The 108,007-nt window shown below is 63.5% G+C and carries 105 protein-coding genes, 1 tRNA gene and 1 other annotated feature (1 of these 107 only partly in view); of the genes, 59 read left to right on the plus strand and 47 right to left on the minus strand.

The genetic code is table 11. The annotated features are described in order from the left end of the window. The 3 genes from lptB to ptsN form a co-directional block, all read left to right on the plus strand. Window positions 1-207: the final stretch of an LPS export ABC transporter ATP-binding protein gene (lptB, locus tag WA237_RS04850; RefSeq protein ID WP_216015435.1), read on the plus strand. The gene continues 552 nt to the left of window position 1, outside the view; only the last 207 of its 759 coding nucleotides appear in the window; its start codon lies off the left edge, out of view; the stop codon is at window positions 205-207. 249 nt (window positions 208-456) lie between these two features. Next, the gene (hpf, locus tag WA237_RS04855; RefSeq protein ID WP_009813422.1) at window positions 457-1,020 is read left to right on the plus strand and encodes a ribosome hibernation-promoting factor, HPF/YfiA family; all 564 of its coding nucleotides are present in this window, start codon (window positions 457-459) and stop codon (window positions 1,018-1,020) included. 47 nt (window positions 1,021-1,067) lie between these two features. Continuing rightward, a complete protein-coding gene (gene ptsN / locus WA237_RS04860) occupies window positions 1,068-1,532 on the plus strand; it encodes a PTS IIA-like nitrogen regulatory protein PtsN (protein WP_009813423.1) in 465 nt (154 codons plus the stop codon). A gap of 40 nt (window positions 1,533-1,572) precedes the next feature. Here the strand turns inward: ptsN and WA237_RS04865 are convergent, their stop codons facing one another. From WA237_RS04865 to cysQ, 8 genes are all read right to left on the minus strand, one after another. Then, window positions 1,573-2,997 (minus strand): nodulation protein NodH, encoded by a 1,425-nt coding sequence (locus tag WA237_RS04865; RefSeq protein WP_336096867.1) that lies wholly within the window; start codon window positions 2,995-2,997, stop codon window positions 1,573-1,575. Between the two features lie 6 nt (window positions 2,998-3,003). After that, on the minus strand, window positions 3,004-4,704 hold the full coding sequence (locus WA237_RS04870; protein ID WP_009813425.1) for a DUF5927 domain-containing protein: 1,701 nt from the start codon (window positions 4,702-4,704) through the stop codon (window positions 3,004-3,006). A gap of 19 nt (window positions 4,705-4,723) precedes the next feature. Continuing rightward, window positions 4,724-5,710 (minus strand): glycosyltransferase family 2 protein, encoded by a 987-nt coding sequence (locus WA237_RS04875; RefSeq protein ID WP_216015521.1) that lies wholly within the window; start codon window positions 5,708-5,710, stop codon window positions 4,724-4,726. Between the two features lie 169 nt (window positions 5,711-5,879). Continuing rightward, window positions 5,880-6,923, minus strand: a complete 1,044-nt coding sequence (locus WA237_RS04880; RefSeq protein WP_336096868.1) for a glycosyltransferase family 2 protein — start codon at window positions 6,921-6,923, stop codon at window positions 5,880-5,882. A 76-nt stretch (window positions 6,924-6,999) separates the two neighbouring features. Beyond that, the gene (gene galE, locus WA237_RS04885; RefSeq protein ID WP_286909105.1) at window positions 7,000-7,983 is read right to left on the minus strand and encodes a UDP-glucose 4-epimerase GalE; all 984 of its coding nucleotides are present in this window, start codon (window positions 7,981-7,983) and stop codon (window positions 7,000-7,002) included. Window positions 7,984-8,001: 18 nt separating this feature from the next. Further along, a complete protein-coding gene (gene galU / locus WA237_RS04890; protein WP_040617923.1) occupies window positions 8,002-8,895 on the minus strand; it encodes a UTP--glucose-1-phosphate uridylyltransferase GalU in 894 nt (297 codons plus the stop codon). Between the two features lie 167 nt (window positions 8,896-9,062). Continuing rightward, entirely contained in the window at window positions 9,063-9,863 is an 801-nt protein-coding gene (locus WA237_RS04895; protein ID WP_009813430.1) for a 3-deoxy-manno-octulosonate cytidylyltransferase, read from the minus strand. Continuing rightward, the gene (gene cysQ / locus WA237_RS04900; protein WP_040617924.1) at window positions 9,863-10,660 is read right to left on the minus strand and encodes a 3'(2'),5'-bisphosphate nucleotidase CysQ; all 798 of its coding nucleotides are present in this window, start codon (window positions 10,658-10,660) and stop codon (window positions 9,863-9,865) included. The genes WA237_RS04895 and cysQ overlap by 1 nt, the downstream gene beginning before the upstream one ends. Before the next feature lie 128 nt (window positions 10,661-10,788). On the opposite strand from cysQ, the gene WA237_RS04905 reads away from it, so the two are divergent. Further along, complete coding sequence (locus tag WA237_RS04905) at window positions 10,789-11,610, plus strand: ABC transporter permease (RefSeq protein WP_009813432.1); 822 nt, start codon at window positions 10,789-10,791, stop codon at window positions 11,608-11,610. Between the two features lie 40 nt (window positions 11,611-11,650). On the opposite strand, the gene glmM is transcribed toward WA237_RS04905, so the two are convergent. Further along, on the minus strand, window positions 11,651-13,006 hold the full coding sequence (gene glmM, locus WA237_RS04910; RefSeq protein WP_216015441.1) for a phosphoglucosamine mutase: 1,356 nt from the start codon (window positions 13,004-13,006) through the stop codon (window positions 11,651-11,653). Window positions 13,007-13,237: 231 nt separating this feature from the next. On the opposite strand from glmM, the gene WA237_RS04915 reads away from it, so the two are divergent. After that, window positions 13,238-13,633, plus strand: a complete 396-nt coding sequence (locus tag WA237_RS04915; protein WP_050754121.1) for a VanZ family protein — start codon at window positions 13,238-13,240, stop codon at window positions 13,631-13,633. Here WA237_RS04915 and pncA read toward each other — a convergent pair. Then, window positions 13,620-14,216, minus strand: coding sequence for a bifunctional nicotinamidase/pyrazinamidase (gene pncA / locus WA237_RS04920; RefSeq protein WP_009813435.1), 597 nt, complete (start codon window positions 14,214-14,216; stop codon window positions 13,620-13,622). The genes WA237_RS04915 and pncA overlap by 14 nt on opposite strands. Before the next feature lie 112 nt (window positions 14,217-14,328). On the opposite strand from pncA, the gene trhO reads away from it, so the two are divergent. Next, window positions 14,329-15,237 (plus strand): oxygen-dependent tRNA uridine(34) hydroxylase TrhO, encoded by a 909-nt coding sequence (gene trhO / locus WA237_RS04925; protein ID WP_009813436.1) that lies wholly within the window; start codon window positions 14,329-14,331, stop codon window positions 15,235-15,237. Window positions 15,238-15,641: 404 nt separating this feature from the next. Here the strand turns inward: trhO and WA237_RS04930 are convergent, their stop codons facing one another. Beyond that, entirely contained in the window at window positions 15,642-15,803 is a 162-nt protein-coding gene (locus WA237_RS04930) for a hypothetical protein (protein ID WP_336096869.1), read from the minus strand. A gap of 619 nt (window positions 15,804-16,422) precedes the next feature. Between WA237_RS04930 and WA237_RS04935 the strand changes: the two genes are divergently transcribed. Beyond that, window positions 16,423-17,094: a hypothetical protein gene (locus WA237_RS04935; RefSeq protein WP_336096870.1), complete on the plus strand. Its 672-nt coding sequence runs from the start codon at window positions 16,423-16,425 to the stop codon at window positions 17,092-17,094. Next, on the plus strand, window positions 17,094-17,288 hold the full coding sequence (locus tag WA237_RS04940; RefSeq protein ID WP_336096871.1) for a hypothetical protein: 195 nt from the start codon (window positions 17,094-17,096) through the stop codon (window positions 17,286-17,288). The genes WA237_RS04935 and WA237_RS04940 overlap by 1 nt, the downstream gene beginning before the upstream one ends. Window positions 17,289-17,294: 6 nt before the next feature. Here the strand turns inward: WA237_RS04940 and WA237_RS04945 are convergent, their stop codons facing one another. Further along, entirely contained in the window at window positions 17,295-18,620 is a 1,326-nt protein-coding gene (locus WA237_RS04945; RefSeq protein ID WP_336096872.1) for a UDP-glucose dehydrogenase family protein, read from the minus strand. Between the two features lie 185 nt (window positions 18,621-18,805). Between WA237_RS04945 and WA237_RS04950 the strand changes: the two genes are divergently transcribed. Beyond that, the gene (locus WA237_RS04950) at window positions 18,806-19,786 is read left to right on the plus strand and encodes a KpsF/GutQ family sugar-phosphate isomerase (RefSeq protein WP_286909114.1); all 981 of its coding nucleotides are present in this window, start codon (window positions 18,806-18,808) and stop codon (window positions 19,784-19,786) included. Window positions 19,787-20,030: 244 nt separating this feature from the next. Here the strand turns inward: WA237_RS04950 and WA237_RS04955 are convergent, their stop codons facing one another. Next, on the minus strand, window positions 20,031-20,255 hold the full coding sequence (locus WA237_RS04955; RefSeq protein WP_216015445.1) for a DUF1127 domain-containing protein: 225 nt from the start codon (window positions 20,253-20,255) through the stop codon (window positions 20,031-20,033). 237 nt (window positions 20,256-20,492) lie between these two features. On the opposite strand from WA237_RS04955, the gene WA237_RS04960 reads away from it, so the two are divergent. Then, window positions 20,493-21,566 (plus strand): Mrp/NBP35 family ATP-binding protein, encoded by a 1,074-nt coding sequence (locus WA237_RS04960; RefSeq protein ID WP_216015446.1) that lies wholly within the window; start codon window positions 20,493-20,495, stop codon window positions 21,564-21,566. Window positions 21,567-21,570: 4 nt separating this feature from the next. On the opposite strand, the gene WA237_RS04965 is transcribed toward WA237_RS04960, so the two are convergent. Next, complete coding sequence (locus WA237_RS04965) at window positions 21,571-22,092, minus strand: peptidoglycan-binding domain-containing protein (protein WP_040617926.1); 522 nt, start codon at window positions 22,090-22,092, stop codon at window positions 21,571-21,573. A gap of 253 nt (window positions 22,093-22,345) precedes the next feature. Here WA237_RS04965 and WA237_RS04970 point away from each other — a divergent pair, with 253 nt between their 5' ends. From WA237_RS04970 to WA237_RS04980, 3 genes are all read left to right on the plus strand, one after another. Continuing rightward, window positions 22,346-22,669: a 2Fe-2S iron-sulfur cluster-binding protein gene (locus tag WA237_RS04970; RefSeq protein ID WP_009813445.1), complete on the plus strand. Its 324-nt coding sequence runs from the start codon at window positions 22,346-22,348 to the stop codon at window positions 22,667-22,669. 2 nt (window positions 22,670-22,671) lie between these two features. Beyond that, window positions 22,672-23,418, plus strand: a complete 747-nt coding sequence (locus WA237_RS04975; protein ID WP_336096873.1) for an FG-GAP repeat domain-containing protein — start codon at window positions 22,672-22,674, stop codon at window positions 23,416-23,418. 89 nt (window positions 23,419-23,507) lie between these two features. Next, window positions 23,508-23,966 (plus strand): DUF6789 family protein, encoded by a 459-nt coding sequence (locus tag WA237_RS04980; protein ID WP_336096874.1) that lies wholly within the window; start codon window positions 23,508-23,510, stop codon window positions 23,964-23,966. Here the strand turns inward: WA237_RS04980 and WA237_RS04985 are convergent. Both WA237_RS04985 and purD read right to left on the minus strand, forming a co-directional pair. Further along, the gene (locus WA237_RS04985; RefSeq protein ID WP_336096875.1) at window positions 23,963-24,850 is read right to left on the minus strand and encodes a bestrophin family protein; all 888 of its coding nucleotides are present in this window, start codon (window positions 24,848-24,850) and stop codon (window positions 23,963-23,965) included. The two genes, WA237_RS04980 and WA237_RS04985, sit on opposite strands and share 4 nt — an antisense overlap. 141 nt (window positions 24,851-24,991) lie before the next feature. Continuing rightward, complete coding sequence (purD, locus tag WA237_RS04990; protein ID WP_336096876.1) at window positions 24,992-26,257, minus strand: phosphoribosylamine--glycine ligase; 1,266 nt, start codon at window positions 26,255-26,257, stop codon at window positions 24,992-24,994. 148 nt (window positions 26,258-26,405) lie between these two features. On the opposite strand from purD, the gene WA237_RS04995 reads away from it, so the two are divergent. The 4 genes from WA237_RS04995 (at window position 26,406) to WA237_RS05010 (ending at window position 30,388) form a co-directional block, all read left to right on the plus strand. Beyond that, window positions 26,406-26,966 carry a type 1 glutamine amidotransferase domain-containing protein gene (locus WA237_RS04995; protein ID WP_216015451.1) on the plus strand — a complete coding sequence of 187 codons (561 nt, stop codon included), beginning with the start codon at window positions 26,406-26,408 and terminating at the stop codon, window positions 26,964-26,966. Window positions 26,967-27,003: 37 nt separating this feature from the next. After that, a complete protein-coding gene (gene xseA / locus WA237_RS05000; protein ID WP_336096877.1) occupies window positions 27,004-28,563 on the plus strand; it encodes an exodeoxyribonuclease VII large subunit in 1,560 nt (519 codons plus the stop codon). A 170-nt stretch (window positions 28,564-28,733) separates the two neighbouring features. Further along, window positions 28,734-29,639, plus strand: coding sequence for a LysR family transcriptional regulator (locus WA237_RS05005; RefSeq protein ID WP_216015453.1), 906 nt, complete (start codon window positions 28,734-28,736; stop codon window positions 29,637-29,639). Window positions 29,640-29,845: 206 nt separating this feature from the next. Then, window positions 29,846-30,388, plus strand: a complete 543-nt coding sequence (locus WA237_RS05010) for an NADPH-dependent FMN reductase (protein WP_336096878.1) — start codon at window positions 29,846-29,848, stop codon at window positions 30,386-30,388. 10 nt (window positions 30,389-30,398) lie between these two features. Here the strand turns inward: WA237_RS05010 and WA237_RS05015 are convergent, their stop codons facing one another. The 3 genes from WA237_RS05015 to WA237_RS05025 all read right to left on the minus strand — a co-directional run bounded on the left by WA237_RS05015 (window position 30,399) and on the right by WA237_RS05025 (window position 32,046). After that, window positions 30,399-31,640, minus strand: coding sequence for an NAD(P)/FAD-dependent oxidoreductase (locus tag WA237_RS05015; protein ID WP_336096879.1), 1,242 nt, complete (start codon window positions 31,638-31,640; stop codon window positions 30,399-30,401). Between the two features lie 123 nt (window positions 31,641-31,763). Further along, complete coding sequence (gene ykgO, locus WA237_RS05020; RefSeq protein WP_005850168.1) at window positions 31,764-31,889, minus strand: type B 50S ribosomal protein L36; 126 nt, start codon at window positions 31,887-31,889, stop codon at window positions 31,764-31,766. Between the two features lie 82 nt (window positions 31,890-31,971). Further along, window positions 31,972-32,046: transfer RNA gene (locus WA237_RS05025), tRNA-Val, on the minus strand. Window positions 32,047-32,201: 155 nt separating this feature from the next. Between WA237_RS05025 and WA237_RS05030 the strand changes: the two genes are divergently transcribed. Continuing rightward, window positions 32,202-33,065, plus strand: coding sequence for an N-formylglutamate amidohydrolase (locus WA237_RS05030; RefSeq protein WP_009813455.1), 864 nt, complete (start codon window positions 32,202-32,204; stop codon window positions 33,063-33,065). Between the two features lie 3 nt (window positions 33,066-33,068). Here the strand turns inward: WA237_RS05030 and WA237_RS05035 are convergent, their stop codons facing one another. From WA237_RS05035 to WA237_RS05050, 4 genes are all read right to left on the minus strand, one after another. After that, window positions 33,069-34,328, minus strand: coding sequence for a DNA polymerase IV (locus tag WA237_RS05035; RefSeq protein ID WP_009813456.1), 1,260 nt, complete (start codon window positions 34,326-34,328; stop codon window positions 33,069-33,071). Window positions 34,329-34,542: 214 nt separating this feature from the next. Next, entirely contained in the window at window positions 34,543-35,253 is a 711-nt protein-coding gene (gene pyrF / locus WA237_RS05040; RefSeq protein ID WP_336096880.1) for an orotidine-5'-phosphate decarboxylase, read from the minus strand. A gap of 143 nt (window positions 35,254-35,396) precedes the next feature. Further along, window positions 35,397-35,666, minus strand: coding sequence for a hypothetical protein (locus WA237_RS05045; protein ID WP_156783332.1), 270 nt, complete (start codon window positions 35,664-35,666; stop codon window positions 35,397-35,399). 195 nt (window positions 35,667-35,861) lie between these two features. After that, a complete protein-coding gene (locus tag WA237_RS05050) occupies window positions 35,862-36,176 on the minus strand; it encodes a hypothetical protein (RefSeq protein ID WP_009813459.1) in 315 nt (104 codons plus the stop codon). 230 nt (window positions 36,177-36,406) lie between these two features. Between WA237_RS05050 and clpB the strand changes: the two genes are divergently transcribed. Both clpB and WA237_RS05060 read left to right on the plus strand, forming a co-directional pair. Continuing rightward, window positions 36,407-39,025, plus strand: a complete 2,619-nt coding sequence (gene clpB / locus WA237_RS05055) for an ATP-dependent chaperone ClpB (protein ID WP_336096881.1) — start codon at window positions 36,407-36,409, stop codon at window positions 39,023-39,025. A 209-nt stretch (window positions 39,026-39,234) separates the two neighbouring features. Then, on the plus strand, window positions 39,235-39,447 hold the full coding sequence (locus WA237_RS05060) for a hypothetical protein (protein WP_040617929.1): 213 nt from the start codon (window positions 39,235-39,237) through the stop codon (window positions 39,445-39,447). Window positions 39,448-39,608: 161 nt separating this feature from the next. Here the strand turns inward: WA237_RS05060 and WA237_RS05065 are convergent, their stop codons facing one another. Next, window positions 39,609-40,313 carry a winged helix-turn-helix domain-containing protein gene (locus WA237_RS05065; RefSeq protein ID WP_009813463.1) on the minus strand — a complete coding sequence of 235 codons (705 nt, stop codon included), beginning with the start codon at window positions 40,311-40,313 and terminating at the stop codon, window positions 39,609-39,611. 18 nt (window positions 40,314-40,331) lie between these two features. Continuing rightward, the gene (locus WA237_RS05070) at window positions 40,332-40,565 is read right to left on the minus strand and encodes a hypothetical protein (protein ID WP_009813464.1); all 234 of its coding nucleotides are present in this window, start codon (window positions 40,563-40,565) and stop codon (window positions 40,332-40,334) included. 218 nt (window positions 40,566-40,783) lie between these two features. Between WA237_RS05070 and WA237_RS05075 the strand changes: the two genes are divergently transcribed. The 4 genes from WA237_RS05075 to WA237_RS05090 all read left to right on the plus strand — a co-directional run bounded on the left by WA237_RS05075 (window position 40,784) and on the right by WA237_RS05090 (window position 45,521). Next, window positions 40,784-41,263 (plus strand): hypothetical protein, encoded by a 480-nt coding sequence (locus tag WA237_RS05075; protein ID WP_336096882.1) that lies wholly within the window; start codon window positions 40,784-40,786, stop codon window positions 41,261-41,263. 690 nt (window positions 41,264-41,953) lie between these two features. Further along, complete coding sequence (locus tag WA237_RS05080; protein WP_336096883.1) at window positions 41,954-43,573, plus strand: hypothetical protein; 1,620 nt, start codon at window positions 41,954-41,956, stop codon at window positions 43,571-43,573. Window positions 43,574-43,685: 112 nt separating this feature from the next. After that, the gene (locus WA237_RS05085; RefSeq protein ID WP_336096884.1) at window positions 43,686-44,315 is read left to right on the plus strand and encodes a ribonuclease HII; all 630 of its coding nucleotides are present in this window, start codon (window positions 43,686-43,688) and stop codon (window positions 44,313-44,315) included. 90 nt (window positions 44,316-44,405) lie between these two features. Next, entirely contained in the window at window positions 44,406-45,521 is a 1,116-nt protein-coding gene (locus WA237_RS05090; protein ID WP_009813477.1) for a site-specific DNA-methyltransferase, read from the plus strand. Between the two features lie 339 nt (window positions 45,522-45,860). Here the strand turns inward: WA237_RS05090 and WA237_RS05095 are convergent, their stop codons facing one another. Then, complete coding sequence (locus WA237_RS05095; RefSeq protein ID WP_336096885.1) at window positions 45,861-46,283, minus strand: PACE efflux transporter; 423 nt, start codon at window positions 46,281-46,283, stop codon at window positions 45,861-45,863. Between the two features lie 153 nt (window positions 46,284-46,436). Between WA237_RS05095 and WA237_RS05100 the strand changes: the two genes are divergently transcribed. Further along, window positions 46,437-47,375 carry a LysR family transcriptional regulator gene (locus tag WA237_RS05100; protein ID WP_336096886.1) on the plus strand — a complete coding sequence of 313 codons (939 nt, stop codon included), beginning with the start codon at window positions 46,437-46,439 and terminating at the stop codon, window positions 47,373-47,375. Here WA237_RS05100 and WA237_RS05105 read toward each other — a convergent pair. Together WA237_RS05105 and mutY are read right to left on the minus strand one after the other, a co-directional pair. Beyond that, on the minus strand, window positions 47,372-48,505 hold the full coding sequence (locus tag WA237_RS05105) for an alkane 1-monooxygenase (RefSeq protein ID WP_009813480.1): 1,134 nt from the start codon (window positions 48,503-48,505) through the stop codon (window positions 47,372-47,374). The two genes, WA237_RS05100 and WA237_RS05105, sit on opposite strands and share 4 nt — an antisense overlap. A gap of 39 nt (window positions 48,506-48,544) precedes the next feature. Further along, window positions 48,545-49,606 carry an A/G-specific adenine glycosylase gene (gene mutY, locus WA237_RS05110; RefSeq protein WP_336096887.1) on the minus strand — a complete coding sequence of 354 codons (1,062 nt, stop codon included), beginning with the start codon at window positions 49,604-49,606 and terminating at the stop codon, window positions 48,545-48,547. Between the two features lie 81 nt (window positions 49,607-49,687). On the opposite strand from mutY, the gene WA237_RS05115 reads away from it, so the two are divergent. Genes WA237_RS05115 through WA237_RS05125 form a run of 3 tightly spaced genes read left to right on the plus strand, consistent with a single transcriptional unit; the run spans window position 49,688 to window position 52,309 of the window. After that, entirely contained in the window at window positions 49,688-50,194 is a 507-nt protein-coding gene (locus tag WA237_RS05115) for a DUF721 domain-containing protein (RefSeq protein ID WP_009813482.1), read from the plus strand. Window positions 50,195-50,210: 16 nt separating this feature from the next. Then, window positions 50,211-51,206, plus strand: coding sequence for a DsbA family protein (locus WA237_RS05120; protein ID WP_336096888.1), 996 nt, complete (start codon window positions 50,211-50,213; stop codon window positions 51,204-51,206). After that, window positions 51,203-52,309, plus strand: coding sequence for a CaiB/BaiF CoA transferase family protein (locus tag WA237_RS05125; RefSeq protein ID WP_336096889.1), 1,107 nt, complete (start codon window positions 51,203-51,205; stop codon window positions 52,307-52,309). Before WA237_RS05120 ends, WA237_RS05125 begins: the two co-directional genes overlap by 4 nt. 96 nt (window positions 52,310-52,405) lie before the next feature. Here the strand turns inward: WA237_RS05125 and WA237_RS05130 are convergent, their stop codons facing one another. The 4 genes from WA237_RS05130 to WA237_RS05145 form a co-directional block, all read right to left on the minus strand. Continuing rightward, on the minus strand, window positions 52,406-53,659 hold the full coding sequence (locus WA237_RS05130; protein ID WP_336096890.1) for an aminotransferase class V-fold PLP-dependent enzyme: 1,254 nt from the start codon (window positions 53,657-53,659) through the stop codon (window positions 52,406-52,408). An 81-nt stretch (window positions 53,660-53,740) separates the two neighbouring features. After that, complete coding sequence (gene lpxK, locus WA237_RS05135) at window positions 53,741-54,733, minus strand: tetraacyldisaccharide 4'-kinase (RefSeq protein WP_336096891.1); 993 nt, start codon at window positions 54,731-54,733, stop codon at window positions 53,741-53,743. Continuing rightward, the gene (locus WA237_RS05140; protein ID WP_336096892.1) at window positions 54,733-55,956 is read right to left on the minus strand and encodes a 3-deoxy-D-manno-octulosonic acid transferase; all 1,224 of its coding nucleotides are present in this window, start codon (window positions 55,954-55,956) and stop codon (window positions 54,733-54,735) included. Before WA237_RS05140 ends, lpxK begins: the two co-directional genes overlap by 1 nt. Window positions 55,957-55,966: 10 nt before the next feature. After that, window positions 55,967-56,209 (minus strand): DUF4170 domain-containing protein, encoded by a 243-nt coding sequence (locus tag WA237_RS05145; protein ID WP_009813488.1) that lies wholly within the window; start codon window positions 56,207-56,209, stop codon window positions 55,967-55,969. Window positions 56,210-56,373: 164 nt separating this feature from the next. On the opposite strand from WA237_RS05145, the gene WA237_RS05150 reads away from it, so the two are divergent. Beyond that, complete coding sequence (locus WA237_RS05150; protein ID WP_336096893.1) at window positions 56,374-57,114, plus strand: glutamine amidotransferase; 741 nt, start codon at window positions 56,374-56,376, stop codon at window positions 57,112-57,114. An 18-nt stretch (window positions 57,115-57,132) separates the two neighbouring features. On the opposite strand, the gene WA237_RS05155 is transcribed toward WA237_RS05150, so the two are convergent. Next, complete coding sequence (locus WA237_RS05155) at window positions 57,133-57,948, minus strand: LysR family transcriptional regulator (protein WP_336096894.1); 816 nt, start codon at window positions 57,946-57,948, stop codon at window positions 57,133-57,135. 131 nt (window positions 57,949-58,079) lie between these two features. On the opposite strand from WA237_RS05155, the gene WA237_RS05160 reads away from it, so the two are divergent. Genes WA237_RS05160 through WA237_RS05175 form a run of 4 tightly spaced genes read left to right on the plus strand, consistent with a single transcriptional unit; the run spans window position 58,080 to window position 60,604 of the window. Continuing rightward, the gene (locus WA237_RS05160) at window positions 58,080-59,120 is read left to right on the plus strand and encodes an LLM class flavin-dependent oxidoreductase (RefSeq protein ID WP_336096895.1); all 1,041 of its coding nucleotides are present in this window, start codon (window positions 58,080-58,082) and stop codon (window positions 59,118-59,120) included. Continuing rightward, window positions 59,117-59,608 carry a flavin reductase family protein gene (locus WA237_RS05165; RefSeq protein WP_009813492.1) on the plus strand — a complete coding sequence of 164 codons (492 nt, stop codon included), beginning with the start codon at window positions 59,117-59,119 and terminating at the stop codon, window positions 59,606-59,608. The genes WA237_RS05160 and WA237_RS05165 overlap by 4 nt, the downstream gene beginning before the upstream one ends. Before the next feature lie 4 nt (window positions 59,609-59,612). Then, entirely contained in the window at window positions 59,613-59,819 is a 207-nt protein-coding gene (locus WA237_RS05170) for a tautomerase family protein (protein ID WP_336096896.1), read from the plus strand. A gap of 8 nt (window positions 59,820-59,827) precedes the next feature. Further along, complete coding sequence (locus WA237_RS05175) at window positions 59,828-60,604, plus strand: alpha/beta fold hydrolase (protein WP_336096897.1); 777 nt, start codon at window positions 59,828-59,830, stop codon at window positions 60,602-60,604. Here WA237_RS05175 and WA237_RS05180 read toward each other — a convergent pair. The 6 genes from WA237_RS05180 to WA237_RS05205 all read right to left on the minus strand — a co-directional run bounded on the left by WA237_RS05180 (window position 60,601) and on the right by WA237_RS05205 (window position 67,525). Further along, window positions 60,601-61,395 (minus strand): metallophosphoesterase family protein, encoded by a 795-nt coding sequence (locus WA237_RS05180; protein ID WP_336096898.1) that lies wholly within the window; start codon window positions 61,393-61,395, stop codon window positions 60,601-60,603. The genes WA237_RS05175 and WA237_RS05180 overlap by 4 nt on opposite strands. A 116-nt stretch (window positions 61,396-61,511) precedes the next feature. Next, window positions 61,512-62,903 carry a nidogen-like domain-containing protein gene (locus WA237_RS05185; protein WP_336096899.1) on the minus strand — a complete coding sequence of 464 codons (1,392 nt, stop codon included), beginning with the start codon at window positions 62,901-62,903 and terminating at the stop codon, window positions 61,512-61,514. Between the two features lie 124 nt (window positions 62,904-63,027). Further along, window positions 63,028-64,509: a calcium-binding protein gene (locus tag WA237_RS05190; protein WP_336096900.1), complete on the minus strand. Its 1,482-nt coding sequence runs from the start codon at window positions 64,507-64,509 to the stop codon at window positions 63,028-63,030. A 141-nt stretch (window positions 64,510-64,650) separates the two neighbouring features. Further along, window positions 64,651-65,550 (minus strand): glycosyltransferase, encoded by a 900-nt coding sequence (locus tag WA237_RS05195; protein WP_336096901.1) that lies wholly within the window; start codon window positions 65,548-65,550, stop codon window positions 64,651-64,653. A 9-nt stretch (window positions 65,551-65,559) separates the two neighbouring features. Next, window positions 65,560-66,237 carry an ABC transporter ATP-binding protein gene (locus WA237_RS05200; RefSeq protein WP_009813499.1) on the minus strand — a complete coding sequence of 226 codons (678 nt, stop codon included), beginning with the start codon at window positions 66,235-66,237 and terminating at the stop codon, window positions 65,560-65,562. Window positions 66,238-66,271: 34 nt separating this feature from the next. Beyond that, the gene (locus WA237_RS05205; RefSeq protein ID WP_336096902.1) at window positions 66,272-67,525 is read right to left on the minus strand and encodes a sugar transporter; all 1,254 of its coding nucleotides are present in this window, start codon (window positions 67,523-67,525) and stop codon (window positions 66,272-66,274) included. An 84-nt stretch (window positions 67,526-67,609) separates the two neighbouring features. Here WA237_RS05205 and WA237_RS05210 point away from each other — a divergent pair, with 84 nt between their 5' ends. The 3 genes from WA237_RS05210 (at window position 67,610) to WA237_RS05220 (ending at window position 71,756) form a co-directional block, all read left to right on the plus strand. Next, on the plus strand, window positions 67,610-68,380 hold the full coding sequence (locus WA237_RS05210) for an ABC transporter permease (RefSeq protein WP_336096903.1): 771 nt from the start codon (window positions 67,610-67,612) through the stop codon (window positions 68,378-68,380). A 78-nt stretch (window positions 68,381-68,458) separates the two neighbouring features. Continuing rightward, window positions 68,459-70,732: a glycoside hydrolase family 99-like domain-containing protein gene (locus tag WA237_RS05215; RefSeq protein WP_442970246.1), complete on the plus strand. Its 2,274-nt coding sequence runs from the start codon at window positions 68,459-68,461 to the stop codon at window positions 70,730-70,732. Continuing rightward, window positions 70,725-71,756, plus strand: coding sequence for a hypothetical protein (locus WA237_RS05220; protein ID WP_336096904.1), 1,032 nt, complete (start codon window positions 70,725-70,727; stop codon window positions 71,754-71,756). The genes WA237_RS05215 and WA237_RS05220 overlap by 8 nt, the downstream gene beginning before the upstream one ends. Here the strand turns inward: WA237_RS05220 and WA237_RS05225 are convergent. From WA237_RS05225 to ribA, 3 genes are all read right to left on the minus strand, one after another. Then, window positions 71,737-73,488, minus strand: coding sequence for a DUF2793 domain-containing protein (locus tag WA237_RS05225; protein WP_336096905.1), 1,752 nt, complete (start codon window positions 73,486-73,488; stop codon window positions 71,737-71,739). The genes WA237_RS05220 and WA237_RS05225 overlap by 20 nt on opposite strands. Before the next feature lie 128 nt (window positions 73,489-73,616). Beyond that, the gene (locus WA237_RS05230) at window positions 73,617-75,722 is read right to left on the minus strand and encodes a polysaccharide biosynthesis tyrosine autokinase (RefSeq protein WP_336096906.1); all 2,106 of its coding nucleotides are present in this window, start codon (window positions 75,720-75,722) and stop codon (window positions 73,617-73,619) included. Window positions 75,723-75,873: 151 nt separating this feature from the next. Further along, window positions 75,874-76,965: a GTP cyclohydrolase II gene (gene ribA / locus WA237_RS05235; protein WP_336096907.1), complete on the minus strand. Its 1,092-nt coding sequence runs from the start codon at window positions 76,963-76,965 to the stop codon at window positions 75,874-75,876. Between the two features lie 204 nt (window positions 76,966-77,169). Between ribA and WA237_RS05240 the strand changes: the two genes are divergently transcribed. From WA237_RS05240 to WA237_RS05295, 12 genes are all read left to right on the plus strand, one after another. Then, window positions 77,170-77,856, plus strand: a complete 687-nt coding sequence (locus tag WA237_RS05240) for a response regulator transcription factor (RefSeq protein WP_009813507.1) — start codon at window positions 77,170-77,172, stop codon at window positions 77,854-77,856. Window positions 77,857-78,060: 204 nt separating this feature from the next. Continuing rightward, the gene (locus WA237_RS05245) at window positions 78,061-79,173 is read left to right on the plus strand and encodes a sensor histidine kinase (RefSeq protein WP_336096908.1); all 1,113 of its coding nucleotides are present in this window, start codon (window positions 78,061-78,063) and stop codon (window positions 79,171-79,173) included. Window positions 79,174-79,194: 21 nt separating this feature from the next. Beyond that, a complete protein-coding gene (locus WA237_RS05250) occupies window positions 79,195-79,983 on the plus strand; it encodes an exodeoxyribonuclease III (protein WP_336096909.1) in 789 nt (262 codons plus the stop codon). Between the two features lie 95 nt (window positions 79,984-80,078). After that, a complete protein-coding gene (locus WA237_RS05255) occupies window positions 80,079-80,987 on the plus strand; it encodes a co-chaperone YbbN (protein ID WP_336096910.1) in 909 nt (302 codons plus the stop codon). A gap of 27 nt (window positions 80,988-81,014) precedes the next feature. Further along, entirely contained in the window at window positions 81,015-81,686 is a 672-nt protein-coding gene (locus tag WA237_RS05260) for an LON peptidase substrate-binding domain-containing protein (RefSeq protein ID WP_009813511.1), read from the plus strand. Then, window positions 81,683-81,877 carry a Trm112 family protein gene (locus WA237_RS05265; RefSeq protein ID WP_009813512.1) on the plus strand — a complete coding sequence of 65 codons (195 nt, stop codon included), beginning with the start codon at window positions 81,683-81,685 and terminating at the stop codon, window positions 81,875-81,877. The genes WA237_RS05260 and WA237_RS05265 overlap by 4 nt, the downstream gene beginning before the upstream one ends. A 57-nt stretch (window positions 81,878-81,934) precedes the next feature. Beyond that, window positions 81,935-82,876, plus strand: a complete 942-nt coding sequence (locus WA237_RS05270) for a DMT family transporter (protein WP_336096911.1) — start codon at window positions 81,935-81,937, stop codon at window positions 82,874-82,876. Between the two features lie 106 nt (window positions 82,877-82,982). Further along, entirely contained in the window at window positions 82,983-85,085 is a 2,103-nt protein-coding gene (locus WA237_RS05275) for a glycosyltransferase family 2 protein (protein WP_336096912.1), read from the plus strand. Beyond that, entirely contained in the window at window positions 85,085-86,029 is a 945-nt protein-coding gene (locus WA237_RS05280) for a hypothetical protein (protein ID WP_009813515.1), read from the plus strand. Before WA237_RS05275 ends, WA237_RS05280 begins: the two co-directional genes overlap by 1 nt. Window positions 86,030-86,135: 106 nt before the next feature. Further along, window positions 86,136-86,993, plus strand: a complete 858-nt coding sequence (locus WA237_RS05285) for a hypothetical protein (RefSeq protein ID WP_336096913.1) — start codon at window positions 86,136-86,138, stop codon at window positions 86,991-86,993. Between the two features lie 17 nt (window positions 86,994-87,010). Next, the gene (locus WA237_RS05290; RefSeq protein ID WP_009813517.1) at window positions 87,011-87,700 is read left to right on the plus strand and encodes a hypothetical protein; all 690 of its coding nucleotides are present in this window, start codon (window positions 87,011-87,013) and stop codon (window positions 87,698-87,700) included. Window positions 87,701-87,787: 87 nt separating this feature from the next. Further along, a complete protein-coding gene (locus WA237_RS05295) occupies window positions 87,788-89,302 on the plus strand; it encodes an FMN-binding glutamate synthase family protein (protein ID WP_336096914.1) in 1,515 nt (504 codons plus the stop codon). 12 nt (window positions 89,303-89,314) lie between these two features. Here the strand turns inward: WA237_RS05295 and WA237_RS05300 are convergent, their stop codons facing one another. Further along, a complete protein-coding gene (locus tag WA237_RS05300) occupies window positions 89,315-90,172 on the minus strand; it encodes a LysR substrate-binding domain-containing protein (protein ID WP_336096915.1) in 858 nt (285 codons plus the stop codon). Window positions 90,173-90,256: 84 nt separating this feature from the next. Here WA237_RS05300 and WA237_RS05305 point away from each other — a divergent pair, with 84 nt between their 5' ends. The 7 genes from WA237_RS05305 to WA237_RS05335 all read left to right on the plus strand — a co-directional run bounded on the left by WA237_RS05305 (window position 90,257) and on the right by WA237_RS05335 (window position 98,557). Next, the gene (locus WA237_RS05305; RefSeq protein ID WP_336096916.1) at window positions 90,257-91,282 is read left to right on the plus strand and encodes a permease; all 1,026 of its coding nucleotides are present in this window, start codon (window positions 90,257-90,259) and stop codon (window positions 91,280-91,282) included. Between the two features lie 375 nt (window positions 91,283-91,657). Further along, window positions 91,658-92,383: a ribonuclease activity regulator RraA gene (locus WA237_RS05310; protein WP_040618381.1), complete on the plus strand. Its 726-nt coding sequence runs from the start codon at window positions 91,658-91,660 to the stop codon at window positions 92,381-92,383. Window position 92,384: 1 nt separating this feature from the next. Then, complete coding sequence (locus WA237_RS05315; RefSeq protein WP_336096917.1) at window positions 92,385-93,905, plus strand: aldehyde dehydrogenase (NADP(+)); 1,521 nt, start codon at window positions 92,385-92,387, stop codon at window positions 93,903-93,905. Between the two features lie 558 nt (window positions 93,906-94,463). Next, the gene (locus WA237_RS05320) at window positions 94,464-95,429 is read left to right on the plus strand and encodes a Bug family tripartite tricarboxylate transporter substrate binding protein (RefSeq protein WP_009813523.1); all 966 of its coding nucleotides are present in this window, start codon (window positions 94,464-94,466) and stop codon (window positions 95,427-95,429) included. Window positions 95,430-95,662: 233 nt separating this feature from the next. After that, complete coding sequence (locus tag WA237_RS05325; protein WP_336096918.1) at window positions 95,663-96,148, plus strand: tripartite tricarboxylate transporter TctB family protein; 486 nt, start codon at window positions 95,663-95,665, stop codon at window positions 96,146-96,148. 3 nt (window positions 96,149-96,151) lie between these two features. Next, the gene (locus WA237_RS05330) at window positions 96,152-97,678 is read left to right on the plus strand and encodes a tripartite tricarboxylate transporter permease (RefSeq protein ID WP_009813525.1); all 1,527 of its coding nucleotides are present in this window, start codon (window positions 96,152-96,154) and stop codon (window positions 97,676-97,678) included. A gap of 177 nt (window positions 97,679-97,855) precedes the next feature. Further along, a complete protein-coding gene (locus WA237_RS05335; RefSeq protein ID WP_009813526.1) occupies window positions 97,856-98,557 on the plus strand; it encodes a FadR/GntR family transcriptional regulator in 702 nt (233 codons plus the stop codon). Between the two features lie 59 nt (window positions 98,558-98,616). Here WA237_RS05335 and WA237_RS05340 read toward each other — a convergent pair whose 3' ends face one another. Beyond that, entirely contained in the window at window positions 98,617-99,834 is a 1,218-nt protein-coding gene (locus tag WA237_RS05340) for an NAD(P)/FAD-dependent oxidoreductase (protein ID WP_336096919.1), read from the minus strand. A 212-nt stretch (window positions 99,835-100,046) separates the two neighbouring features. On the opposite strand from WA237_RS05340, the gene WA237_RS05345 reads away from it, so the two are divergent. Next, entirely contained in the window at window positions 100,047-100,814 is a 768-nt protein-coding gene (locus WA237_RS05345) for an IclR family transcriptional regulator (protein WP_336096920.1), read from the plus strand. Window positions 100,815-100,829: 15 nt separating this feature from the next. On the opposite strand, the gene WA237_RS05350 is transcribed toward WA237_RS05345, so the two are convergent. Beyond that, the gene (locus WA237_RS05350; RefSeq protein ID WP_336096942.1) at window positions 100,830-101,858 is read right to left on the minus strand and encodes a GlxA family transcriptional regulator; all 1,029 of its coding nucleotides are present in this window, start codon (window positions 101,856-101,858) and stop codon (window positions 100,830-100,832) included. A gap of 253 nt (window positions 101,859-102,111) precedes the next feature. Here WA237_RS05350 and WA237_RS05355 point away from each other — a divergent pair, with 253 nt between their 5' ends. Next, window positions 102,112-102,720, plus strand: a complete 609-nt coding sequence (locus WA237_RS05355) for a LysE family translocator (RefSeq protein WP_336096921.1) — start codon at window positions 102,112-102,114, stop codon at window positions 102,718-102,720. A 32-nt stretch (window positions 102,721-102,752) separates the two neighbouring features. On the opposite strand, the gene WA237_RS05360 is transcribed toward WA237_RS05355, so the two are convergent. Together WA237_RS05360 and WA237_RS05365 are read right to left on the minus strand one after the other, a co-directional pair. Continuing rightward, a complete protein-coding gene (locus WA237_RS05360) occupies window positions 102,753-103,382 on the minus strand; it encodes a LysE family translocator (protein ID WP_336096922.1) in 630 nt (209 codons plus the stop codon). 395 nt (window positions 103,383-103,777) lie between these two features. Next, on the minus strand, window positions 103,778-104,764 hold the full coding sequence (locus WA237_RS05365) for a Hint domain-containing protein (protein WP_336096923.1): 987 nt from the start codon (window positions 104,762-104,764) through the stop codon (window positions 103,778-103,780). 236 nt (window positions 104,765-105,000) lie between these two features. Here WA237_RS05365 and msrP point away from each other — a divergent pair, with 236 nt between their 5' ends. Together msrP and msrQ are read left to right on the plus strand one after the other, a co-directional pair. Continuing rightward, window positions 105,001-105,909, plus strand: a complete 909-nt coding sequence (gene msrP / locus WA237_RS05370) for a protein-methionine-sulfoxide reductase catalytic subunit MsrP (RefSeq protein WP_336096924.1) — start codon at window positions 105,001-105,003, stop codon at window positions 105,907-105,909. Between the two features lie 24 nt (window positions 105,910-105,933). Continuing rightward, window positions 105,934-106,557, plus strand: coding sequence for a protein-methionine-sulfoxide reductase heme-binding subunit MsrQ (gene msrQ, locus WA237_RS05375; RefSeq protein ID WP_336096925.1), 624 nt, complete (start codon window positions 105,934-105,936; stop codon window positions 106,555-106,557). A 673-nt stretch (window positions 106,558-107,230) separates the two neighbouring features. Then, window positions 107,231-107,968: a sequence feature (16S ribosomal RNA rRNA prediction is too short), on the plus strand. Window positions 107,969-108,007 lie beyond the last annotated feature (39 nt).

Consider the following 108,007-nt stretch of genomic DNA (forward strand, 5'->3'; position numbering starts at 1 on the left):
GACATTCGCCATCTGGTGGCCGATCTCAAGAAACGCGGCATTGGCGTTCTGATCACCGATCACAATGTGCGCGAGACGCTCGAAATTGTGGATCGCGCCTATATCTTGCATGATGGGCAGGTGTTGATGTCGGGCACTGCGGATGACGTGGTGGCGAATGAAAACGTGCGCCGTGTCTACCTCGGCGAGAATTTCAAAATCTACTGAAACAGATGGCCTCTCGGCGCGTTTTTGCACTGCAATGATGCGATGGAGATTGACAAAAGCCGCGCAACGGGCGTCAATTGAACTATGACAATCGCCGGTTTAGCGCTCTCTGAAAACGGCACCCCTTGCACAGGGGTCGGATCAGCACTTTCCCGGCCAATGTCATTTCCCAACGGTCGAACCTGACGCATCACAACCGGGTCCATAGCCCGGGTGCGACCTGTCGACCTGTCAAATGAAGGAGATGAGATGCGGTACCAAATCAGTGGCAAACAAATCGATGTCGGCGCTGCCTTGCAGACACATGTCAAAGACTGCCTGGGCGCCGCCGTCGAGAAATATGCAGAACGCCCGACGGATGCGAATATCATCTTTTCTAAGAATGCGAGCGCTTATGCTTGCGAGGCGACGGTCCATCTGTCGACCGGGCTCACCGCACAGGCACGCGCGCAAGCCCATGAAATCTATGCCGCTTTTGATTCGTGCTGCGAGAAGATGGAAAAACAGCTGCGCCGCTACAAGCGCCGCCTGAAAGACCATCACCGCGATCGGGTCCAGCCGGTTGAACTTTTTGGGGCTTCCTCGTATATCCTCGCCACGGAAGCTGAAGATGGGGAATCGGAACCGGAGACGCTGCAGCCCATCATCGTGGCCGAAACCGAGACGAGAATCCCGTCTCTGAGTGTTGGTGAAGCGGTGATGCAAATGGAACTTGCAGGGGCGCCAGTGCTGATTTTCCGCAATGAGTCAAAGGATGGGTTGAACGTCGTGTATCGCCGCGAAGACGGCAACATCGGTTGGATCGACCCCTAAAAAATACGAGGTCTCAGGCGCGCTGCGCCGTGCCTGACGGAGCTGACATGAATCTTGCCAATATCCTCGAGCCCGAGGCGGTGCGCGTTGTTGCGGCCGTCTCGAGCAAAAAACGCCTCATGCATGAATTGGGCGATCTGGCCGAGGCCACCTATGGAATAGAAGCCCATGCGGTGGTCGAAGCCCTGCTCGAGCGTGAGAGCCTCGGACCGACGGGCGTGGGACATGGCGTGGCCCTGCCGCATGCCCGTCTCGACGGGGTCGACAAGGTCTGTGGCGCGTTCATTCTGCTGGAAAAGCCGGTGGATTTCGACGCGGTGGACCGGCAGCCGGTGGATCTTGTCTTTGCGCTGTTTGCTCCGCGCGAGGCCGGGGTCGAGCATCTCAAGGCGCTGGCGCTGGTGTCGCGGACGATGCGCGACAAGAGCATCTGCACCAAGCTGCGGTCGAACAATGACGCGGCCACGATCCACACGATCCTGACCGAAGCGCAATCGGTGCAGGCGGCCTGATCCGCCTGTTCACCGCCGCGCGGCCAAACCGTTGCGCGGCTCAGGCCCAGGGGCCGAACCCGAACTCCACATAATCTTTTTGATAGATGTCGGCGACGCTGCTCTCGATCTCGGAATCATAGATTTCCGCGAGGGCGAAGGGCGTGTCGTCTTCTGCGCTGGCGGCGGTGCCCGCCTCATAGCCGAGCCGCGCGGCGAGCGCGGGCAGGGCAGAGCCAAGCTCGTCCTCGCGTAGGATCTGATCGGGCAGGCGAAAGCCGCCGAACCCCTGCAGCACGGTGGTTTGCGTGGCCCAGTTGGGATCGACGCGAAAGCTCGTCTGGCCGCGCAGATTGGCCTTGATGATGTCGAGATAGGCGAGGAAGGCCGCGTGATGGGCGCGCCGATCATAGCCATCGTCGGGGCCATTGCCGGGGATCGGCAGCTTGTGAAAATTGCGCATGACCCGGCGGATGGCGTCAAAGGACTGTGGCCCTGTGTGCAGGATACGCTGGCAAAAGGCGGCATGGGCGCGGGCGACGGGATGGCGCAGCACGGTAAAGCTGCGATGCCCGGCGGTGCTGCGCATCCAGTGGCGCAGATCCTTTTGCTTGAGCTGGGTCGGCAGGGTGTCGGGGGCGACGCCGTCCAGCGCCGCGAGCCAGGCGGTGACCTCGTCCGTGGGACCAGAGGGCATCGGCATGAACAGGAGCGGGGCACGCGCCCCGGTGATGAACTTGGGCACGGCCGGGCCGCGGCGGGGTTCAAAATCCGGGGTGCGGGTCAGGTTGAACCGGTCCTCGCCCGCCAGCGCGCGGGCCATGTCGTCGAAATTGGAAACCTTGTCCGAGAGCGGTTCGGGGTTCTGAATCTTGAGCTGGGTCTCGAGCGTCTCGAGCTGTGTTTCGCAGCCGAGGAACCGGGCCAGCCCGTTGAGAATGTCGAGATCGTTGAGGTCGTCATAGCCGATGTAGAAACCGGTCTGCCCGGTGAGCTGCAGCTGGCGCATCAGCTTGCGCTGAAACTCCTGCAGGGCGCTGACATGGGCGTCGAATTCGGCGGCGTCGAACCGCGCCTTGGCATCGCGGCGGCGTTTGACATTGGTGAGCTTCCACTGGCCGGTTTCCTGCGCGATCTTGAGCGAAACATAGCTCTCGGCCGGGTTGCGGTTGAGAATGATCTTGGCGCAGCGCGGATCGTTGAGACAATGATCGATGGCGCGGCTGTCGTGATCGTGGAAAAGACGAAAGCCGCCAAGCCCCTCGGAATGTTCGCGGATGGTCGCGATGAGCCGCAGCGGATCGGCGTCGCGCATCGACTGGGTGATGCCGAGGATTTCCGTCTTGTTCGGATAGCCGATGAAGATCGGGTTGAACGCCTCGCCATGGCATTGCAGCCCGTCATAGGCGTTGAGATTGCTCTCCAGCAGGTTGGACCCTGTGCGCATCTCCGCAAAGATCACGAAATAATCGAAACGAGGGGACATAAAGGCTTACCGGACCAGATAGGGTTTGCGGGGGTTGGACTGTGTGTGCTGGGGGTCCTGAACCACGGGGAAATTGCCCATGAGATAGGGGTGCATGCCCTGATTCTTGAGGTTCTGCAGGAATTGTCCAAAGCCGGTGAGATCGGCCATCTGTGGCACTTCGGCGAGGCCGCGCGTGGTCTGCGCCGGGCCGATTTCGTCGATGATGGTTTGCAGCGGCTCCATCGGGGATTCGATGAATTCCGCCATGGTCCAGATCCGCACCCGCGCCTTGGTCCAGGAGGAGCGCAGGATTTCGAGATGCTTGCTCTCGATCTGTTGCAGGCGGGCCGCCTCGCGCCGGATGTCGGCGAAATTCATGTTCGATTTAAACAGCGGCACGGCCCAGCTGCCAGAGATGACGGAAATCTGGGCGTTGGGGTCTTTGGAGATGTGCCAGTTGATTTTCTGGTTGTCGCGCGGCCCGAATTGGAAGCATTGGCGTTCGCCACGGGTGTTCCAGATCAGGTTGGCGAGAAAGGCGCGCGGGTTGTAGTCGCGCAAATGCGGGCTATCGCTGAGCGCGCCATTCATGACCATCTGGCCGTCGGAAAATTCGATCCGTTCCGGCGCAAAAAGATGGCCATGGACGCGGGTGCCGGTCATCCGGGCGAGCCAAGGTTCGAAATTCTCAAAGAGCTCGGCGAAGCCGTGGAAGACGGAATAGGGCGCCGAGGTCAGCCCGTTTTCGCGGGTCTCCACCGGAAAGCGGCTCTGCATATAGAGGCCGGGGCGGCCTCGGGTCCGGCGTTCCACCGCCTTGGCGAAGATGCGGTCGATCTTGCCGGGGTTCGGTTCGGACCGTTTCATCGCACCGGCGGCATCGGTCAGGAAGGCCTCGTAGAGCTTGTTCGCATGGGGCCAGATCTTGCGCGCGACAAAGCAGTCGGAGCGGCGCAAAAGCTGTAGGTGGTCGTCGTAGAAAATATGCGGTTTGCCCTGATAGTCGAATTTCGACAGGGTCAGAGACCGGCTTTCGATCTGGCGCGAATATTGCCGGGCGAGCGTTTGAAAATAGCTCTCATCCGGGATCCAGACCCGCTTGAAATAGCGGTCATAGCGTTCGCGTTCCGGGTCTTCGAGAATGGCCGATAGCGTCTGCCGGGTCAGGCACCACCATTGCGAGCCCATATGCGGCACGAGCCCGTTCGGGATGCGCCGGCGAAAGCCGATCTTGCGCTGAAACTGCACATATTTATCAAAGAGATAGCGGTGCTTGCGCCAAGAGAAGGGAAACCGCAGGGTGAACCGTTCTTCGTCCAGCCCGCCGATGGTCCAGGGCACATCCGAGGTGGTGGCGCTTTCGATGAAATCGGTCTGTGGCCGGGCGGCGAGGTAGTCGAGCAGCTCTTGCACCGGGCGCAGCGGCAGGCAGGAGCCGGAGGCGAGATAGACATGACGCACCTCGCTGAACTCTTGCAGCATCACGCGGGAGGCGGATTGCGAGGCGGCGACGAGGCCCCAGGTGCCCCATTCGCAGCGGTGGCGTTTGCAGAACCGCAGTTTCGGCACATCCGAGAGCGCCTCGACAAAGGCGGAATAGGTCTTGGAGGGCACCGAGCGGTCGACATGGATCACGATGGGACAGTCGGACGCCGCCCAGTGGCGTGCGACCTGTTCGGCCCGCCCCAGCGCCGTGTGGACCAGCATGATGATGCCCACGCTCATGCGTAACCTGCCCTTTTCCTCATGCCCAATTGCCCTTGGACATCAGCCCGAGAATTTCGAGTTGTCGCCAGTTTATATATTTCTCCGACCATTTGCACCACAGCTCTGGTGTGTCGCGCAGCGTGTCGGCGTAGGCCTTGTATTCGGCGGAGTTGCGGTAGTGCTGTCGGCGGCTGAGCTCTTCCTCGGCTTTGGCGGTGAACGTGTCGAGAAATTTGGCATGGAGCAGGATGCCCGAGGCCATTTCGCCGCCCCATTGGTCATAGACATGGTTGAGCCCGCGCGGCAGCAGCATATGGGTCGAGCTCACATAGGCGTAGCGGCGGTGCCATTTCACCAGCGGGATCTTGTTGAGCGCCGGCGATTGGCGCGGCGTTTCGGGGAAGAACACCCGCGCCCGTGGCCCGCCTTGTATCCAGAGATTGCCGTATTTCTTGTTCTTCTCGATCATGTAATTGCCGGGATCGAACCAGCCGGCAATCTCCATCGGGTTCTGCCCGATGCGGTAAGGCACCGCGTCGATCCGCCCCTTGGGGTACATGTCGAGCAGCATGGTGCCGAAGCTCTTGATCGCGGAACTGTCGAGCCAATCGGTCAGCGCCTTGATCGGGCGGGTGTCACAGAACGGGTAGACAAAGAATTCGTCCGGATCGACGACAAGCGTCCAATGGCCATGGCCGTATTTCGACTGCAGCCAGTTGAGCCAGTCGACACCAAACCGCGAGCCCTTGTAGCTTCCAGAGGTGCTCCAGACCGAAACATCGGGCTGTTCGGCGAGATAGGCGGCAGAGCCATCGGTGCTGTTGTTGTCGACGATGAGAAAATGCCCGATGCCGAGATCGCGGTAATATTTGAGGAAATAGGGCAGCCGGATATGTTCGTTGCGCATGGTCGAGAAGAGCAGCACATCGCCAGAGCGGATCTTGCCCGTCTGGTCGACCAGCGCCGTCATCGAGAAATGCTTGCGAAAGGCGCGGGCCTTGGCGTGTTTGCGCCGGATGCGCATCTTGTATGACTGCCAGATACTCACGCTGGGCAGCCCTCGGGTCGGGTGCAGGAATGTCGGACACGGGAGGGCATATAGGTGTGGTTCCGTCCTTGTGCACGCGGGGCTGATTTCGCCAAAGCGAAGCCTAACAAGTCTTTTGTTTCCATAAGGTAAACAATCCTTCTCGTCAAAGCCACAGACCGCGGGACATGAGCCCCAGCGCCTCCAGATGTCGCCAGCCGCGATAGCGCCGCGAACCAGAGCACCAAAGATCGGGGTTCTCGATCAAACCGTCGTAATAGGTTTCATAGAGCTCAGAATTTGCGAAATGTTCGCCCCGCTGTTTTTCCTCGGCCGATTTGGCGGTGATGATGGGCAGAAATTTCGTGTGCAGCAACACGCCACAGAGCTTTTCTCCGCCCGTCTCATCATAGACATGGTTGAGCCGCCGCGGCAGGATCGAATGGGTCGAGCTCACATAGGCAAAGCGGCGGTTCCATTTGACCAAAGGCACCTTGCCCATGGTGGGGGCGCGGCGCGGTTCCTTGGCGAAAAAGGCGCGGGCGCGGGGGCCGCCCTGTATCCAGAGGTTTTCCAGCCGGGGCTGCCGCTGGATCATGTAATTCCCGCTGTCGAACCATTGCAGAACCTCTGTCGGGTCCTGCCCGGGACGATACTCGGCCTCGGCCAGCGCGCCCTTGGGGTACATGTCGAGCATCAGCGCCCCCATCGAGCCGATCTGCCGATCGTCGAGCCAATCGGTCAGCGCCGCGAGGGGGCGGGTTTCGTGGAACGGGTAGATAAAGAGCTCGTCCGCGTCGAGCGTCAGGCACCAATGGCCATGGCCGTGGCGCATCTGCAGCCAGGTGAGCCAGTCGACCCCGAAACGCGACAGCCGATAGCTCGCCCCGCTCTGCCAGAGCGACACATCGGGCTGATCGCGGAGGTACTCGACCGTGCCGTCATCGCTGCCATTGTCGACGATGAGAAAATGGCCGACGCCGAGACGCCGGTGATGATCGAGGAAATAGGGCAGGCGCAGTCTTTCGTTGCGCATGGTGGAAAAGCACAGGATGGCATCGGGCGCGATCCGGTCGCTGCGGTCGCAGAGCGCGGTGATCTGACGCCGTTTGCGCCACGCGCGCAATAGCAGCCTGCGCCGTTTCCAGCGCAGCCGATAGGCCATGAACAGCCGGCTCAGCCGATGTGTGTCGTCCTGCGGGTTCACCATTCGACCCTTTGCGTGGCATGGTGGTCTGGTCGGCAGTGTGACCGCCCGAGATGGCAGTCGAGGGGCAGAATCGTGCCTATTTCTCGTAATGTCCAGTTTGATGCCAACGCCAGGCGTCGCGCACCATCTGCTTCATGGTCGAGCGGTCGGGCCGCCAGCCCAGTTCCTGACTGGCACGGAGCGAGCCCGAGACGAGGCGGGTGCAATCGCCGGGGCGGCGGTCGCCTTCGATCATCGGAACCGGGGCGTTGGTCACATGACCGGCCTGATCGACCACCTCGCGCACCGAAAACCCGGTGCCGGTGCCAAGGTTGAACACTCGGCTCTGCTTGTCCTCGGAGAGCCATTTGAGGCCGAGCACATGGGCCTCGACCAGATCCATCACATGGACATAGTCGCGGATGCAGGTGCCATCGGGCGTGTCGTAATCCGTGCCAAAGATCGTCAGCGCGTCGCGCTTGCCCGCCACCGCATCGAGCACCAGAGGGATCAGATGGGTTTCGGGTTGGTGAAACTCGCCCACCTCGGCCTCGGGGTCGGCGCCGGCCACGTTGAAATATCGAAAGATCACATGGCGCAGCCCATGGGCCGCCTCGAAATCGCGCAGGATGTCTTCGATCGCGCGTTTGGAGGCGCCATAGGCGTTGATCGGATGCTGGGCGCAATCCTCGTCGAGCACGACATTGTCCTGATCGCCATAGGTGGCGCAGGTCGAGGAGAACACGAAATTCTGGCAATTCGCCGCGACGGCGGCCTCGATCAGGTTGAGCGAGCCGGTGACGTTGTTGTGCCAGTAGAGACCGGGTTTGACCATGCTTTCGCCGACCTGGCTCAGCGCGGCGAAATGCATCACGGCAGAGGGCTGATAGGCGGCGAAGACGTCGTCGAGCCGTGCACGGTCGAGCAGATCGCCCTGTTCGAAGGGGCCGAATTTCACCGCCTCCTGCCAGCCGGTCGACAGGTTGTCATAGGTGATCGGCGTATAGCCCGCCGCGCGCAAAGCCTTGCACGCGTGCGAGCCAATATAACCAGCACCGCCAGTTACAAGTATATTCGACATAAGCCCCCCGGCGTCGTGTTATTGTGCAGCCTGCCGCGAATGAACGATGTCACAGAGGTAGGATTCGAGCTCGTCCCGCAGATCGTCCCGCGCGAGCGCAAAGGCCACGGTGGCCTGCAGGAACCCGGCCTTGGAGCCGCAGTCAAAGCGCTGGCCCCGGAAGCGGAAGCCATAGACCTCTTCGCCGTCGGCGCGCGCGGCGTCAATGGCATCGGTGAGCTGGATCTCTCCGCCGGCGCCCGGGGTCTTTTTGTTGAGCTTCTGAAGCACCGTGGGCGTCAGGATATAGCGGCCGATGACCGCGAGGTTCGATGGGGCCTGCCCGGGGGCCGGTTTTTCCACCATCCCCTTGGTCGAGACGATCGAGCCCATGTCTTCCTTGATATCGAGAATACCGTAGGACGAGGCCTTGTCCTCGGGCACTTCCATCGCGGCGACGATATTGCCCTGGGTTTCCTCGAAGGCCTCGACCATCTGGGCGAGACAGGGTTTTTCGGCGGCGATCACGTCATCCGGCAAGATCACGGCAAAGGGTTCATTGGCGATCAGACGGCGCGCGCACCAGACCGCATGGCCAAGACCCAGCGGCTTGTGCTGGCGCATATAGGCGATTTCGCCCGAATCCATATTGGTGGATTTGAGGATCTCGAGCAGGTCGTCCTTGCCCTTTTTACGCAGCTCGGCCTCGAGCGCGGGGGCGTTGTCGAAGTAATCTTCGAGCGCGCCTTTGCCGCGGGAGGTGATGAAGATGAACTCTTTGATCCCGGCCTCGCGGGCCTCGTCGATGGCGTATTGGACCAGCGGGCGGTCCACCAAGGTCATGATCTCTTTTGGAACGGATTTGGTCGCAGGCAGGAAGCGCGTTCCCATCCCGGCGACTGGAAAAATTGCTTTGGTTACCTTAGATCGCATACCCATATTCCTCAGAACGCATTTATTTTTGTACCCACCCTACATTACGGAACGTAGGTGAGGCCAAGGATTAGTGAGAAAAGCGACGATTTTTGGGCGAGCTTGAGGGATTTTGGAAGCAGCACCGATATTTTGTGTGCAATGCTGCATAGTCCGCCCGGCTTTTGTCAGGACATTCCCATTTTTGCCATCATCGCCTCAATTCGCGGCACATCCTCAGGGTTGTTGAGCTCCCAGAATTCGCGGCCTTGGGCCTCGACTTCGACGCAGAGCAGGGGGGCGTTGTTCTCCAGAAACCGGAGCTGTTCGAGCCCTTCGAGCTGTTCCAGTATCCCGGCGGTATAGCGTCGGTATTGCGACAGTGCCTCGGGACGGTAGGCGTAGACGCCGACATGGTGGAACACCGGCGTCTGATCCGCAGGGGCAAAGGCCTGACCGGTGAAGGGAATAACCTCTTTCGAGAAATAGAGCGCGTGGCGGTTGGCGGCAAAGACCGCCGTGGTGCCGCCGACCCGGCCATTGCGGCGGTCCTCGAGAAAGCCGTTGAGCGCCGCCCCGTCGCAACGCAGCACCGGGGTCGCGACCTGGGCGCTGCGGTCGTCGTCGAGACCCTTGATCAGATCCTCGACGAACCAATGCGGGGTCAGCGGCGCGTCGCCTTGCAGGTTCACCACCATGTCAAAGCCCCCGCCGAGCACGTCGAGCGCCTCGGCGCAGCGTTCGGTGCCATTGGCGCAGTCGGGCGAGGTCATCACCACCTCGGCGCCAAAGCCTTCGGCGGCCTCGCGGATGCGGTCGTCATCGGTGGCCACGACGACGCGATCGACGCCCTTGACCTCGCAGGCGGCCTCCCACGAGCGCTGGACGAGGCTCTTGGCCTCGCCGGTGGCGCCGGTCAGCGTGGCGAGCGGTTTGCCGGGATAGCGGGTCGAGGCATAGCGGGCGGGGATGGCGAGAAGAACGGACATCAGGCCTCTTTCAGGTCAACGGAGGGGGCATAGGCGATGAAGAACGGGTTGGCGTAATCTTCCTTGCCATAGGTGAGCGGGCTGTGATCGTCAAAACGCACCACCTGACCACCCGCCCCCAAGAGCACGGCATGACCGGCGGCGGTGTCCCATTCCATCGTGCGCCCGACGCGGGGATAGATGTCGGCCTCGCCGGTGGCGACGAGACAGAATTTGAGCGACGAGCCCGCGCTCTTCATGTCCTTGACGGCGTATTTGCCGATGTAATCGTCGGTGGCCTGATCGCGGTGCGATTTGGAGGCCACCACCAAGAGCGCGCTATTGTCGGCCTGACTGACCGACAGGGGGGCGGTGTCGCCGATGCTGTCCTTGTCCAACGGGCCGGTTTCCTCGACCGCGCGGCCATCGGCGAGGGTAAAGAACATGCGGCCCTTGGCCGGGGCATAGACCACGCCGCGCTGCGGGACGCCGTTTTCCACATAGGCGATGTTGACGGTGAAATCGCCGCGGCGGTGGATGAATTCCTTGGTCCCGTCGAGCGGATCGACGATGAGAAAGGTCTCGGCCCGCTGGCTGTGCGAGGCGGCCTGTTCCTCGGTGACGAGGGTCACATCGGGAAAGGCGGCGCGCAAACCGGCGGAGATGATGGCGTCTGCCGCTTCGTCGGCGGCGGTCACCGGGCTGTCGTCGGACTTGGATTTGATCTCGAAATCATCGGCCTGATAGATTTCCATGATCTTGTCACCAGCTTCGAGGGCAAGGCGGCGCATCACTGTTACAAGTTGAGAATGGTCCAAGTTTCGTCTCCTTTTGGCCCTGCTGATGAGCAGTTGATCCATTTACAGTGCCCACTTATGGTACGGTGCTAACGGGACAGCAAGAATTCCGTCTTAACTATCGTGCAGCAACCCCCTCGGGTGAGGTCATGTTTCAACAAGTCAAACCCAAATCCCGATTGCAATCGGCGATCTCGATCCTCGAGCTGATCTATCACTCGGTGGTGCGCGATGTCCGCAAGGGGCATGGCAATGCCTTGATGGCGCTGGCGATCAACCTGTTTCAGGCCATTCTTTTTGTCGCGGCCTTTTACCTGATGTTCTCGTTGCTTGGCCTGCGCGGCGCTGCGCTGCGCGGGGATTTCCTGCTCTATATCATGTCGGGGATTTTCGTTTTCCTGACCCATACCAAGACCTTGGGCGCGGTGGCCGGGGCCGAAGGCCCGTCCTCGGCGATGATGAAACACGCGCCGATGAACACGGTGATCGCCATCACTTCGGCGGCGATTGGCGCGCTCTATATTCAGGTGCTGACCCTGTTTCTGGTGCTCTTTGTCTATCACGTGGGCTTTACCCCGTTCGAGATCGAACAGCCGTTCAAGGCCTTTGGCATGTTCCTGCTGGCCTGGCTCTCTGGGGTCGCCATCGGCGTGGTGCTCTATGCGATCAAGCCGTGGTTTCCCGGCTTTGTCGGCGTGTTCACCACCGTCTATCAGCGGGCCAATATGATCGCCTCGGGCAAGATGTTCGTGGCCAACACCCTGCCCGCCTATATGTTGGCAATGTTCGATTGGAACCCGCTGTTCCATTGTATCGACCAGATGCGGGGGTTTGTTTTCGTCAACTACCTGCCGCGCAATTCCTCGATCGAATACCCGCTCTACGTGACGATCGTCCTCATGATGATCGGGTTGCTGGGCGAGTTCTACACCCGTCAGCAAGCCTCGATCAGCTGGGACGCGCGCCGCTAGGGCACGCGTCTTTTGTGTCGGCGGTTTTGACGGGGGTCGTCTAGGCGGCGGTTTTTCCAGCCTCGCGCACGGCGCCGGCAATCTCGCCCACCACCTCGCGCAGAAGCGTTTCATCCTCGCATTCCGCCATCACCCGGATCAGCGGCTCGGTGCCCGATTTGCGGATCAGGATGCGGCCGCGATCGGCGATGCGTTTTTCCTGCGCGGCAATCGCGGATTGGACCCGCTCGGCGCCGAGCGGATCGCTGCCCGCATCAAAGCGCACGTTTTCAAGGATCTGCGGCACCGGGGCGAAATTCTGCACCAGCTCGCTGGCGCGTTGGCCGCTTTCGACCATGGCCGACAGGAACTGCAGCCCGGCGATGAGCCCGTCGCCGGTGGTGGCGAAATCGGTCATCACGATATGACCCGATTGTTCGCCGCCGAGATTGAACCCGCCGGCGCGCATCCGTTCCACCACATGCCGGTCACCCACCGCCGTGCGTTCGAGCGTCAGCCCCTTGCCCTTGATGAAATTCTCGAGTCCGAGGTTCGACATCACCGTCGCCACCAGCGTGCCATGGGCCAGCGCGTTCTGCGCGGCCCAGCGGCTTGCGAAGAGGGCCATGATCTGATCGCCATCTGCGACCTGACCTTTTTCGTCGATCAAGATGATGCGGTCGGCGTCGCCATCGAGGCAGATGCCGAGATCGGCGCCGTGTTTGAGCACTTCGCGGGCGGCGGTCTGCGGCGCGGTCGAGCCACAATCGGCATTGATGTTGAACCCGTCCGGCGTCACGCCCACCGGGATTACCTCGGCGCCGAGTTCCCAGAGCACCTCGGGGGCGACGTGATAGGCCGCGCCATTGGCGCAATCGACCACGATCTTGAGCCCGCTCAGCCGTTGATCACGCGGAAAGGTGGTCTTGGCATATTCGACGTAGCGGCCGCGGCCGCTCTCGATCCGTTTGGCGCGGCCGATATTGCCGGGCTGGGCCGGGGTGACATCGCCTTCGAGAATGGCCTCGATCGCCGCCTCATCCGCATCCGAGAGCTTGAACCCGTCGGGGCCGAAGAATTTGATGCCATTGTCATGGTGAGGATTGTGGCTCGCCGAGATCATGATGCCGAGATCGGCGCGCATCGAGCGGGTGAGAAAGCCGACCGCGGGCGTCGGGATCGGCCCCAGCAGCAGCACGTTCATCCCCGTCGATGTGAGACCAGCGGTCAGCGCGTTTTCCAGCATATAGCCCGAGCGGCGGGTGTCCTTGCCGATCACCACACGGTGGCCGTTCAGCCCGTCCTTGCGAAAATGCCGGCCGGCGGCGGCGCCGATGCGCAGCGCATTGTCGGCGGTCATCGGAAACTGGTTGGCTGTGCCCCGAATACCGTCGGTTCCGAAATATTTACGCGCCATGATATATCCTCTTCAAATCTCTGCCTCACTCATACGCGGCAGGGTCGCGCCGGTATAAGCCCAATCGGGTTTGCTGGCGAGTATGGAATTTATGACCTCGAATCGCGGCGGGACATCGCGCAGATTCCCGCCCAGAGCGGGTGGCCGGGGGGCAGACCCCTTGTGCGACGGGGCAATCACGGCCAGATAGTTGGCAATGACCCTAGCGTCGATCCGGCGCGGGGCACGCAGATGAGGCATGACGCAGTGGCACAACAGATTTCGCAAACCGGGGCGGTTCGGGCCGCCTGTCTTGTGACCGGGCTTATGGTCCTGGGCTTTGCCGTGCTCGCCTTGATGCCTGTGGTGCCGGGGCTGCCGTCCGGGGCGAATGACAAGCTACTTCATGCCTTGGGCTTTGCGGTGTTGGTGGTGCCGATGACGCTGGCCCGGCCGATGGCCGCGCCGGGGATCTGGCTCGCGGCGGTGGCCTATGGGCTGCTCATCGAGATTGTGCAGCCCTATACGGGCCGTATGTCAGAGGCGGCGGATCTGATGGCCGATGCGCTGGGCGCGGCGGCGGGGATCCTCTTGGCCTGGACCTGGCTGGCGCTGTGGCGGATGCGGCGGGTGATCAGGCAAGCGTGACGCCGGCCTGTTTCATGCCCTGAAGCGCCGCCTCGAACGAGCCATCGAGATCAATCGCGCGGCAGAGACGGCTGTCGACCGAGACCGCATAGCCGAGACGCGCGGCATCCACTGCCGAGAAATTCACACAGAAATCCGTCGCCAGACCGACCATGGTCAGCGTGTCGATGGCGCGGGTCTGCAGATAGCCATGCAGCCCGGTGGGGGTCTGGCGGTCATTCTCGAAAAAGGCCGAATAGCTGTCGATGGCCGGGTTATAGCCCTTGCGGATAATGAGATCGGCGCGGTCGGTGGCAAGCGCCGCGTGAAATTCCGCGCCTTGGCTGCCCTGCACGCAGTGATCGGGCCAGAGCACCTGCGGGCCATAGTCCATCTCGACCAGATCGAAGGGCGCGCGTCCGGGATGGGCGCTGGCAAAGCTGCTATGCCCGGCCGGGTGCCAGTCTTGGGTCAGCACCACCGCGTCAAACCCCGCCATGATGTCATTGATCCCCGCGACGATGCTGTCGCCCTCGGGCACGGCCAGCGCGCCGCCGGGGCAGAAATCATTCTGCAGGTCGATCACGATGAGCGCATGGGCCATGGCGGGTCTCCTTTTCCGGTAAGCCTTTTCCGGTAAACAAGGGGTAGAGAGCGCGGCCTTTTGCGTCAATGCCGCCTTGCCCGGGACGCTGGGATTGCTTACATCGCGGGCCATGTTCACAATCGCCGCCCTCTATCATTTCACCCGGTTCGATGACCCGGCCGCGCTGCGCGGGCCGCTCTTGCAGCTCTGCGAGGCGGAGGGGATCAGCGGCACGCTCTTGTTGGCGCGTGAAGGGGTGAATGGCACGATTGCCGGGCCGCGGGCGGGGATCGAGCTTGTGCTGGCGCATCTGCGGGGGTTGCCGGGCTGTGCGGGGCTTGAGCATAAGGAAAGCCAGTCGGCCGAGCAGCCGTTTCGCAGGCTCAAGGTGCGGGTCAAGAAAGAGATCGTCACCATGGGGCAGCCGGATGTCGATCCCTTGGCCAAGGTCGGCCATTATGTCGAGCCCGAAGCCTGGAACGCGCTCATCCAGAGCCCCGATGTGGCGGTGATCGACACGCGCAATGATTACGAGGTGGCGATCGGCACGTTTCAGGGCGCAATCGACCCTGAAACAGCCAGTTTCCGCGATTTTCCCAAATGGTGGGAAGAGAATAAGGCGCGGTTTCACAACAAGAAAATCGCCATGTTCTGCACCGGCGGCATTCGCTGTGAGAAATCCACCAACTACCTGATCGGGCAGGGGGTGGAGGAGGTCTATCACCTCAAGGGGGGCATCCTCAAATATCTCGAAGAGGTGCCCGAGAGCGAGAGCACCTGGGATGGCGAATGTTTCGTCTTTGACGGGCGGGTGTCGGTGGGCCATGGGCTGCGCGAAGGGCCGCATGAGCTCTGCTATGCGTGCCGCCGTCCGATCCTGCCCGAGGACATGAAACGGGACGATTATGAGCACGGTGTATCCTGTCGGTATTGCGTCGGTGAAACGACGGTGGCCGATAAGGAGCGGTTTCGCGAACGTCAAAAGCAGATCGCCCTCGCCGAAGCGCGGGGCGACAAGCATATGCGGTTTCTCGACTGATCAGCCCATCTGAGCAGGGTTGCGGGCGACCCCGGCCAGAGGGCCGAGGCGGTTTTCGTCTGTTTCGCTTTGGCCTTGAAGTTCGGGAATCGCATAGCCTAAGAATGCGCGGTAGCGGCCCCGCCTTTCCAGAGGCGAGTCATTCCGGCAGCTGGGGCAGGCTTTACATAAACGTAAGGGATCGCGCGGGAGACAGATCACGTCCTCGACGGAACCTCCCGGTACAGCCGTGGCCTTAGCCGCATGCGCAAGACGGTGCAGGGCGTCAGCCATTCGGGCGTTGCGGTCGTCCAGTCAGGTGTCGGGCGTGATCGGCATCGCCAGCCTCGGAGTGGCGCGCGCATCAGCGCCTCATCCAGGTTGCAGAAACGGCTGGGCTGGGCCTGCCAAATATCGCCTGAGCGTTAGCCCGCGTGCAGATAGAACAGGACAGCGATCTTTCGGACCACGCTTTCCGCATCTGCCTCCGCTTCCAGATACCGCAAACACGCGAAGTCACGGCGAAGAAATGTCAGCGGTAGGATCGCCGCCGCCGCCGTGTCCAGGATGATCTTGCTTGCTGCCATCAGCGGTTCCCTCTGGGGCGCGGCACAATTGCCGATCGCCCGCAGCATGCGAGGCACAACATCGGAAGCGATGATATCCGTACCCGAGACGCGCCATTGTATCAGCGGCGAATGTGTCGGACAATTGGGATGCTGTGGCGACAAGCCCCTTGAATGATTTCCAGATCGTCTTCTGTCAGCGTGTGGTGACTGCCATCCGCAGCAGGGGCCAGCCGCACGCGAAAGCATGGTCATCACCCGCGGCAAAGGCAAGCAGCGGGGCAAGCCGCCAAAGTTTTGACAAACCGCAATGCGATCTCTGTCGGATGCTTAGCACGGGCGACTATTCCACCAGCGAACTGGCTGAAGTGTTTTCCGTGTCTAAACCGTTTCCGAGACCCTCAATCGGCATAAGACCTGACGTTCGCAGCGCTCCGCCTGAATTCAAAGGATGCGGAGCTTAGCGAAATTTCTCTGCAAAATCTTCATGATACAGATTGGCCAGAAATAAGCGCGGATATTCGTTCTTGCAATTTTGCTTCCATTTTGATCGAATTTCACAAGGCGAGTGTAAATATTTTAAAGGTGCCCTGTGAAATCCACGCGAAATTACCTAAAGTAATTCAGTAAGATTGCTGGTTTGGTTATTTTCGCCCTGATGCTTTTGATCAGCCCGCCTGCGATGGCCGACACCGATCAGGCCGCCTGTTACGGCGAAACTCTGGAAGTCTCGCTTCTCAGTTTGTTTAAGAACGGTGGCGAAATCCAAGAAAGAACCGTATTTGCGCTTCCCTCACCCAATGCATGGTTGGTGACGCTTAAAGGCGGCGGGCTCCTGCACGATATGCCCTGCCAGGATGAACCGATAGAAGTGAGCAAAATCTGGGGCGGGTTTATTGATGCCAGGCTGGGCCATGGGGATTTTGGTGTTCCGGGCGCCGAAGGCGTGCGGGTTAGAACGATTCGCCTTTCAAATATCAGCGCCGAAAGTGCTGAGCGGAGTGAAAAGCAATCGATTGACTTATTCGCTGCCGAGGGCGTTTTGACCGATAAAGGTTTTTATCGCCGCAGAGGAAATAATCCGAAGGTTTATGGTGGAGGATGGATGTTTCCAGAGACCTACCAAAGTCCAATTGGGTCACCACTTCGCATTTGGTTTTGCGCTCCAACTTGCCATATCGAGTATCGAATCTTCCGAAATCTTAACTTGAGGTACGAGCTATGGTTGAATGATGAAAGTTCCGTCCCGGATTGGATCACGATTGACCGTTATGTGCGATCCGTGGTCTTGAATTGGATTATTGAAGAGTGATGCCGTTTACCTTTACCCAAAGCCAGAAAGACGAACTTGACACTCTAATAGTTCAGGCACTTAGTGCTTTTGGCAGTGATCGTGGTGGCTCCGGGCTGTTTTCAAAAGTCTATGATGCGTTGCTGGGCATGATTTCCGATGAGGGGCTGGTGGGTGTAGCCGGCCCGGCCGGCGATGTGGTATCAAGCGGCTAAGTGGTCTCACGCCTCGGGGAAGAACCCGGCGCGGCCCACCGAATCATAGGCTTCGAACCCGGCGCGTTTGGCATCCTTGGGGGAATAGATGTTGCGCAGATCGGCCATGCGCGGCGTCTGCATCCGTTTCGCCAGCCGCTTGAGATCGAGCGCGCGAAATTCATTCCACTCGGTCAGGATCACCAGAAGATCGGCCTTTTGCGCGGCCTTGTAGGGATCATCGACCCATTGCACCCCGGGCAAGAGCGCCTCGCCCTCGTGATGGCCTTGCGGATCGCAGACCCGGACCTTGGCCCCGGCGCCCACCATGGCGGGCACGATGGTCAGCGAGGGCGCGTCGCGCATGTCGTCGGTATTGGGTTTGAAGGTCACGCCGAGCACCGCCACCGTCTTGCCATTGAAGGAGCCGCTGCAGAGATCGAGCAGCTTGTCGATCATCCGGCGCTTCATCTCTTCGTTCACCGAAATGACCTTTTCGGTGATCTGCATGGGCAGCCCGTGTTCTTGGCCGATGCGGGCGAGGGCGCGGGTGTCCTTGGGGAAGCAGCTGCCGCCATAGCCGGGACCGGCATGGAGGAATTTATTGCCGATCCGCCCGTCGAGCCCGATGCCATGGCTCACCTTTTTCACATCCGCGCCGGTGCGTTCGCAGAGCGCGGCGATCTCGTTGATGAAGGTGATCTTGGTCGCGAGAAAGGCATTGGCGGCGTATTTGATCATCTCGGCGCTTTCCAGATCGGTGGTCAGGATCGGGAAGTCGCGCAGGTAGAGCGGGCGGTAGACCTCGGCCATGACCTCGGCGGCGCGGTCGCTCTGAACCCCGACGACGATGCGGTCGGGTTTCATGAAATCGTCGATGGCCGCGCCTTCGCGCAGGAACTCGGGGTTCGAGGCGACATCGAAATCGAGCCCGGGATTGGCCTTTTTCACCACCTGTTTGACACGGCGGTTGGTGCCGACGGGCACGGTCGATTTGGTGACGATCACCACATAGTCGCTGGCGGCTTGGGCAATCTCTTCGGCGGCGGCCATGACATAGCTCAGATCGGCGTGACCATCGCCGCGCCGGGTCGGCGTGCCGACCGCGATGAACACCGCCTCGGCCCCGTCGACGGCGGCTTTCAGATCGCCGGTGAACGAAAGGCGGCCCGCCTCGACGTTTTTCTCCATGAGCCGGTCGAGACCCGGTTCAAAGATCGGCACTTCGCCGCGTTCGAGCATCGCAATCTTGTTGGGGTCCTTGTCGACGCAGACCACATCATGACCGAAATCGGAGAAACACACACCGGAAACAAGACCAACATAGCCCGTGCCGATCATCGCAATTTTCATGGGAAAGCCCCTTAGACTGGAAACGCTCGGTTTGGGGATGTTGTGGGCCATGGTCGCGCGTCAAGTCAATCGCGTCGGAGGCAAACCCCGGTGGTGGCGGCATATTTCCCGATGGGCGCGCCTTTGCTGCATCGCCAAGCCGGGGCTTTCCCTTGGGCCGGGGGCGGGGTATCACGCAAGGATATATGCCATTCCGGAGCCTGATGATGAGCCTGCCGCCGAAACCCGCCGAGATTGCCCGCGAGGTTCTGACCATCGAGGGCGAGGCCCTTCTGGCGATGCGCGAGGCCTTGTCGGAGAGTTTTGACCGGGTGATCGAGCTGCTGCTCGATGTGCGCGGGCGGGTGATCGTGTCGGGCATGGGCAAGTCGGGCCATATTGCCCATAAGATCGCCGCCACCATGGCCAGCACCGGCACCCCGGCGCAGATGGTGCATCCCGGCGAGGCGAGCCATGGCGATCTTGGCATGATCACCGCGCAGGATGCGGTGATTCTCATTTCCAATTCCGGCGAGACCCGCGAGCTTGCCGATATGATCGCCCATACAAGGCGGTTTTCCATTCCGCTCATCGCGATCACGAAAAAGACCGAGAGCACGCTCGGCCAGCAGGCCGATCATGTGCTCGAGCTGCCGGATGCGCCCGAGGCCTGTGGCATCGGCATGGCGCCGACCACCTCGACCACCTGCACGCTGGCGCTGGGCGATGCGCTGGCGGTGGCGCTGATGACGCAGCGCGGGTTCGAGCGCGAGAATTTCCTCGATTTCCACCCCGGCGGCACGCTTGGGGCGCAGCTTCTCAAGGTGGGGAGCGTGATGCACAAGGGCGATGCGCTGCCTATCGTGCATGAGCATAGCAGCATGGGCGAGACCTTGATCGAGATGACGGCCAAGGGGTTTGGCGTGGCGGCGGTGGTCGAGCGCGGCATTCTCACCGGGGTCATCACCGATGGCGATTTGCGGCGCAACCTCGATGGGCTCATGGAGCGCAAGGCGGGCGAGATCGCCACGCGTCACCCGCGCAGCACGCGGCCCGATATCCTGTTGACAGAGGCGCTTGGCGTGATGAACGCCAACAAGATCAGCGCGCTTTTTGTGGTGGATGCGGAAGGCCGGCTTCAGGGTCTGGTGCATATCCATGACGCGCTGCGCGCGGGCGTGGCCTAAGCGGCAAGTCCGGGGCGTTTGCTCGATTCTCTGGCCTGCGCGCTGCCCGATTTCTGACCGGCAGACATAAAAAAACGGTGACGCCAGGGAGGAGGAGGGCGTCACCGTTTCTGAACGTTGGTTCTAAAGGGAGGAGCGAACCGAACGTGATCCGGAGTGGACAGTGGCTAAAGGGAGGAGAAACCACTGAGCTCCGGTATGTTGATGCCCCTAAAGGGAGGAGAAACGGGGCATCTAAACCAGCTTAGGACTGGTAACCGTAAACCGCCTTGCGCGAGATGGCGGTGATTTCGCCGCGGCTGATGCCGAGATCAGCGAGCGAACGATCGCTCAGGCTGGCCAGCTCGTTGCGGGTCTTGTTGTATTCGCGGCGCAGTTGCACCTTGCGGACCAGAGCGGCAAAGAAGCCGTCTTCGGCGCGTTTCGTGGCATAGCTGCGACCGTTCAGGATGTCGGATGCGAAAACCATTTTATCTACCTCGGATGCGGGGGCGTTTGCTGCCGGCCCGCCGTGTCGTTTCTGTTGACGCTTAGATAAACCAATGCTGCATCTGCACAATCCTCGTTTGTACAATGCCGCTATGCAGAAAATGCATAAGAGGGGCTGACATAAAAACGTCATGTTTATCAGGGCACAGAGCGGCCCGCCCTTGCGCCCGGCGTCAAACCTGCCAAGTAGGGATGAGCAATCGAGGGAGGCCCAGAGATGGTGACGCGCGCGACAATCGAAGAGCAGTTGAGCCGGTTCGATCTGCCGGGGGGTGGCAATCTCGTGTCACGCGACATGATCCGGGCGCTGTCGGTCGAGGGCGGCACGGTGCGCTATGTGATCGAGGCCCCGAGCCCCGAGATCGCCCGCCAGATGGAGCCGCTGCGCGCCGCCACCGAACGCGCCATCGCGGCGCTCGAGGGGGTGGTGCATGTCTCGGCGGTGCTGACCGCCCATGGCGCGGCCCCGGCCCCGGCCAAGGCACCGCCCAGTCTCAAGATCGGCGGTCATCCGAAACCGCAGGAGGGCAGTCTCAAACCGGCGAGCGTCAAGTCGATCATCGCCATCGGGTCGGGCAAGGGCGGGGTCGGCAAATCGACCGTGTCGTCGAACCTTGCGGTGGCCCTGGCGCGGGCGGGCAAGAAGGTGGGGCTTCTCGATGCCGATATTTACGGGCCGAGCCAGCCGCGGATGATGGGTGTGTCGGGCCGCCCGGCGAGCCCCGATGGCAAGATCATCGAGCCGCTGCACGCGCATGGGGTGACGATGATGTCGATCGGCCTGATGCTCGACCCGGACAAGGCGGTGGTCTGGCGGGGGCCGATGCTAATGGGGGCGTTGCAGCAGATGATCAGCCAGGTGCGCTGGGGGGAGCTCGACGTGCTGCTCGTCGATCTGCCGCCGGGGACCGGCGATGTGCAGCTGACGCTCTGCCAGAAGGCCGAGCCCACCGGTGCGATCATCGTCTCGACGCCGCAGGATGTGGCGCTCTTGGATGCGCGCAAGGCGATGGACATGTTCCGCACGCTCAAGACGCCGATTCTCGGGATGATCGAGAATATGTCGACCTTCCATTGCCCCGAATGCGGCCATGAGGCGCATATCTTTGGCCATGGTGGCGTGGCGGCAGAGGCCGAGACGCTCGATCTGCCCTTCCTCGGGGCGCTGCCGATTGATCTCGACACGCGGCTGGCGGGCGACAATGGCACGCCGGTGGCGCTGGGTGAGGGGCCGGTGGCCGGGGCCTATGCGGCGCTGGCGGATCGGTTGATCAAGGGCGGTCTGGTCTGAGCGACTAGCCCGCCTCGGGCCGTTCCACCGCCACGAGGCCGAGCTTGCGCGCGGCATCGAGCGAGAGAATCCCGCTGTCGAGCCCACCCGGGGCCTGAAAGGCGCGGATCGCGGCACGGGTGCGGCTGTCCATCTGTCCCGAGATCGGCCCGCGATAGAGCGCACGCACCTTGAGCGCGCGCTGCACCGAGGCCACGAATTCGGGCGTCATCGCCGCCGCGCAGGGGGTTTCGAACCAGGTCACCTCGCGTTCCTTGACGATCTCTTGGCGGGTCTCGGTGCGATAGCTCGCGGGGCTCTGGACGCTGCCATCGGCGGCGAGCACGGCCGGTTGCACCAGAACCTGATCCGTCACGGTTTCGATCACCGCCGGTGTCGCCACCTTGCCCCAGCAAGTGCCGGGCGCGGCGCCGGGCGGGGATTCGGCGAGGTTCTGCACGATTTCCGGATCGTCTGCGGGCAGCGGAGCCTGACAGCCCATGAGCGGCAGGGTGCAACAGAGTAGCAGGGCGAAAGGACGGGTCATGCTCGGGCCTTTGGGGCGATTTTTCGAGCAGTCTAGCGGCATTGGCAGAGCGGTGAAAGCATCGCGCACAGCGCGCGGCAAACAGCCCCGAGGGCGGGCAGCGCCGCAACAGCGCTGTCGGAATGTCGGAACACAGCAAGAACATGGCGATTTTGTCGCAACTCTTTCCTATGAGAGTCGCAAAATGGTCTGGCGCGACATATCTGCGCTTTGTAGGAACCCCAGAGCAACGCAGGAATGGGAGCCGGACATCATGGCGAAAATCACCTATATCGAGCATAACGGCACCGAGCATGTCGTGGACGTGGCCAATGGCCTGACGGTCATGGAAGGGGCGCGCGACAACAACATCCCCGGTATCGAGGCCGATTGCGGCGGTGCCTGCGCCTGTTCCACCTGTCATGTCTATGTGCATCCCGACTGGGTCGAGAAACTCCCCGGCAAGGATGACATGGAAGAAGACATGCTGGACTTTGCCTTCGAGCCGGATGCGGCACGGTCGCGCCTGACCTGTCAGCTCAAGGTGACCGATGCGCTCGACGGTCTCGTCGTGCAGATGCCCGAAAAGCAGATCTGATCATGGTGGCGCGGCCTCTTCTGTCGCGCCTCATGGCTCTTTTGGCCCTGTCGGGGCCTTGTGTCACGGCCAGCGCGGTGCTGGCCGGATCGCCCGCCATTGTCGAGGCCCGGTTCACCGATCCCACAACGCATTATGCCCATGGCGTGCTCGGCGATGGGGTGGAATATGCGGGGCTTGAGGCCAGGGATGCGGCGGGAGAGCGGCATCGCATCCGCTTTGCGCCCAACTCCCGTGTGTTCGAGGATATCGCGCCGCGCCTGTGGGATGTGACAGGCGACGGCGCGCCCGAGATCGTCGTGGTCGAGACCGACCCGGCGCAGGGCGCGCAGCTTGCCATCTATGCGCTGGAGGCCGGGGGCCTCGTGAAACGGGCGGCGACCCCGCATATCGGATCGCCGAACCGCTGGCTCGCGCCGATTGCGGCGGCGGATTTCGATGGCGATGGCCGGGTCGAGATCGGCTATATCGACCGGCCGCATCTGGCCAAGCGGCTGCGGCTTTGGCGCTATGAGGCGGGCGAACTGCGGCATCTGAGCGATCTTGACGGGCTGACCAATCACCGCATCGGCTGGGATCATATCCCCGGCGGGCTGCGCCTGTGTGACGGGGTGGCCGAGATGATCACCGCCGATGGCGGCTGGCAACGGATCATGGCGGTGCGCTTTGCCGGTGGGGCGCTGCACCCGCGCGTCTTTGGGCGCTATGACGGGCCAGAGAGCCTCAACCGCGCGACGCGATGTGAGTGATCTCTCACGGCGCTGTGGGGCGATGTGATTTGTCCCCCGCCTCTCTGCGGTCTAGCCGGTGGCGGACCATAACCCCAAGAGGCCACCACATGACCCTGACCCCGATGCAAATCCTTCGTCTCACCCTCATTGGGGGGCTGGCTGGCGAGATCGCCTTTGAGGCCTTTGCCTTTGGGCTGGGGCCGATCCTGACCGGGCGGGTGATGGAGCCTGCCTATCTGGTGATCGCGCTGGCGCGGCTCTTGGGGGCCGAGATCGGCTATGTCGGCGGCTGGATCGGCCATCTGGTGGCGGGGCTCATTCTCTTTCCGCTCGGCTATCTCGCCTATCTGCGCCTGACACCGCCGCAGCCCTGGGCCATGGCCGGGCTGATCTGGGGGCTGATCCTCTGGGCGGTGGCGCAGGGCGTGCTGGCCCCGCTGGCCGGGCGCGGCTTTATGATGGGATTTGTGAGCTACACTTGGGCGTCGCTCGCGGCGCATATGCTCTATGGGCTGGTGGTGGCGGGCGCGATGCGCTGGGCCATGCCGGGGCTGACCCGGGGCTAGCTCAGGTAAAAGCCGACGGGCACCCGGGCCTCGGGCACCTCTTCGCCGAGATGCGGCGCGAGCGAGCGTTCCACCGTGCGGCACATCGCGTCGAGCGGCAGCCCGTTCACCGTTTCGCCAAAGGGATGGGCGAGCTCTTCGGTGACCTCGGCGAGGCCGAAGAAAACATAAGCGATGATCGCCGAAAAGAGCGGCGCCATCCAGCCGGCGCCCTCGAGCAGGGCAAAGGGGATCAGCAGGCAGTAGAGATAGGTCGTGCGGAACACCAGAAGCGAATAGACGAAGGGCAGTGGCGTGGTGGCGATGCGTTCGCAGCCCGCCTGCGCCAGCGACATCGAGGCCAGCCGTTCGGCAAGCGCGCGGCGGGCAAAGCCATCGGGCGCGGCCTCGGCCAGATGCCGGTTGAGCGTGTTGAGCGCGGCGCAGGGCGGGTGATGGGCCTCGGCGAAGGCGGCGCTGTCGGCGGCCCAGCGGCCCGCCGAGCCATCGTCGGGCATCCGGCGCAGATGCAGCCGGTGCAGATGCAGGAAGGCCAGCGCCAGCCGCAGGGCGCGTTGTCGTGCCTCGGGGTCGGGGAGATACATCTCGACCTCGCGCCCGAGCGAGCGCATATCGGCCACCAGCCCGCCCCAGAGGCGGCGGCCCTCCCACCAGCGGTCATAGGCGGCGTTGTTGCGAAAGCCGAGAAAGAGCGACAGCGCGAGGCCAAAGACCGCGAAGGGCGCGGCATTGGTATGGGGCAGGCGCAAGAGCGCGCCGTCGATCCAGACCACCAGCGCGGCAAAACCCGTGGCAAAGAGAATGCGCGGCAGGATGCGCGGCAGCACCGAGCCGCGAATGGCGAACATCAGTTCCAGCAATCCGGGTTTGTCGCGGACAATCATCGTCGGGCTCCTTGCAGGTCTCGCCCGCGTTAGAGCCCGAAGATCATTGGCAAAACAGTTCGCAAGCGGCCTTAGCAGCCAATTTTGCGCCAAACCGGGGCGGGCGTGTTTCCGATCCGCGTCACCGGTCGCGCGGCGGGCCTAGCCCAGCGCGCGCCAGCCGATGTCGCGGCGGTAGAACCCGCCGGGCCAGTCGATCCCCTCGACCATGCCATAGGCGCGGTCGCGGGCCTCTTGCAGCGTCGCACCGCGGGCCGTCACGTTGAGCACCCGGCCGCCGGTGGCGACGATCTTGCCGCCCGTCTCGGCGGTGCCGGCGTGAAAGACCATGTGGTGGCTGTCCTCGGGCATCGTGTCGAGCGCGCCGATGGGCGTGCCTTTTTCATAATCACCGGGATAGCCCAGCGCCGCCATCACCACGGTGAGCGCGTGATCCTCGGCCCAGGTCACGCTCATCTCGTTCAGGCGGCCTTCGGCGGCGGCGTGCAGCAGGTCGAGCACCTGCGCCCCGAGCCGCATCATCAGCACCTGGCATTCCGGGTCGCCGAAGCGGACGTTATACTCGACGAGACGGGGCTGGCCGTCCTTGATCATCAGACCGGCGTAGAGCACGCCCTGAAACGGCATGCCGCGGCGGGCCATTTCGGCCATGGTCGGTTTGACGATCTGCTCCATGGCGATGGCTTCGATGTCGGGGCTGAGCACCGGGGCGGGGGAATAGGCGCCCATGCCGCCGGTGTTGGGGCCGGTGTCGCCGTCGCCCACCCGTTTGTGATCCTGCGCGGTGCCGACCGACAGGATGTTCTCGCCATCGCAGAGCACGAAGAGAGAGGCCTCTTCGCCCTCCATGAACTCTTCGATCACCACTTCGGCCCCGGCGCCGCCAAAGGCGCCGCCGAACATGTCGTCGATGGCGGCGAGCGCCTCGTCTTCGGTCATGGCGATGATGACGCCCTTGCCAGCGGCGAGACCGTCGGCCTTGATCACGATGGGCGCGCCTTTGGCCCGGACATGGGCGCGGGCGGCTTCGGCCTCGGTGAAATGGCCATAGCCTGCGGTGGGGGCCTTGGCCGCGTCACAGATTTCCTTGGTGAAACTTTTCGAGGCTTCGAGCCGTGCCGCGCCCTCGGAGGGACCAAAGCAGAGCAGCCCGGCCTCGCGCAGCCGATCGGCCACGCCCACGGCGAGCGGCGCTTCGGGGCCGACGATCACGAAGTCGATGGCGTTTTCCTCGGCAAAGGTCACCACCGCGCCGCCATCCATGATGTCGAGCTTGGCGCAATCGGCGATCTGGGCGATGCCGGCATTGCCGGGGGCCACGATGAGCCGGTCGCATTTCGGGTTCTGTTTCACGGCCCAAGCGAGGCTGTGTTCGCGCCCGCCGCTGCCAAGGATCAGAATGTTCATCAGGCGGTCCCCTACCGTTCGGTCCTCATTTGGCGTCTGAATAGGCGCGCGGGCGCGCGGAGGCAAGGCTGAGGGCCCTTTGTGCGGAACATCGCGGGCCGCGCCGGGTTGGAAGAGATGAGTGTCATCACCGACGAAAGGAAATCCCATGCCTGATATCAAATCCGCCAAGATCGCCATTCTCGCCACCAATGGCTTTGAGCAATCCGAGCTCGAGCAGCCGCGCGACGCGCTGCGCGAGGCGGGCGCAGAGGTGCATGTGATCTCGCCCGATGGGCAGGACATTCGCGGCTGGGAAGGCCCCGATTGGTGCCGCACCGTCGAGGTCGACCGCAAGCTGTCGGAGGTGAACCCCACCGATTACGATGCGCTGGTGCTGCCCGGCGGGCAGATCAACCCGGACCTGCTGCGCGTCAATGACGAGGCGCTGTCGTTCATCCGGGCCTTCTGGCAGGCGAAGAAGGTGATCGGGGCAATCTGCCATGCGCCCTGGCTGTTGATCGAGGCGGGCATCGCGGAGGGCCGCGACATGACCTCCTATCATTCGATCAAGACCGATGTGAAAAACGCTGGGGCCAATTGGACCGATGCCGAGGTCGTCACCGATCATGGTCTGGTCACCAGCCGCAACCCCGACGATTTGCCGGCCTTCTCGAAAAAGCTCATCGAAGAGATCGAGGAAGGTCGCCACGATCAGCGCGCCGCGTGATCTTTTCTTCTGGCGCGGGATCGGTCATTGATGGGGCATGTCAGACCTGATTGATGATCCGCTTCCGGGCCAGAACATGCCCGAATACACCGTCTCGGAAATCTCCGGCGAGGTGAAGCGCACGCTCGAAGGCAATTTCGGGCGTGTGCGCGTGCGTGGCGAGGTGGGCCGTGTGTTCAAGGCGCGGTCCGGGCATCTTTACTATGATGTGAAGGACGACAAGAACGTCCTCGCCTGCACCACATGGAAGGGGCAGGTGGCGGGTCTGTCGGTCGAGCCCGAAGAGGGGCTCGAGGTGGTGGTGACCGGGCGGCTCACCGCCTTTGGGGCGCAGTCGAAATACAATCTCAACGTCGATGAAGTGGCCGTGGCCGGGCAGGGCGCGCTCATGGCGCTGCTGGAGAAACGGCGCAAGGCGCTGGCGGCGGAGGGGCTCTTTGATGAGGGGCGCAAGCGGCCGATCCCCTATCTGCCCGAGATCATCGGCGTCGTCACCTCGCCCTCGGGTGCGGTGATTCGCGATATTCTGCACCGGCTGCGCGACCGGTTTCCGCGCAAGGTGCTGATCTGGCCGGTGGCGGTGCAGGGGCAGAGCTCTGCCGCAGAAGTGGCCCGGGCGATTGCCGGGTTCAATGCGCTGACGCCGGGCGGGGCGCTGCCGCGGCCCGATCTGATCATCGTGGCGCGGGGCGGCGGCTCGATCGAGGATCTGTGGGGGTTCAACGAGGAAATCGTGGTGCGCGCGGCGGCGGCGTCGGAGATCCCGCTCATCTCGGCGGTGGGCCATGAGACCGACACCACGCTGATCGATTTTGCCTCGGACAAGCGCGCGCCCACGCCGACGGCGGCGGCGGAGCTTGCGGTGCCGGTGCGGCTCGACCTGCTGGCTTGGCTCGATGGGCAGAGCGCCCGGCTGAGCCATGCGCTGTCGAGCGGGGTCGAGCGGCGCGGCCAGCGGCTGCGCGATCTGGGGCGGGCCTTGCCCCGGGTGGACACGTTGCTCGACGGGCCGCGCCAGAGGCTCGATGTCTGGGGCGAACGGCTTCCGGCCGCGCTCATCCGGTCGGTGCAGATGCGGCGGGTGCGGCTGTCGGATGCGGCCGGGGCGCTGCGCCCGGCGGCGCTGCGCGGTAAGCTGCGCGATCAGGGGCAGCGGCTGGCACAGACCGGCGAGCGGCTTGGTCATGCGCTCGGCGCGCGGACAGAGCGCGGGCGCGAACGCTATGATGCGATGAGCGCACGGTTTGGCCGGGTCGAACCGCATGAGGCGCTGCAGCGGCGGCGTGAGGATCTGAGCCGATTGAGCGACCGGTTCGGTCAGGTGGGGGCGCGTCAGATCAAGGATTGGCGTGATCGGCTCGACGCGCTCGACCGGCTGCGCGAAACGCTCAGCTATAAGGCGACGCTCGAGCGGGGCTATGCGGTGGTGCGCGGCGATGGCGATCTGATCAAGAGCGCCGCCGCAGCGGGCCGGGCGCAAAATCTCGAGATCGAATTTGCCGATGGCGTGCATAAGGTCGGCCAGCCGGGGGCGCCCGCGCCCAAGAAACCGGCCAAGCCGCAGACGCCGCCCGGCGATCAGGGCAGTCTTTTCTAGCCCCGCGTCCCAGCTGCAAACACCCGATTCCAGCGGTGGAAACATTTGTTTCCCTGTTTCCCGGTTAAGAACGATCCGCGATAAAACCCAGATATTGTCTGGTGGCCGCCCCAGTTGCGCCCGATTTGACGCCGATACCCAAAGCAACAGAAATACAGAGGTATCGAGCAATGGATCGTCTCACCGAGATGGAAGCGTTTGCCACGGTCGTGGATCAAGGTGGATTCACTGATGCGGCGCGGAAAATGGGGATTTCCAAATCCGCCGTATCGAAACATGTGTCATCGCTCGAGGCGCGTCTCGGGGCGCGTCTGCTCAACCGGACGACCCGCCGCGTGAGCCCGACGGAAATCGGTCTCGCCTATTATGATCGGGCGCTGCGCGTTCTCAATGATGCGGGCGAGGCGGATGCGCTGGTCAGTTCGATGCAATCCGATCCTTCGGGTCTGCTGCGGATTTCGGTGGCGACGGATTTCGGCGTCAATCATCTGAGCCCGGTACTCGGCAATTTCCTCGATGAGTTCCCGGATATCACCGTCAATATGGTGCTCAACAACCGCTATGTAGAGCTCATCTCGGAAGGGTTCGACATGGCGATCCGCATCGGCGAGCTCGAGGACAGCACCCTGCGGGCGCGCAAGCTCACCGAGACCACCAAGCGGATGATCGCGAGCCCGGCCTATCTCGAGAAATACGGGCGGCCGACCAAGATCGACGATCTCAACGAGCACAAGCTCTTGCATTATTCGAGCCAGGCGGGCGGCAGTGTCTGGAAGCTCACCGCGCCATCGGGCGAAAAGCGTCAGGTGCGCACGGCGGGCGGGCTGTCGGTCAATGACGGGCAATCGCTGCTCAACGCCGCGATCTCGGGTCTGGGCATCGCCTACCTGCCGAGCTTTCTCTATTCCGAGGCGCTGTCCAAAGGTCTTGTCGAGGATGTGATCCCCGATCTGCCGATGGAAACCCAAGGCATCTATGCGGTCTATCCGCCGGGCCGGTTCACCCAGCCCAAGGTGCGCGCCTTCATCGATTTCCTGGTCCATGTCTTTGCCGAAAAAGGCCCGACGGACTGGTAACCCTTCCCCCTCGCTCATAAGAGCCACCTTCGCCCCCGGCACGGTCCCCGTGTGCGGGGGTTTTGTTTGTCCGTGCACTATTTGCTGGTTTTCGAGGCGATTGCGCGGAGGGCGCACAGGCGCTGTGCGGTGGGTCGGGTTGCGTTGGGGGCGCGGACCGGGGCACGGTGGGGGTCATAAATCATGCAATCACCAAGGGGCGTCCCATGTCAGAACCAGTGCTACTCACCATCAGCGGCTCGCTGCGCGAGGGGTCGTATAACCGGATGCTCTGCCGGGTCGCGGCCGAGGCCTTTGGCCCGGCGAAAGTGGTGGTGGGGGATCTCGATCTGCCGCTCTACAATGGCGATCTGGAACAGGCCGAGGGCATCCCCGCCAAGGTGCAGCTGCTGGCCGATCAGATTGCCGGGGCCGATGCCATCGTGATTTCGGCGCCGGAATATAACAAGGGCATCTCGGGCGTTCTCAAGAACGCGCTCGATTGGGTCAGCCGGACCGAGGGCAATGCCTTTGCGGGCAAGCCCACGGTGGTGGTCTCGGTCGCGGCAGGGCGGACCGGCGGCGAGACGGCGCAGTTCATGACCATGGCCTGCCTGCTGCAGCTGCAGGCGCAGATCATTTCAGGGCCGGCGGTTTTGGTGGCCGGGGCGTCGAAAGAGTTCTCGGACGAGGGCGCGCTGACCAATGACCGCTATCACGACACGCTCAAGACCCGGATGGCGGCGCTGCGCGCGGCGATCAAGGCCTGATCAAAGGCGTCTAATCGAACCGGGCCGGATCGTAATAGCTCATGTCGCCATTGGGTTTACGCCCGGCGATCATGTCGGCGATCCAGCGCCCGGTTTTCGGCCCGCCGGTGAGCCCCACATGCTGATGCCCAAAGCCGAGATGTAGCCCGGTGGCACCGCGTTGGCCAATAAGCGGCAGGCTGTCCGGGGTCGAGGGGCGGTGGCCCATCCATTCCTCGGCCAGCTCATATTGCAGATCGGGAAAGAGCTCTGACAGGTAGCGGCGGATGAGCGCGAAGGGCTTGGGCGAGCGGGGCGCATCGACATGGGCGAGTTCGACCGCGCTGGTACAGCGCAGCCCATGCTCCATCGGGTTGAAGGCACATTTTCCGGCCACCATGATCGGATTGTTCGGCACTTGCGACGGCGATTTCAGGTGCAGGTGATAGCCGCGCTCGGCCTCGAGCGGCAGCCTGATCCCGAGCTTGCGCAGGATCGGTTTCGACCAGATGCCCGCCGTCACCACCGCATGATCGCAGGGCAGCGTGCCCTGATCGGTTTCAACCGCCGTAACGCGGCCATCGCGCAGGGTGATGTCCTTGGCCGTGGCCACGAGAAACCTGCCCCCCTCGGCTTGGAAGACCTCGGCGAGCGCTTTCATATAGGCGCCGGGATTGGCGATATGGCCCTGATTGCGCAGCACCGCGAGACAGCCGATATTGGCCCCCAGCATCGGCTCGGCCTCTTGCACGGCGGCACCTTCGATCAGCTCTGGCACATAGCCCGCGTTGCGCTTGATCGCCCAGGCATAGCCGTCGCGCGCATAGGCGGCGCGGTCGGCATAGGCGTAGGACAGATCGCTGTCGGTGACAAACCGCGCGGCGGCGGTGCCCTGGGTCAGGGCGCGGTGCTGTTCGACACTGTCATGCAGCAGATTGTGCAGCCCCGCCGCCATCCGCTGTGTCCGCGTGTCGGTGCCCTGCGCCACATAGCGCAGGAGCCAGGGCAGCAGCCGGGGCAGGTAGCTATATTGCAAGAAAAGCGGCGCGTTCGGGTCGGCGAGGCTCTTGATCCCCTGGCGGATGATGCCGGGCGAATTGATCGGCGCGATGGCCCATTGTGCCAGCAGTCCGGCATTGCCATAGGACGCGCCCGCGCCGGGGCCTTCGCGGTCGATCAGCGTGACCTCATGGCCGTCGCGGCGCAGCCAGATGGCGGCGCTCAGCCCACAGATGCCGGCGCCGATAACGATGATCTTTGCAGGGGTATTCATGCCCGTCCTCTCCCAAGACTGCGCGCAGTTAAGCGGTCTTTGTCAGGCGGGGCAATATGGCAGCACAAAAAGAAAAACCCCGCCCGAGAGGGGCGGGGTTTTCAAATCTGTCCGAGCGTTTGCTCAGCCCTGACGGGCTTTGAAACGGCGCTGGGTTTTGTTGATCACGTAGACGCGGCCTTTGCGGCGCACGACACGGCAATCCCGGTGCCGGTTCTTGAGCGAACGGAGCGAGTTGCGAACTTTCATCGTTCTTTCCTCTGTCTGTCGCGGCGCGGGCCAGCGCCTTAGGTTACGGGCGTTTCGCACGGTTTGCGAAACAATGAAATCATGGTGGGCGATACTGGGATCGAACCAGTGACCCCTTCGATGTCAACGAAGTGCTCTACCGCTGAGCTAATCACCCCTATGGACCTTGGTCTGGATTCGTGCCCCTAAAAAACAGGGGCGCGGAAATCCGCGCCGCAGCGTCGCTGTCTATAAAAGGAGTCGCGGAGGTGATCAAGGGCTTTCGGTAACAGTTTTTTTCAGGCTATCCTATAAGCCAATCGGGGAGGTCGAATGCCCAAGCTTGCGTATCAGTTGGAGTTTCCGAGGAAAAGGACCACGAGCGTGGTCTTTGCCTCGCCGCATTCGGCGCGGGACTATCCACAGTGGTTTCTGGATCGGTCGCGGCTCGACGAGGTGACGATCCGGTCCTCCGAGGATGCCTATGTCGATATTTTCCTCGATTCTGCGCCACGTCTTGGCGCTCCCTTGATCTGTGCCGGCGCGCCGCGCGCCTTTATTGATCTCAACCGGGGTCCCGATGAGCTCGACCCGGCCTTGATCGAAGGGGTGCGGATGGTCGGGCACAATCCGCGCGTGGCCTCGGGGCTTGGGGTGATTCCGCGTGTGGTGGCCAACGGACAGCCTATTTATACAGGGAAATTGACCCGCGACGAGGCGATCGAGCGGATCGAGACCTATTGGCATCCCTATCACAATGCGCTTGCCCAGCAGCTCGATCAGGCCTGGGAGATGTTCGGCGAGGCCATTCTTCTCGACTGTCATTCGATGCCACATGAGGCGATGGATGCGGCGATGCACCGTGGCGGCAAACGCCCGCATGTGGTGCTCGGCGACCGGTTCGGAGCCTCGGCCGCGCCCGAGATTGTCGAGCGGGTGGAGGCGGCATTTCAGCGCGCCGGGCTGGTCGTGGCGCGCAACGCGCCCTTTGCCGGGGCCTTTGTCACACAGAATTACGGGCGGCCCTCGCGGGGGCGGCATGCGGTGCAGATCGAGATTGACCGGGCGCTCTATATGGACGAGCGGCGGATCGCGCCGAACCAGAATTTCGAGGCCTTCCGCGCCATGATGCGGGATATTCTGGCGGAATTGGCGGATATTGGCCGACCGGTGCAGCAGACGCTGGCGGCGGAATAGGCGCTAGCGCAGGGCGCGGCCTTTGACGATCGCGTCAGAGCCGAATTTCTCACGAATGGCATCGGCGGCGCGTTCGGCCTGGCTGCGTTTGCGGGCCTGCGGGTCGAGCAGATCGCCGGAGAGATCAGCGGCCTCTTCCGGCACCAGATCGGAAATGCCGACGCCGATGAGCCGGTAGGGCACCTGATGATCCACCTGATCATAGAGATTGCGGGCGGTGCGGTAGATCGTGTCGGCGAGCTGGGTCGCGTCGCGCAGGGCGAGGCGGCGGGAGATCAGCGAATGATCGGCGCGCTTGAGCTTGAGCGTGACGACGCGGCCGGCGAGATGGCGGGCCTTGGCGCGGTCGGAGACCTGCACGGAGAGCCGCCAGATATGGCCATCGAGCAGCTCGGTATGGCCGGTATCTTCGAAAAACGTGGTTTCCTTGGAGATGGATTTGACCGGCGCGCGGGCGTCGACACGGCGCATGTCCTGACCCCGGGCAAGATGCCAGAGCCGGTTGCCCAGCGAGCCAAACCGCGCCACGAGATCCTGCCGCTCCCACCTTAACAAATCGTTAAAGCTGCGGATGCCGGCCTTGTCCAAGGCGGTTTGCGCGGATTGGCCGACGCCCCAGATCATTCGGACCGGTTTGTCGCGGAGAAATGCGGCGGTCTCGGCGGCGCCGATGACAGAAAATCCACGCGGTTTATCCAGATCAGACGCGATCTTTGCTAAGAATTTATTATGGCTGAGGCCAATCGAGCCAGTGACGCCCAGTTCCGAGCGCATCCGCGCCACCAGCCGGGCCAGCATCACCGCAGGCGGTGCGCCATGCAGGCGGGTGGTGCCGGAGAGGTCGAGAAAGGCCTCGTCGAGCGACAGCGGTTCGATCACCGGGGTGAGGTCGAGCATCATGGCGCGGATCTGGCGGGAGACCTCGGCATAGACCTCCATCCGGGGTTTGAGCACCACCGCATCGGGGCAGAGATCAAGCGCCTTGAACATCGGCATGGCCGAGCGCACGCCGCGAATTCGCGCGATATAACAGGCGGTTGAGACGACGCCACGGCGGCCGCCGCCGATGATCAGCGGCTTGTCCGCGAGCGCGGGATTGTCGCGTTTCTCGACGCTGGCATAGAAGGCATCGCAATCCATATGGGCGATGGTCAGCCCGTAGAGTTCGGGATGCGAGAGCACGCGCGGGCTCTGACAGCCGGGGCAGCGGCGGGGCGCGGGATCGGGCAGGTTTTGCAGGCAGTCGCGGCAAAAAGCGGGCATGGCGGGCGATCACATCCGGGTGTCGGGGGTCCATGTTAACAGGTTGGCGAGGCCACGGAAATCGACCTTCGGCAAAGCGTCGGTATTACGTCGGTATTGCGTCAGTGGGTGATTCGGGCTTTTCCGGCCAAAGCCGCGAGCGTGCGCCGCGCGCCCGGGGCGGCGGCGATTTATTAACCAATAGTCATGGCGGAATCGCGGGGTGAAGCCCCGGTCAGGGCAGCTCGGCCAGGATGGCGCGGGCGGCGGCGGGGGCATCGTCAGCCGCCCAGATCGGACGCCCGACGACGATGTGATCGGCCCCGTCCTTGAGCGCCTGCGCCGGGGTGGCCACGCGTTTCTGATCGCCGAGCGCCGCGCCCGCGGGACGCACGCCGGGGGTCACGATGAGACGGCCCGCCGCATTGGGCAGGGCGCGGATCATCGCCGCCTCTTGCGGCGAGGCGATGACGCCATCGGCCCCGGCGTCAAAGGCGCGGCTGGCGCGTTCGCAGACCAGATCGTGAATGTCGCCCGCGCGGATCAGCCCGGCGTCGAGATCGGCCCGGTCGAGCGAGGTGAGGATCGTCACCGCGAGGATTTTCGTCGATTTGCCGCCGACGCCCTCGCGGGCGGCGCGCACCACATGCGGATCGCCATGGACGGTGAGGAAATCGAGATCGAACTGCACCAGACCGCGCACGGCGTTTTCGACGGTGGCGCCGATGTCGAAGAGCTTCATGTCGAGGAAGATGCGCTTGCCATGTTCCTGCTTGAGCTCATTCGCCACGGCGAGCCCGCCCCCGGTGAGCATGCCGAGACCGATCTTGTAGAAGCTGACCGCATCGCCGAGCCGTTCGGCGAGTTGCAGCGCCTCGATGGCGTTGGGCACATCGAGCGCGACGATCAGCCGGTCATCGGCAAGGGTGGAGGAGGTGGCGGTCATGGGCGGCCCCTTTGCAAAACGCGCGGCAAAACTCGCGCCCTTGTGGCCGCCACATGGCAACAGGTCAAGGGTCTTGGGCCGGGGGGCTTGGTCCGGGGGAGCTTGAACTGGGGGGCCGGGGGGTCTTGAACTGGGGGGCCGGATCAGGAGGCCCGCTGAAATTCCTTGGGCGCGTCTTCGGCCACTTGCACGGCATCGGCCTGACGGCGGTATTCCGGCATGCGCCGGATCTGACGCAGCGCGTCCTCGGCCAGCGCCTCGGCCAGCGAGGCGGGCGGCACGTCGGATTGCAGCTTGGCCTTGGTCATCAGGCAAAGCGTGCTGATATCGGTGGTCAGGATGGCGATGGCGCGATGCTCTTCTGCATCAGGAGAGAATCGCAGGTCATCAAAGCGAAATTGGCGAATAATCATGACAGGCACCATTACAAACAAGAACCAAATACCGGTTAACGGTACAGGCTTCAGGGTGAATATCAAGCGCCTCTTCCCCGAGGGGGTTGTGCCGGAGGGGGCGGGGCGCCGCCGGATCGGTGGGATCGTCCGCGCGCGCCCCGGTTGAAATCACCTGCCAGATCGCAGGGATCGTTCGGGAAATTCTGTCGCGGCTCAGGCCGCGATGCGCGGGCTGCCCGAGGGCAGGCTTAGCGTGCCGCTGGCGAGGATCTGGGCCACGCGGGTCTGGTACTCGGCGCTGGTGGTGGCGCGGCGCGAGCGCATGGCGGGCAGGTTGTCGCTATGGGCGCGGGCCGCCGCATCATGCAGGCGGCGCACCACCACGTCATATTCAGCGGTCAGCGGCGCGGTGGCCTGTGTCGGATAGCTGTAGGTGATCCCGTCTTCGTGGATTTTGACCAGGGCTTCGAATGCGCCGGTTTCCGGGTTGTAGCGCACCTGATCGAATTGGATTTTTTCGATCTGCATTGCCTAATTCCTTCTGCTCTAGGCCGGGGGATTTCCCCTGTGGATAACTTGGGAGCGGCCAGTGAAATTTAAACGGGGAAACGGCTTTTTTGTTCCCCTCTGGGCAAATTCAGGGTCTGATCGCTTGAAGATCGGCGGGATGCTGCCCATCTGTCAGGTCGAGGTTCCCGACCGCCGTATGCCTAATGCTGGGTGCGGCACCGGGGGTACGCTTATAGAGGAGAGTTGGGATGGACTTTGAAAAGTTCACCGAGCGGTCGCGTGGCTTTGTTCAGGCGGCGCAGACGATCGCCATGCGGGAAAGCCATCAGAAGCTGGCGCCCGAACATATACTGAAAGCACTGATGGATGATGACCAGGGGCTTGCGAGCAACCTGATCAAACGCGCGGGCGGCGAGCCGGCGCGGGTGGTTCAGGCCTTGGATATCGCCATCTCGAAAATCCCTGTCGTCACCGGCGACGCGGGCCAGACCTATATGGATCAGCAGACCGGCAAGGTTCTGGCCGAGGCCGAAAAGCTCGCCAAGAAGGCGGGCGACAGTTTCGTGCCGGTCGAGCGCATTCTGACGGCGCTTGCCATGGTCAAGAGCCCGGCGAAAGAGGCGCTCGAGGCCGGGGGCATCAGCGCGCAGAAGCTCAATGAAGCGATCAATGATGTCCGCAAGGGGCGCACCGCCGACAGTGCCAGCGCCGAGGACACCTATGAGGCGCTCGAGAAATATGCGCGCGACCTGACCCGGGCCGCCGACGAGGGCAAGATCGATCCGATCATTGGCCGTGACGATGAAATTCGCCGCGCCATGCAGGTTCTGTCGCGGCGCACCAAGAACAACCCGGTGCTCATCGGCGAGCCGGGGGTCGGCAAGACCGCCATCGCCGAGGGGCTGGCGCTGCGCATCGTCAATGGCGATGTGCCCGAGAGCCTCGCCGACAAGCGGCTGTTGTCGCTCGACATGGGGGCGCTCATCGCTGGGGCGAAATACCGTGGCGAGTTCGAAGAGCGGCTCAAATCCGTGCTCAACGAGGTGACGGATGCGGCGGGCGAGATCATTCTCTTTATCGACGAGATGCACACGCTCATCGGGGCCGGCAAATCGGATGGCGCGATGGATGCGGCCAATCTGATCAAGCCGGCGCTGGCGCGCGGCGAGCTGCATTGTATCGGGGCGACCACGCTCGATGAATATCGCAAGCATGTGGAGAAGGACGCGGCGCTGGCGCGGCGGTTCCAGCCCATCGTGGTGCAGGAGCCGACGGTCGAGGACACGATCAGCATCCTGCGCGGCATCAAGGAGAAATACGAGCTGCACCATGGGGTGCGGATTTCGGACAGCGCCCTGGTGACCGCCGCGACGCTCAGCCATCGCTATATCACCGACCGGTTCCTGCCGGACAAGGCGATCGACCTGATGGACGAGGCCGCCAGCCGGTTGCGGATGGAGGTGGACAGCAAGCCCGAAGAGCTCGACGCGCTGGACCGTGAGATCCTGCAAAAGCAGATCGAAGCGGAGGCGCTCAAGAAAGAGGATGATGTCGCGTCGAAGGACCGTCTCGAGAAGCTCGAGAAAGAGCTGTCGGATCTGCAGGAGCGGTCGCGCGAGATGACCGCGCAATGGCAGGCCGAGCGTGACAAGCTCGCCGGGGCGCGGGACCTCAAGGAACAGCTCGACCGGGCGCGGATCGAGCTCGACCATGCCAAGCGCGAGGGCGATCTCGCCAAGGCGGGTGAGCTCAGCTATGGCGTGATTCCGGGGCTGGAAAAGCAGCTGGCGCAGGCCGAAAGTGCCGAGGCCGATGGCGTCATGGTCGAAGAGGCGGTGCGGCCCGAGCAGATCGCGCAGGTGGTCGAACGCTGGACCGGGATCCCGACGGCCAAGATGCTCGAAGGGGAACGCGAGAAGCTTCTGGGGATGGAAGAGAACCTGCATCGTCGGGTGATCGGCCAGAACCAGGCGGTGAAAGCCGTCGCCAATGCGGTGCGCCGGGCGCGCGCCGGGCTCAATGACGAGAACCGGCCGCTGGGCTCGTTCCTGTTCCTTGGGCCGACCGGCGTCGGCAAGACCGAGCTCACCAAGGCGGTGGCCGAGTTCCTCTTTGACGATGACAGCGCCATGGTGCGCATCGACATGTCGGAGTTCATGGAGAAACATTCGGTGGCCCGTCTGATCGGCGCGCCTCCGGGCTATGTCGGTTATGACGAGGGCGGTGTCCTCACCGAGGCGGTGCGGCGCAGACCCTATCAGGTGGTGCTGTTCGACGAGGTGGAAAAGGCCCATCCGGATGTGTTCAACGTGCTGTTGCAAGTGCTCGATGATGGCGTGCTGACCGATGGTCAGGGCCGCACCGTGGATTTCAAGCAGACGCTGATCATCCTGACCTCGAACCTTGGGGCGCAGGCGCTGAGCCAGCTGCCCGACGGGGCCGATGCCAGCGACGCCAAGCGCGACGTGATGGATGCGGTGCGGGCGCATTTCCGGCCCGAGTTCCTCAACCGGCTCGACGAGACGATCATCTTTGACCGGCTCAAACGCGAGGATATGGCCGGGATCGTCACGATCCAGATGGGTCGCCTGCTCAAACGGCTGGCGGCGCGGAAGATCACGCTCGATCTCGACGATGCGGCGCGCAAATGGCTGGCCGATGAGGGCTATGACCCGGTGTTCGGGGCGCGGCCTCTCAAGCGGGTGATCCAGCGCGCGCTGCAAGATCCGCTGGCCGAGGCCTTGCTGGCCGGGGATATCCTCGACGGCAGCACGGTGCCGGTGAGCGCCGGGGCGGAGGGCCTGATCATCGGCGACCGGGTCGGCAGCACCAAGCGCCAGCCGCCCGAGGATGCCGTGGTGCATTAAGGGTGCATGAAGGCGCGTGAGGCGCAAATCACCCCGGTAGCGGGCCTCTGACGGGGCTGCGCACGGGATGCCAAGAGATTGGGCCGCGGGACACCCCCGCGGCCCATTTTTTCCGCGAAACTATGATGATTCTTGGGTGGAAAGCCCATCCCGGCGGGTCTATATAAGGGGCAGGGAGGAGTTCACTTACTCAGAAAAGGTGACCTCCAATGGCATTTCTAACTCAACGTCTGGTTTCTCTCCCCGATCTCGCGGGTGCCGTGCATCGTGGCTTTGCGGCCTTTGGTGACGCGCTGGTGTCGATCGTCGAGCACAACGGCCGTCTGCGCCGGATGCAGATGCTTCAGGATATGAGCGATGACGAGCTCGCGGCCTGCGGCATCAAGCGCGAAGACATCGTGCGCATCGTCTTTGACGCCTGAACCGGGACGCAAGACCCGGGGCCTCATAGAGGGGTAAATGACCGGGGCTTTTGACCCATGCCACCTGCCCGGCAAAGGCCGGGCAGTGGCCTGAAAACTGAGAGCTGGGGCCTGAAAGCTGGGGCCTGCGACCTCAGAGTCCTGACTTGGCTTGGCCCGGGTCAGATGACGCGGATCACATCCTTGTCGATGGCCAGCACATAGCCCTTGCGGGCGATGTTCTTGACCAACAGCTCGCTCACCATCTGATTGCCCAGCGTGTCGCGCAGCCGCTTGATGCGGGTGGCGCCGGCGGCCTCTTCGCAATCAGAGGCGTCGCGCCCGGAAATCATCGCCTCGATTTCAGAACCCGAGAGAATGTCGCCATCCATCCGTGCCTCGGCCAGGATCGACAGGGTTTCCATCGCCGCATCGGTGAGCTTGAACCCCATATTGTTGAGATAGACCGATTTCTCGGCCCGGCTGATCAGGAGCGAGCTCACCTGAATGCCCGAGCGCTCGATCTGCGCCATGCGTCGGTTGAGCGCCACCAGCATGATGAGAAAGACCACCGCCGCGATGAGTAGCGCCGCGGCAAAGACCAGCAGCACGAAGATCACCATCCGGTAGCTGGTGAGCGTTTCGGAAAAGGCGGTGCCGGAGAGTGCGAGAATTTCCAGAAGCTTGATCTCGCCATCGCTGGTCAGCGTGTCGTTCTCGACAAAGATCCGTTCGACGCGGGCGTTGAACGCATTGGCGTCGGGCAGCGAGACAAAGAGAAAGATCGCCGCGAGGGTGAGAATCACCACGATGGCGGCCACCCCCAGCGTGACGACGAGATTGCCCGAACGCCGTGCCTCGGTGACGGTGGTGTCAGCCGGTTGCATACTCGCCCTCCCCCGGGATCAGGATTCCTTGACGGACAGAACCTTGAGCAGGGTCAGCCCGGCCGCGGCGAGCCGCGCGCGCAGCTCGACCGTGGCGGCGGGCACCGTACAGGGCCCGCTGATCTGGGCAACATCATAAAAGAGCTCAAGCGGATTGTCGCGCTTGGCCTTGTATTCGGCCTGACATCCGGCATGGGCGGCAGAGGCGCCGAGTGCGAGGATGAGGCTGGAGATGAGAGCGATCTGTTTCATGGCGCCACCTTGCGCGGAAATGCGGGCGCTATTCAATATCTCTTGGGCATCCGGGGGCGGGGTGGCGCGTGTTATCGGATAACAGGCGGGTGTTATTGCGTGGCGCAGAGGCTCGGGGTGAGGCTGATCCTGTCACTGCCGTGCCTGTTGCTGTCCTTGTTGAGTGCAGCGGGCGGGGCATCCGTAAAATGTAAGCTGCTCAAGAAAGGATACAAGCCATGTCCAGACGTTTCATCACCCTCATTTCGGCCGCGGCCATCGCGCTCTCTGGTCTGTCGTTTTCGGCCTCGACGGCCCGCGCCGACGACCGCAAGACCGCGCAATGGATCGCCGGCATCGCCGCCGCCGCCATCGTCGGTGCGGTGATCATCGACCAGAAGAAGGACCGCGAACGCCGCAAGCGCGAGGCGGTGCAACGCCAGCGCTATTACGATCAATACGGTCATGGCCAGTATCGCAACGACCAGCGCCGCGCCCACAAGTATCATGAGAAGCAGCGCAAGGAACGGATCAAGCAGCACCGCAAGGCGCATAAGCATGACCACAAACATGGCAATGCCTATGGCCATCAGCATCAGCACCGGGATCACCAGACCCATCGTCAGAGCACCCGCAACGATCCTTACAACCGCTACGACCATTCGCACCTCGCCCGGCCTCTGCCGCGATCGGTGCGCAACAGCCAGCACGCCAAGTAAGATCTGGGCACCAGCGTAACGAGTGCCGAGCAGCGAGATCGAGCAGATCAGGAGAGGGGGGCCAGGCGCCCCCCTCTTTCATATGCCCGGGGTGGCAAAATTCTTTGCAATGAGCGGGGGGCTGATCCAGCATCTTGTCCAGCTCTGGCCGTTCCGCCATAGCTCCGCACATTCTCTCAAAGAATGAACGTTTTGCCCCCGCCGCCGACAGCGCGTCGGTCTGAGCGTCACGATATTGGTCCGTGGTTGAAAGGTTAGCATATCCGATGATCATGGCTTTTCAGGACAAAACCGCTCCTACACCCCAAACGTTTTGTCAAAGGTTTTTGGAATGGCTAACAGCTTGATTGTTCGCACGGAGATTGAGCGTGACAAAAGCGACGGTTTGAGTATGCTGCGACAAGGAGGGGCCATCGATTTGACGAGCGCGTAATGATATTGACGAAACTTGAAAGGTTCGTAGACGAAGTCATCTTCAAATCAGGCGATATTAGTAAACCTATAACTTTTATTAGAGTATTTCTTTGCGCCATTATTATGCTCTTATTTTTCATATCCGGCATGGCATTAGCTAGCAGTATTGATTCAGGCTTGATTATTTTGGCTTTTTACGTCGCCTGGTCGTTATCTGCTTTTGTGTTGGGTAAGGTTTGCTTGGCTCGGCTCAAAAAAATATAAGGAGTTTATCTGATGGGCGTTATTGTATCTGGCGGACAGTCCGAAACTTTCACACTTGACGATCAAGGTAGCCTTACCTCTGATCTAAACGTAAATATCGGTTTGCCTTCCATTCTAAACGAACTTGCAATCAATGGCTTAACAATGTCTGAGTTGCAGAGCAGTTTAGGTGGTGGTTTCGCTTATGGTACTGGACCAATCGGAATCGAAGGGGCAGCCACTTATTCTCCCGGGTCAGATGAATTTTCCTTAAATCTCAATGTTGCATATAGCTTTCTGGGGGGAGAGATTTCCGCCACAGGCACTTATAACCCAGACACTGGATATGTTCACATAAGTGAGTTTGAAGGATTTGCTGGTGCAAATGCTATATTGGGAGAACAAGGTGAGCTCTTAGGAATAACCATAGGAAATGTAGGGTCTATTCAAGCGGGAATATTCTTTGAGTCCACCCCCACCGGCGGAGTTTCATCTTTTCCGGGCGCTCGAATAAGCTACTCACACGGCCTAATTCTGGGTAGCGTTGAAGGGGTTTCCACTTGGAATGCTACCGAAGCAATAAACAGTATTTCAGACTTGTCCATTGAACAAGCAGTTCAGATTTTCTCGGCTCTTTACCCGACCGACTCGAGTGCTATGTCGAGGGCTAGTGCTTTAGACACTTTTCTAAAACGCGCAGGGTTCGAAGGATCGTGCTTCGGAATTGAAGTTCCAATTGACATGTGGCCACTCGATCCTGAGTTCGCGCCGGACCCGAACAATCCGTATAAACAGTATGATCAGGATGCGGTACGTGCCAAAATCTGGAAGAAGCCGATTAAGTTGATCCGCGTCGGTGATTATGTTGTCTCGCATGATAAAAACGGCAACATGGTGCCGGGCTATGTTCCCCGTACCTTCCAGAACGACGCCAAAATCCTGCTGGATTTCCACGGAACCCGCGTCACACCCGGTCACGTCTACTATCGCCCAGACAGCAAGCGCGCCGACAAATACGAGACCCTGATCGACGTGCTGCGCGATGACGGCATGATCGAAGACCGCGACGGGGTTAAACTGCGCGCGGCAACCTATACGCCCGTGGGTGGCCCTCTTGATAAGTTTGTCAAAGCCGTCACAGGAACGCTCAGACCGGATGGCGGTGTCGAGATCAAAGAACAGGGCCGTATTCGTCTTGGGACACGGTTCATTGTGCGCAACGACAAGGGTCGCAAGGTTTACAGTGTTGCTGATCTGATTGAGGCGGGCGGCGGGGTTGTCGATGACGATGAGCTGATCCGTGTGGGCGATGGCCCCGGCATCCCTTTCCATTGGGATTTTGGCGATTGCCTGCCTAAGCCTGAGGACTTTGTGCTCGCAGCATCGGGCACAACGCTTGAAGACATCTACAAAGCCGCAGAGTGGGAAAACCAAGGCCCGCGCTTGCCCGCCCCGATGGTGTTGGACGGTGGCCCGGTGCGGCCGTCGAAAGGCGCAGAGCTATCGACCATGCCGCGCAATGAGCCGCTAAACTTGGATCATATGCCGGAAGCGCTACAAAAGCCGCAACGCATGATGAACCGCAAGCAGCGTAAGGCGATGGAGGCCAAATCGCACATCGCGGCCAAGGCCCGCAAGCGCGCCGGGAGCTGAGGGAGAGCCCTCCCTTTCCGCATAAGATCATTCTGTCCGCGGTCTGTTGGTATCATATGCCCAAGGTGGCAAAATTCTTTGCAATGCGCGGGGGGCTGTGATTTCTGGCGGCATGGGACCGGATTACAGATTTGAAGACGAGGCTATCGCGCAAGGGTTTGGCGTGGTGGCCGGGGTGGATGAGGTTGGGCGCGGGCCGTTGGCCGGGCCGGTGACGGCGGCGGCGGTGGTGCTGGACCCGGCGCGCATCCCGGCGGGGCTCAACGATTCCAAGGCGCTTAGCGCGAAACGGCGCGAGGCGCTCTTTGATGAGATCGCCGCGGTGGCGCATGTCTCGATCGCCCATGCCAGCGTCGAGGAAATTGACGAGATCAACATCCTGCGAGCCTCGCATCTGGCGATGGAGCGGGCGGTGGCGGGGCTGCCTGTCGCGGCGGGGTTTGCTCTCATTGATGGCAATCTCTTGCCGCGCGATCTGCGCATCCCGGCGCGGGCGGTGATCAAGGGCGACGCATTATCTTTGTCGATTTCGGCGGCCTCAATTATGGCCAAAATATGTCGCGACCGGATCATGTGGGATTTGGCGCAACACTATCCGGGTTATGGCTGGGAGACCAACGCCGGATATCCGTCGAAAAGCCACAAGGAGGCGCTCCGAAATCTTGGTGTGACCCCTCATCATAGGCGTTCGTTCAAACCCGTCCACAATATCTTGTATCAAGACAATTTTGTAAGTGATTGATTCAAAAAGAATTTGACCGCGAATCAGCTTTGACTCATCCTTGTCCTCAATGACCAGAGCGCACAAAGCGCCGGCAACGAGGCAGTACAGATGACGACGAAAACCAAAGCAAAGAGCGCGCAAGCGCTCCCTCTCAACACGATTCTTTCCGGGGATTGCATCGAGGTGATGAATTCCCTGCCGGAGGCGTCGGTCGACCTGATTTTCGCTGATCCCCCTTATAATCTTCAGCTCAAGGGCGAGCTGCACCGGCCCGACAACAGCCAGGTGGATGCGGTCGACGATGCCTGGGACCAGTTTTCGTCCTTTGCCGCCTATGACAAGTTCACCACCGAATGGCTGCGCGCCGCGCGCCGTCTGCTCAAGCCGAATGGCGCGATCTGGGTGATTGGCTCCTATCACAACATTTTCCGGGTTGGCGCGTCGCTGCAGAACGAAGGCTTCTGGATCCTCAATGACGTGGTCTGGCGCAAGTCGAACCCGATGCCGAATTTCCGGGGCAAGCGGCTCACCAATGCCCATGAGACGATGATCTGGGCGAGCAAGGAAGAGGGTGGCAAATACACCTTCAACTATGAGGCGCTCAAATCGCTCAACGAAGGGATCCAGATGCGCAGCGACTGGGTGCTGCCGATCTGCACCGGGCATGAGCGGCTCAAGGATGCCAATGGCGACAAGGCGCATCCGACGCAGAAACCCGAGAGCCTGTTGCACCGTATTCTGGTCGGGTCGACCAATCCCGGCGATGTGGTGCTCGACCCGTTCTTTGGCACCGGCACGACCGGCGCCGTGGCCAAGATGCTCGGCCGCGATTACATCGGGATCGAGCGCGAGGCGGCCTATCGCGAGGTGGCCGAGAAGCGGCTCGCGAAGGTGCGCAAATATGACCGCGAGGCGCTGCAGGTGAGCCAGTCGAAACGGGCCGAGCCGCGCGTGCCCTTTGGTCAGCTCATCGAGCGGGGCATGCTGCGCCCGGGCGAGAACCTCTATTCGATGAACCTGCGCCACAAGGCCAAGGTGCGCGCCGATGGCACGCTCATCGGGGATGATATCAAGGGCTCGATCCATCAGGTCGGGGCCGCGCTCGAAGGCGCGCCGAGCTGCAATGGCTGGACCTACTGGTGCATCAAGCGCGATGGCAAACAGGTGCCGATCGACGTGTTCCGCCAGCAGATCCGCGCCGAAATGGCCGATCGCCCGAACTGAGCGACACCCCTTTAGACGAATACCAAGAACACCGCCGGTGCCTGTGGCCTGACACATGGCACTACCAACTGGCCCCGCCTCGATGGCGGGGCTTTTTTGTTTTGGAGTGTTGTTGAGGGTGGGGCCCGTCCGCGGGGGGGCGTTCGGGACCTGGGGTGGGGCAGTTTATCTGGCCGCGTCAGGCTGTGCTGGCCTTGGGGTCGGGACGGGGCCAGAGCGCCCGCCCGGGGGGCGGACGGGCGCTGCCCGGGCCGCGATGCGGCTGATCCGGGCATTGTGTGGCCTCGCGCGGGGTGGATCGCCGTACCTCGGCACGGCGAGGCGCGGCTTTTGGTGGGCTCAGGCCGTCTGGCCGGGGATCGGGAAGATCACGTCATAGAGCCAGTTAAAGACGAAGGCGAAGACGAGGTAGAACACCGCAAAAGCCGCGTCCATGGCCAGCGCGGTCCAGAGCGTGACGCCGAGCTGCCAGGCGATGAAAGGCACGAAGGCCACCAACAGCCCCAGCTCGAAGAGGATGGCGTGCAGGACGCGGATCGTCAGCGTTTTCTGAACCGAGCCGCGCAGGCGGAGCATGGCCCGGTCGAAGAGCAGGTTGTAGAGATAGTTCCACGCCATCGCGATGGTCGCGCAGACCACGGCGACGAGCCCCATGTCATGCAGCGGCTGGTCAAAGAGCCAGGCGCCGAGCGGCGCGCTCAGGGCGAGGCCGAAGAGCTCGAACAGGATGGCGTGGCGGATACGGTCGTTGCGGGTGCGCATGGCAGATCTCCTGTCACTCGGGCCGTCCCGAATCTAAAAACCCCGGGTTGCATGGGGCGGAGGTCGTCCTCGCATGGCGGGAATATATGTCTTGACGCGCGCAAGACAAGCCCGCGCGTGACGCGGGCCGCGCGGTCCTATACATCTCGGCCCATGACCCGGTTTTCCAACATCAACACGCTCCTGGCCTTTGTCACCGTGGCCCGCGAGGGCAGCGTGTCGCGGGCGGCGGAGCTGCTCAACCTGACCCAGCCGGCGGTGAGCCAACAGCTCCGACGGCTCAGCGAGGAGGTCGGTCTGCCGCTGTTCGAGCGCGAGGCGGCGGGGCTGCGGCTCAGCGGGGATGGCGCGGCGCTCTTGCCCAAGGCGGAGCAGGTGATCGAGGCGATGGGAGCCTTTCGGCAGGCCGCCTGTCAGCGCTCGGATGTGGTGACCGGGCCGCTCCGGATCGGGACGATCATTGATCCGGAATTCATCCGGCTGGGGCAGCTTCTGGGGCGGATGCGGGCCGAGTTCCCGGGCATCGAGACCGAGCTCTCGCATGGCATCAGCGGCGAGATCATGGCGCGGCTCTTGCGGGGGCAGATCGACGCGGGCTTTGTCCTTGGCCCGCCGGGCGACGAGGCCAGGGCGATGGTGGATGAGACGGTGCATCTGGTGACGCTGGCCGCGTTTTCCTATCGCGTGGTGGCGCCGGCGGGCTGGCAGGCGCAGGTCGAGACGGCGGACTGGCCGGCGCTCGCGGCACTGCCCTGGATCGGCACGCCCGAGATGTCGGCGCATCATCAGCTCTTGCGGCGGATTTTCGAGGCGCGGGGTCTTGCGCAGAATGTCGTGGCGCGGGTCGATCAGGAGGCGTCGATGATGGAGATGGTGCGCTCGGGCGTCGGGCTCAGCCTGTGCCGCGATGCGATCGCTCTCTATCAAAAGCAATCCTATGGCGTGGCGCTGGCGGGGCGGGTCGCGGTGCCGGCCTGTCTCTATCTGGCGCTGCCGGCGCGGCAGATCGACAGCCCGGTGATGGCGGCGCTTCTCGGCCTGATGCGCGGCATCTGGCAGTTGCCGCGCCCCGAACGCCCCGAACGTCCCTAGCGGGGCGGCGGGTTCGTGGCCTTGTTATAGGGTTTCCAGTCGCTGATTTCCGGGTAGTACATCTGCCGCCAGCGGCGCACCCGCGGGTTCATGCTGCGCCGCCAGAGCGGCGGCACCATCGCCACCATGGTCATCATCGGATAGCCATGCGGCAGCTGCGGTGCCTCGCTCGCGGCATAATTCTGCAACAGCGGAAAGCGGCGGTCGGGCTTGTAATGGTGATCCGAATGGCGCTGCAGGTTGATCAAGAGCCAGTTCGACGCCTTATGCGCGGCGTTCCAGCTGTGGCGCGGTTTGACATGTTCATAGCGGCCATCGCCCAGATGTTTCCGGGTCAGCCCGTAATGTTCGATGTAATTGACCAGCTCGAGCTGCCAGATGGCGACGAACGCCTGCCAGAGAAAGAGCCCGAGCCCGACCCAGCCGCCGAGGCCGATGGCCAGAAGCAGCAGATAGGCCTGCAGCCCCCAGTAGCGCAGGAACGGGTTCGACCGGTGCCACCAGCCATGGCCGCGCCGCGCCAACATCGCCTGTTCCGCGCCGAGCGCCGAGGCATAGCATTCGCGCAGCACGCGCGGGAAGAAGCGGTGAAACCCCTCGTTATAGCGCGCGGTCACCGGGTCGCGGGGGGTCGCCACATAGCGGTGATGCACCAGAAGATGTTCCGAGCGGAAATGCGAATAGAGCACCATGGCGAGCAAAGCGTCGCCGAGGAATCGCTCGCCGCGCGGGCGCTGATGCATGAGCTCGTGACTGTAGTTGATCCCCACCGTGCCGGTGATCACGCCGACGCCGAAAAAGAGCACGATCTTTTCCAGCGCGCTCAGGTGATCGGCCCCCGAGACATACCAGATCATCCAGAACAGCAGGATGAATTGCACCGGCGGCCAGATCAGCGTGATGGCGCGATACCATGTCAGCGCGTCCTCGGGCGTGTCGGGATCGGCGTTCTCGAGGTTGAGCCCGGTGAGCGCGTCGAGGAAGGAAAAGAGATACCATGTCGCCAGCGGCAGGAGCACCACGGTCCAGCCCCCGGCCATGGCCCCCCAGAGCGCCAGCGGCACGAGCGCCAGCGACGACCAGAAGGGCAGGGCGGCGTGGAACTGTTGGCGGAGCGGGGTCACGGACACGGGCAACTCTCGGGCAAATAATCGCTGTCGCGGGACACGTTACAGCATTTCGCGCAATCTGCCATGGGCGAGGTCATGGACTTTGCGCATGACGGTGGGGAGGCTCGCCGGGCGGTAGCTGTGGCGCGGGTGGAACGCGCCGCGCCGGGGGGCGGCATTGCCGCCGACTTGCGCCACCATGATGCGCAGACGCAGGTGGAAATGGGTGAAGGTGTGGCGCGCCTCTTCGCCGAGATCCTGCCACTCGGCCTCGAGCGGCGGATCGGGCTCGGGCGTCTCGGACCAGTCGGAGCCGGGAAAGCCGAGCATGCCCCCCAGAAGGCCCTTGTCGGGGCGGGTTTCGAGCAGGATCGCGCCATCGTCGCGCTGCGCCACATAGGCGATGCCGAGCCACGTGGGTTTCGGCTTTTTCGGGCTTTTTCGGGGCAGATCGGCCATCGTCCCCGCCGCCCGTGCGGCGCAGGGGGCGCGCCACGGGCAGATGCCACAGGCCGGGCTGCGCGGGGTGCAGATCGTCGCGCCGAGATCCATCACCGCCTGGGCGTAATCGCCGGGGCGGGTCTGTGGTGTGAGCGCGTCGGCAAGCGCGGTCAGCGCCGGTTTTGCCTCGGGCAGCGGCGTGTGCAGATCATGCAGCCGCGCCATCACCCGTTCGACATTGCCGTCGACCACGGTTTCCGGCAGGTCATAGGCGATGGCAGAAATCGCCGCCGAGGTATAGGGTCCGATGCCGGGCAGCGCCTGCAGCCCTGCACGGGTCTGCGGGAAGTGACCGCCATGATCGGTGACCACAACCCGCGCGCATTTGAGCAGGTTGCGGGCGCGGGCGTAATAGCCGAGCCCCGCCCATTCGGCCATGACATCGGCATCCTCGGCCGCGGCCAGCGCCGCCACATCGGGCCAGAGCGTGGTGAACCTCTCAAAATAGGATTTCACCGCGGCCACGGTCGTTTGCTGCAGCATGATCTCGGAGAGCCAGATGCGATAGGGATCGGGGCGCACCCCTGCGGCGCGGTCGGCGGGCGACACCCGCCACGGCAGATCGCGGGCATGGGCATCATACCAGTAGAGCAGATCCCCCGGCTGAGCGGTTTCACGCATGTTTGACCTCGGCTTTGTCACTATGGGGTGGCACCCCTGCGGTTCTTGCCTAGTATATGGCCCGAGATCAGGGGAGCGTCCATGACCGGAGGCAAATCGACCACACGCGGGTTCAAACGGACCTCGACGCTGTTGCAGGCGCGTATTCAGCGCGCCTCGGAAAGCCGTGGCTTTGCCCAATCGCGCCTCCTGACCCGCTGGGCCGAGATCGCTGGCGAAGAGGTGGCGCGGATCGCGCGGCCTGTCGAAGTGTCCTATGGGCGGCAAGGGTTTGGTGCGACGCTGACCCTGCTGACCACCGGGGCGCAGGCGCCGATGCTCGAGATGCAGAAAGAGCAGCTTCGCGAGAAGGTCAACGCGGTCTATGGCTATAACGCCATTGCCCGCATCCGCATCACCCAGACCGCGCCCACCGGCTTTGCCGAGGGGCAGGTCGCCTTTGAGCCCGCCCCCAAGCCCGACAAGCCGCAGCCCGGACCGGAGCAGCGCGCAGAAGCGGCCACATTGGTGGGCGAGATCGGTGACAGCGCCCTCAAACAGGCGCTGGACGCGCTGGGGGCCAATATCCTATCCAAACGCAAAACGTGATCCGAAAGGGATTTTCATGAACAAGACGAGCGCAATCGGGGCAACCGCCCTTGTTATCGGGCTGGGCGCTGCCTTTGTCGGCGGCACGAGCGGAATGGCACAGGCCGCCGAAGAGGTGAGCAGCACAAGTGAAGCGACCGCTGAAGCAACGGCTGAGACCTCGACGGGAAGCACCGTCGAGGCGGTGACCGGCGCGGTGGTCGAGGCCGCAGAAAGCGCGACCGAGACCGTGACCGAAGCCGCCAGCGAGGCCGCCGAGGCGGCGGGCGACGCGGTGGAGAGTGCCGTAGAGGCAGTGACCGGGACCGAGGCGGAGGCCACGACAGAGGAAGCTGCGACCGAAGAGGCGGCGTCCGAAGAAGCGACCACCGAGGGTGCCACCGCCGAGGCAGAGGCCAGCGCAGAGGCGAGCACAGAGGCCAGCGCAGAAGCCAGTACCGAGACCGAAGCCACCGCCACGGCGGAAGAGGCCGAAGCCGATGAGAACGGCATCGTCGAAATGGTGCTTGGCAATGAAGACGCCAAGGTGACGGTGATGGAATATGCCTCCTTCACCTGCCCGCATTGCGCGAGCTTCCACGAGAACCAGTTCAAGCAGCTCAAGGCCGATTACATCGACACCGGCAAGATCCGCTTTGTCTATCGGGACGTCTATTTCGACCGCTACGGTCTCTGGGCCGCGATGGTCGCGCGCTGTGAAGGGCCGTCGAAGTTCTTTGGCATTTCCAACCTTCTCTACGAGCAACAGCGCGAGTGGATGGACCCGCAAGACCCGGTCAAAACCTCGGAGAACCTGCGCCGCCTGGGCCGGATTGCCGGGCTTGATGGCGACAAGCTCACCGCCTGTCTCGAAGATGAGGACAAGGCGCGGGCGCTGGTGTCCTGGTGGCAGGAGAACAGCGAGGCGGATGACATCAGTTCGACCCCGACGCTGCTCATCAATGGCGAGTCGCATGGCAATATGAACTATGCCGATCTCAAAGAACTCATCGAGGCGGAGCTGGCCGAATGACCAGCCCGCTGGATGGTTTGAAAGTCATCGAACTGGCACGCATTCTGGCCGGCCCCTGGGCCGGTCAGACGCTGTCGGATCTGGGCGCGGATGTGATCAAGGTCGAGAGCCCGGCGGGGGATGACACCCGCAATTGGGGCCCGCCCTTTATCGAGCGTGAGGACGACCGCAGCGCCGCCTATTTTCACGGCTGCAACCGGGGCAAGACCAGCGTTGCGGTGGATTTCCGCACCGAAGAGGGCCAGGCCCAGGTGCGCGAGATGGTGCGCGACGCCGATATTCTCATCGAGAATTTCAAGGTCGGCGGGCTCGAGAAATACGGGCTCGACTATGCCAGCCTGCGCGAGATCAACCCGAGACTGATCTATTGTTCGATCACCGGCTTTGGACAGGATGGGCCTTATGCGCATCGGGCGGGCTATGATTACATCATTCAGGGCATGTCCGGGCTGATGTCGATCACCGGCGATCCGGCGGGGCAGCCGCAGAAGGTTGGCGTGGCGATCACCGATGTCTTTACCGGGGTCTATGCCACCACCGCGATCCTTGCCGCGCTGCATCAGCGTGAGCGGACCGGCGAGGGGCAGCAGATCGATATGGCGCTTCTTGATGTAGCGGTGGCGGTCACCGCCAATCAGGCGATGAACTACCTGTCGACGGGCGATGCGCCGCAGCGGATGGGCAATTACCATCCCAACCTGTCGCCCTATCAGGTGTTCGACTGCTCGGATGGGCATATCATCATCGCCACCGGAAATGACCCGCAATATCAACGGCTTTGCGAGCTTTTGGGCCTGCCCGAGCTGGCGCAGGCGCCGGAATACCTCAGCAATGCCGACCGGGTGAAGAACCGCGAGGCGCTGACCGCGCGGCTCAATGCCGCTTCGGCGCGCTATAGCAAGGCGGCGCTTCTGGCGGCCTGCGAGGCGCAGGGCGTACCGGCGGGGCCGATCAACGATATGGACGAGGTGTTTGCCGATCCGCAGGTGCAGGCGCGTGGCATGCGCATCGACCCCGAAGGCGTGCCGGGTGTGCGGGCGCCGATGAGCTTTTCGGCGGCCGAGCTCAAGCTCGACCGGGCGTCGCCGAAGCTCGGCAAATAACTGAGACTAATTCAGCCGAAAACGTGCAAAAAAGGGGCGGGAGGACCGCCCCTTTTCCTATGTTCGGTATCGCGTCGGTAAAGCGACGGTATCGTGTCAGTCCAGCAAATCCTTGATCACCGAGAGCAGCTGGGCCACTTCGGCCTCGGTGTTGTAGTGGCAGAGCGAGATGCGGATCGCGTCGGGCAGGCCGAGCGGGTCGAGCACATTGCCGCTGTAATGGTCGGCCTTGCGGGTGTGGGTGCGAATGCCGTTCTCGTTGAGCCGGGTCACCACCTCGGGCGAGGGGATGCCGTCGATGGCGATGCAGACCAGCCCTTCGCGGGCCGCGTTGTCGGCGCCGCCGATGATCGTCACGCGCTCCATCTCGGCTAGGCCGGGCAGGTTGCCGGTGCCGTGGATCATCGCGTTGGTGAGATGGGTTTCATAGTCGTGGATGGCACGACCGGCGGCCTCGATCCGGGCGCGGGGGTCGGTCTCGTCCGAGACCTCGCCGCCGAGCCAGTCGAAATAGGCCACCACATCGGACATGGTCGCATAGGAGCCGGTGTCGCGGGTGCCGAACTCCCAGCCGGTGGCGGGCGCGTCGATCAGCATGTCATGCGGCATCGCCGACAGCCGGTCGGAAATCCAGGCGATGCCATAGCCGTGACGGGCAAAGACCTTGTAGGGCGAGATCGCATAGCCATCGACGCCATAGCTGTCGATGTCGAGTTGACCATGGGCGGCGTGTTGAATGCCGTCGACGATGATGATCGCCTCGGGGGCCACATCGCGGATCGCGGCGGCGATACCGGCCACATCCATGCCCATGCCGGTGACCGGCGAGGCGTGCAGGATGGTGGCGACGCGCACATCGGGGGTCAGGTGTTCGCGATAGGCCTCGGCGGTGACGATGCCGCTGGCGTCGTCATGGGGCACGTTGACATAGTCGAGACCGGCAATCTCGGCCCAGCGCCGGGCGGCGCTGCGCGAGGCGGGGTGTTCGATGGAGGAGCCGATGACCTTGGCGCCCTTGGGCGCGTTGACACAGGCGGTGCGGATCATCCGAAACAACAGCTCGGTGCCGGATTCGCCGGCAAAGAACTGACCCGAGGAGGTGTTCATCAGCACCGACATATCGGCGCGGGCGCGGTTGATCACATCGACGAGCGCATGGCTCGCCGGGTTGTCGCGGCCCTGGTTGTCAGGGATGGCGGCAAAGCGTGCCGACGTGTCCACCACCGATTTGAGGGTCAGCGCCCCGCCGGCGTTCTCGAAAAAGACGCGCGGCCCCTGAAACGGGCAGTTGTCGACATGGGCAAAGCGATCGCGGATCGCGGCAAGAAGCTCGGGGCGGGTCTGGATCATTCGGTACACCATTGTATGCAATGAAGGTTAAGGACGGGTTACGCCCGGATTTGGGTCGGCGCAATGGCCAAAGTGTTACTGTTACAATCCGAGCCGGTCGAGGGCGGCAAGGAGCGGCGCGCTGTCGGCGATCTCGAGCCGCACGGGCAGGGTGATCACCTTTTGCCGGAACTCGCGCGGAAGGCGCACGGCGTCTTTTTCCGTGGTGACAAGTTGCGCGCCGAGCATCCGTGCCTCGCCTTCGAGCCGCGACATCAGCGCGGGCGTCAGCGGCTGGTGATCGGCGAGCGCCTCGGCCCGGACCAGATCGGCCCCGGCGGCGCGCAGCGTGTTGAAGAATTTTTCCGGGTTGCCGATCCCGGCAAAGGCGAGCGCCCGTGTGTCCGACCAATCCATCCCGGTCTGCAGCGGGGTGAGCGCGCCGCTGAGATGCGGCAGGCTGAGGACATGACCCCAGTCGCGGGCGAACTGTGCCTGCGCCTTTTGCGGCCCGATGGAGAGCAAGAGATCGGCGCGGGCGAGACCGGTCGTCACCGGTTCGCGCAGAGGCCCGGCGGGCAGGCAGCGGCCATTGCCAAAGCCGCGCGTCGCATCGACCACGATGAGCGACAGATCCTTGGCGAGATCGGGGTTTTGAAACCCGTCATCCATCACGATGGCCTCGGCCCCGGCGGCAACGGCGGCGCGCGCCCCTTCGGCGCGGTCGCGGGCGACCCAGGTGGGGGCAAAGGCCGCGATCAAGAGCGGCTCGTCCCCGGTGTCCTCGGCGCTGTGGCCGCGTTCATCGACGGCGACCGGCCCGGTGAGCCGCCCGCCATGGCCGCGCGACACCACATGGGCGGCGATGCCGCGGGCGGTGAGCATCTGCACCAGCGCGATCACGGTCGGCGTCTTGCCGGTGCCGCCCGCGTTGAGATTGCCGACGCAGATCACCGGCACCGGCGCGCGGTAGCTGGCGGGGCGGGCGACGCGCCGCGCGGTGGCGCGGGCATAGAGCGCGCCCAAGGGCGACAGGAGCCGCGCGGTGAGACCGGGGGCCTCGGGCGGATGGGTCCAGAAGCCCGGCGCGCGCATCAGACCGCCTCGAGCACGTCGAGCGTGTCCTGCACCAGATCGAGAATGCGGTCGGTGACCTCGGCCCCGAGCGAGGCCACATCCCAGGCGGCATGGGCCATGGCGGCGGATTGATCCGGCGCGATGAGCCGTTTCAGCGCGGCGGCGAGCGTGTCCTCGTCGCGCACGATCCGCGCCGCGCCCGCCCCGGCATAGCGTTTGTAGGAGGTGAGGTAGCGGCTCACATTCGGGCCATAGAGGATGGCAGAGCCATGGGCGGCGGGCTCGTTCGGGTCCTGGCCGCCATAGCCGGGCTTGAGCGAGCTGCACATCATCGACACCGACGCCAGCCGATACCAGAGCCCCATGTCGCCATGGGTGTCGCCGAGCAGGATCTGGGTGGTTTCTTCGGGGAGCGTGCCTTCGGACCAGCGGGTGAACTCATAGCCTTCGGCTTGCAGCCGGGCGGCGAATTCGGGCCCGTCGGTCTCTTTGTCGGGCACGAGGATCAGCAAGAGCCGATGGGTCATCCGGCTCACCTGACGGTGGGCGGCGAGGATGATGTCGAGCTCCTCGGCCTGCGCCATGGCGGCGAGCCAGACCGGGCGGGTCTTGAGCAGATCAGAGAGCTCTTGCCGCTCTTCCTCGTTGCAGGGCAGCGGCAGCGTGCCCTCCTGAAAGATGCCGGTGACGGCGATCTCCGTGTCGCGCACCCCGAGGCGGCGCAGCGCGGTCACGGTTTCGGTATTCTGCACGAGGATCATCGAAAAGCTGTTGAGCAGGGCGCGTGGCATGTCCGGGAACCAGCGCCAGCCGGGTTTGACGATGCCCTCTTCATTGGCGTCGACCAGAAACATCGGCAGATCGGCATTGGCGGCGCAATTCAGGATCGCCGGTTGCAGATCGCCGCCGGTCCAGAGGCAGAGCTCGGGCATCCAATGGTCGATGAAGGCCTCGCCATTGGCGACCGTATCCTCGGGCAGCACCTCGCGGATGAGGCAGGAGGCGGAGAGCGGGATATCGGCCATCGAGGCGGGCGTCGTCAGCAAGAGCGTGAGATCGGGGCGCATCTGGGCCAGCCGCGCCGCCAGCTGCACGAGCGCATGGGCGTGGTCGATATTGCTGGCGTGACCCCAGATCAATTCCCCCGCCGGCCGTTCGGCCTCGGTGGCATAGACCGGCTGGCCATTGCCGCGCCGGGTGAGCGCGAGATAGGCCGACAGGCTCAGGGATCGGGGCGCCATCGTGCGGGCCTTAGCCGAGTTCCTCGGTGGGCGAGGCGGGGGTGGTTTCATCCCGCAGCCGGTGCAGATGGGCGATGAAATAGCGCATATGGGCGTTGTCGACGGTGCGCTGGGCCTCGGATTTCCAGGCGTTATAGGCGGTCTCGTAATTCGGGAAGATGCCGACGATATGCAGGTCGTTCACATCCTTGAAAACGGTCTTGGTCGGGTCGGACAGCTCACCGCCGAAAACGAGGTGCAGGCGTTGTGTCATGGTCTTGATCCACTCATGGTTCTGGTCGTGTTTGAGGTCGCGCGCACCCTATTCCTTTGCGGGGCTGCGTCAAGCATGGCACGGTTGCGGGCGATTTCCCATTGGAACCCGGGGCCCATCCGGGGCATTTTGGATGGCATTCGCCCCAGATCAGGACCGACCCGATGACCAAGCCCTTTCTCATCTTGCAGCTGCGCCCCGAAACCGAGGCGTCGGATGATGAGTTCGCGGCCTTTCTCGCCAAGGGCGGGCTGGAGCCGGGCGAGGTGCGGCGCATCCGGCTCGATCAGGAGGCGATCCCCGAGGATCTGAGGCTCGACGATCTGAGCGGGGTGATCGTCGGCGGCGGGCCCGGCTGTGTGAGCGATGCGCCCGAGGAGAAATCGGCGCAGGAGGCGCGGATCGAGGCGGCGGTGCTGGGGCTGATGCCGCAGGTGACGGCGCGGGATTTTCCCTTTCTGGGCTGCTGCTATGGCATCGGTATTCTGGGTGCGCATCTCGGGGCGGAGGTCGGCAAGGGCCGCTATGGCGAGCCGGTGGGCACGGCCGACTGTCGGGTGACGGAGGCCGGGCAAGACGATCCGCTGCTCGATCAGGTGCCCGAGAGCTTTGCCGCCTTTGTCGGTCACAAGGAGGCGCTGCATGTGCTGCCCGAGGGCTGTACCCATCTGGTGGCGTCCGACAGCTGCCCCTATCAGATGGTGCGCCATGGGCAGCATGTCTATGCGACCCAATTCCACCCCGAAGCCGATGGCGCGGGGTTCGAGACGCGTATCAGGATTTACCGCAACAAGGGCTATTTTCCGCCCGAGACGGCGGAGGATCTGATCGCCATGTGCCGCGCCGCAGAGGTGCGCGCGCCAGAGGTGATCTTGCGCAATTTCGTCAATCGCTATCGGCGTTAAGCCCCGACCGGTGCGCCATTAGCCTGTGAGCCATGGGAAAAGCTCGACGCTCGGTTTGCGCCAGCTGAGATGGGTCTGGCGCTGAAATTCGGGCGAGCCGGGGATTTCAAAAAGCGTGCGGCGGTCGAGATAGGGCCTTGCCAGCGCCTCGGGCAGATAGGCCGAGCCGCCATGGTCGATGAGATGGGCGAGCGCCCGGGACGGGGTGTTGAAGCTCAGATTGGCGGTATTGTCCTGCGGCCAGGCCTCGGTGTGGCGGGCGCGAAAGCCGGGGCCGTAATCGACAAAGACGTAATCCGGGTCCCAGTCGCAAGTGTCGCGCGGCTGGCTCGCCACCTGGATCAGCCGTTCACTGGCAAAGAGCCGCGTGCCGAGATCGCCGCCGCTCAGCGGTTCGGGCAAGAGCGCCGCATCCGAGAGCCCGCTTTGCAGCCAGCGCGCGGCGTCCGAGGCGAGGCCCGACCAGATTTCGAACGCGGTGCCGGGATGGGCGGCGCGCAGATCGGCGACCCAAGGTGCTGCCAGCCCCTGCCAGAGACCGGGGCCGACCACCAGCGAGCAGAGCCGCGACATGCCGCGCGGCAGGCTGACGCGGGCGCGCGCCACCTCCCAGCTTTGCCAGATGAGTTCAGCCTGTTTGAGAAAGGCAAACCCGGCCTTGGTCAGTTCGGCCCCTTTGCGCGAGCGGATGAGAACCCGCGCGCCAAGCTGCGCCTCGAGCGCGTCGAGACGGGCTGTCACCGCCGATTGCGTCACGTTGAGCTCTTCGGCGGCGCGGTTGAGATTGCCGCAGCGATACACGGCAAGGAAGGTCTGAATGGCGGCGATGTTCATGGGATATAGATGCAAGATTTTTGAATTATTGCATAGAATAAATCCGTTATCCGAATGCAAAATTCTGTGCCAAAGTGCCGGGGAGAGACCGACCAGACAGCAGATTCAGACAGAGCATTGGGGGACCGGCCATGAAATTCAGCATTCAGCTTTCGGCGGATTACCCGGACAAGAGCTATGGCGGCGACCGGGTCTATGCCGATATGCTCGAGCAGGCGGTGCTTGCCGATCGGCTGGGGTTCGACGCGGTGTCGGTGACCGAACATCACCTGATCAACAGCCTGATGATGCCCGCGCCGCTCACCTTTGCGACCAAGATCGCGGCGATGACCGAGCGCGTCAAAATCATGACCTCGGTGGTGGTGCTGCCGCTGCATGACATGCGGGTCTACGCGGGCGAAGTGGTGGTGGCGGATATTTTCACCGAAGGGCGGCTCATGCTTGGGGTGGGACGCGGCGCCTTTGCCTATGAGATGGACCGGATGGGCGTGCCGATGGCCGAGACCCGCGCCCGGTTTGACGAATCCCTCGATGTGCTCCAGGCGCTGTTGAGCCGCGAAGAGGTGGCCTGGGATGGCGAGTATTACCGGTTCGAGCCGATCACCATCATGCCGCGCCCGGTGCGCGACATTCAGATGATGATGGCGGTGCTCAACCCCGAGGGCATTTACCATTGCACGAAACGCGGCTTTCACATCCAGACGACGCCGCTCTCGGGCGATGCCCAGCATCTGCGCGATCAGGTGTCGGGTTTCACCCGCGCCCGCGACGAGATGGGCGAGGCGGGCGCGCATCTCACGCTCACCCTGTCGCGGGTCGGGCAGGTGGCGCGCAGTGCCGGTGAGGCGCGGCGCAAGCTCGTGGCGGCGCATCGCTACTACGGGCGGTTCGACAATGTCTTTACCGGGCCGGGCGAGGTCAGCCATGGCATGATCCGCGAGCTGCCCTGCAAGACGCCCATCGAGGAACTGGGTGAGGCGCTCATCATCTGTAGCCCGCAGGAAATGGTCGATAAACTCGGCCCTTATGCCGAAATGGGGGTCGATCGGGTGATCCTGAACCCCAATTTCGGGCTTGAGGCCCGTGAAGCACTGGACACGATTGCCTGTTTCGCCGAAGAAGTGATGCCTCATTTCACCACGGGCGAAACAGGAGCGCAGGCAGCAGAATGAGCGATCATCGACAGAATTTCATCGACGCCATGCGGCAGGTCGCCTCGACCGTGACCGTTGTGACCACCGATGGCCCGGCGGGCCAGATGGGGGCCACGGTCAGCGCCTTCAGTTCGCTTTCGGCCGATCCGCCTTCGGTTCTGGTCTGTCTCAAGGCGGATTCGCGGATTGCCCAGGCGGTGCGCGACAATGGCACGTTTTGCGTCAATATCCTGTCGGAAGGGGCGGTCGAGATTGCCCAGCGTTTTGCCGGGGCCTTTGACCGCGACAATCCCGACCGGTTTGACGGGCTCGACGTGAATATCACCGAGTTCGGCCCGACCCTGCCGCGCGCGACCTCGTTCACCTGCACCCTGCGGCACCGTCATGTGCATGGCAGCCATGCCATCTGCATCGGCGATGTGACCGGAATTTCCAACGCGGGCGAAAAGCCCCTGACCTATCTGAGCGGCGCCTTTCATATCGTGCGCCCGCAATCCGAGGAGTGACCCAATGCCGATGATCCGTGTCGAAATGTACAAGGGCCGCACGCCCGAGCAGAAACGCGCGCTCGCCAAGGAATTGACCGAGGCCTTTGTCCGCGCCGGCGGCAGCACGCCGGAATCGGTGCAGATCGTCTTTACCGATGTCGATCAGGGCGATTGGGCCAATGGCGGGGTGCTCGCCTCGGACCGGGCCGCCGCCCCGGCCAAAGCGTAAGCCGCGCCATGGCGAGGCCGGTTGATTGCGCCTATTCGGTTGAGGGGGCGGGGCCGCCGCTCTTTCTCATTCATGGGATCGGCGCGGCGCGCAACACCTGGGCCAAGGCTCTGCCGGTGCTGCTGCCGCATTTCACCGTGATCACCTATGATCTGCGCGGCCATGGCGCGTCGCCGCGATCCGAGGGGGTGTTTGGCCTCGACGAGCTGGTGGCCGATCTCGAACGGCTGCGCGAGCGCACCGGGTTCGAGCAGGCGCATTTTGCCGGGCATTCGCTCGGCGGGATGATCGGCCCGGCCTATGCGCATCGCTATCCTGACCGGGTGCTGTCGCTCGGCCTGCTGTCGACGGCGGCGTTTCGCACCGAAGACGACGGCGCCAAGGTGCGGGCCGTGGTGCAGGCGATGCGCGACAAGGGGATTGCGCAGGTGCTTGGCACGCTGACCGACCGCTGGTTCACCGATGCGTTCATCGAGCGCCATGCCGATGTGGTCGAAGCGCGGCTCAAGCAGGTGGTCGCGACCGATCCTGAGGTGTTTCTCAACGTGTTCGACATCTATGCGACCACGGAGATGGCGCCCTGGCTGCATGAGGTCACGGCGCCGTCGCTGGTGCTCACCGGGGAGAATGACGGCGGTTGCAACCCGCGGCTCAACCGGGCCATCGACGCGGCGCTGCCCCGGTCCGAGCTGGTGATCCTCGACGGCTATAAGCATTCGCTGTTGCTGGAGGCGGGCGATGTGGTCGCCGGCCATATCAAGCGGTTTATCGAGGGGCTGGGTTAGAGGCTGAACTCGCAGCTGCCGGGGCTGATCAGCGCGGCGGTCAGCCGGCCACTGTGATAGGCGCCGGTGTCGATGGAAATCCGCGTGTCGCCCAGCGTCGGTTCGGCCATGATCGTGTGACCATGCACGACCGTCTGGCCATCGGCGCGCGGGGTGGTCAGGAAATCGCGATGCCCCCACAGCAGGGTGCGGCGGTTCTGGGCCTCCGGCGGCTTGGACGGGTCCATCGCGGCATGGACGCAGTGGATATTGCCATTCGACCAGATCAGCGGCAGATCGCGCAGCCAGGCCTCGAGCCCGTCGGGCAGCGCCGCCTCAAAGGCGTCGGCGGCATCGGCGGCATCATCGGCGGTGACCTGCCCGGGCGGCAGGGTGATGCCATAGCTCGCCAGCGTTTCGCGGCCGCCATTGACCAGCCAGCGCAGCCCCTTGCCCGCCGGGTCGTCGATAAATTCGAGCAGCATTTTCTCATGATTGCCCATCAGGCAGATCACGGTGTCGGGGCTGGCGCTCTGCCAGGCGAAGAGCTGTTCCAGAACCTGGGCCGATTGCGGGCCACGGTCGGCGTAATCGCCGAGAAACACCACCTCGATCGCCTCGCCAAGCTCGGCGCGCAATGTCGTGTAATGCCGCTGCATAAGGTCGAAACAACCGTGGATATCGCCGATCGCCACGAAGGGGCGCTCTGGGGCGAGCCGTGTTTCGACACGCGGCTCCGGAGCCACGCGCCCCTGTGGCCGGGGCGGGGCAGACCGACCCGACACCAGCGATTTCAACCGTTTCAGCACCATCTTTCGTCTCTTTCACAAGGCGCGATGGACCCGATCCTCTTGGGCCGGAACGCGCCGCAACAGCCACCCATAACCGTGGCGTCTGTTACGCGGGATCGGCGCCCAAGTCCATATCCTCAGCCCATCAGGTCGAAGACATTGCCCGCGATCCGGATGTTGATCTGCTCCTGTGCCGCGCCATCGACCAGCGCCCAGATGATCTGATCCGTGGGCAGGTAGATGACAAAGGCCTCGGCCACGCCGGAGGTGCCGGCATTGGGGGTTTCGGCGAAATTCACCTGAAAATTCTGTGGTGAATCCGGCCCGCCGCCCCAGAGCAAAATGTCGCCTTCGGTGCTTGTGTAATCCTGAATCCAGTCCGATCCATGGTCGGGAATGCCCAGATGATAGAAGCGGTCCGCCCCCGTCCCGCCATTGACCCGGTCCGAGCCAAAGCCGCCGTTGATGAAATCATTGCCCTCGCCGCCATAGATCAGATCGGACCAGGCCGAGCCGGTGATCACATCATCGCCAAGCTGACCCAAAAGCTCGTCCGCGCCGGCGCCGCCTTCGATACTGTCATTGTCATTGCCGCCATAGACAATGTCATTGCCCGCGCCGCCATAGATCCGGTCATGGCCATTGCCGCCGTAGATCACATCGCTGATGTCAGCGTCGGTGGTGCCGCCATAGATCACGTCATTGCCGTCGCCACCGTTGAGCGTATCGCCGCCATCGCCGCCAAAGAGCCAGTCATGCCCGTCATGACCGCGCAGGATGTCCGGGCCGTCGCGGCCGCGCAGGAGATCATTGCCCGCCCCGCCGGTGAGCACATCGCCCGTCGCGCCGCCTTCGAGCACCGCGCCGGTGACCGGCACCGCGCCGGGCAGCGCCCCGTCGCGCATCTCGAACTGCCATGTGCCGGGCTGGCCGGTGTTGCCGAGGCTTTCGTGCAAGAGCGCCGGATCGCTGCCGATCAGCAGCGGCAGGGGCAGGCGCAGCCCGGCGATCTGGGCGCTGGCCCCGGCGTCGCCCTCGGCGGTGCCAAAGGTCCATTCGATCCGCTCATAGCGAAAACTGATGTCGAAATCGCCGCCGCCCCGGTCCGTCAGCGTGACCTGAAAGAGATTGGTGTCATCCGCCTGCCGCCGGTAGGAGCCGACGCTGTCCCAGGTGATCGTCACCCGGTCGAGCGCGCTGTCGATATCGACCCAGATCTGCCCGCTTTCGGCGCCTTCGCCGTCGATCCGCGTGTCGACATCGGCCCAGAAGGGCGCGATCACATCCTGCGCCAGCGGGCCGGTCGTCTCGGTCCGGTAGCCGTCGAGCGGGCCGCCAAAGCTCAGCGCGCCATTGGTGTTGACCCAAAGCGCCGTGCCCGCATGGCTGCGCCCGAAGATATGGAACCCGGCGTCGAACACCGCGCTCAGATCAAGTTGAAAACTGTCGTCGTCGCCGCGCGCCAGCGCCGTTTCGCCAAAGCCCTGCGGCCCGCCCAGCCCGCGCAACACCTGTCCTGTCTGTGGCATGACACACCCCCATTCACCCGTTTCCCGGATGGCAGGATAGCAAGCGCGAATTTACATCCGTTCAAGAAATCCGCCGCAATTTGAACGGTCTGGCCTGTCACATCGAGCCGTCAAACCCTGCCGGTCAGAAGATGAAATCGCCGCTGCTGAAATCCGAGCTATAGAGTTGCGCCCCGCCATCGTCATAGAGCCGCGCGGCAAGGTCACCATAGCGCAACTCGGCCCCGTAGGAGCGGCTGATGATGGTCAGTGCGTCGAGCGATTGCACGCCCCATCGACTGATGTCGATCCGGTCCTCGCCGAGGTTGAAATCGAGCACCCGGTCGACCGGCAGGTCATCATCGAGGCAGAAGATATCGGCCCCCGCGCCGCCGGTCATCCGGTCATAGCCCGCGCCGCCCATCAGCACGTCGTCGCCCGCGCCCCCGAACAGCTGATCATCGCCCGCGCCGCCCCAGAGCAGGTCTTGTCGGGCGCTGCCGGTCAGGCTGTTGGCCGCCGCCGTGCCGATCATCGGCGCGGCAATATCGGCGCTGTCGAGCGTGGCGAGGGTCAGCCCCGGCTGGCCCGCCGCGATCACCTGCACCTCGGTGCCGAGGGTCACGGTGGTCAGCGCGGTGAGGTTGGAGAGCGCCCCGCCCGGCGTGTTGAGCAGGCTGCCATGGGCGAGGAGCTGATAATCGGGGAGGATTTCCATCAAGCCGATGCCATCGTCGCCGCCCCCGGTCAGCACAAAGCCCCGGTCGCCTATGGAGAGTGTCGCCAGCGCGTCGATGCGGGAAAACCTTGTGGCGAGGCTGTCGATCACGTGATCCTCGAGATAGAGCACCCCCATCGGATTGACCCGCATCAGGCTTAGCGTGGAAGACCCGGTCGCGCCGACGACGGCGAATTCAGTGCCATGGGCCGACACGCTGGCAATGCTGTCGAGCCCCGAGACATAGAGCCCGTCCTTGATCCCGAAACTGTCGATCAGCGTGGCGCTGCCATCGGCGGCGATGTGAAAGCTGCTGATCGCGTTGTCCTGCGCCGAGGCGGTGAGCAGGAAGGGCGTGCCATCCACCGTGATCGTGGCGATATCGCTGACATTGCCGAGGGCGACCTTGGCGTGATCCGTGACGCTGTCGCGCAGCGCGGGCTGTCCCGAGGCCTGCCATTCGTAGATCTGCATTCCGGGCGCGTCGCGGGTGCCGGTGATCAGGAAGTCGCGCGCGCCGATGGTGATCGTCGCGATCTGGGTCACCGGGGCGGCGAGGGCGGAGATGGCCTGTGTCTGACCGCTGAGCGCGCCGGTGTTGCCGATGTCGAAACTGTTGATTTGCTGGGTGTGGACGCGGCTCGCGAGGAGCTCTGCGCCGCTGCCATCGCCGATGAGGGCGAGATCGCTGACCCGGAACACCGAGCCATTGCCCGAAAGCTCGACCGTGGTGGGGGAGCCGAGCCCGCCGCCCTGCGAGAGGGCAAAACGGGTGATCGTGCCGGTGGCCTGTGATCCGGCGTAGAGCCATGTGGAGCTGCCCTCGGACTGGCCGAGAAGCGCCTCGACCCCGCTCAGGTAGAACGGGTCTTCGCTGAGATAGGTGTTGCGGAATGTAAGTGCGACCATGATGCCCCCAACGGTCTGATAGGTTTGTCGGGGGAGTGGACCCTGTCATCGCGGCATCAGCGGCGAGAGATTGTGGCCAAGCCATGACGATTGATTAGACTTGTAACCGCCTGAATTGGGGCGGTGGGGGGTCTTCGGCGGTCAGAGCAGGCGCAGTCGCGCGGCGGTGCAGAGCGCCGCCTGTTGGGCGCGGCTCTGCCGGCGGATGCCGAGCGTCTCGGGATGCCAGCCGCCCTGATGGAGCCCGACCGAGAAGCGGTGCAAGAGCGCCTGCGCCTCGGGATCCAGCAGGTCGCGCACCCGCCAGAGCGCCTGCGTCTGCGCCCGGAGCCACATCCCATAGCGGCCGCCGAGAAGATAGCGCAGACGGCGGAGCCGGGCCGCCGTCCCATAGGCCGCGCCAAGCGTATTGGCCCCGTGCTGGCGATAGAGGACAGAGGCGCCCTCCTGACAAAGCACCGCCCCGGCGCTGCCGGTGGTCAGCGCGTAGATCCACCAATCGGGAAAGGGCGGCATCAGATCGGCGGGGGGCAGGGCGAGGCGGACCAGCTCTGTGGCGCGGGAAGAGAGCATGGTCGCATTGGCGGGGGCGATGTTCTGCACCAGCGCATTGGCAAAGCCGGGGCGCGGGTGATGCGCCAGTTGCCGGCGTCGTCGCAGCCGCGGATCGGTGACGATGCGCCCGGTGACATGGAGCGCCGGATGCGCCAGCCTCTCGAGTGCGCGGTGACCTTGGGCGATGCGGTCCGGCAGCCAGACATCGTCCTGATCGCTGAACCCGATGATGCCCTTGGGCGCGGCACGCAGCAGGCAATGGATGTTCTGGGCATAGCCGCGCCCCGGGCCGCGCAGCACGGTGACGTGAAACGGGGCCATGCGGGCAAAGCGGTGCAGGATCTCGAGGCTGTCATCCTCGGACCCGTCATCCGAGACGATGAGGCGGGTGGGCCGATGGCTCTGCCGGGCGAGGCTCTGGAGCTGGTCCCAGAGATGCGCCTGACCGTTGAGCACCGGCATGAGCAGGGTGATGTCCTCGCGCATCGACCCCCGCTATCGCAGCCAGGGCGGCAGCTGGCCGCGCATCAGGTGATCGTGATGCTCAATAGCCCGCGCCACCCGCGCATAGTAGAAAAGCCGCCCGTTTTCGAGCACCGCCCCCGAGGTGCAGAGCCGCGCCAGAAGATCGGTCGAATGCGACACGACGATGGCGCTCGCCCGTGTGAGCCGGTCGCGCAAAATCGCCTCGCTCTTGCGGCGAAAGGCGGCGTCGCCGACCGATGTCACCTCGTCGATGAGATAGGTGTCGAAGGGCACCGCCATCGAGATGGCAAAGCCGAGCCGCGCCCGCATCCCGGCGGAATAGCTCCGCACGGGGAGGTGGAAATGCGCGCCGAGATTGGTGAAATCGGCGACGAATCGCGTCATTTCATCGGTATCGACCCCATAGACCCGGGCGACAAAACGCGCGTTTTCGAGCCCCGAGAGATCGGGGTGAAAACTGCCCTGAAAGCCGACGGGCCAGGACACGCTGCCCCGGCGCAGGATGCGCCCCTGATCGGGGCGGGAAATGCCGGAGATGAGCTGTAATAGGCTCGATTTTCCGGCGCCGTTGCGCCCAAGGAGGGCCATCGCCTGCCCGGTGGGAAAGCGAAAGCAGAGATCGCGGGCGACGCATTTCTGCACGCCGCGGCTCTTGTGGGTTTTCCAGACATGGCTCAGCAGGATCACCGCTGCCCTCCCATTTCGCCCCAAGCCGCGCCGCTCATGCCCGGTCCCGCAGGCTATAGGCGCCGAGCACCATCACCGACCACAAGAGCAGCGCCCCGGCAGCCACCGCCAGGAGCCACATGATCCGGTCCGGATAGAGCGCCCGTTCGGGCCGCGTCGGCTGGCTGAACGTGGCGAGGTAGCGCATCTGCCGGTCGCTTTCGGCGCGCGCGGTCTCATAGCTCGCCAGGCTGAGAACATAGGCCTCTTGTGCCACGTCCACATCGACCTTGAGCCGCTCAAACTCGCCCATCAGCCGGGCATAATTGCGATCCCCGGCGGCGTCGCCGAACTTGCGCCGCTCGCTAGCGATTCGCTCGCGGATGACCTCGATGCGCCGCTGGCTCTGGGTGATCCGGGCATCGGTGATCTCGCCCTTGCGGGTGGCCTTGCCGCCCTGACCCGTGGTTGCCTGCAACATGTCGAGCGTCACCAGCTCTTCGGCGAGGCTTTGCTGCAGCCGCTGGATGACCCCCATTTCGCCCTCGAGATCGGCCAACGGATCGACGATGCGATGGGTGGCGCGATAGCCGGTGAGCGCCTGCCGCGCCGTGCCGAGCCTTTCCTCGGCGCGGCTCAGCTCGCGCCGCGCATGCGACAGCCTGTCCTCGCGCGCGATGGCGCTCAGCCGGTTGATGAGCGCGGCGCAGGCCGCCTCGATCTGTTGCGCGAGGGCGAGCGCATCGCCCGCGTCAAAGGCGCGGGCCTCGACCGTGAGAATGCCGGGCCCCGCGTCATAGTCGACATGCACCATGCGCGTCCAATAGCGCGTCAGATCCTCGATCGAGCCCTCGGGATCGAAGGCAAAGACCGGATCGCGTACGGGGCCGGACCAGACTGACCGCAGATCGAGCGCGGCATCCACCTGTGCCACGAGATCGGGCGAGCGGAGATATTGAAAGAGGATGTCACTGTCTGGCGAGGCGCTTCCGGTGAGCGCCGAAAGCCCCGGCATCGCCTGCAACAGCCCGCCGGTCGATTCGGCCTCGCTATGGATGGTGAAGGCGAAGCTGGCGGCATATTGATCCGCCGCCCGCTGATAGAGATACCAGCCCGCGATGCCGGTCTGCCCCAGCACCAGGCACAGAAAGCTCAGCAGCACGAGCAGATGCCGCCGCCGCGCCCGTGCCCGGCGGGCCGGGGCGAGATGCCCTTCGACCAGGCTGCCGGGAGGCACCAGCGCCGGAAATTCCGGCCGCGCATCGGGTTTGGGCACGGTGCTGGCGCGCCGCATCAGGGAATGTGACATGGGCCCGGTCCTTTGGCCGCTAAGGGTTTCTTCATCCCCAAGGGCTAAACCGGAAACCTCAAGATTTGCCTAACCGGAGACCACATGACTGCCCTTGTCGCGGGCCGCGCCACGCTGGCCCTTATCCTGCGCGAAATGTCGACGAGCTATGGCCGCACGCCCGGCGGCTATCTCTGGGCCGTGGCCGAACCGGTGGCGGCGGTGGCGCTGTTGACCGTGGTGTTCGCGCTGGCCTTTGATCACCCGCCCATCGGGCGCGATTTCGCGCTGTTTTATGCGAGCGGCTATCTGCCCTTCGCCTATTACAGCGATCTGGTGCAGAAAATCGGCGTGGCGCTGCGGTTTTCGCGGCCCCTCATGGCCTATCCGAAGGTGAGTTGGTGGGACGCGCTGATGGCGCGGTTTCTGCTCAATTCGCTGACCAATCTCGTGGTAATCGGGCTGGTGCTCGGCGCGATTGTCGCCCTGTCCCGCACGCCGCTGCGGCCCGACGCGGGCGCGCTTGCCGCGGGGCTCGGGCTGGCGGCGGCGCTGGGGGCGGGGTTTGGCATTCTCAACGCTTTTTTGTTCGAGGCCTTCCCGATCTGGGAGCGGGCCTGGGCGATCCTCAACCGGCCGCTTTTCATCCTCTCGGGCGTGTTGTTTTTACCTGATGCGGTGCCGCGCCCCTATGATGATTGGATCTGGCTCAACCCGCTGGTGCATGTGATCGCGCAGATGCGGGCGGGGCTCTATTCCGGCTATGCGCCGGACGCCCTGTCGCCCGGCTATGTGCTTGGCATCGCGGCGCTTTCTCTGCTGATGGGGCTGCTGCTCTTGCGTCGCCATGCGCGGCAATTGCTCGACCGGATCTAGGGAAAAGGACGGGCTTTCAGCGATGGTTAACCGCTCTGGCCTAGCATGGGGCGAGTTCGGAGGATTGCGAGGTTGACGATGGGACGATTCGAGATGTGGCGCAGACGTATCGGCAAGGCGCTGCGCCTGATGTTCCCGCCCCGGCCCCTGCGCCGCTATGCCCGCCTAATCGCTAAACGCGGGGCGTTCGACGTCCGATTCTATCGCCGCGAACATAAGGATCTGCATTGGTCCTGCCGGCTCTGGGCACGTCATCATTATGTCATGTGGGGCGAGCAGATGGGGCTTCGGCCCGGGGCCGATTTCGCGCCCGAAGAGTATCTGCGGCTCAACCCGGATGTGGCGGGCTCGGGCATCCCGCCCTTGATGCATTATCTGACCTCTGGTCAGGGCGAGGGGCGCAGCGGGCAACCGCGCCATGTCACGCGACCGCTGCCCAGCTGTCCCCTGCCGCGATTGCGCTTTGATCCGGGCCGACCCAAGGCGCGGTTCGCGCTGCATGCCCATATTTACTATCCCGATCTCTGGCCCGAGTTTGCCACCCGGTTTGACGAGATCGGCGACGGCATCGACCTCTATATCACGCTGACCTGGCGCGGCGAGGAAACCCGCTGGCTCGCCGATGAGATCACCGAACGCTTTCCCCGCGCCTTTGTCACGCCGGTGCCGAACCGGGGCCGCGACATCCTGCCGTTTCTGCTCTTGGCCAATGCCGGGGCCTTTGATGGCTATGACGCGCTATGCAAGATCCACACCAAGAAATCGCCCCATCGCGACGATGGCGATCAATGGCGCAGGCATCTGATCGACGGGGTGCTGCCCGCCACCGGGCTGCAAGAGAGGCTGCAGCACTTCCTCGCCGATGACGCGGCCGCCTTCTGGGTCGCCGATGGGCAGGCCTATGCGGCGCGTGATTGGTGGGGCATCAACCGGGACAAGACCGCCGCCGTGCTGCGCCGGGTCGAGCTCGATCCGCTGCTCGATGCACTGCGTTTTCCGGCCGGGTCGATCTATTGGATGAAGCCCTTGATGCTCGGCATGATCAAGGCGCTCGATCTCGACGCGCCGATGTTCGAACCCGAGAAAGGCCAGGTTGACGGCACGCTCGCCCATGCGGTCGAACGCGCCATCGGCGGGCTCGCCCTCGCCGCTGGGCAGGAGATTCGCGAAACCGCCGCGTTGAAGCGCCCGCGCCGCGCGGGTCACAGCGGCGCCCCGGCCCTGCGCGCGCCGCGCTTTGTTTCGGCCTTCTACCTGCCGCAGTTTCATCCGATCGCCGAGAACGACGCCTGGTGGGGGGCGGGCTTTACCGAATGGCGCGGCGTGGTCGATGCGGCCTCGGCCTTTCCCGGCCATCTGCAGCCCCTGCGCCCCGCCGATCTCGGCTATTACGACCTGCGCGCCACCGAGGTCATGGGCGATCAGGCGGCTCTCGCGCGGGGCGCCGGGATCGATGCCTTTTGCGTCTATCACTATTGGTTCGGCGGGCGGCGCGTGCTGGAACAGCCGCTCGACCGGCTGCTTGCGCGCCCCGAGATCGATTTTCCCTTCTATCTCTGCTGGGCCAATGAAAGCTGGCGGCGCAATTGGGACGGGCTGAGCGGCGAGGTGCTGCTCGATCAGAGCTATGCGCCGGGATTTGAGGCCGCACTCGTGGCCTCGACCCTGCCTTATATGCGCGACCCGCGCTATCAGCGGCCCGATGGCCGCCGCCCGCGCTTTGTCATCTACCGCCCCGAGGACATGCCCGCGCCGGAACAGAATGTCGCCCGCATGCGCCGCGCCTGGGCCGAGGCGGGGATCGGCCCGGTCGAGCTTGGCGCGGTGTCCTTTCACGTGGCGGGCAAGAACGCGGTCGATCCGACCCTGTTCGATTTCTGGGTCGAAATGCCACCGCATGGGCTCGTCAAAAGCGAGGATTTCCTCTTTGGCGGCAGCGCGGGCAACCTTATGGGCGCCGCGGCCCCGGCCCCGGGCTTTGCCGGGCTCATCTATGATTACCGCGCCATCGCCGCGCGCAGCCTGACGCCGCAGTACCGCGATAGGTTGCCGCCCAACACAATCGCCGGGATCATGCCGAGCTGGGACAACACCGCCCGGCGCGGCCCCCGCGCCCATATCGCCCATGGTGCCACCCCGGCGAGCTTTCACAACTGGTTGCGCGGGCTTTGTGGCGGCCCGCTGAGCCAGAGCTATCGCGGAGAGCTTTTCATCAACGCCTGGAACGAATGGGCCGAAAAGGCGATGCTCGAGCCGAGCACGCGCTTTGGCAGGCTCTATCTCGACGTGCTCTCGGAAACCACTGCCTTGCGCGAGCAGCACCATGACGACCGGACGAGCGCCCATGGCTAGGCTCGTTCTTCATATCGGCACCCATAAGACCGGGACGACCTGGGTGCAGGACTGCCTTGCCGCCGCCCGCGCGGCTCTGGCGCAGGCGCAGGTGATCTATCCCGATCTGTCGCCCCATAGCGGCCATCACGGCTTTCTGACCGACTGGATTGCGCTGCCGGCGGCCTATGTTACCCGCGACGGCGGGCGCGCCGGGCTCGCGCAGCTAGTACGGCAATGGCGCGACAGCGAGGCCACCATTCTGTTGTCGAGCGAAGAGCTATCTCGTGGCGGCGGCCCCGGCGGATATGCCGATCTCGACGCGTTGCGCAGCCTCTTTGCAGGTTACGACATTCTCGTGCTCTGTGTGCTCCGCAATCAGCTGTCATTCCTGCAATCGGTCTATGCGGAGATTGCCCGCGCCCGGCTGCCACCGCGCCCGCCCGATCTGGTCGGCGAAGCGGTAGAGACCGGGGTGGTGGATGGTGTGTTCTGTGACTATGGCGGGCTCTACGACCGCCTGCGCCAGAGCTTTGCCGCGGATGAGATACGTCTGCTGGATTATCATGCGGCCTGCAACGCACCGGGCGGGGTGCTGGCGAGCCTCATGCGCTATGTCGCGCCGGGCCTCGCGCCGGATATCTACCTGCCCCAAGCGCCGGTGGGGCAGGCCAATGTCTCGCCCCGGGCATTGACGATCTGGGCTGCGCTGGCGGTGGCGGGCAGCGCCCTGCCGGACACAAGGCTGCGCGCCGCGGCCAACACGGCGTTCGATCTGGAATACGGTCCCACCCGCCGGGCCACGATCTTTACCCGCGCCGAACACCGCACCCTGGCAGAGCGGTTCGATCCCGCCAACGAAGCGCTTTGTGACCGGATCCGCCGCCTGCAACCGGGGTTTTCGCTCACGGCTTTTGTCCCCGCGCCCGATCTTCTCTGGCGCGAGGACCTCGGCCCTGCCTATTGGGTGCGGCTGGCCCGGCGGCTTTGGCTCGATCCCGAGCAGACCGCCGTAACCCCGCCGCTCACAGCGGCGCGAGGCTGAGCGCGGCGGGCACGAGGCTGATCTCTCCGGTGCTCACATTCCCCTGCGGCGCATAGAGAGACCAGGAACCAGCCAGTTCACCGCTCGTCACCGGGGCTGCATGGCAGAGTTCGTCGGGTCGCACCGACAGCCCGGCAAACCAGATGGCATGCGAGGCCCCGGTATCGGGGTGCCCGGAATATCCGCCCGGTCGGTTGGTATAATTGGCCAGCCACATCAGTTTGATACGCGCGGTACCGGGCGCAAAGTTCGAGGTGACATTGGTCCCCGATCGGTCGATCCCGCCGATATAGTTCTGCGCCGCATACCAGCGGTCCACGTCCGGCAAATAGCTATTGGCCAGCAGCGCATATTTATACGACCCGCCACTCGACGAATTGGCGATCGGCGTGCCTGCGGGCCATGTGCCCGACGGATCATCGGGATTGCCGAGTGAAGCGGGAAACCCGCTGTTCAGTGTGACCACATGCGTCGACTTGTTCACCCCGGTCACATCGAACAGGTCAAAGGCAACATGCCGCGTATAATCTGCATATAGAGCACCGTCGCTATTGCGATAGGCAAAGAGGCTCACCCCCCGGTGATAGGGGGCGGTGGAGCTGTCGTTCCAGCCGCTGGCATCGGTGAGCTGAATTTGCGTGTCTCCCGGCGTAAGCGGCACAGCCAAAGTGGTCAGACTGTCGGTCCCGCCGGATTTATACCGCATGTGATGTTGGGCCGCTATCGTCAGCCCATCGCTGTCGAGGCCAACAACTCCGATAATTTGGCCATGCCGGTCGCCATTGGTAAAAACCGACCAGTCCCCCGCGACCGCCTCCTGACGGAGATAGCATCCGAGGCGGTAACAGCGATTGGGATCAACGGCGAGGGTCTCGAGCGTCGTCAATGTCGGGGAATAATAGCCGCGATACCGAAAGCTCCCCGGAAGGTTGGGCGAGACCACCGGGTCAAAGGCGAATTGCGTCGGGAAATTGTAGCTATTTCCCAAAAGCCCCGTGCCATTGGTCACCAGGTCGAGCCCGCGCGACGCCACATAGGCGGTGTTGGCCAGATCCCCGCCACCAAAGGCATCGGGCACGAGCCCCGTCACCCCCGACGGAAAGCTCACCGCGCCGGTCATGGCCTCGGCCCGCAGCGCGGTGTTGAAGGCAGCGCCATCTCCGCTCACCTTGATTTCGAAATCATCGCCGCCTGGCGTCCCCATCTCGGCCCGGCCCGACCAGCCGGTCTGAAACAACAGGCTCGCCGTATCCGACGCGCCGGCCTTGTTGAGCTTGAGCTGATGCCCGGCCCCGGCATGGGTGAGCAAGGTCGCCTGCGACGCCACGGCAAGCCGGTTGGTGTCATCGGCGCTGGTATTGACGCCAAGATGGGTGAGATCCTGCAAACCGGTGATGCCGGGACCCCAGTCGCTGCCGTCAAAGACCTCCTGCCGCGCGCTGTCCTCGACCCAGGCGATCCAGCCCGGATTGGGCGCGTAAAACGCCCACCCCGTTTCCTCAAACACCGCAAGCGCACCGTCTTGACCTGCCCAATCGCCACTGGCCCCGGTGGGCACGATATAGCGCTGCCCCGGTTCGGGCAGGGCGGGCGGCGTGGTCACACTGGCACTGCTCACCGCGAGCTGCACGAGAGCATCGAGCTGCCGCAGCGCCTCGTTATGGGTCACATGCTTTTGCGCCTGCGATGGCTGAATATAGGGCAGCGAAAGATTGTCGGACCGGTCGGACATGAAGGCTCTCCCAAAGACAAAGTCCGGGAGAGCATTCGGGAAATCCTTTTCAAAACCTTTACGGTACCGGACGCAGCCCCGGAGAGAGCCTCGGGATCGGGCCCAAACGCCGCCCGATCCGCCTCTGATCAGCTGTTGTAATAGGCCTGATAGGCGCCATAGCTGTCGCCATAGCCATAGCGTTTCATGCCGCGCTGATCGATCTGGCTGAGCACGAGACCGGTCACCTTGAGATTGACATTGGCGAGGCTCTTGAGCCCGTCATTGACCTGGCGATGGGTCGTGCTGTCCCATTTCACGGTGTAGAGGATCGCATCCACGTGCTGCCCGATCACCCGCGCATCCGGCACCGCCAGAACCGGCGGCGTGTCGATGATCACATAATCATAGGCGTCGCGCAGCGTGCCGAGGAACTGGGCAAACGTGTCCGAGGAAAACAGATCCGCCGCGTTCACCTTGGAGGTCTCGCCCAGCAGGATATCCGCCTGCAGCTGCTCGTTGAAAGTCACCGCGCTCTGCAAGCTCGCCTCGCCCGCCAGCACCGACAAAAAGCCGGGCTTGTCGTGAATGTCGAAATATTCGCTGAACACGCGGCGGCGGATGTCGCCCTCGACCAGCAGCACTTTCTTGCCCAGCCCCGACAGGTTCTGCGCCAGCGAAATCGATTGCGTCGTCTTGCCTTCGCCGGGGATCGACGAGGTCGACATGATCACCCGTGGTGGCATGTCGATATTCGCGAGCAAGAGCGAGGTCCGCAGGTTGCGCACCGCCTCGGCCGCCGCCGAATTGGGCTTGTCGGTCAGATATTGCAGCACATTGGCGCGGTTGCGGCTCGGGATCGTCGGGATCTGACCGATCACGGTAAGCCCGGTGTTCCGCTCGAGCGCTTCGGCCACGCGATAGGTGTTCTGCGACATCTCGCGGATGAGCACTGCAGCGCCACCGATCATCGCCCCAAGGATGAGCGACAGGGCGAGGATCATGGATTTCTTCGGCGCTGAGGGCGACAGCGGCACCACCGCCTGCGACAGGATGCGGCTATCGGCCTGCTGAATGCCCTGCTGCACCGTGGTCTCCTTGAGGCGGCTCAGGAATGCCTCGTAGATGAGCCCATTGGCCTGCGCCTCGCGCTCAAGCTGCTGCAGCCGCACCAGCTCCGAGGATTGCGTCTCGATCCGCTCGGTCAGCTCGGCAATCGAAGTGTCGACCGCCTCGAACTGCGCCTCGAGTCGCAGAACCTCTTGCTGCGCCCGGGTCAGAAGCACCGCATATTGCGTCTCGAAACTCTCTGCCGCGCCCTCGACACCGTTCTGAATGTCTTCGGCCAGACGCGCGAGGCCCGGATCATTCGCCCGCTGCGCTTTTTCCTCGGGGCTGAGCCCTTCGACCGTCTCAAGGTTCACCACCGCGGCCTTTTGCGCCGCAATCGCCTCGGTCAGGTTCGATTTGCGGTCGCGCAGATCCTTGAGCTGCCGGTTCAGCGCAAACAGGCCCTCGGGGCTGATCAGATCGGTGCTGCTGCTGAAGGATTTGAGCTCGGTCTCGGCATTCTCAAGGTCGAGCCGCAGCGTGCTCACCTGATCGCTGAGCCATTCGGTCGCCTGCGCGGTCTTCTCGAATTTCACCGAAATCTGGTCACGGATATAGGCCTCGGCCACCGTGTTGGCGATCAGGGCCGATTTGCGCGGCGCCTCTGTCGTCACGGTGATGCGGAACACATAGCTGTTGCGGATATTGCTGATCGCCACCTTGTCCGACAGCACATCGATCACCGAATCGAGCACCCGGCGCTCCGAGACCTCCTCATCGCTGCTGCGCAACAGCGACAACAGTGCGCCCAGCGAAAACATCGACCGTTCCCGCAGCGCGGCGTTGAACTCGGGGTCGTTGGTCAGGTCAAGCCGCTCGACCACCTGCTCCAAGAGCCCGCGCGAGCGCAGAACTTCGACCTCGGTGTTGATGGTGGATTGATCGCCGCCAAGCCCGGTGACCACGCTTTCGATATCGACCACCTGATCCTGACGGCTCTCGAGCGCGACGGTCGCCGAAGAGGTATAGGTCGGCACCGCGCTGACAAAGGCGTAATAGCCCCCCAGAAGCAGCGCCACCGCCATCGCAATCGCGATCCAGAGCTTGCCCCGCCACAGCGTGCCGAGAAGTTGGCCAAGATCGATTTCCTCGGCGCCGCGCGACAACAGGTTACGGGAAGACTCGGACTGCGAAATTTCGGCCATGGGTTCACTCGGTAAGGTTAGTGTCGTGCCTGCTTTTTCACACTCGAAAGGTGAAAGCAATTGTAACATCCATCGCTTTGGCGGCCTGCCGCGCGCGGCGTTGCCGTTTTATGACATGTGCCCAAAGAGGTCGCGCTCCGATCCATTGGGATCAGAGCATATGCCGCGATTTCTGCGCCTTTGTGGCGAGATAGGCCCGGTTATGATCGTTCTCGCCAAGCTTGAGAGGCACCCGTTCCGCCACGGTGATGCCCATCTGCTCCATCATCTCGATCTTGCCGGGATTGTTGGTCATCAGCCGCACGCTCGAAAATCCGAGCTGCCGCAGAATGCTCGACCCGATGCGAAAATCGCGCTCGTCATCCTCGAAACCCAGCCGGTGATTGGCCTCCACCGTGTCGAACCCCTGGTCCTGCAGCGCATAGGCCCGCATCTTGTTGGCGAGCCCGATGCCGCGCCCCTCTTGGTTGAGATAGAGCAGCACCCCGGCCCCCTCGGACCCCATCTGCGCCAGCGCCCCGCGCAGCTGCGGCCCGCAATCGCATTTGAGCGAGCCGATCACATCGCCGGTGAAACAGGCCGAATGCAACCGCGCCAGCACCGGTTTGTCACGGTCCGGGCGGCCAATCTCGACGGCGTAATGCTCTTCGCTGCCATCCTCGGGGCGAAACACATGCAGCCGCCCCGCCGTCGACACTTCCATCGGCAGCCGCGCGCTCGCCACCGGATCCATGGCCGAGGCCTGGGTCATCCGCAGGATCGCATCCGAGGCCGGCACCACGGTGAGAAAATTCTCTGCCGCGAGCCGCGCCGCGTGTTCGGTCTCGATCACGATGGCGGCGGGCAGGATCCGCGCCGATTTGGTCAGCGCCACCGCCAGCCGATGCAGATCGGCAGAGCCCTCGCGCAGCGTGTGAAACGGGCCCTTCATCGGTGTCGCAAGATCATCCGCCGGATCGGCCAGCGCTTGCAGCCAGGCCATATCGGCCCGTTTTGGCAGGCAGATCCGCGCGATATCCCCATCATAGGCCCGCGCCTTGATCGTCTCGGCCCGCCGCGCGGTGATCGCCACGCCAATCGTGCCCTCGAGCGCCCGCAAATCCGCCAGCCGCGCATCGCTCGCCGATTCCACCGCCAGCGCCAGCGCGCTGCCCGCCTCACCGATGAGGGCAATCGGCACCCCCATCCGCAGATCGGCACGGGCGCGGGCGAGGGTCTCGGAAATATCGGGGCGGAGGCTCATGGGCTATCCTGTAGGTCTCGTCATCATCTGAGGCAGCGATACGCTATCGCTCGGCAGAATGAAACAAAACACGCGTAGGTTACACTTGCCCGTGAACTCTTTGTAGCAGAACTTGCTCCCGGCGAGGGCTGGTCCCATCTGTGGTGTAACGGATGCGGCCCGCGCAATAAACAACGGGCCAAACACAACAGATGGGACATACGGATGGGACAGCTCAAGAAAATTCTGCTTGTCGACGATGACGAGGACCTGCGCGAAGCGCTGAGCGAACAGCTCGTGATGACCGAAGATTTCGACGTGTTCGAGGCTGGCAACGGCTCCGAGGCGCTGAGCCGGGTGAAAGAGGGGATTTTCGATCTGGTGATCCTCGATGTCGGGCTACCCGACACCGATGGCCGCGAGCTGTGCCGCCTGATGCGCAAACAGGGCGTCAAAAGCCCCATCGTCATGCTGACCGGTCACGATGGCGATGCCGACACGATCCTTGGCCTCGATGCGGGGGCCAATGACTATGTCTCGAAACCGTTCAAATTCCCGGTGCTCCTCGCCCGGCTCCGCGCCCAGCTGCGCCAGCATGAACAATCCGAGGACGCCGTGTTTCAGCTCGGGCCCTATACCTTCCGCCCGGCTGTCAAGATGCTGGTCGACGAGGACGATCGCAAGATCCGCCTCACCGAGAAGGAAACCAACATCCTCAAGTTCCTCTACCGTGCCCCCGATGGCGTGGTGGCCCGCGATGTGCTCTTGCATGAGGTCTGGGGATATAACGCCGGCGTCACCACCCATACGCTCGAAACCCATATCTACCGCCTGCGCCAAAAGATCGAACCCGATCCCTCCAACGCGCGGCTTCTGGTCACCGAATCGGGCGGCTATCGCCTGTTGATGTGACGGGCAGACCGGCCCCGCACCGGCAAACTCAAAAAAATCACACGAGGGCGGGAACCTTTCCCGCCCTTTTGCGTTCTACATAATTACCCGGTCCTTACATGCGGTTAAGCGCATGAATTTTCGTGTGCTTTTGGGGGAATGATCGTTTGTAGGGGAGACCATGGTTCTATATTGTCCGCACGGTCACGCACCGGGGAAATATCAATGAAAGCACAGTGTCATCCGCGCCAGGCGGAACGTCTGGCCGCTCTGAGAAGCTATGGCATTCTCGATACCGCCCGCGAAGAAGATTTCGACGAGGTCGTCGCCCTCGCAGCGCAGATCTGCGACGTGCCGATCTCGGTGATCAACTTCATCGACGCCGACCGGCAATGGTTCAAGGCAGAGGTCGGGCTTGGCGTGCGCGAAACGCCGATCGACACCTCGATCTGTTCCCATGTCATCCTCGAAGAGGATTTCGTGCTGATCCCCAACACGCTCGAAGATCCCCGGATGCAGGACAATCCGCTCTGCCTCGAAGAGCCGGGGCTGCGCTTCTACGCAGGTGCCCTGCTCAAATCCAAGGACGGGCTGCCGCTCGGCACGCTCTGCGTGCTCGACAATAGCCCGCGGACCCTGACCGAGGCCCAGATCACCGCCCTGCGCGTCCTCGCCAATCAGGTCATGGCCCAGCTCAACCTGCGCAAATCCCTGCGCGAGGCCGACATGCTGCGCCGCGAGGTCGATCACCGGGTCAAGAACTCGCTGCAATCCATCGGGGCGCTGGCGCGGATTGCCTCGCGCGCCGCCCCCAATGATCACGCCCGTCAGGCCATCGACGAAATGCGCGGCCGCATCGAAAGCGTCGCCCGCGTCCACGAACAGCTCTACCGAAGCGGCAGCGGCTCTGAAATCGACCTCGCCGAATATGTCGAAAACCTCGCCCATAGTTTCCGCGAATTCGCCCCCGAAACCATCGCCGTCGAAACCAATATTGACCCGGTCAGCATCGGCTCACAGCAGGCCGCCTCGCTGGGCCTCTTGATCAACGAGTTCTTCAGCAATTCGGTCAAACACGGCTTTCCCGAAGGCACCTCCGGCGCCGTGCGCATCGAGGCCGGGCCGGCCCCCTCGGGCCGCGTCTGGGTGCGGATCTCGGACAATGGCATCGGCATGGATGACGACAAGGGGCCGGGCGGGCTCGGCATGCAAATCGTCGAACTGGCCTGTGCTCAACTGGACACCGTGCTGACCTTTGATAAGGTGCCGCACGGCGTCGCCTTGTCCTTTGATTTCGCGGCTGGCATCTCCGACGCTGACACGACCCAGCCCGACTGATCCCAAGCACGAGACCTGCCCATGTCCTTTTCGCTCGCCACCTGGAACATCAACTCTGTCCGCCTGCGCGAGCCGATCGTTTGCAAATTGCTGGCCGAAGAAGGGCCCGATGTGCTCTGCCTGCAGGAATGCAAAAGCCCGGTCGAGAAAATCCCCACCGCCGCCTTTCAGGAGCTCGGCTATCACCACATGATCGCCCGCGGCCAAAAGGGCTATAACGGCGTGGCGATCCTGTCGAAACTGCCGATCGAGGATGTGGGCGACCGCGATTTCGCCGCGCTGGGGCATGCCCGCCATGTCGCGGGGCGGCTCGAAAACGGCGTCACCATCCATAATTTCTACGTCCCCGCCGGTGGCGATGTGCCCGACCGTGCGGTGAACGAGAAATTCGGCCAGAAGCTCGACTATCTCACCGAGATGCGCGACTGGTTCCACGAGGAACGCCCCGAGAAATCCATTCTCGTCGGCGATCTCAACATCGCCCCGCGCGAAGATGACGTCTGGAATCACAAGCAATTGCTCAAAGTGGTGAGCCACACCCCCGTCGAGGTCGAACATTTCAACGAGGTGATGGACGCGGGCCAATGGTCCGACGTGACCCGCGCCGACATCCCCGAGGGCCTGCTCTACAGCTGGTGGAGCTACCGCGCCCGCGATTGGGACGCCGCCGACAAGGGCCGCCGCCTCGATCACGTCTGGGCCACCCCCGACATCCGCAACGCCGCCCATTCGAGCCGGGTGCTCCGCGATGCACGCGGCTGGGAAAAACCGTCGGATCACGCCCCGGTCTTCGCCCATTTCGACCTCTGAGATCCAAGCCTGTCGGCCCGCGCCCCTTGCAACCAAGGGGGCGCTGCGCCATGTAGTCACCAAACGCGACAGCCACCCAAGGCAAGAGGCATGATATGATCGAACTTGGCACAACCCCTCCCGCGGATGATCTGATCAAGGACGTCTCCGAGGCCGATTTCATGGCCGAAGTCGTCGAGATGTCGCAGACCGTCCCCGTCATCGTCGATTTCTGGGCGCCCTGGTGCGGCCCGTGCAAGACGCTCGGCCCGGCGCTCGAGGCGGCGGTGACCCGCGCGCGCGGCGCGGTCCGCATGGCCAAGGTTAATGTCGACGAAAACCAGATGATCGCCGGTCAGCTCCGGGTGCAATCGATCCCCACCGTCTATGCCTTCTGGCAGGGCCAGCCGGTCGACGGCTTCCAAGGCGCGGTGCCGCCCTCCGAAATCGACGCTTTCGTCGACCGCGTGGTGAAAACCGCCGGTGGCGATGCCAGTGGCGGGCTCGATGACGCTATCGCCGCCGCCGAAGAGATGCTCGACGCCGGGGCCGCCAGCGACGCGGCCCAGACCTTTGCCGCCATTCTCGAAGAAGACCCGCAAAACGCCGCCGCCTATGGCGGCATGGCCCGCGCCTATATCGCGCTCGACGATGCCGATCAGGCCGAGGCGGTGCTCAACGGCGTCCCCGCCGAGCTGAGCAACAGCCCCGAAATCGAGGCCGCCCATGCCCAGCTCGCCCTCTTGCGCCAGGCCGCCGACGCGGGCCCCGTGGCCGAGCTGCGCGCCGCGGTCGAGGCCAATCCCGAGGACAATCAGGCCCGGTTCGATCTCGCCCAGGCGCTGCATGCCTCCGGCGATGCCGAGGCTGCCGTCGAGGAACTTCTGACCCTGTTCCGCCGCGATCGCGAGTGGAATGACGGCGCCGCGAAACAGCAGCTCTTCACCATTTTCGACGCGCTCAAGCCCAACGATCCGGTGGTGCTCAATGGTCGTCGGAAACTGAGCTCGATGATATTTGCCTGAGCCCCGGTTCGGGCTAGGTCCATCGGTATGATCCAGAACCCAGACCTTCCCGAAGTGATCCCGGTCTTTCCGCTTCCGGGGGCGCTGCTGTTGCCGCGCGCCCGGCTGCCCCTGCACCTGTTCGAGCCGCGCTATCTGCAGATGCTCGACGATTGCCTGAAAACACCGGGCCGTCTCATCGGCATGATCCAGCCCCAGCCGCAGCCACGCGCCGACGGCGCGGAGGCAGAGGCCACTGACACGCCGCCCGCGCTGCAACGGATCGGCTGCGTTGGCCGGGTCACGCAATTCTCGGAAACCGAGGACGGGCGCTATATGATCACGCTGGCGGGTCTGTCGCGCTTTCGCCTGATCGAAGAGGTCGAGGGCTTTACCCCCTACCGCCGCGCCAAGGTGAGCTGGGAGGGCTTCGGCCGCGATCTCGGCCCGACCGAAACCGACCCTGAATTTGACCGCGCGAGCTTTCTCAACCTGCTGTCGCAATTCTTCGCCGCCGAAGAGCTGCAGACCGATTGGGATTCGCTCAAAGAGGCCGATGACGAGCTGTTGATCAACTCGCTGTCGATGCTGCTCGGCTTTGATCCCGAGGACAAACAGGCGCTGCTCGAGGCGCCATCGCTCTCGACCCGGCGCGAAACCTTGGTCACCTTGATGGAATTCACGCTGCGTGGCGGCTCCAATGACGAGATGTTGCAATGACCGATGACACCACCCCCGACAGTTTCGACCGCCGCATGCTCGAGGCGCTGATCTGCCCGCGGAGCCATGCCGTCCTTGAATATGACGCTGAGGCGCAGGAGCTGATCAGCCGTCAATCCGGCCTTGCCTACCCGATCCGCAACGGCATCCCGGTGCTCTTGGTGGACGAGGCGCGGGTTCTCGACGCCTGATTGCCAAACCGCAGGAATCGGGTCGCCGGGGCAGGGGGCTTGGGCTAGACCTCTGCCATGACACCGATGGCCACCCCCCGAATTGATCTCACCGCCGCCGCGATGCTCTTGGGCCTCGCTGCAGTCTGGGGTGGCAGCTTTGTCTTTGCCGAGATCGCCCTGCGCGAACTTGGCCCCATGACCATCACCTTGCACCGTGTCGGCTGGGCCGCGCCGCTGCTCTTTCTGCTGGTCCGGCTCAAGCGGCTGCCCCTGCCGCGCGGCTGGCGCATCTGGGGCAGCTATCTGGTCATGGGGGCGCTCAACAACGCCATCCCCTTCACCCTGATCTTCTGGGGGCAGACCGCGCTCGAAGGCGGGCTCGCCTCGATCCTCAACGCCACCACGGCGGTCTTTGGCGCGGTGGTCGCCGGGCTATTGCTGCGCGACGAGCCGCTCTTGCCGCGCAAACTCATCGGCGCGGCGCTCGGCGTCTTGGGCGTCGCGGTGGTGGTGGGCGCCGATGCGCTCGGCACGCTGTCGCTGCGCAACCTGGCCCAGCTCGCGGTGCTCGCCGCCGCGCTCTCCTATGCGCTGGCGAGCGTCTGGGCCCGCGTCCGCCTCGGGGATCAGCCGCCTCTGGTCAACGCTTTCGGCATGATCGCGGGCAGCACGATCCTGATGATCCCGGCGGCGCTCTGGTCCGACGGGCTGCCCGATCTCGCCCTCGCGCCTGTCACATGGGCCGCGCTGGCGGGACTGTCGCTGCTCTCCACCGTGCTCGCCTATCTGCTCTATTTCGCCATCCTGCGCCGGGCGGGGGCGGCCAATCTGACCCTGGTGACCCTGCTCATCCCGCCCTTTGCCATCTTCCTCGGCTGGCTCGTGCTGGGCGAAGCCCTCCCCGCCTCGGCCTGGATCGGCTTTGCGGTGATCGCCCTTGGCCTTCTGGTCACTGATGGGCGCGCCGCACGGGCCCTCGCGGCGCGGTATTTTCTACACACAGTAACCAAAGAATAATCTCCTTCGGCCTAGTCTGTTGCGTGAAGGAAGCGCGCAATCCTATACTGACCCCAAAGAAAAGCGCGAAACGCGCAGCAGTGTATCAAGAGCAGGCCGTTCCAATATGACGTCAGATGTAGCAGACGAAGCCCCCAAACCGCCCCGTTGGCTGGACGATATCCGCCCGGGCGCCAGCGGCGAGGGGTTTTTGGAAAAGAACCTGCGCAACAGCCTGCTCTTCGTCAAACGGCCAAGCGACCGGCTTTTGATCACCTTCGACAATCTCTCCAACGTCGGCGACGAAAGCCCCGAACGTGAACCTTGGGGGTTCAAATTCGCCAGCGACGAGGGGCTCTCGCATCTCGGCGTCATGGCGCATGTCTCGGACTGGTACCGCGACGAGGCGCTGATCAACCGGTTCACATCGCTGGCCCGCGACGGGTTTTTCGACGGCTATGAACGGGTGGTGCTGGCCGGGGTCTCGATGGGCGGCTATGCCGCGCTGGTCTTTTCCTCGCTGATCCCCGGCGCCCATGTCATCGCGATCAACCCGCAATCGACGCTCAACCCTGAACTCGTGCCGTGGGAAACTCGCTATGAAAACGGTCGCCGTCAGGATTGGACCCTACCGCTCGCCGATGCCGCCGAACTGACCGCCACCGCGGGCCGCGTGAACATCTTCTACGATCCCTATCACGAGCTTGATCAACAGCATGTCGACCGCCTCTCTGGCGACAATATCCGCATCTACAAATGCTGGTTTTCGAGCCATAAGACAGCCGTCTTCCTGCGCAAGATCGATGCGCTCAAACCGGTGATGCGCCACGCCATCTTTGACGAGCTGGAAGAGCGTGAATTCTACCGGCTCTACCGCAACCGGCGCAATCTGCCGTGGTATCGCGGCTCGGTCTCCGGCTATTTCCGCGAAACCGGCCGGGAAGAGCTGGCCATCCACTTTGACAAGACGTTCCGCCGCCGCCTGCGCCGCAAGAAGCGCAAGGAAGAAGAGGCCGCGCAGCTGGCCGGGACCGCCGTCCCCCCCGCCACAGACACAGCCGCCGCCAAGGCACCCGCGCCCGCGGCCCCGCCCGCGCAGCGCAGCGCCGCCGCCCAAGCCGAGCCCAAGCCAAAGCCCGATCACAATTGCCGCATCATCGCGCCCTTGAACGCGGGCGGCAAAGCCCCCGCCAAACAGGGCAAGGGCAGCCGCCTCATCGTCACCACGATGAAAAACGAAGGCCCGTTCATGCTCGAATGGGTGGCCTTCAACCGCGCCATCGGCTTCACCGATTTCCTGATCTACACCAATGATTGCGACGACGGCACCGACGCCATCGCTCAGCGCCTGCAAGACATGGGGCTGGCCCAGCATCGGCAAAACCCCTTCAAAAAAGGCGGCAGCCCGCAGCGCAGCGCGCTCCGGGCGGCGCAGAGCGAAGACATCTACCAGAACGCCGATTGGCTGATCTGCGCGGATTGCGACGAATTTCTCAACATCCGGGTCGGCAAGGGCCGGCTCGACGATCTCTTTGCCGCCGTGGGCGATGCCGACGGCATCTCGATCTGCTGGAAACTCTTCGGCAACAGCGGCCGCGTCGCCTATGAAGAAGGCTTTGTGATCGATCAATTCGACCGCTGCTGTGACGAGTTCGAATTTCCCAACTACCGCGCCCTCGGCATGAAAACCCTGGCCCGCAACACCGAACGCTTCGACCGGCTCAAGATCCACCGCCCGGCCTATCACCTCGACCGGGGCGATGTGGCCTGGGTCGATGGCGGCGGCAAGCCGATGGCCGATGGCTATCTCGACGCCGGCTGGAAGGCCCATGGCGGCTTCAGCCATGATTTCGCGCGGCTTCACCATTACGCCGTGCGCTCGGTCGACAGCTTTCTGGTCAAACGGGACCGGGGCCGCACCAACCATGTCAATGACGACCAAGGCGTGACCTATTGGGAAAACATGAATTTCAATACGGTGCAGGACGTGTCGCTGCGCGCGCAGCTTCCTGCGCTGAAAAAGGAATTCGCCCGGCTGATGAAGGACAAGGAACTCGCGCAGCTGCATGAAACCGCCTGCGCCTGGCATCGCGACAAGATCGCCGAGCTGCGCAAGCGCGACGGCTGGGATGCGTTCCGCGACCGGATCATCACCATCAACGCCGCGCCCGAACCGGGCGGCGACGCCGACGCGCCGACCCCGGCGGATGCGGCCCATAGCCCGGCCTGATGCCCGAATTGACTGGCGATCTTCCCTATGTGGTGGTCCATGGCGGTGTGCATAAAACCGCCACCAGCTTTATTCAGGGCCGGTTGCAGCGCAACGCGGGCCGGATGCGCAAACAGGGGCTGCACTATCTGAACCACCGGCAGGTGCGCAAGGAATACACCTTCCCGAGCCAGCTGCACGGCTATGAAAAGATCGGCCTCGACTACAAGACCAAAATCACCGCCGAAGAGCTCGACAAGCTCGCCCGCGATTTCTTTGGCAGCATCGGCGCCGAACCCGGCCAGCGGATCATCCTCTCTGATGAAAACATGCCCGGCCATTCGGGCCATTGCGTGCGCTCGGGCAAGCTCTACCAAAGACGCGCGACGCTCATCCCGATCTTTGCCCAGTTCATCCCCTACCCGGTGACAGAGGTCCATCTGGCGATCCGCAACTACGCGGATTTCTTCGCCTCGACCTATGTCGAATTCCTGCGCTCCGCCACCGGCGACAAGGTCTTTCCCGAGGCCCAGATGAAACGCCAGGTGCTCTCCAAAGTGCCAAGCTGGGTCCGCTTCATCGCCATCGTGCAAAAGGCCTTCGCCGGGGCCGAGCTGATCCTCTGGCGGCACGAGGATTTCGGCAAGCTCTCCAACCGGATCATCGGCAATCTCTGCGGCCCCGATTTCGACGTCGCCACCATGGCCGAACCGAAACGCCAGCGCGGCCGCCCCTCGGCGAGCCACCGCGCCGTGCAGGAACTCTTGATGGAAATCGAACGCTCGGGCGGCACGGCGGCGCTCGCCCGGCGTGTCGAGATCCAGGAAAAATACCCGCGCGGCCCCGACTATCCCGGCTACGACCCGTGGGAGCCCGCCGAACGCGCCCATCTCACGCGCCTTTACGACAGTGACATCGAGACCATCAAAAACACCATGAAAGTGACCTTTCTGAACCCCGACTGAAACCGTTGATTGACTTGGATTCGGGGCCTTCATAGGCTTGTGAAAACGACATCTGACAGGCCAAGAGCAAAACGCCATCAGGCAACGCAGATGCAGGAGCAGTAAAATGAGTGATCGTTACCATATCGCAATGTTGTGGGTCGAAGGCCCGCTGAGCTATGTCGAACAGCTGTGCATACAGTCCTTTCTCGACAACGGCCATGACGTCACCCTCTACCATTACGGCGAGGTGACCAATGTCCCCGACGGGGTCGACATGCGCCATGGCAGCGAAATCCTCGACCGTGACGAATTCATCGCCCACGGCCGCACCGGCAGCATGGCGCTCTTCTCGGATGTGTTCCGCTATCACCTGCTGACCAAGCTCGACAAAACCATCTGGGCCGACACCGACGCCTATTGCATGCGCCCCTTCACGTCGAAGACCGGCCATTTCTTTGGCTGGGAGAGCGAGCATCACATCAACGGCGGTGTGCTTGGCCTGCCCAAGGACAGCGAGGCGCTCGCCGGCCTGCTCGAGATGACCAAGGATGAATATGGCATCCCCTTCTGGTATGGCGACCGGGTGCGCGGCAATCTGCAGGCGCGGATCGACGCCGGCACACCCACCCATGTCAGCGAGCTGAACTGGGGCGTCTGGGGCCCGCATGCGGTCACCGCCTATCTCCACAAGACCGGCGAAGACAAATACGCCTTCCCCTGCGAAGTGCTCTACCCGGTGCCCTATGCGCACCGCCGTCTCATGGTCAACGGCCGCCGCCGCCGCGCGATCGACAAATACATCACCGAAAACACGCTCTCGGTGCATCTCTATGGCCGCCGCATCCGCGCCTTCCTCGCCAGCCGCGAGGGCGGGCTTCCCGACGAGGGCGGCTATGTCCACGAGCTTTGCCAAAAGCACAAGATCGACCCGCGCGCCGCGCCGATTCCCGTCAAGGAAGCGGACACGGTGGACGCGGACTGAAGAGTAGAAAGAGAGACATGCCCGTCACCTCCACCCTGAATCTGACCGATCTTGCCGACCGCTATGGCTCGGACAAGGGCAGTATCAAGCACCGCTATACCGAGCTCTACCATCTGCTCTTGAACCCCTACCGCCATCGCAAGATCACCTTTCTCGAGATGGGTCTGCTGATCGGCGGGCCGGAACATGGCATCGACAAGGACCGCAAGACCGAGGATCTCCCCTCGATCCGCATGTGGCTCGAATATTTCACCAAGGCCAATATCCACGGGCTCGACGTGTCGGATTTCTCCTGGTTCAAACACGACCGCTTTGCCTTTCACCGCTGCGACATGGATGACCGGGCCGAAATCACCCGCGCCGTGTCGGAAATCCCCGGCGGTCTCGACGTCGTGCTCGACGATGCGAGCCACGCCTCGCACCACCAGCAGAACGCCTTCCTCGAAATCTTCCCCCGGCTCAAATCCGGCGGCATCTACCTGATCGAAGACCTCCGCTGGCAGCCCGACACCTATGAAAAGCCCGGCATCACCACCACCGCCGAGCTCTTCCGCTCCTTCATCGACAATCGCGAGTTTAGCCATTCCGACCCGGCCACCGCCGAGGCCTTCAACGCCTTCATCCCGGATATGTCGGCCTGTATCGTCTTCCCCGTGCGCTATCAGAAAAACCGCAAGGATCAGGTGGCGGTGATCCACAAACGCTAGGCAAAACCCGGCGGCCCGGCACCAAAGCCGCTGGCCAAATCACCCTGAGTATCGCACCCTAAGGCCAGACGTGACCGTGTGTGGGGGATGACCGTGAATTTTGCGATGAACGCGTTTCAATTGCTGGCGCTGATAGTGATCCTGTCGGTGCTGGCGCTCTGCCTGCTGGCGCTGGTCTTCTTTGTCGTCGACAAGGTCCAGACCGGCGACGCCATCCGGCGCAACTACCCGGTCATCGGCCGCTTTCGCCATCTCTTCACCACGCTGGGCGAATTCTTCCGTCAGTATTTCTTCGCCATGGACCGCGAGGAAATGCCCTTCAACCGGGCCCAGCGCGACTGGGTCAAGGAGGCCGCCCATGGCCATGGCAATATGGTGGCCTTCGGCTCCACCCGGAGCCTGACGGTCCCCGGCACCCCGATCTTCGTGCCGGCCTCCTTCCCGCCGCTCTCGGATGAATACACCCAGACCGAACCGATGCAGATCGGCCCCTATGCCGCCATCCCCTATACCGCCAAATCCATCTTCAACATTTCCGGCATGAGCTATGGCGCCCTGTCGCGCCCGGCGGTCGAGGCGCTGAGCCGCGGCGCCGCCAAGGCGGGCATCTGGCTCAACACGGGCGAGGGCGGTCTTTCGCCCCATCATCTCATCGGCGGCTGCGACATCGTCTTTCAGATCGGCACCGCCAAATACGGAGTCCGCGATCATCTGGGCGGTATGGATGACGAACGCCTGCGCGAAATCGGCGACAACCCCCATGTCCGCATGTTCGAGCTCAAGCTCGCCCAAGGCGCCAAACCCGGCAAGGGCGGCATCCTGCCCGGCACCAAGGTCACGCCCGAAATTGCCGCCATTCGCGGCATCCCCGTGGGCGAGCCGAGCATTTCGCCGAACCGCCATGTCGAGGTCGCCGATTATGCCGAACTGCTCGACATGATAGACCGCATCCGCCGGGTCACCGGCAAACCCGTGGGCTTCAAGACGGTGATCGGCTCGTCCGACGATTGGGGCCAATTCTTTGAGCTGATCCTCGCCCGCGGCATCGAAAGCGCGCCGGATTTCATCACCGTCGACGGCGGCGATGGCGGCACCGGCGCCGCGCCCATGCCGCTGATGGATCTGGTCGGCATGCCGCTGCGCGAGGCGCTGCCGCGCATGGTCGACATGCGCGACCGCCACGGGCTCAAGGAGCGGATCCGCATCATCGCCAGCGGCAAGCTGATCAACCCCGGCGATGTCGCCTGGGCGATCTGCGCCGGGGCCGATTTCGTCACCTCGGCGCGCGGCTTCATGTTCTCGCTCGGCTGCATTCAGGCCCTCAAATGCAACAAGAACACCTGCCCCACCGGCATCACCACCCATGACCGGCGGCTGCAAGCCGGCCTCGTGGTCGAGGACAAATATCTCAAGGTCGCCCGCTACGCCGCCCAGATCGTCGCCGAGGTCGAAACCATCGCCCATTCCGTCGGCGTCACCGAACCGCGCCTCATGCGCCGCCGCCATGTCCGCATGGTCCAGCCCGATGGCAGCTCGATCCCGATGAACAAGATCCGCCCGAGCATCAATCTCGACGCCAATCCCACCCCGCCGAAAGTCTAGACCGCCCTCAGCCTAGACCCCCGACAAGAACGCGTTTCGGATCGCCTCTTTCATCACCGCCTGCGGCGCGCTCTCTTGCGCCCCGCCCGTCGCCACCACCAGCTTGGACGCCGGGGTCGCGCCAAAGCCGAGGCTCTCGCCCGCCACGGTCAGCCCCGGATGCAGCGACGAGCGCCCCAAGAGCCCCACCGCCATCCCCGCATCGACAGCGGCCATCACCCCGGCGACGCTCTGGCTGGAATAGGCGATGCGATAGGGCCTGCCCCGCGCCTCGAGCGAGGCAATCGCCACATCCCGCCACCAACAGGCGTGATCAAAGAGAGCGACGGGCAAAACCTCCTCGCCCGAAAAATCCCGATGCGACGCGGCCACCCAACAGGTCGGGTCCGCGTAGATCAGCTCTTCATGCGGCTTCGGATGCTCCACCTCATAGATCGCGAGATCGAGCGCGCCTTTCTCCAACGCGCCGGGAAATTCGGTGCTGAGCGCACAGGTCACCTCAAGCTCGACCTGCGCATGATGGCGCATAAAGGCCGACAGGATCTGTGACAGCTTGGCGCGCCCATGATCATCGGGAATCCCCACCCGCAACTTACCGGTGACCGCCCGTTGCGACATGTCCCGCAACGCCGCGTCGAGCCGCCCCGTCACCTCCTGCGCAATCGGCAAGAGCTTGCGACCCGCCTCGGCCAGAACCACCCCGCGCCCGTGCCGCGCAAACACCGGCTGACCGAGGACCGCCTCCAGCCGCTTGATCTGCTGGCTGGTCGCCGATTGCGACCGATGAATGCGCTGCGCCCCATCGGTCACACTGCCCGCCTGAGCCACGGCCAAGAAGGTGCGCAGCAGATCGCTATCTAGGGTTTCCATTCAAAAATCCGATGGCTGATATTCAAGCTATTCGTTTCACATATCACTTCGTGCCCCCTAAATTCAAGCGAGAGGGAGCACCGCATGACCGATCAAACCGACATCCGACGCCACATGAGCAAGAGACAGATCCTCTGGGGGCTCGGGCTTGCCACGCTCCTGTGCCTCGCCCTTCTCTGGCCGACCCATGCCGCCAATGCGACGCTCTTCGTCTTCTGGGGGCTGATCGCCGTCGCCCCCATCGTTCTCCCCGGCATCCTCCTCGCGGCCTGGATCATCGCCAGCGGCGCCGACAGCCATATCGCCCGCGCCTTCGAGGGCCGGACCCTGCGCGCCGTGGTCGCCGCCTCGCTGATTGGGGCCGTCACGCCGGTCTGCGGCGTCACGGTTCTGCCGCTGATGGCAGGGCTTCTGGCGGCGGGCGTCCCGCTCGCGCCGATCATGGCCTTCTGGCTCTCCTCCCCGATCACCGACCCCGCCATGCTCGCCACCACGGTCGCCACCCTCGGGCTGAGCTTCGCCCTCGGCAAGACCGTCGCGGCCTTTGGCCTTGGCGTCTTCGGCGGCTCGATCACCGCGCTCTTCGCCCGCGCGCCTTGGGCACAAACCGCGCTGCGCGACAACGGGCTCGCCCGGCAATTGAGCGCCGCCCGCTGCTGTGGGCAGGCCCAGGCCTTCGAGCCCAAAGTCTGGCGCAGCGAGGACCGCCGCCGCGCCTTCGCAAAACAATTCTGGGCCACCGCGCGGCTCATCCTGATCTGCCTGGTCCCGGCCTTCGCCGCCGAATACGCCCTCAACGCCGCGCTGACCCCCGGCTCGCTCGCGACCTATGTCGGCGAGGACAGCGTCTGGGCCATCCCCGCCGCCGTCTTCGTCGGCGCCCCGGCCTATATCGACGGCTACGCCGCCTTGCCCCTGACGCGCGGGCTGATCGACAACGGCATGTCGCAAGGCTCCGCCATGGCCTTCCTGATCTCCGGCGGCGTGGTCAGCATCTGGGGCGCCATGGCCATCGCTCCCGTGCTCAAGCTGAAACCCTTCCTGCTCTATCTCGTGCTCGCCATCCTCGGCTCTCTGGCCGCGGGCTATCTCTTCGAATGGGTGGTGTGAGACCCCCGATCGCCACGCCCCAGCCCCCGAAAATCCGGACAGTCGCGATACCGTCGCAATACCGACGTGTTACCGACATCGCTCCAAAATTACCAAATCCCCTGCAATGCCGCCCCTAAATTTGGGCGGTATTGTAATGATTAGTAAGGTAAATTCCTGCGCAATTTGGCTGATATGGCAGGAAGCGCACCTTTATAATTACAAATCTTGACACATTTGCCGCGACCGTGTAGCCCATAGCCATTGCTTTTGGAGGAGCGGCTTGGCGATCTGACGCCGGGCTCGGGCCGGGGGATACCCCGCCACGAGCTGGCGGAGGGGGACGCAGAGCCGGCCTATTCAAGGCTGCAAAACGCCAGACCATAGGAAGAAATGATGACCGACTATATCCTGTCCAACGAGACGCGCGACAAGCTCCGCAAAGTGTCCACGGCCTCCGTCGCCACGGCGCTCTACAAACGAGGCCTGCGCAATCAGTTCGTGCAGGGAGTCACCCCCGTCGAGCGCAAGCCGGTGACCATGGTCGGCCAGGCCTACACCCTGCGCTACATCCCCGCCCGCGAGGATCGCAACCCGATCACCGTCTTCCGCGACCGCGACCACAAACAGCGCGTCGCGGTGGAATCCTGCCCTGAAGGCCATGTGCTGGTGATGGACGCGCGCAAGGACAGCCGCGCCGCCACCGCCGGCTCGATCCTCGTCACCCGCCTGCAACAGCGCGGCGTGGCCGGCGTGGTCTCTGACGGCGGCGTGCGGGACGCGGCGGGCATCGGCGCGCTCGACATGCCGGCCTATTTCGCCCGGCCTTCCGCCCCCACCAACCTGACCCTGCACGAGGCGATTGACCTCAACGTGCCCATTTCCTGCGGCGATGCTCCGGTCTTTCCGGGCGATGTGATGCTCGGCGATGGCGATGGCGTCATGGTCATCCCGGCGCATCTCGCCGACGAGATCGCCGAGGAATGCACCGAGATGGAAGCCTATGAGGATTTCGTGCTCGAACAGGTCAATGACGGCGCGGGCATCATCGGCCTCTACCCGGGCACCGAGGACGAAAACCTCGTGAAATTCCAAGCATGGCGCGACAAGGCAGGACGGTAACATGACATTCACCCCTCACGGAGATCACCTCATCGCCGGCCAGCGCGTGAGCGCAGAGCCGACATTCACCTCTGCCCCCGCGACCGGCCCGGGCTTTGACTTTTCCACCGGCTCGCCCGAACTGGTGGCCGAGGCCTGCGCCGCGGCGCACGCGGCCTTCCCCGGCTTTGCCGCCACCAGCCGCGAAGAGCGCGCCACGCTCCTGGACACCATCGCCGATGAAATCGACGCCCGCGGCGACCAGATCACCGAGATCGGCACCGCCGAAACCGGCCTGCCCGAAGCCCGTCTTCAAGGCGAGCGCGGCCGCACCACCGGTCAGCTCCGGCTCTTTGCGACCCATATCCGCGACGGCGACTATCTCGACCGCCGTCACGACACCGCCCTGCCGGACCGCCAGCCGCTGCCGCGTCCCGACCTGCGGATGATGCAACGGCCCATCGGCCCGGTCGCGGTCTTCGGCGCGTCGAACTTTCCGCTCGCCTTCTCCACCGCCGGGGGCGACACCGCCGCCGCGCTGGCCGCCGGCTGCCCGGTCGTGGTCAAGGGCCATGGCGCGCATCCCGGCACCGGCGAGATCGTCGGCGATGCCATCGTCGCGGCGCTGGCCAAGCTCGGCATGGACGGCGGCATCTTCAGCCTCGTGCAGGGCGGCACCCGCGCCGTGGGCGAGGCGCTGGTGACCGACCCCCGGATCAAGGCCGTGGGCTTTACCGGCAGCCTCGGTGGCGGTCGCGCGCTCTTTGATCTCTGCGCCAAACGCCCCGAACCGATCCCGTTCTTCGGCGAGCTGGGCAGCGTCAACCCGATGTTCGTCCTGCCCGAGGCCGCCGCCGCGCGCGGCGCCGATCTGGGCCAGGGCTGGGCTGGCAGCCTGACCATGGGCGTCGGCCAGTTCTGCACCAACCCCGGCATCGCCATCGTGGTGGACGGGCCCGAGGCCGACGCTTTCACCGCCGCCGCAACCGAGGCGCTCAAAGCGGTCGCCGCGCAAACCATGCTCACCGATGGCATGGCCGAGGCCTATCGCAACGGCGCGCGCCGCATGGCCGAGGGCGCGGGCGTCAAATCCCTGCTGACCACCGCCTGCGACGGCCGCTCCGCCACGCCCTATCTCTTCGAGGTCTCGGCCGCGGATTGGATGGGGAATGAAGAGCTGTCTGAAGAGGTCTTTGGGCCCCTGGGTCTGGTGATCCGGGTCAAGGACACCGCCGAGATGCTCACCGTGGCCGAGAGCTTCAAGGGCCAGCTCACCGCGACCCTGCAGATGGACGCGGGCGATATCGACTTGGCGCGCGCGCTCTTGCCGACGCTCGAACGGATGGCCGGGCGGGTGCTTGCCAATGGCTTCCCCACCGGGGTCGAAGTGGCCGACACGATGGTCCATGGCGGGCCTTACCCGGCCTCCACGAACTTTGGCGCGACCTCGGTCGGCACCCTGTCGATCCGCCGCTTCCTGCGCCCGGTCTGCTATCAGAACCTGCCCGAGGCGCTGCTGCCGGCGGATCTTCAGACCGGCTAAAGACACACCAACGGCCCGCCGTCCCCGGAGGCGGCGGGTCGATCCAGCCCTAGCGAGGCAAAAGCTTACAACTTTTGCAAAACGCGTCAGCCCAAGACGCGGATCGGGGCAGATTCCCCCGGATATGTATGTTTAGTGAACAAATATTGGGCAAATACGGGCAAAAAAACCGCGTAACTTGTCAAATTTGTGTTGATTTGTAAAAATCCACTGACTAATGTAATCCAAGCTTCATCGACCCCGCCCAAGCTGCGGACCGCCGAAGAAGCCAGCCGAGACGGTAGGGGAGGATCGTATCAGTTGCAGCGGAGGCGCGGAGACCCGTGCATCCCGACGCAAGGCAGACCGGGGATCGCGCGCCAGGACAGGCCGCCCCATCGGATCCTGCCAGGGCCATGGGTCAGCCGACCTGTCCGGCCTCATGGCACAGCTCGCTGACGACAGTGCTGACCAGAATTCAGACCGCCGACCCGGCAAGGCCCCGCTTTTCCGGACCAGTCGGCACACGCATGACGCCAGCCCCGCTGGCACACCATATCTGTAGAGGAGGAACAGATCTTGTTTTACAAAAGCCTGAAAACCACAGTCGGGGCAGCGCTTGGCGCGGCCATTCTTGCAACATCCGTCGCCGCGGCCGAGTTTCCGACCCGCGACATCCGCCTGATCGTGCCATGGCCCGCAGGTGGCGGCGCCGATGCCATCTCGCGCAAGATTTCGAACATCGCCGAGCAGAACCTGCCGAAATCCATCTATGTGGAAAACATCGCCGGGGCCGTGACCGCCACCGGGCTGATCCAGATGACCAGCGCCCGCCCCGATGGCCACACCGTCGGCGTGCTGACCTATGACAGTGTCATCACCCTGCCGCGCGGCCAGATGGTGCCGGGCTATTCGCTCGACAATATGAAGCCCATCGCCCGCATCACCTCCGAGGCCGACGCCATCGTTGTCTCCAAACATTCGGGCATTGAAAGCTATGAAGACCTGATCGCCCGCGCCAAGGAAAACCCCGGCCAGGTGCGCGTCGGCGTGGCGCCCAAGGGCTCGGGCCCCTACCTGTCGGTGATGCAGCTCGAAAAACTGCTCGACGTGGATTTCAACGTCATCACCTATGCCGGCTCCTCGGCTGCCGAAGCCGAGGCGCTGCTCTCGGGGGAACTCGACGCTGCGATCTCGAGCCTCGGTGATTTCAGCGGCCTTCTCGCCTCGGGCGATGCCAAGGGCGTGGTCGAACTGACCTCGGTGCAGAACGCGACCTACACCGACGTGCCGACGCTGAAATCCAAGGGCCATGACCTGCAAACCGGCAGCTTCATCATTCTCGCGGCCCCGGCCAACACGCCCGATGATGCGGTGGCAACGCTCGAAACCACCTTCAAGGCCGCCTATGACACGCCCGAGTTCCAGGACTGGCTGGCCCAGGTCGGCGTGACCGCCGATTGGCTCGGCTCCGACGAGGTGGTCGCCTGGATCGACGATCTGCAGACCAAGACCTTCGCCCTGATGGACGAGCTCGAACTCTGAGCCGAAACGCCCCTCCTGCCTTCGCCCATTCGTGGCGGGGGCAGACTCTGGGCAGACTCTGGCTAGACTCTGGGCAGACCTTGGGCAGGGCCCGCGAGACGGCCATTGGCGCCGCAGGCCCCGCCCCGCTATCCTAACCCCGAGGTTCACGCGCGCAGGCCTCGACGGCCCCGGTGGCCAGCTGACCACCCCCCGCGCGCATGACCTGACCACACCCAGCCCGGGAGACGACGATGCTCTTAAACAGGCAATTGGTATTTCTCTATGTCACTCTTGCCGTCTCTGTCGGCTATCTGGTGACAGCCCTGAGCCTCGGCGCCCCGGTGGCCGAGAACGGCCTGACCCCGGCCTTCTTCCCGATCCTCGTGGGCGGTGCCGCGATCGTCTTTTGCAGCATCTTGATCCTGCAGGCGCTCCGCGCCAGCTCTGAGGCCAAAGCGGCCAAATCAGAGACCAAATCAGACACCGGCCCGGCCACACCCGAGATCCGCAACTACACCCATCTCTGGGTTGTCGTCGCGATCTTCTTCTACATCCTCGGGTTCAAGCCGCTGGGCTATTTCCTCTCCTCCGGCCTCTTCGTCTTCGCCCTGATCCTGCTTTTCTCGAAATTCGACAAGCTGCTGCTCAAGGCGCTGATCTCGGCCGCCATTGTCGGCACGGCCTATCTGATGTTCCAACAATTGTTCGGGGTCCGCCTCCCGACGCTCTGGGGGTAAGTCATGGACTTCATCTTCCTCGTCTTCAGCAGCTTTTCCCTGCTCGCCGATCCGGTCATCCTGACCTATGTGATCCTCGGCTTTGTCATCGGCACGATCTTTGCCGCCATCCCCGGCCTCACCGCGACGCTGGCCATGGCGCTGCTTTTGCCGCTGACCTACACGCTCAATGTCGAAACCGCGCTGATGGCCTGTGCCAGCATCTATATGGCCGGCATGTGCGGCGGCTCCATCACCGCCACCACGATCAACATCCCCGGCGCGCCCTCGTCGATGATGACCGCGCTCGACGGCTATCCGATGCAGCAACAGGGCAAGGGCGCGCTGGCGCTTGGCCATGCGGCGCTCGGCTCGATGTTCGGCGGCGCGGTGGGCGCGCTGCTCCTGATCGCAGTCGCGCCCTTCGTGGCGGAGCTGTCGCTTCTGGTGAAAACCACGGGCAAGTTCTCGCTTCTGGCCTTTGCCCTCATCGTCGTCGTCATCGCCCAGCGTGGCCGCATCCCGCAGGCCGGTCTCGCCGCCTGTATCGGTCTGATGCTGGCCACCGTCGGCCTCGACGCGATGGAGCCGGTGACCCGCTTCACCTATGGCTATTCCAACCTGACCGCAGGCATCGACCTGATGCCGGTGATCATCGGCACCTTTGCCATCGCTGAAGTGCTGACCCAGGCCAGCTCGCGCGCCGATATCAGCGCCGCCACCGCCGCCGCCAGCAAGGTCAAGATCCGCCGCCGCGACTTCATCCCGCCCCTGTCGGACATCCGCAAAGTGGGCTTTGGCGTCTATTTCAAATCCTGCCTCATCGGCTATTTCGTCGGCACCCTGCCCGGCGCGGGCGGCTCGATGGGCTCGTTCCTGGCCTACACCGAAACCGTGCGCACCTCGGACGACCCCGAAAGCTTTGGCAAGGGCAACCCCAAGGGCATCGCCGCCTCGGAAAGCGCCAACAATGCCGTCTGCGGCGGCGCCATGGTGCCCATGCTGACCTTCGGCATCCCGGGCGACCCGATCACCGCGATCATGCTCGGCGTGCTGGTCATCAACGGCATCCAGCCGGGCCCGCAGCTGATGTCGGATCAGGCCGGGCTCATCGCGCCGATGCTCGCGGCGCTGTTGTTCTCTGCCGTGGTGCTGATCCCGCTGACGCTCTGGCTCATCGGCCCCTATTTCATCAAGATCGTCTCGGTGCGCAAAGACGTGCTCTATGCCGTGATCGCGCTGCTCGCTGTGGTCGGCAGCTACGTCGCCACCTATTCGACCTTTCAGATGTTCATGGCGCTCGGCATGGGGGTTCTGGCCTTCTACCTGCGGCGCAATGGCTTTCCGGTGATCACCATGCTGCTCGGCTATATCCTCGGCCCCAATCTCGAGGAATTCCTGCGCCGCTCGCTGGCCCTGTCGAACGGCGACCCGACGACCTTCTTCACCAATCCCGACAGCCTGTTCTTCGTCGCGCTGACGCTGGTCTTTGTCTATTTCCTCGTGATCCGCAAACCGGCCAAAGCCCCGGCAGCCGCCACATCGAAATAGGCACCGGTCCTGTGGCCGCCCCTCCACGACGGGGCGGCCAAACATCTATTAAAGAGTAGGCCCGACTCTCGCGCGCCCCCCCTGTATTTTACCCAAACCCGCTTTATAAAGAGCCGCAGAATTGACCGCCCCGGTCTCACCCCCCGGGCGCTGCGCCCAAACCCCAAGGAGCTCACGTTGTCAGAGACACGGCGACCCTCACTGGCAGATCAGGTCTATGATCAACTGCTGACCAAGATCCTCGAAGAGGAATACCCGGTGCATAGCCGACTGCCCACCGAAGAGGCTCTGGCCGAGAGCTTTGGCGTCTCGCGGCCGATCGTGCGCGGGGCGCTGTCGCGGCTGCGCGACGATGGCATCGTGCAATCGCGCCGCGGCTCGGGCAGCTATGTGCTGCGCCGCCCCGACCGCGAGTTGATCAGCTTCGTGCCGCTCGAATCCGTCTCCGATGTGCAGCGCTGCTACGAGTTCCGCATCGATGTCGAAGGCGCCGCCGCCGCCTGGGCCGCACGCCGCCGCGACGACGATGATCTGGCCGCCATGGATGCCGCCTATCGCGAGATGGAAGAGACCTATCAGCAAAACGCCCTCGGCGTAGAGGCCGATCAGCGCCTCCACCTCGCCATCGCCCGCGCCGCCAAGAACCCGTTCTTCTCCTCGGTGCTGGAATCGCTCAGCGAACAGATCGCCTATGGCGTGAAACTGTCGCGCTCGCTGACCCTGCTCGACACGCCGGTGCGCCAGGAACTCGTCCTCGCCGAACACCGCGCCGTGCTCGACGCGATCCGCCTGAAACAGCCCGAAGTGGCCCAAGCCACCATGCGCCACCACATCACCGCCGCCAAGGACCGCATGTTCGTCGGCACCCAAGAGGACTGAGCGCGCCGCTGCCTCTTTGGGGGCGGGAGCGGTCGCTCACCGCCCCGACGCGCGCAATCTCACTTGAGCGAATACCCGGCCTCATAGGCAGATTTGATCCGGTTCAGTACCTCGTCTCGCGGCATGGTCTTCGGGAACCGGGCAGGGCTCGTCATGCTGAGCTCGAATTCCGGCGCACCCGTGGCGATCCAATGGGCAAGGTAATCGCCCGCCCCGCCGCCGGTCCCGATGCCCACGGTGAAACCGCTCGCCAGCCACATCCCGTCGTGACCGGCCACCGGCCCAAGCAGCGGCAGCCCGTCCGGCGTGTAACAGATCGGCCCGTTGTTGACCGTCTTGATCCCCGCATCGCCAAAACACGGCAGCCGCTCGATCACGCGCTCCATCTCCGGCATCAGCCGGTCGAGCTCGGGCGGCAACAGCTCTTCGGTGAAATCCTTCGGGATGCCCTCCGTCGCCCAGAATTTCGGGTTCTGCTCATAGACCCCGCACAGAAACCCGTCACGCTCCTGTCGGATATTTGCCGGCGCACGCGGGTCCCGCACCGTCGGCAATTCCTCCGTGAGCCCCTGCAAATCCTTGACCGGACCGGTGATGACCTCATGATGCTGCAACGCATAGAGCGGCAGGTCGAGCCCGATCTGCTGGGCAAGCTCGCGGGCCCAGAAACTGGCCGCCAGGACCACATGCTCGGCCTCGATCGTCCCGCCCTCCAGATGCACCCGCCACCCTGCGCCAGCCCGCTCGATCCCTGTCACCGGGCTGTTGGTCCTGATCGTCGCGCCAAGCTGTCGGGCCGCCTTGGCCAGCGCATAGGTCGCCCCCGACGCATCGACATGGCCATCGGTCGGCGTATGCGCAGCGCCATGAACCCCCTCAAGGTTCAAGAGCGGATAGATCGCCGCGACCTCCTCCGGCGAAATCACGTGATAGGGAATGCCGAGCTCGTCATATAATGCCTCCAGCCCGCGATAGGCCTCAAGCTCCGCCGCGCTCGTCGCCAGCCGCAGACTGCCTGTCTGATGAAACCCCACCGATTGCCCCGACAGGGCTTCGGCCTCCAGATAGGTCTTGATCGACCCGGTAAAGAGCCGGGTCATCGCCGGATAAGGCCCGAAATAGGTGGTGTTCCCGGCGGCATGCCATGTCGACCCAGAGGTGAGTTGCCGCCGCTCCAGCAGAACCGCATCCGTCACGCCCCGTTTCGCCAAACCGTAGAGCACCGAACATCCGACGATGCCGCCACCTATTACCACTACCTTTGTCTGTTCCGTCATGCCGAGGGCTCCTTATGCCATGCGCGAGGGGAAAGAGGTCATGATCCCACGGCCCCGCCACGCGAGGTTCTTTTGTCTTGTAATATGGGATGTGATTCCTTTAACATGGGACAACATTCCCCCATGCTGCGATTCTGTCAAGCTTGCAGACAGGGCCCATAGAAAAGGCCTGCAGAAAAGGCCCGCACAGAACGCCCATAGAAGGAGCGACCATGGCCGAGAGCTCGATCCTGACCAAAGCGATGGCCCTGATGGACCGCATCACCGAGGCCCGCAGCCCGCTCACCCTTCCCGAGATCACCGAAATAACCGGCTGGCCCAGAAGCTCGGTTCACCGGTTGCTGGTCCTGCTGCGCGATGCCGACGCGCTGAGCTACGACCCAGAACGTCAGACCTACAGCCCCGGCTCGCGCCTGATGCGCTGGGGCGTGCGGACGCAGACCCGCGACAACATCGCCATGCGCGCCGCCCCGCATATGCGGACGCTCTGCCGCGACACCAACATGCGTGTCGCCCTCTCGGTGCCCGATGGGCAATCGGTGCTCTTCGTCCATACCGAAGAGCTTGGCGCCCCGTTCCGCCTCGCGCCCCGGCTCGGCGAACACTCTCCGTTGCATGTCACCGCGGGAGGCAAGCTCTTCCTCTCCGAGATGTCCGACGCCGCCCGCAAGGACCTGCTGGCCGACTACGAGCTCGAACTTTGCACCGAATTCACCATCACCGATGCGGACCGTCTCGCCGCCCATCTCGAACAGGTGCGGCGCGATGGCTATGCCACGAGCCTGCGCGAAGAGTTCCGTCAGATTTGCGGGATTGCCGTCCCTATCCGGGACGATCGCGGCCGGCTCCTCGCCGCTCTAAGCCTCTGGACCGTCAGCGACGAAGGCGGTGACGATCTCGAAATGCTGCAGGCCTTGCTGCCGCAGGCCACCCAGGCCGCCTCAGCTATTCAGACCAACATCGGCCATAAAGGGACTTGAACTCTCCAACCGCCGCTACCACGCCGACTTGCCGTTGATCACACCCGCCAGATCCATCGCCACCACATCCGCCCCGGCGAGCTCTGGCGGGGCGGCGCCGTGGTCGGTGCCAAAGGACTGCCGGTAGGAACTCGGGCACACCCCGAGCCGCCGCGTGAACACCCGGCGCAGCGTCGCCGCCGTGCCGAACCCGGCATTCACCGCCACCGATTGCACCGATTGCTGCGACGTCTCGAGCAATTGCCGCGCCGAGGTCAGGCGCACATCCTCTATATATTGCGACAGGGTGGTGTTGGTGACCTTCTTGAACAGCCGCACCAAGGACCGCTCGCTCATCGCCGCCTTCTTGGCGAGATTGGCCACAGACAGATCCGCCGTCGGGTTCTCCCAGACGAAAAGCTGCACCCGCCGGATCCGCGGGTCTTCGGTCGCCTCGGCCATCAATTGCGGGCTGAACTGCGTCTGCCCGCTGATCCGCCGCAGCACCAGCACCATGAACCGCGCGATATCGAGGGCGAGCTGCCGCCCATGATCCTTCTCAATCAGCGCCAGCGTCAGGTCGATCCCCGCCAGCATCCCCGCCGAGGTCCAGAGCTTGCCCGAATTGACAAAGATCGCATCCTCTTCGATCTCGACGGCGCTCTGGCATTGCTTGAGCCGGATCGCTTCGAGCCAATGGGTCGCGACCCGGTGCCCATCCGCGATCCCCGAGGCCACGAGGATCGTCGACCCGGTACAGACCGAGCCCAGTCGCGCACAGCGCGGCTCGAGCCGCCGCAGCCAGGACAGAAGCGTCTCATCCTCCGCCGCCGCGAAACATCCCGGCCCGCCCGCGACGAGCATCAGGTCGATCCGCGCGGGCAGATCCTCGCAGGCGCAGCTTGGCACGATGTTGAGAAACCCGCCGGCCACCGGCACCGGCGCCCCGTCGACAGAGACGGTCACAGGTTTATAGAGCTGTCGGCCGGTCAGGAAATTGGCGAGCCCAAAAGGCTCCAAAGGGCCGGACGCATCGACCGACGAGACGCCCGGATAGACGAGCATTGCCACGAGACGAGGCTGTCCTATCGAATCGTCTGGCCCCAAATGCTGCCCTTTTGTGCAATGTGATCTAAAAATAATCACCCTGATGATAGCTCAAACCGCGTTCGAAAGAAACGTTCGACGTCGAATAGCGCACAGTTCCCGCCAAACGCCCGCCCCGATCTTAGCTGGCGCACGCTCTCATGGCACACTCCGCCGCGACCGCTCGCGCCGCCAGAGGCGCATGGATCTGCCGCTTTGGGGAGGGGAACCAATGGAGCCGACGGCCCTATTTGCCTATATGATGACCCTCGGCGCCCTGACCCTGACACCGGGCCCGCTGGTCGCCGTTCTCGCCGCTCGCTCGGCCAGCCGCGACCGCCGGGGCGCCTGCGCCATGGCCATCGGCATCTGCATCGGCGACGTGCTCGTCATTCTCGCCATCTGTGCCGGGCTCGGCTTCTGGCTCAAGGCAAATTCCGAGATTTTCAGCATCGCGAAATATGCCGGGGCCGGGTTGCTCATCCTCGTCGCGATCCGCATGTGGCGCGCCCAAGCCGCGCCGACGCAGGCGACGGCCCGCGCCTATGGGCTGCTCACCTCGGCGCTGATCGGCTTCACCGTCTGCCTGAGCAGCCCGCAAACCGTGGTCATCTATTTCATGCTGCTGCCACGCGTCGTCGATCTGACCCTCGTCGGCCCGCAAGAGATCCTGATCCTGACGGGCGCCACCGTCGCCGCCCTGCTCGCTGTCTTCGTGACCATCATCCTCTGTTCCGAACTGACACAGCGCCTCCTGAACTGCCCCGCCGGCGCGACGATCTGGTCGCGGATCATGTCCCTCACCATCGGAGGCTCGGCGCTTTGGGTGCTGGCCGGCTAGGGCCGGGCGGCTGACCCCGGTCGACCGCGCCCTTATCGTTCCGGCTCGAAATCCTTGCTGGCCAGCAGCATCGCCGCAGCGATCATCAACGCGCCGCAGATCTTGTTCACCAGCCCAAAGGAAAACCGCCTGAGCGCCGCCGCCGCCCGCAGGCCGAGCCAGCCCCAGAGCAGCAGGATCGCCCCATCCACCACCAGATAGGTGAGCCCAAGGATCAAAAGCTGCGGCAGCACCGGCATCATGGGGTCGATGAACTGCGGAAAGAGCGCGCCGAAAAACACCACGGCGAATGGGTTGGCCATCGAGGTCACAAACCCCTGACGAAAGAGCCGCGCCGATTGATCAGAGGCCGTGGCGGCAACATCCTCGGGCCGGTCCTTGGCGAGGATCAACTGCAACCCGATCCAGACCAGATAGGCCACCCCGAGCCATTTGATCCAGACAAAGGCGCTGGCAGAGGTCGCAATGATCGCCGCCAAGCCAAAGGCCGCCCCCGTCATCTGCAGGCTGTTGGCCGTGAGATCCCCGGCAATCGTAAAGGCGCTGCGCCGGAGCCCATAGCGGACGCTGTTCGATATGATGAGAAGCTGGCTCGTATCCGGCGGCGTCGCAAAGAACACCGCAACCGCTGCCAGATAGATCAGGTAGGTCTCCATAAGCATCGGCCTGCCTTTCTGATGAGACTGCCACAGGCTAGGGCCCTGACCGCGCCCCGGTCAAACCTTTCCCGCCTCTGACGACCCGGCACGCGGATAAGAGCCCGGAAAATCTGTCTGATCCTGCCGTTTCCTGTCAGCTGCCCCGCGGCTGTGCCCAGCCCTTCGACCCCGAACCCCCAACCGCCGCACCGAAGCCATCGCCTCAATCCTCATGGTCTCCATTGGTTTTGCGTTCAATATTGTCTGGGTCGTCGCGGGGGAGGGCGCGCAGTTTCTTGGGCGTGGCCGACTGCGAAAGCGATGGGGATCTTTGGCAGGTTCACAGTATGGCTACCCTGAAAATCCAGACTGTCGCGATACCGTCGTAATACCGACGTGATACCGAAAACGCCTCGATTTCACATGACGCGCTGCAGCATGGCCTCGAGAACGGGCCGCTCAAACGCCCGAATACAGGTCCGCGCGATCTGCGGTTGGGGCAGGGTGATGTCCATAAGGTCCGGGAATATATCGAGAATCTCGCGCCGCGAAGCCTCTGCCAACCCGTCCATCGCCCGCTCGCCCGGCAGAAAGCTCTCGCTCAGTGCGCCATTGGAAAAGACAATCTGATGCTGATCAAAGAGAAAGTGGTAATAGCGCACCTCCCCCGGGGCCTCTTGATAGACATTCCTGAGCACTGTCAGATGCTTGGCCGGCACCAATATCTCGGCCTCCCCGAAATAAAGCTCCGCCTCCGCCGTCGAAATCAGCATCCGGTGATTGGGCGACACCCGCAATTCCCGACACGCCCCCAACGTCCCCTCCCCAAACACAATCGGCGCCGTCGCCCGCGTGCTCTGGATCGTCCGGCCGGAAATCCAGCGGATCGGCTGATAGCCCGCATCGCGCGTCAGAACCATGTCGCCCGCCCGCAGATCCTCGACCGCCACTTCGCCCTTTTGCGTGGCGATCATCGTCCCGGCCACGAAACAAGGCACGTCACCCGGGATCTCGCTGTTCACATTGCTCGAGGCGCCATTGCGCGTATAGGTCTGGCCGACCAACAATGGCGTTGACGCCCCGGGCAGGGAGTAGATTGCCTCGCCAAGGGTAAAGGCTCCGTTCACCTTGGGAACGAGGTAATCATCCGCGGCCGAGCCGCTCTCGATCCCCCGCGCGCCGCCAAAGACAAAACTCTGCCCGGCGGCCCATCCGCTCGGCGCTGGGCCGGAGATCGATTGAATCACCGGCAATGTCCCGGTCTCGGTCTTGGGGCTGTCATCGCCGACGCCGAAATCGTCGTCTTCGTCAAAGACCGTCACGGTAAACGTATCCGTCACGGTGAACGTAGAGTTCGCCGAACCGCTGATCCGATACATTGTAAACGTGTAAGTGCCCGATGGCATCAGCCACACCCCTGTATACTCGTGACCTCTTCCGCTGACCTAAAGCGGAGCATGATCCTGATGTATTCGGGCATTTGGGCGAGACTGTGCAGCCCAGGTGTCGGAAACCGATCTCTTTCGTGGCGGATCCTGTCCAATACCATTGTTACAAAAACCGACTAGATCGTGACTTTCCTTTATTTGTTGGGTCGCGCTGGCGCCATTACCTTACATCCGAAACTCGGAGGAATTACCCCATGGCGCGACGCTGGACCAACCGTCTGACTGAAAATGACATCACGCCCGAAGCGGCGTTTCTCAACCGCCGTCAGATCATGGCCGGGGCGCTCGGCGCTGCCGGGGCGTCGCTCATGGGCCTGCCGCAGGCCGCCCATGCCGAGGCGCTGACCCCGCACCCCTGGGAAGACATCACCAGCTACAACAATTACTATGAGTTCGGCACCGGCAAGGATGACCCGGCCCAGAACGCCCATCAGCTCACCACAGCGCCCTGGTCCGTCACCATCGACGGTCTGGTCGAACGGCCCGGCCAATACGCGTTCGAGGACATTCTCGCCAAGATGACCATCGAAGAGCGCATCTACCGTTTCCGCTGTGTCGAGGCCTGGTCGATGGTGGTGCCGTGGAACGGGTTCGAGCTGGCCGATCTGCTCAATCTCGCGGGCGTGGCCTCGGATGCGAAATATGTCGCCTTCGAAACCGTGCTGCGCCCCGAAGAGATGCCCGGCACCCGCACCCGCGTTCTCGACTGGCCCTATGTCGAAGGTCTGCGCCTTGATGAGGCGATGCATCCGCTGACCATCATGGCCACCGGCATCTATGGCCGTGACATCCCAAATCAGAATGGCGCGCCGCTGCGTCTGGTGGTGCCATGGAAATACGGGTTCAAATCGATCAAGTCGGTGGTGCGGATCACCCTCACCGACAAAGAGCCGCCGACAAGCTGGAACAAGGCCAATGCCCGCGAATACGGCTTCTATAGTAATGTGAACCCCGAGGTGGATCACCGCCGCTGGAGCCAGGCGAGCGAACGGGTCATCGGCGGCGGCCTCTTTGCCAAGCGTCAGCCGACCCTCATGTTCAACGGCTATGAGGACGAGGTGGCCTCTCTCTATAAGGGGATGGATCTCACCCGGTTCTTCTGAGCCGTGGCCGATCCAGTTGCGCCCGTGTCCTTCAGCTCTCTTATAGAGACCGCAAACCGCCAGCTCCGCCGCGTCCCGGCCTGGCCCGCCTATCCGCTGGCCTTTGGTTATGTCGGTTGGCTGGTGTGGCTCGGCGCGACCGGCGGGCTCGGGGTCGAGCCGGTGGTCGCGTTGCAGCGCGCCTTGGGCGAGGCTGCACTCTATCTCCTGATCGCGGGGCTCGCCGTCACGCCGCTGCGGCGCCACACGGGGCTCAACCTCCTCAAGTTCCGCCGCGCCCTTGGGCTGTCGTGCTTTATCTTCGTGGTGGCGCATTTCCTCGCTTGGGCGGTGCTCGATCTCCAGAGCCTCGGCCGCGTCTGGGCCGACATTGTGAAGCGCCCCTATATAACTGTCGGCATGGCGGGCTTCGCTTTGTTCATTCCCCTGGCCCTCACCTCGAACAATTGGTCGATCCGCCGCCTCGGCGCGCGCTGGCGTCAGTTGCACCGGCTGACCTATGCCGCGGCGCTGCTGGGCGCGGTGCATTACATCATGCTGGTGAAAGGGTTTCAGATGCGTCCGCTGATCTTCCTGGCCGTGATTCTGATCTTGCTGCTGCTGCGCCTGCGTCCCGGCAGGCTCGCGATGCGGTTTCAGCGCGGCTGAGCCGGAATCGCCCGCTAGCGGATGCCGATTCCGGGGCCCACACCCCTCTCTATAGGGCAGATCGGGCGGCGCCCCTGTGGATAACCCCGATGCCCACATATCCCCCAGATGCTGCATCGCAATAAAATGAGGGAAAATAGGGGCCTCACGAAACATTCCGCAAGTAACCCATTAAAATTACAGTAAAAATCAGGAAAATGTAAAAAAGATGACATTTTGCGAAAAAGGGGCTTGCGACTCTGTGGGTCTAACCGTAAATACCCCCTCACCGGCGGCGCAGACAGCGCGGCACGGGACGCCAGACGGAACGACGGAGCGACGCTCTAGAGGGACAGACGGCAACAACATTGGGGCAAGTTAGGCGGGGCGCGCCAGCAAGTTAGTGGCGCATCCGGTTTGATTTTGTCTCTGGACTTTCGGGTCCGCGCTCTTTGACATTGATAATATCTGAAGAGATATGTGGGCGGTTTGGTTCATTTCGATGAACAAACAACTGCACATATATCGCGCTCCTAGGCTTCGGTCGATGATGGAGTGTCAGCTTCACTGTTTGTATGGACTTTCGGTTTCTGATGAAACCCTAAGCACAGACAGACAGAGAGACCCGGCCATGCCGGCTGGGTCAAATATGTGCAGAGGTTCGAACGTCAAGGATATGCTGGCAACAGCATTTCAACTTGAGAGTTTGATCCTGGCTCAGAACGAACGCTGGCGGCAGGCCTAACACATGCAAGTCGAGCGCACCTTCGGGTGAGCGGCGGACGGGTTAGTAACGCGTGGGAACGTACCCAGATCTAAGGAATAGCCACTGGAAACGGTGAGTAATACCTTATACGCCCTTCGGGGGAAAGATTTATCGGATTTGGATCGGCCCGCGTTAGATTAGGTAGTTGGTGGGGTAATGGCCTACCAAGCCTACGATCTATAGCTGGTTTTAGAGGATGATCAGCAACACTGGGACTGAGACACGGCCCAGACTCCTACGGGAGGCAGCAGTGGGGAATCTTAGACAATGGGGGCAACCCTGATCTAGCCATGCCGCGTGAGTGAAGAAGGTCTTAGGATCGTAAAGCTCTTTCGCCAGGGATGATAATGACAGTACCTGGTAAAGAAACCCCGGCTAACTCCGTGCCAGCAGCCGCGGTAATACGGAGGGGGTTAGCGTTGTTCGGAATTACTGGGCGTAAAGCGCGCGTAGGCGGATCAGAAAGTTGGGGGTGAAATCCCAGGGCTCAACCCTGGAACTGCCTCCAAAACTCCTGGTCTTGAGTTCGAGAGAGGTGAGTGGAACTCCGAGTGTAGAGGTGAAATTCGTAGATATTCGGAAGAACACCAGTGGCGAAGGCGGCTCACTGGCTCGATACTGACGCTGAGTTCGCGCCCGTCGGGATTGCTACGGATCAGCACCGCGCGCTCGGGATCGATGCAGAGCTCTTCGCGCGTCTCGCCG

The organism is Roseovarius sp. CH_XMU1461 (assembly GCF_037027165.1).
Lineage (GTDB): Bacteria > Pseudomonadota > Alphaproteobacteria > Rhodobacterales > Rhodobacteraceae > Roseovarius > Roseovarius nubinhibens.

Bases quoted from the DNA above. Each gene is read 5' to 3' on its own strand.
- WA237_RS05240 (WP_009813507.1), top strand. From the start codon at position 77,170: ATGGGACAGCTCAAGAAAATTCTGCTTGTCGACGATGACGAGGACCTG.
- WA237_RS05305 (WP_336096916.1), top strand. From the start codon at position 90,257: ATGACCGATCAAACCGACATCCGACGCCACATGAGCAAGAGACAGATC.
- WA237_RS04875 (WP_216015521.1), bottom strand. From the start codon at position 5,710: ATGCGCATCCGGCGCAAACACGCCAAGGCCCGCGCCTTTCGCAAGCAT.
- ykgO (WP_005850168.1), bottom strand. From the start codon at position 31,889: ATGAAAGTTCGCAACTCGCTCCGTTCGCTCAAGAACCGGCACCGGGAT.
- WA237_RS05090 (WP_009813477.1), top strand. From the start codon at position 44,406: ATGACGACGAAAACCAAAGCAAAGAGCGCGCAAGCGCTCCCTCTCAAC.
- WA237_RS05030 (WP_009813455.1), top strand. From the start codon at position 32,202: ATGCCCAAGCTTGCGTATCAGTTGGAGTTTCCGAGGAAAAGGACCACG.
- WA237_RS05225 (WP_336096905.1), bottom strand. From the start codon at position 73,488: ATGTCCGACCGGTCCGACAATCTTTCGCTGCCCTATATTCAGCCATCG.
- WA237_RS04965 (WP_040617926.1), bottom strand. From the start codon at position 22,092: ATGACCCGTCCTTTCGCCCTGCTACTCTGTTGCACCCTGCCGCTCATG.
- WA237_RS05010 (WP_336096878.1), top strand. From the start codon at position 29,846: ATGTCAGAACCAGTGCTACTCACCATCAGCGGCTCGCTGCGCGAGGGG.
- WA237_RS05130 (WP_336096890.1), bottom strand. From the start codon at position 53,659: ATGATCCAGACCCGCCCCGAGCTTCTTGCCGCGATCCGCGATCGCTTT.
- purD (WP_336096876.1), bottom strand. From the start codon at position 26,257: ATGAACATTCTGATCCTTGGCAGCGGCGGGCGCGAACACAGCCTCGCT.
- WA237_RS04895 (WP_009813430.1), bottom strand. From the start codon at position 9,863: ATGTCCGTTCTTCTCGCCATCCCCGCCCGCTATGCCTCGACCCGCTAT.
- clpB (WP_336096881.1), top strand. From the start codon at position 36,407: ATGGACTTTGAAAAGTTCACCGAGCGGTCGCGTGGCTTTGTTCAGGCG.
- WA237_RS04975 (WP_336096873.1), top strand. From the start codon at position 22,672: ATGGTGGCGCGGCCTCTTCTGTCGCGCCTCATGGCTCTTTTGGCCCTG.
- hpf (WP_009813422.1), top strand. From the start codon at position 457: ATGCGGTACCAAATCAGTGGCAAACAAATCGATGTCGGCGCTGCCTTG.
- WA237_RS05310 (WP_040618381.1), top strand. From the start codon at position 91,658: ATGACCGACTATATCCTGTCCAACGAGACGCGCGACAAGCTCCGCAAA.
- WA237_RS05205 (WP_336096902.1), bottom strand. From the start codon at position 67,525: ATGTCACATTCCCTGATGCGGCGCGCCAGCACCGTGCCCAAACCCGAT.
- WA237_RS05340 (WP_336096919.1), bottom strand. From the start codon at position 99,834: ATGACGGAACAGACAAAGGTAGTGGTAATAGGTGGCGGCATCGTCGGA.
- WA237_RS05080 (WP_336096883.1), top strand. From the start codon at position 41,954: ATGGGCGTTATTGTATCTGGCGGACAGTCCGAAACTTTCACACTTGAC.
- WA237_RS05095 (WP_336096885.1), bottom strand. From the start codon at position 46,283: ATGCGCACCCGCAACGACCGTATCCGCCACGCCATCCTGTTCGAGCTC.
- WA237_RS05115 (WP_009813482.1), top strand. From the start codon at position 49,688: ATGACCGGAGGCAAATCGACCACACGCGGGTTCAAACGGACCTCGACG.
- WA237_RS05150 (WP_336096893.1), top strand. From the start codon at position 56,374: ATGACCAAGCCCTTTCTCATCTTGCAGCTGCGCCCCGAAACCGAGGCG.
- ribA (WP_336096907.1), bottom strand. From the start codon at position 76,965: ATGAGCCTCCGCCCCGATATTTCCGAGACCCTCGCCCGCGCCCGTGCC.
- WA237_RS05345 (WP_336096920.1), top strand. From the start codon at position 100,047: ATGGCCGAGAGCTCGATCCTGACCAAAGCGATGGCCCTGATGGACCGC.
- WA237_RS05280 (WP_009813515.1), top strand. From the start codon at position 85,085: ATGCCCGAATTGACTGGCGATCTTCCCTATGTGGTGGTCCATGGCGGT.
- WA237_RS05330 (WP_009813525.1), top strand. From the start codon at position 96,152: ATGGACTTCATCTTCCTCGTCTTCAGCAGCTTTTCCCTGCTCGCCGAT.
- WA237_RS05005 (WP_216015453.1), top strand. From the start codon at position 28,734: ATGGATCGTCTCACCGAGATGGAAGCGTTTGCCACGGTCGTGGATCAA.
- WA237_RS04880 (WP_336096868.1), bottom strand. From the start codon at position 6,923: ATGGTGAACCCGCAGGACGACACACATCGGCTGAGCCGGCTGTTCATG.
- WA237_RS04870 (WP_009813425.1), bottom strand. From the start codon at position 4,704: ATGAGCGTGGGCATCATCATGCTGGTCCACACGGCGCTGGGGCGGGCC.
- WA237_RS05065 (WP_009813463.1), bottom strand. From the start codon at position 40,313: ATGCAACCGGCTGACACCACCGTCACCGAGGCACGGCGTTCGGGCAAT.
- WA237_RS04865 (WP_336096867.1), bottom strand. From the start codon at position 2,997: ATGTCCCCTCGTTTCGATTATTTCGTGATCTTTGCGGAGATGCGCACA.
- galU (WP_040617923.1), bottom strand. From the start codon at position 8,895: ATGCGATCTAAGGTAACCAAAGCAATTTTTCCAGTCGCCGGGATGGGA.
- WA237_RS05185 (WP_336096899.1), bottom strand. From the start codon at position 62,903: ATGCCACAGACAGGACAGGTGTTGCGCGGGCTGGGCGGGCCGCAGGGC.
- WA237_RS05125 (WP_336096889.1), top strand. From the start codon at position 51,203: ATGACCAGCCCGCTGGATGGTTTGAAAGTCATCGAACTGGCACGCATT.
- WA237_RS05365 (WP_336096923.1), bottom strand. From the start codon at position 104,764: ATGCCATCGGGCACTTACACGTTTACAATGTATCGGATCAGCGGTTCG.
- xseA (WP_336096877.1), top strand. From the start codon at position 27,004: ATGTCAGACCTGATTGATGATCCGCTTCCGGGCCAGAACATGCCCGAA.
- WA237_RS04950 (WP_286909114.1), top strand. From the start codon at position 18,806: ATGCCATTCCGGAGCCTGATGATGAGCCTGCCGCCGAAACCCGCCGAG.
- WA237_RS05255 (WP_336096910.1), top strand. From the start codon at position 80,079: ATGATCGAACTTGGCACAACCCCTCCCGCGGATGATCTGATCAAGGAC.
- WA237_RS04985 (WP_336096875.1), bottom strand. From the start codon at position 24,850: ATGATTGTCCGCGACAAACCCGGATTGCTGGAACTGATGTTCGCCATT.
- mutY (WP_336096887.1), bottom strand. From the start codon at position 49,606: ATGCGTGAAACCGCTCAGCCGGGGGATCTGCTCTACTGGTATGATGCC.
- WA237_RS05175 (WP_336096897.1), top strand. From the start codon at position 59,828: ATGGCGAGGCCGGTTGATTGCGCCTATTCGGTTGAGGGGGCGGGGCCG.
- WA237_RS05015 (WP_336096879.1), bottom strand. From the start codon at position 31,640: ATGAATACCCCTGCAAAGATCATCGTTATCGGCGCCGGCATCTGTGGG.
- WA237_RS05245 (WP_336096908.1), top strand. From the start codon at position 78,061: ATGAAAGCACAGTGTCATCCGCGCCAGGCGGAACGTCTGGCCGCTCTG.
- WA237_RS05360 (WP_336096922.1), bottom strand. From the start codon at position 103,382: ATGCTTATGGAGACCTACCTGATCTATCTGGCAGCGGTTGCGGTGTTC.
- pncA (WP_009813435.1), bottom strand. From the start codon at position 14,216: ATGGCCCATGCGCTCATCGTGATCGACCTGCAGAATGATTTCTGCCCC.
- WA237_RS05295 (WP_336096914.1), top strand. From the start codon at position 87,788: ATGACCGTGAATTTTGCGATGAACGCGTTTCAATTGCTGGCGCTGATA.
- glmM (WP_216015441.1), bottom strand. From the start codon at position 13,006: ATGGCGCGTAAATATTTCGGAACCGACGGTATTCGGGGCACAGCCAAC.
- WA237_RS05195 (WP_336096901.1), bottom strand. From the start codon at position 65,550: ATGCGCGAGGACATCACCCTGCTCATGCCGGTGCTCAACGGTCAGGCG.
- pyrF (WP_336096880.1), bottom strand. From the start codon at position 35,253: ATGACCGCCACCTCCTCCACCCTTGCCGATGACCGGCTGATCGTCGCG.
- WA237_RS04970 (WP_009813445.1), top strand. From the start codon at position 22,346: ATGGCGAAAATCACCTATATCGAGCATAACGGCACCGAGCATGTCGTG.
- WA237_RS05355 (WP_336096921.1), top strand. From the start codon at position 102,112: ATGGAGCCGACGGCCCTATTTGCCTATATGATGACCCTCGGCGCCCTG.
- WA237_RS05085 (WP_336096884.1), top strand. From the start codon at position 43,686: ATGGGACCGGATTACAGATTTGAAGACGAGGCTATCGCGCAAGGGTTT.
- WA237_RS04960 (WP_216015446.1), top strand. From the start codon at position 20,493: ATGGTGACGCGCGCGACAATCGAAGAGCAGTTGAGCCGGTTCGATCTG.
- WA237_RS04945 (WP_336096872.1), bottom strand. From the start codon at position 18,620: ATGAAAATTGCGATGATCGGCACGGGCTATGTTGGTCTTGTTTCCGGT.
- WA237_RS05250 (WP_336096909.1), top strand. From the start codon at position 79,195: ATGTCCTTTTCGCTCGCCACCTGGAACATCAACTCTGTCCGCCTGCGC.
- trhO (WP_009813436.1), top strand. From the start codon at position 14,329: ATGTTCACAATCGCCGCCCTCTATCATTTCACCCGGTTCGATGACCCG.
- WA237_RS05265 (WP_009813512.1), top strand. From the start codon at position 81,683: ATGACCGATGACACCACCCCCGACAGTTTCGACCGCCGCATGCTCGAG.
- WA237_RS05350 (WP_336096942.1), bottom strand. From the start codon at position 101,858: ATGCTCGTCTATCCGGGCGTCTCGTCGGTCGATGCGTCCGGCCCTTTG.
- WA237_RS05315 (WP_336096917.1), top strand. From the start codon at position 92,385: ATGACATTCACCCCTCACGGAGATCACCTCATCGCCGGCCAGCGCGTG.
- WA237_RS05100 (WP_336096886.1), top strand. From the start codon at position 46,437: ATGACCCGGTTTTCCAACATCAACACGCTCCTGGCCTTTGTCACCGTG.
- galE (WP_286909105.1), bottom strand. From the start codon at position 7,983: ATGTCGAATATACTTGTAACTGGCGGTGCTGGTTATATTGGCTCGCAC.
- ptsN (WP_009813423.1), top strand. From the start codon at position 1,068: ATGAATCTTGCCAATATCCTCGAGCCCGAGGCGGTGCGCGTTGTTGCG.
- WA237_RS05045 (WP_156783332.1), bottom strand. From the start codon at position 35,666: ATGATTATTCGCCAATTTCGCTTTGATGACCTGCGATTCTCTCCTGAT.
- WA237_RS04955 (WP_216015445.1), bottom strand. From the start codon at position 20,255: ATGGTTTTCGCATCCGACATCCTGAACGGTCGCAGCTATGCCACGAAA.
- WA237_RS05060 (WP_040617929.1), top strand. From the start codon at position 39,235: ATGGCATTTCTAACTCAACGTCTGGTTTCTCTCCCCGATCTCGCGGGT.
- WA237_RS05160 (WP_336096895.1), top strand. From the start codon at position 58,080: ATGAAATTCAGCATTCAGCTTTCGGCGGATTACCCGGACAAGAGCTAT.
- WA237_RS05180 (WP_336096898.1), bottom strand. From the start codon at position 61,395: ATGGTGCTGAAACGGTTGAAATCGCTGGTGTCGGGTCGGTCTGCCCCG.
- WA237_RS05120 (WP_336096888.1), top strand. From the start codon at position 50,211: ATGAACAAGACGAGCGCAATCGGGGCAACCGCCCTTGTTATCGGGCTG.
- WA237_RS05285 (WP_336096913.1), top strand. From the start codon at position 86,136: ATGAGTGATCGTTACCATATCGCAATGTTGTGGGTCGAAGGCCCGCTG.
- WA237_RS05290 (WP_009813517.1), top strand. From the start codon at position 87,011: ATGCCCGTCACCTCCACCCTGAATCTGACCGATCTTGCCGACCGCTAT.
- WA237_RS05190 (WP_336096900.1), bottom strand. From the start codon at position 64,509: ATGGTCGCACTTACATTCCGCAACACCTATCTCAGCGAAGACCCGTTC.
- WA237_RS05215 (WP_442970246.1), top strand. From the start codon at position 68,459: ATGGGACGATTCGAGATGTGGCGCAGACGTATCGGCAAGGCGCTGCGC.
- lpxK (WP_336096891.1), bottom strand. From the start codon at position 54,733: ATGCGCGCGCCGGGCTTCTGGACCCATCCGCCCGAGGCCCCCGGTCTC.
- WA237_RS05140 (WP_336096892.1), bottom strand. From the start codon at position 55,956: ATGGCGCCCCGATCCCTGAGCCTGTCGGCCTATCTCGCGCTCACCCGG.
- WA237_RS05170 (WP_336096896.1), top strand. From the start codon at position 59,613: ATGCCGATGATCCGTGTCGAAATGTACAAGGGCCGCACGCCCGAGCAG.
- WA237_RS05035 (WP_009813456.1), bottom strand. From the start codon at position 34,328: ATGCCCGCTTTTTGCCGCGACTGCCTGCAAAACCTGCCCGATCCCGCG.
- WA237_RS05220 (WP_336096904.1), top strand. From the start codon at position 70,725: ATGGCTAGGCTCGTTCTTCATATCGGCACCCATAAGACCGGGACGACC.
- WA237_RS05075 (WP_336096882.1), top strand. From the start codon at position 40,784: ATGTCCAGACGTTTCATCACCCTCATTTCGGCCGCGGCCATCGCGCTC.
- WA237_RS05145 (WP_009813488.1), bottom strand. From the start codon at position 56,209: ATGACACAACGCCTGCACCTCGTTTTCGGCGGTGAGCTGTCCGACCCG.
- WA237_RS05070 (WP_009813464.1), bottom strand. From the start codon at position 40,565: ATGAAACAGATCGCTCTCATCTCCAGCCTCATCCTCGCACTCGGCGCC.
- WA237_RS05325 (WP_336096918.1), top strand. From the start codon at position 95,663: ATGCTCTTAAACAGGCAATTGGTATTTCTCTATGTCACTCTTGCCGTC.
- WA237_RS05165 (WP_009813492.1), top strand. From the start codon at position 59,117: ATGAGCGATCATCGACAGAATTTCATCGACGCCATGCGGCAGGTCGCC.
- WA237_RS05260 (WP_009813511.1), top strand. From the start codon at position 81,015: ATGATCCAGAACCCAGACCTTCCCGAAGTGATCCCGGTCTTTCCGCTT.
- WA237_RS04940 (WP_336096871.1), top strand. From the start codon at position 17,094: ATGCCGTTTACCTTTACCCAAAGCCAGAAAGACGAACTTGACACTCTA.
- WA237_RS04980 (WP_336096874.1), top strand. From the start codon at position 23,508: ATGACCCTGACCCCGATGCAAATCCTTCGTCTCACCCTCATTGGGGGG.
- WA237_RS05050 (WP_009813459.1), bottom strand. From the start codon at position 36,176: ATGCAGATCGAAAAAATCCAATTCGATCAGGTGCGCTACAACCCGGAA.
- WA237_RS05300 (WP_336096915.1), bottom strand. From the start codon at position 90,172: ATGGAAACCCTAGATAGCGATCTGCTGCGCACCTTCTTGGCCGTGGCT.
- WA237_RS05230 (WP_336096906.1), bottom strand. From the start codon at position 75,722: ATGGCCGAAATTTCGCAGTCCGAGTCTTCCCGTAACCTGTTGTCGCGC.
- WA237_RS05210 (WP_336096903.1), top strand. From the start codon at position 67,610: ATGACTGCCCTTGTCGCGGGCCGCGCCACGCTGGCCCTTATCCTGCGC.
- WA237_RS05270 (WP_336096911.1), top strand. From the start codon at position 81,935: ATGACACCGATGGCCACCCCCCGAATTGATCTCACCGCCGCCGCGATG.
- WA237_RS04915 (WP_050754121.1), top strand. From the start codon at position 13,238: ATGAGGCATGACGCAGTGGCACAACAGATTTCGCAAACCGGGGCGGTT.
- WA237_RS05155 (WP_336096894.1), bottom strand. From the start codon at position 57,948: ATGAACATCGCCGCCATTCAGACCTTCCTTGCCGTGTATCGCTGCGGC.
- WA237_RS05275 (WP_336096912.1), top strand. From the start codon at position 82,983: ATGACGTCAGATGTAGCAGACGAAGCCCCCAAACCGCCCCGTTGGCTG.
- WA237_RS04905 (WP_009813432.1), top strand. From the start codon at position 10,789: ATGTTTCAACAAGTCAAACCCAAATCCCGATTGCAATCGGCGATCTCG.
- msrP (WP_336096924.1), top strand. From the start codon at position 105,001: ATGGCGCGACGCTGGACCAACCGTCTGACTGAAAATGACATCACGCCC.
- WA237_RS04930 (WP_336096869.1), bottom strand. From the start codon at position 15,803: ATGGCAGCAAGCAAGATCATCCTGGACACGGCGGCGGCGGCGATCCTA.
- WA237_RS04995 (WP_216015451.1), top strand. From the start codon at position 26,406: ATGCCTGATATCAAATCCGCCAAGATCGCCATTCTCGCCACCAATGGC.